123 protein-coding genes, 1 pseudogene and 1 CRISPR repeat array (2 of these 125 running past the window's edge) are annotated in these 115,343 nt (G+C 35.4%); of the genes and pseudogenes, 106 read left to right on the forward strand and 18 right to left on the reverse strand.

Going from position 1 to position 115,343, the window contains the following annotated elements:
- Positions 1-499, forward strand: partial view of an AmmeMemoRadiSam system radical SAM enzyme gene (gene amrS / locus AMET_RS10735; RefSeq protein ID WP_012063310.1) — the 3' portion only. 356 nt of this gene lie to the left of the window's left edge; the window shows 499 of its 855 coding nt (coding positions 357-855); its start codon lies off the left edge, out of view; the stop codon is at positions 497-499.
- A gap of 23 nt (positions 500-522) precedes the next feature.
- Here amrS and AMET_RS10740 read toward each other — a convergent pair whose 3' ends face one another.
- Together AMET_RS10740 and AMET_RS10745 are read right to left on the reverse strand one after the other, a co-directional pair.
- Positions 523-2,403: an ABC transporter ATP-binding protein gene (locus AMET_RS10740; protein ID WP_012063311.1), complete on the reverse strand. Its 1,881-nt coding sequence runs from the start codon at positions 2,401-2,403 to the stop codon at positions 523-525.
- Positions 2,400-4,130 (reverse strand): ABC transporter ATP-binding protein, encoded by a 1,731-nt coding sequence (locus AMET_RS10745; protein ID WP_012063312.1) that lies wholly within the window; start codon positions 4,128-4,130, stop codon positions 2,400-2,402. Before AMET_RS10745 ends, AMET_RS10740 begins: the two co-directional genes overlap by 4 nt.
- 283 nt (positions 4,131-4,413) lie before the next feature.
- On the opposite strand from AMET_RS10745, the gene AMET_RS10750 reads away from it, so the two are divergent.
- From AMET_RS10750 to AMET_RS10780, 7 genes are all read left to right on the forward strand, one after another.
- Positions 4,414-5,391 carry a hypothetical protein gene (locus AMET_RS10750; RefSeq protein WP_157047231.1) on the forward strand — a complete coding sequence of 326 codons (978 nt, stop codon included), beginning with the start codon at positions 4,414-4,416 and terminating at the stop codon, positions 5,389-5,391.
- A 400-nt stretch (positions 5,392-5,791) separates the two neighbouring features.
- Complete coding sequence (locus AMET_RS10755; protein ID WP_012063314.1) at positions 5,792-6,448, forward strand: SurA N-terminal domain-containing protein; 657 nt, start codon at positions 5,792-5,794, stop codon at positions 6,446-6,448.
- 180 nt (positions 6,449-6,628) lie between these two features.
- Positions 6,629-7,282 (forward strand): YidC/Oxa1 family membrane protein insertase, encoded by a 654-nt coding sequence (locus AMET_RS10760; RefSeq protein ID WP_012063315.1) that lies wholly within the window; start codon positions 6,629-6,631, stop codon positions 7,280-7,282.
- Positions 7,283-7,447: 165 nt separating this feature from the next.
- Positions 7,448-8,527: an AI-2E family transporter gene (locus tag AMET_RS10765; protein ID WP_012063316.1), complete on the forward strand. Its 1,080-nt coding sequence runs from the start codon at positions 7,448-7,450 to the stop codon at positions 8,525-8,527.
- 222 nt (positions 8,528-8,749) lie between these two features.
- Positions 8,750-9,490, forward strand: coding sequence for a GTP pyrophosphokinase (locus AMET_RS10770; protein WP_012063317.1), 741 nt, complete (start codon positions 8,750-8,752; stop codon positions 9,488-9,490).
- 266 nt (positions 9,491-9,756) lie between these two features.
- A complete protein-coding gene (locus AMET_RS10775) occupies positions 9,757-10,554 on the forward strand; it encodes an ion transporter (protein ID WP_041720663.1) in 798 nt (265 codons plus the stop codon).
- 185 nt (positions 10,555-10,739) lie between these two features.
- On the forward strand, positions 10,740-12,395 hold the full coding sequence (locus AMET_RS10780; protein WP_012063319.1) for a transglycosylase domain-containing protein: 1,656 nt from the start codon (positions 10,740-10,742) through the stop codon (positions 12,393-12,395).
- Here the strand turns inward: AMET_RS10780 and AMET_RS10785 are convergent.
- The 3 genes from AMET_RS10785 to AMET_RS10795 form a co-directional block, all read right to left on the reverse strand.
- Positions 12,326-13,282 (reverse strand): recombinase family protein, encoded by a 957-nt coding sequence (locus tag AMET_RS10785; RefSeq protein ID WP_012063320.1) that lies wholly within the window; start codon positions 13,280-13,282, stop codon positions 12,326-12,328. The two genes, AMET_RS10780 and AMET_RS10785, sit on opposite strands and share 70 nt — an antisense overlap.
- Positions 13,283-13,645: 363 nt before the next feature.
- Complete coding sequence (locus tag AMET_RS10790) at positions 13,646-13,861, reverse strand: hypothetical protein (protein ID WP_012063321.1); 216 nt, start codon at positions 13,859-13,861, stop codon at positions 13,646-13,648.
- 69 nt (positions 13,862-13,930) lie between these two features.
- Complete coding sequence (locus AMET_RS10795; protein ID WP_012063322.1) at positions 13,931-14,398, reverse strand: helix-turn-helix domain-containing protein; 468 nt, start codon at positions 14,396-14,398, stop codon at positions 13,931-13,933.
- 303 nt (positions 14,399-14,701) lie between these two features.
- Between AMET_RS10795 and AMET_RS10800 the strand changes: the two genes are divergently transcribed.
- Positions 14,702-15,649: a helix-turn-helix transcriptional regulator gene (locus tag AMET_RS10800; RefSeq protein WP_012063323.1), complete on the forward strand. Its 948-nt coding sequence runs from the start codon at positions 14,702-14,704 to the stop codon at positions 15,647-15,649.
- Between the two features lie 270 nt (positions 15,650-15,919).
- On the opposite strand, the pseudogene AMET_RS10805 reads toward AMET_RS10800, so the two are convergent.
- Positions 15,920-17,279 (reverse strand): annotated as a pseudogene (locus tag AMET_RS10805) (transposase); the annotation flags it as partial.
- A 171-nt stretch (positions 17,280-17,450) separates the two neighbouring features.
- On the opposite strand from AMET_RS10805, the gene cas6 reads away from it, so the two are divergent.
- The 12 genes from cas6 to AMET_RS10860 all read left to right on the forward strand — a co-directional run bounded on the left by cas6 (position 17,451) and on the right by AMET_RS10860 (position 31,677).
- Complete coding sequence (gene cas6, locus AMET_RS10810; protein WP_041720668.1) at positions 17,451-18,179, forward strand: CRISPR-associated endoribonuclease Cas6; 729 nt, start codon at positions 17,451-17,453, stop codon at positions 18,177-18,179.
- 13 nt (positions 18,180-18,192) lie between these two features.
- The gene (locus tag AMET_RS10815; RefSeq protein ID WP_012063325.1) at positions 18,193-19,857 is read left to right on the forward strand and encodes a Cas8a1 family CRISPR/Cas system-associated protein; all 1,665 of its coding nucleotides are present in this window, start codon (positions 18,193-18,195) and stop codon (positions 19,855-19,857) included.
- Positions 19,857-20,741 (forward strand): type I-B CRISPR-associated protein Cas7/Cst2/DevR, encoded by an 885-nt coding sequence (cas7i, locus tag AMET_RS10820; RefSeq protein WP_012063326.1) that lies wholly within the window; start codon positions 19,857-19,859, stop codon positions 20,739-20,741. Before AMET_RS10815 ends, cas7i begins: the two co-directional genes overlap by 1 nt.
- The gene (gene cas5b, locus AMET_RS10825; RefSeq protein ID WP_012063327.1) at positions 20,728-21,507 is read left to right on the forward strand and encodes a type I-B CRISPR-associated protein Cas5b; all 780 of its coding nucleotides are present in this window, start codon (positions 20,728-20,730) and stop codon (positions 21,505-21,507) included. Before cas7i ends, cas5b begins: the two co-directional genes overlap by 14 nt.
- A gap of 21 nt (positions 21,508-21,528) precedes the next feature.
- A complete protein-coding gene (locus AMET_RS10830) occupies positions 21,529-23,760 on the forward strand; it encodes a CRISPR-associated helicase/endonuclease Cas3 (protein WP_012063328.1) in 2,232 nt (743 codons plus the stop codon).
- Between the two features lie 44 nt (positions 23,761-23,804).
- Positions 23,805-24,275 (forward strand): CRISPR-associated protein Cas4, encoded by a 471-nt coding sequence (gene cas4, locus AMET_RS10835; protein WP_330368762.1) that lies wholly within the window; start codon positions 23,805-23,807, stop codon positions 24,273-24,275.
- Positions 24,276-24,285: 10 nt separating this feature from the next.
- Positions 24,286-25,278 carry a type I-B CRISPR-associated endonuclease Cas1b gene (gene cas1b / locus AMET_RS10840; RefSeq protein WP_012063330.1) on the forward strand — a complete coding sequence of 331 codons (993 nt, stop codon included), beginning with the start codon at positions 24,286-24,288 and terminating at the stop codon, positions 25,276-25,278.
- Positions 25,253-25,561: a CRISPR-associated endonuclease Cas2 gene (cas2, locus tag AMET_RS10845; RefSeq protein ID WP_330368745.1), complete on the forward strand. Its 309-nt coding sequence runs from the start codon at positions 25,253-25,255 to the stop codon at positions 25,559-25,561. The genes cas1b and cas2 overlap by 26 nt, the downstream gene beginning before the upstream one ends.
- A 184-nt stretch (positions 25,562-25,745) precedes the next feature.
- Positions 25,746-29,810: direct repeats of the CRISPR family, unit length 30 nt; unit sequence CCTTTAATTGAACTAGAGTAGAATGTAAAT.
- A gap of 218 nt (positions 29,811-30,028) precedes the next feature.
- Positions 30,029-30,505: an aminotransferase class I/II-fold pyridoxal phosphate-dependent enzyme gene (locus AMET_RS26555; protein ID WP_330368763.1), complete on the forward strand. Its 477-nt coding sequence runs from the start codon at positions 30,029-30,031 to the stop codon at positions 30,503-30,505.
- Entirely contained in the window at positions 30,456-30,611 is a 156-nt protein-coding gene (locus AMET_RS26560) for a hypothetical protein (protein WP_242661432.1), read from the forward strand. Before AMET_RS26555 ends, AMET_RS26560 begins: the two co-directional genes overlap by 50 nt.
- A gap of 144 nt (positions 30,612-30,755) precedes the next feature.
- Positions 30,756-31,142, forward strand: a complete 387-nt coding sequence (locus AMET_RS10855) for a hypothetical protein (RefSeq protein WP_012063332.1) — start codon at positions 30,756-30,758, stop codon at positions 31,140-31,142.
- A gap of 43 nt (positions 31,143-31,185) precedes the next feature.
- Positions 31,186-31,677 (forward strand): M48 family metallopeptidase, encoded by a 492-nt coding sequence (locus tag AMET_RS10860; RefSeq protein WP_012063333.1) that lies wholly within the window; start codon positions 31,186-31,188, stop codon positions 31,675-31,677.
- A 130-nt stretch (positions 31,678-31,807) separates the two neighbouring features.
- On the opposite strand, the gene AMET_RS24340 is transcribed toward AMET_RS10860, so the two are convergent.
- Positions 31,808-32,836: a ribonuclease H-like domain-containing protein gene (locus tag AMET_RS24340; protein ID WP_012063334.1), complete on the reverse strand. Its 1,029-nt coding sequence runs from the start codon at positions 32,834-32,836 to the stop codon at positions 31,808-31,810.
- A gap of 171 nt (positions 32,837-33,007) precedes the next feature.
- Here AMET_RS24340 and AMET_RS10870 point away from each other — a divergent pair, with 171 nt between their 5' ends.
- Complete coding sequence (locus AMET_RS10870; protein WP_012063335.1) at positions 33,008-34,534, forward strand: S-layer homology domain-containing protein; 1,527 nt, start codon at positions 33,008-33,010, stop codon at positions 34,532-34,534.
- A 195-nt stretch (positions 34,535-34,729) separates the two neighbouring features.
- Positions 34,730-36,766, forward strand: coding sequence for an ATP-dependent helicase (locus tag AMET_RS10875; protein ID WP_012063336.1), 2,037 nt, complete (start codon positions 34,730-34,732; stop codon positions 36,764-36,766).
- A 16-nt stretch (positions 36,767-36,782) separates the two neighbouring features.
- Here AMET_RS10875 and AMET_RS10880 read toward each other — a convergent pair whose 3' ends face one another.
- Positions 36,783-37,775 (reverse strand): asparaginase, encoded by a 993-nt coding sequence (locus AMET_RS10880; RefSeq protein WP_012063337.1) that lies wholly within the window; start codon positions 37,773-37,775, stop codon positions 36,783-36,785.
- Between the two features lie 364 nt (positions 37,776-38,139).
- On the opposite strand from AMET_RS10880, the gene AMET_RS10885 reads away from it, so the two are divergent.
- The 4 genes from AMET_RS10885 (at position 38,140) to moaC (ending at position 41,814) form a co-directional block, all read left to right on the forward strand.
- Positions 38,140-38,751 (forward strand): lactate utilization protein, encoded by a 612-nt coding sequence (locus AMET_RS10885; protein ID WP_012063338.1) that lies wholly within the window; start codon positions 38,140-38,142, stop codon positions 38,749-38,751.
- A gap of 219 nt (positions 38,752-38,970) precedes the next feature.
- Positions 38,971-40,128 carry a cysteine desulfurase family protein gene (locus AMET_RS10890; RefSeq protein WP_012063339.1) on the forward strand — a complete coding sequence of 386 codons (1,158 nt, stop codon included), beginning with the start codon at positions 38,971-38,973 and terminating at the stop codon, positions 40,126-40,128.
- 7 nt (positions 40,129-40,135) lie between these two features.
- Complete coding sequence (gene thiI, locus AMET_RS10895; RefSeq protein WP_012063340.1) at positions 40,136-41,314, forward strand: tRNA uracil 4-sulfurtransferase ThiI; 1,179 nt, start codon at positions 40,136-40,138, stop codon at positions 41,312-41,314.
- Positions 41,315-41,334: 20 nt separating this feature from the next.
- Positions 41,335-41,814 carry a cyclic pyranopterin monophosphate synthase MoaC gene (gene moaC, locus AMET_RS10900; RefSeq protein WP_012063341.1) on the forward strand — a complete coding sequence of 160 codons (480 nt, stop codon included), beginning with the start codon at positions 41,335-41,337 and terminating at the stop codon, positions 41,812-41,814.
- Positions 41,815-41,928: 114 nt separating this feature from the next.
- Here moaC and AMET_RS10905 read toward each other — a convergent pair whose 3' ends face one another.
- Positions 41,929-42,435: a MogA/MoaB family molybdenum cofactor biosynthesis protein gene (locus AMET_RS10905; RefSeq protein WP_012063342.1), complete on the reverse strand. Its 507-nt coding sequence runs from the start codon at positions 42,433-42,435 to the stop codon at positions 41,929-41,931.
- Positions 42,436-42,576: 141 nt separating this feature from the next.
- Here AMET_RS10905 and AMET_RS10910 point away from each other — a divergent pair, with 141 nt between their 5' ends.
- A complete protein-coding gene (locus AMET_RS10910; RefSeq protein ID WP_012063343.1) occupies positions 42,577-42,924 on the forward strand; it encodes a phage holin family protein in 348 nt (115 codons plus the stop codon).
- A gap of 9 nt (positions 42,925-42,933) precedes the next feature.
- Here the strand turns inward: AMET_RS10910 and pflA are convergent, their stop codons facing one another.
- Positions 42,934-43,680 carry a pyruvate formate-lyase-activating protein gene (pflA, locus tag AMET_RS10915; RefSeq protein ID WP_012063344.1) on the reverse strand — a complete coding sequence of 249 codons (747 nt, stop codon included), beginning with the start codon at positions 43,678-43,680 and terminating at the stop codon, positions 42,934-42,936.
- A 113-nt stretch (positions 43,681-43,793) separates the two neighbouring features.
- Positions 43,794-46,028, reverse strand: coding sequence for a formate C-acetyltransferase (gene pflB / locus AMET_RS10920; RefSeq protein ID WP_012063345.1), 2,235 nt, complete (start codon positions 46,026-46,028; stop codon positions 43,794-43,796).
- Between the two features lie 285 nt (positions 46,029-46,313).
- On the opposite strand from pflB, the gene spoIIAA reads away from it, so the two are divergent.
- The 11 genes from spoIIAA to AMET_RS10970 all read left to right on the forward strand — a co-directional run bounded on the left by spoIIAA (position 46,314) and on the right by AMET_RS10970 (position 51,852).
- Entirely contained in the window at positions 46,314-46,649 is a 336-nt protein-coding gene (gene spoIIAA, locus AMET_RS10925; protein WP_012063346.1) for an anti-sigma F factor antagonist, read from the forward strand.
- 14 nt (positions 46,650-46,663) lie between these two features.
- Positions 46,664-47,101 carry an anti-sigma F factor gene (spoIIAB, locus tag AMET_RS10930; RefSeq protein WP_012063347.1) on the forward strand — a complete coding sequence of 146 codons (438 nt, stop codon included), beginning with the start codon at positions 46,664-46,666 and terminating at the stop codon, positions 47,099-47,101.
- A 9-nt stretch (positions 47,102-47,110) separates the two neighbouring features.
- Positions 47,111-47,887 (forward strand): RNA polymerase sporulation sigma factor SigF, encoded by a 777-nt coding sequence (sigF, locus tag AMET_RS10935; RefSeq protein WP_012063348.1) that lies wholly within the window; start codon positions 47,111-47,113, stop codon positions 47,885-47,887.
- A gap of 91 nt (positions 47,888-47,978) precedes the next feature.
- Entirely contained in the window at positions 47,979-48,161 is a 183-nt protein-coding gene (locus AMET_RS10940) for a hypothetical protein (protein WP_012063349.1), read from the forward strand.
- Positions 48,151-48,783 carry a stage V sporulation protein AA gene (locus AMET_RS10945; protein ID WP_041720674.1) on the forward strand — a complete coding sequence of 211 codons (633 nt, stop codon included), beginning with the start codon at positions 48,151-48,153 and terminating at the stop codon, positions 48,781-48,783. Before AMET_RS10940 ends, AMET_RS10945 begins: the two co-directional genes overlap by 11 nt.
- Positions 48,776-49,186 (forward strand): stage V sporulation protein AB, encoded by a 411-nt coding sequence (locus AMET_RS10950; RefSeq protein ID WP_012063351.1) that lies wholly within the window; start codon positions 48,776-48,778, stop codon positions 49,184-49,186. Before AMET_RS10945 ends, AMET_RS10950 begins: the two co-directional genes overlap by 8 nt.
- Before the next feature lie 40 nt (positions 49,187-49,226).
- Complete coding sequence (locus tag AMET_RS25785) at positions 49,227-49,385, forward strand: hypothetical protein (protein ID WP_012063352.1); 159 nt, start codon at positions 49,227-49,229, stop codon at positions 49,383-49,385.
- 18 nt (positions 49,386-49,403) lie between these two features.
- Positions 49,404-49,859 (forward strand): stage V sporulation protein AC, encoded by a 456-nt coding sequence (gene spoVAC / locus AMET_RS10955; RefSeq protein ID WP_012063353.1) that lies wholly within the window; start codon positions 49,404-49,406, stop codon positions 49,857-49,859.
- A gap of 11 nt (positions 49,860-49,870) precedes the next feature.
- Positions 49,871-50,893, forward strand: a complete 1,023-nt coding sequence (gene spoVAD / locus AMET_RS10960; RefSeq protein WP_041720677.1) for a stage V sporulation protein AD — start codon at positions 49,871-49,873, stop codon at positions 50,891-50,893.
- A gap of 20 nt (positions 50,894-50,913) precedes the next feature.
- The gene (spoVAE, locus tag AMET_RS10965; RefSeq protein ID WP_012063355.1) at positions 50,914-51,270 is read left to right on the forward strand and encodes a stage V sporulation protein AE; all 357 of its coding nucleotides are present in this window, start codon (positions 50,914-50,916) and stop codon (positions 51,268-51,270) included.
- Positions 51,271-51,282: 12 nt separating this feature from the next.
- On the forward strand, positions 51,283-51,852 hold the full coding sequence (locus AMET_RS10970) for a stage V sporulation protein AE (RefSeq protein ID WP_012063356.1): 570 nt from the start codon (positions 51,283-51,285) through the stop codon (positions 51,850-51,852).
- A gap of 129 nt (positions 51,853-51,981) precedes the next feature.
- Here the strand turns inward: AMET_RS10970 and AMET_RS10975 are convergent, their stop codons facing one another.
- Entirely contained in the window at positions 51,982-54,609 is a 2,628-nt protein-coding gene (locus AMET_RS10975) for a transglycosylase domain-containing protein (RefSeq protein ID WP_012063357.1), read from the reverse strand.
- A gap of 252 nt (positions 54,610-54,861) precedes the next feature.
- Here AMET_RS10975 and yunB point away from each other — a divergent pair, with 252 nt between their 5' ends.
- The 3 genes from yunB (at position 54,862) to AMET_RS10990 (ending at position 57,667) form a co-directional block, all read left to right on the forward strand.
- Positions 54,862-55,539 carry a sporulation protein YunB gene (gene yunB / locus AMET_RS10980; RefSeq protein WP_012063358.1) on the forward strand — a complete coding sequence of 226 codons (678 nt, stop codon included), beginning with the start codon at positions 54,862-54,864 and terminating at the stop codon, positions 55,537-55,539.
- Positions 55,540-55,670: 131 nt separating this feature from the next.
- Entirely contained in the window at positions 55,671-56,960 is a 1,290-nt protein-coding gene (hflX, locus tag AMET_RS10985) for a GTPase HflX (protein WP_012063359.1), read from the forward strand.
- Between the two features lie 26 nt (positions 56,961-56,986).
- Positions 56,987-57,667 (forward strand): HEAT repeat domain-containing protein, encoded by a 681-nt coding sequence (locus AMET_RS10990; RefSeq protein WP_012063360.1) that lies wholly within the window; start codon positions 56,987-56,989, stop codon positions 57,665-57,667.
- Here the strand turns inward: AMET_RS10990 and AMET_RS10995 are convergent.
- The gene (locus AMET_RS10995) at positions 57,664-58,134 is read right to left on the reverse strand and encodes a DUF3189 family protein (protein ID WP_242661434.1); all 471 of its coding nucleotides are present in this window, start codon (positions 58,132-58,134) and stop codon (positions 57,664-57,666) included. The genes AMET_RS10990 and AMET_RS10995 overlap by 4 nt on opposite strands.
- A 220-nt stretch (positions 58,135-58,354) precedes the next feature.
- Here AMET_RS10995 and AMET_RS11000 point away from each other — a divergent pair, with 220 nt between their 5' ends.
- The 3 genes from AMET_RS11000 to AMET_RS11010 all read left to right on the forward strand — a co-directional run bounded on the left by AMET_RS11000 (position 58,355) and on the right by AMET_RS11010 (position 59,957).
- Positions 58,355-58,786, forward strand: a complete 432-nt coding sequence (locus AMET_RS11000; protein WP_012063362.1) for an NUDIX domain-containing protein — start codon at positions 58,355-58,357, stop codon at positions 58,784-58,786.
- 73 nt (positions 58,787-58,859) lie between these two features.
- Entirely contained in the window at positions 58,860-59,510 is a 651-nt protein-coding gene (locus AMET_RS11005; RefSeq protein ID WP_012063363.1) for a YigZ family protein, read from the forward strand.
- Positions 59,511-59,564: 54 nt separating this feature from the next.
- A complete protein-coding gene (locus AMET_RS11010; protein ID WP_012063364.1) occupies positions 59,565-59,957 on the forward strand; it encodes a CoA-binding protein in 393 nt (130 codons plus the stop codon).
- An 18-nt stretch (positions 59,958-59,975) separates the two neighbouring features.
- Here the strand turns inward: AMET_RS11010 and AMET_RS11015 are convergent, their stop codons facing one another.
- A complete protein-coding gene (locus tag AMET_RS11015; RefSeq protein ID WP_012063365.1) occupies positions 59,976-60,344 on the reverse strand; it encodes a sulfite exporter TauE/SafE family protein in 369 nt (122 codons plus the stop codon).
- Entirely contained in the window at positions 60,341-60,709 is a 369-nt protein-coding gene (locus AMET_RS11020) for a sulfite exporter TauE/SafE family protein (protein WP_012063366.1), read from the reverse strand. Before AMET_RS11020 ends, AMET_RS11015 begins: the two co-directional genes overlap by 4 nt.
- Positions 60,710-60,886: 177 nt before the next feature.
- Between AMET_RS11020 and cysK the strand changes: the two genes are divergently transcribed.
- The 20 genes from cysK (at position 60,887) to AMET_RS11120 (ending at position 78,260) form a co-directional block, all read left to right on the forward strand.
- Positions 60,887-61,816: a cysteine synthase A gene (gene cysK / locus AMET_RS11025; RefSeq protein ID WP_012063367.1), complete on the forward strand. Its 930-nt coding sequence runs from the start codon at positions 60,887-60,889 to the stop codon at positions 61,814-61,816.
- Between the two features lie 196 nt (positions 61,817-62,012).
- The gene (gene nadE, locus AMET_RS11030; RefSeq protein ID WP_012063368.1) at positions 62,013-62,756 is read left to right on the forward strand and encodes an NAD(+) synthase; all 744 of its coding nucleotides are present in this window, start codon (positions 62,013-62,015) and stop codon (positions 62,754-62,756) included.
- 137 nt (positions 62,757-62,893) lie between these two features.
- A complete protein-coding gene (locus tag AMET_RS11035; protein ID WP_041720680.1) occupies positions 62,894-63,607 on the forward strand; it encodes a YebC/PmpR family DNA-binding transcriptional regulator in 714 nt (237 codons plus the stop codon).
- A gap of 352 nt (positions 63,608-63,959) precedes the next feature.
- Complete coding sequence (locus AMET_RS11040) at positions 63,960-64,199, forward strand: hypothetical protein (protein ID WP_012063370.1); 240 nt, start codon at positions 63,960-63,962, stop codon at positions 64,197-64,199.
- A gap of 215 nt (positions 64,200-64,414) precedes the next feature.
- Positions 64,415-65,479, forward strand: coding sequence for a tyrosine-type recombinase/integrase (locus AMET_RS11045; protein ID WP_012063371.1), 1,065 nt, complete (start codon positions 64,415-64,417; stop codon positions 65,477-65,479).
- Positions 65,480-65,606: 127 nt separating this feature from the next.
- Positions 65,607-66,446, forward strand: a complete 840-nt coding sequence (locus AMET_RS11050; RefSeq protein WP_012063372.1) for an Nmad3 family putative nucleotide modification protein — start codon at positions 65,607-65,609, stop codon at positions 66,444-66,446.
- A 160-nt stretch (positions 66,447-66,606) separates the two neighbouring features.
- The gene (locus AMET_RS11055; protein WP_041720683.1) at positions 66,607-67,125 is read left to right on the forward strand and encodes a hypothetical protein; all 519 of its coding nucleotides are present in this window, start codon (positions 66,607-66,609) and stop codon (positions 67,123-67,125) included.
- Positions 67,126-67,460: 335 nt separating this feature from the next.
- Positions 67,461-67,955 (forward strand): nucleotidyltransferase domain-containing protein, encoded by a 495-nt coding sequence (locus tag AMET_RS11060; RefSeq protein ID WP_012063374.1) that lies wholly within the window; start codon positions 67,461-67,463, stop codon positions 67,953-67,955.
- Positions 67,956-68,364: 409 nt separating this feature from the next.
- Positions 68,365-68,889 carry a GNAT family N-acetyltransferase gene (locus tag AMET_RS11065; protein WP_012063375.1) on the forward strand — a complete coding sequence of 175 codons (525 nt, stop codon included), beginning with the start codon at positions 68,365-68,367 and terminating at the stop codon, positions 68,887-68,889.
- 443 nt (positions 68,890-69,332) lie between these two features.
- Positions 69,333-70,169, forward strand: a complete 837-nt coding sequence (locus tag AMET_RS24345; protein ID WP_012063376.1) for an aminoglycoside phosphotransferase family protein — start codon at positions 69,333-69,335, stop codon at positions 70,167-70,169.
- Positions 70,170-70,515: 346 nt separating this feature from the next.
- A complete protein-coding gene (locus AMET_RS11075; RefSeq protein WP_012063377.1) occupies positions 70,516-70,782 on the forward strand; it encodes a hypothetical protein in 267 nt (88 codons plus the stop codon).
- Positions 70,783-71,270: 488 nt separating this feature from the next.
- Positions 71,271-71,714 carry an aminoglycoside 6'-N-acetyltransferase gene (gene aac(6') / locus AMET_RS11080; RefSeq protein ID WP_012063378.1) on the forward strand — a complete coding sequence of 148 codons (444 nt, stop codon included), beginning with the start codon at positions 71,271-71,273 and terminating at the stop codon, positions 71,712-71,714.
- 220 nt (positions 71,715-71,934) lie between these two features.
- The gene (locus AMET_RS11085) at positions 71,935-72,633 is read left to right on the forward strand and encodes a hypothetical protein (RefSeq protein ID WP_041720686.1); all 699 of its coding nucleotides are present in this window, start codon (positions 71,935-71,937) and stop codon (positions 72,631-72,633) included.
- A gap of 327 nt (positions 72,634-72,960) precedes the next feature.
- Positions 72,961-73,383, forward strand: a complete 423-nt coding sequence (locus AMET_RS11090; RefSeq protein WP_012063380.1) for a hypothetical protein — start codon at positions 72,961-72,963, stop codon at positions 73,381-73,383.
- 25 nt (positions 73,384-73,408) lie between these two features.
- Positions 73,409-73,747, forward strand: a complete 339-nt coding sequence (locus tag AMET_RS11095; RefSeq protein WP_012063381.1) for a hypothetical protein — start codon at positions 73,409-73,411, stop codon at positions 73,745-73,747.
- Positions 73,748-73,827: 80 nt separating this feature from the next.
- Entirely contained in the window at positions 73,828-74,133 is a 306-nt protein-coding gene (locus tag AMET_RS11100; protein WP_012063382.1) for a hypothetical protein, read from the forward strand.
- 343 nt (positions 74,134-74,476) lie between these two features.
- Positions 74,477-75,145 carry a hypothetical protein gene (locus tag AMET_RS11105; RefSeq protein ID WP_012063383.1) on the forward strand — a complete coding sequence of 223 codons (669 nt, stop codon included), beginning with the start codon at positions 74,477-74,479 and terminating at the stop codon, positions 75,143-75,145.
- A 374-nt stretch (positions 75,146-75,519) separates the two neighbouring features.
- Entirely contained in the window at positions 75,520-76,830 is a 1,311-nt protein-coding gene (locus AMET_RS11110) for an IS701 family transposase (RefSeq protein WP_242661435.1), read from the forward strand.
- Between the two features lie 172 nt (positions 76,831-77,002).
- The gene (locus AMET_RS11115) at positions 77,003-77,455 is read left to right on the forward strand and encodes a hypothetical protein (protein WP_012063385.1); all 453 of its coding nucleotides are present in this window, start codon (positions 77,003-77,005) and stop codon (positions 77,453-77,455) included.
- Between the two features lie 295 nt (positions 77,456-77,750).
- Positions 77,751-78,260: a GNAT family N-acetyltransferase gene (locus tag AMET_RS11120; RefSeq protein WP_012063386.1), complete on the forward strand. Its 510-nt coding sequence runs from the start codon at positions 77,751-77,753 to the stop codon at positions 78,258-78,260.
- Between the two features lie 384 nt (positions 78,261-78,644).
- Here AMET_RS11120 and AMET_RS11125 read toward each other — a convergent pair whose 3' ends face one another.
- Positions 78,645-80,099, reverse strand: coding sequence for an ISNCY family transposase (locus tag AMET_RS11125; RefSeq protein WP_041721570.1), 1,455 nt, complete (start codon positions 80,097-80,099; stop codon positions 78,645-78,647).
- Positions 80,100-80,267: 168 nt separating this feature from the next.
- Between AMET_RS11125 and AMET_RS11130 the strand changes: the two genes are divergently transcribed.
- From AMET_RS11130 to AMET_RS11140, 3 genes are all read left to right on the forward strand, one after another.
- Complete coding sequence (locus AMET_RS11130) at positions 80,268-80,864, forward strand: hypothetical protein (RefSeq protein ID WP_012063388.1); 597 nt, start codon at positions 80,268-80,270, stop codon at positions 80,862-80,864.
- Between the two features lie 174 nt (positions 80,865-81,038).
- Positions 81,039-81,440 (forward strand): hypothetical protein, encoded by a 402-nt coding sequence (locus tag AMET_RS11135; protein ID WP_012063389.1) that lies wholly within the window; start codon positions 81,039-81,041, stop codon positions 81,438-81,440.
- 398 nt (positions 81,441-81,838) lie between these two features.
- Positions 81,839-82,471, forward strand: coding sequence for a mediator of RNA polymerase II transcription subunit 4 (locus tag AMET_RS11140; RefSeq protein WP_012063390.1), 633 nt, complete (start codon positions 81,839-81,841; stop codon positions 82,469-82,471).
- Between the two features lie 498 nt (positions 82,472-82,969).
- On the opposite strand, the gene AMET_RS11145 is transcribed toward AMET_RS11140, so the two are convergent.
- Positions 82,970-83,164 (reverse strand): helix-turn-helix transcriptional regulator, encoded by a 195-nt coding sequence (locus AMET_RS11145; RefSeq protein WP_012063391.1) that lies wholly within the window; start codon positions 83,162-83,164, stop codon positions 82,970-82,972.
- Positions 83,154-83,384, reverse strand: coding sequence for a hypothetical protein (locus AMET_RS11150; RefSeq protein ID WP_041720691.1), 231 nt, complete (start codon positions 83,382-83,384; stop codon positions 83,154-83,156). Before AMET_RS11150 ends, AMET_RS11145 begins: the two co-directional genes overlap by 11 nt.
- A 483-nt stretch (positions 83,385-83,867) precedes the next feature.
- Between AMET_RS11150 and AMET_RS11155 the strand changes: the two genes are divergently transcribed.
- From AMET_RS11155 to minD, 38 genes are all read left to right on the forward strand, one after another.
- Positions 83,868-84,440, forward strand: coding sequence for a GNAT family N-acetyltransferase (locus AMET_RS11155; protein ID WP_012063392.1), 573 nt, complete (start codon positions 83,868-83,870; stop codon positions 84,438-84,440).
- A gap of 433 nt (positions 84,441-84,873) precedes the next feature.
- On the forward strand, positions 84,874-85,659 hold the full coding sequence (locus tag AMET_RS11160; protein WP_207636421.1) for a hypothetical protein: 786 nt from the start codon (positions 84,874-84,876) through the stop codon (positions 85,657-85,659).
- 115 nt (positions 85,660-85,774) lie between these two features.
- Positions 85,775-86,425 (forward strand): hypothetical protein, encoded by a 651-nt coding sequence (locus AMET_RS11165; protein WP_012063394.1) that lies wholly within the window; start codon positions 85,775-85,777, stop codon positions 86,423-86,425.
- 160 nt (positions 86,426-86,585) lie between these two features.
- On the forward strand, positions 86,586-87,080 hold the full coding sequence (locus tag AMET_RS11170; protein WP_408626398.1) for a GNAT family N-acetyltransferase: 495 nt from the start codon (positions 86,586-86,588) through the stop codon (positions 87,078-87,080).
- Between the two features lie 338 nt (positions 87,081-87,418).
- Positions 87,419-88,057, forward strand: coding sequence for an HAD family hydrolase (locus AMET_RS11175; protein WP_012063396.1), 639 nt, complete (start codon positions 87,419-87,421; stop codon positions 88,055-88,057).
- Between the two features lie 133 nt (positions 88,058-88,190).
- Positions 88,191-90,173, forward strand: a complete 1,983-nt coding sequence (locus AMET_RS11180) for a hypothetical protein (RefSeq protein WP_157047235.1) — start codon at positions 88,191-88,193, stop codon at positions 90,171-90,173.
- 197 nt (positions 90,174-90,370) lie between these two features.
- On the forward strand, positions 90,371-90,802 hold the full coding sequence (locus AMET_RS11185) for a GIY-YIG nuclease family protein (RefSeq protein WP_012063398.1): 432 nt from the start codon (positions 90,371-90,373) through the stop codon (positions 90,800-90,802).
- Between the two features lie 174 nt (positions 90,803-90,976).
- Complete coding sequence (locus AMET_RS11190) at positions 90,977-91,930, forward strand: hypothetical protein (protein ID WP_012063399.1); 954 nt, start codon at positions 90,977-90,979, stop codon at positions 91,928-91,930.
- 123 nt (positions 91,931-92,053) lie between these two features.
- A complete protein-coding gene (locus tag AMET_RS11195) occupies positions 92,054-93,013 on the forward strand; it encodes a hypothetical protein (RefSeq protein ID WP_012063400.1) in 960 nt (319 codons plus the stop codon).
- A gap of 221 nt (positions 93,014-93,234) precedes the next feature.
- Positions 93,235-93,912 carry a DUF1643 domain-containing protein gene (locus tag AMET_RS11205; protein WP_012063401.1) on the forward strand — a complete coding sequence of 226 codons (678 nt, stop codon included), beginning with the start codon at positions 93,235-93,237 and terminating at the stop codon, positions 93,910-93,912.
- A 92-nt stretch (positions 93,913-94,004) separates the two neighbouring features.
- Positions 94,005-95,354, forward strand: a complete 1,350-nt coding sequence (locus AMET_RS11210) for an IS701 family transposase (RefSeq protein ID WP_012062763.1) — start codon at positions 94,005-94,007, stop codon at positions 95,352-95,354.
- Between the two features lie 366 nt (positions 95,355-95,720).
- Complete coding sequence (locus AMET_RS11215; RefSeq protein WP_012063402.1) at positions 95,721-95,978, forward strand: pyridoxamine 5'-phosphate oxidase family protein; 258 nt, start codon at positions 95,721-95,723, stop codon at positions 95,976-95,978.
- A 464-nt stretch (positions 95,979-96,442) separates the two neighbouring features.
- The gene (locus AMET_RS11220) at positions 96,443-96,643 is read left to right on the forward strand and encodes a GIY-YIG nuclease family protein (protein WP_012063403.1); all 201 of its coding nucleotides are present in this window, start codon (positions 96,443-96,445) and stop codon (positions 96,641-96,643) included.
- 299 nt (positions 96,644-96,942) lie between these two features.
- Positions 96,943-97,071: a hypothetical protein gene (locus tag AMET_RS26910; RefSeq protein WP_278184248.1), complete on the forward strand. Its 129-nt coding sequence runs from the start codon at positions 96,943-96,945 to the stop codon at positions 97,069-97,071.
- A gap of 59 nt (positions 97,072-97,130) precedes the next feature.
- A complete protein-coding gene (locus tag AMET_RS11225; RefSeq protein ID WP_041720699.1) occupies positions 97,131-97,346 on the forward strand; it encodes a YebC/PmpR family DNA-binding transcriptional regulator in 216 nt (71 codons plus the stop codon).
- 72 nt (positions 97,347-97,418) lie between these two features.
- Complete coding sequence (locus tag AMET_RS11230; protein ID WP_012063405.1) at positions 97,419-97,658, forward strand: hypothetical protein; 240 nt, start codon at positions 97,419-97,421, stop codon at positions 97,656-97,658.
- Between the two features lie 313 nt (positions 97,659-97,971).
- Positions 97,972-98,886 (forward strand): hypothetical protein, encoded by a 915-nt coding sequence (locus tag AMET_RS11235; protein ID WP_012063406.1) that lies wholly within the window; start codon positions 97,972-97,974, stop codon positions 98,884-98,886.
- An 18-nt stretch (positions 98,887-98,904) separates the two neighbouring features.
- A complete protein-coding gene (locus AMET_RS11240; protein WP_012063407.1) occupies positions 98,905-99,261 on the forward strand; it encodes a DRTGG domain-containing protein in 357 nt (118 codons plus the stop codon).
- 32 nt (positions 99,262-99,293) lie between these two features.
- A complete protein-coding gene (locus AMET_RS11245; RefSeq protein WP_198135422.1) occupies positions 99,294-99,734 on the forward strand; it encodes an ATP-binding protein in 441 nt (146 codons plus the stop codon).
- 23 nt (positions 99,735-99,757) lie between these two features.
- The gene (locus tag AMET_RS11250; protein ID WP_012063409.1) at positions 99,758-100,102 is read left to right on the forward strand and encodes a DRTGG domain-containing protein; all 345 of its coding nucleotides are present in this window, start codon (positions 99,758-99,760) and stop codon (positions 100,100-100,102) included.
- Positions 100,099-100,833 (forward strand): PHP domain-containing protein, encoded by a 735-nt coding sequence (locus AMET_RS11255; RefSeq protein WP_012063410.1) that lies wholly within the window; start codon positions 100,099-100,101, stop codon positions 100,831-100,833. Before AMET_RS11250 ends, AMET_RS11255 begins: the two co-directional genes overlap by 4 nt.
- A gap of 43 nt (positions 100,834-100,876) precedes the next feature.
- Entirely contained in the window at positions 100,877-101,422 is a 546-nt protein-coding gene (locus AMET_RS11260; RefSeq protein ID WP_012063411.1) for an ATP-binding protein, read from the forward strand.
- Between the two features lie 284 nt (positions 101,423-101,706).
- A complete protein-coding gene (rsxC, locus tag AMET_RS11265) occupies positions 101,707-103,035 on the forward strand; it encodes an electron transport complex subunit RsxC (RefSeq protein WP_012063412.1) in 1,329 nt (442 codons plus the stop codon).
- Between the two features lie 19 nt (positions 103,036-103,054).
- A complete protein-coding gene (locus AMET_RS11270) occupies positions 103,055-104,008 on the forward strand; it encodes an RnfABCDGE type electron transport complex subunit D (protein WP_012063413.1) in 954 nt (317 codons plus the stop codon).
- Positions 104,001-104,534 (forward strand): RnfABCDGE type electron transport complex subunit G, encoded by a 534-nt coding sequence (locus tag AMET_RS11275; RefSeq protein ID WP_012063414.1) that lies wholly within the window; start codon positions 104,001-104,003, stop codon positions 104,532-104,534. Before AMET_RS11270 ends, AMET_RS11275 begins: the two co-directional genes overlap by 8 nt.
- A gap of 23 nt (positions 104,535-104,557) precedes the next feature.
- Positions 104,558-105,187, forward strand: a complete 630-nt coding sequence (gene rsxE / locus AMET_RS11280) for an electron transport complex subunit RsxE (protein WP_012063415.1) — start codon at positions 104,558-104,560, stop codon at positions 105,185-105,187.
- A 3-nt stretch (positions 105,188-105,190) separates the two neighbouring features.
- The gene (rsxA, locus tag AMET_RS11285; RefSeq protein WP_012063416.1) at positions 105,191-105,781 is read left to right on the forward strand and encodes an electron transport complex subunit RsxA; all 591 of its coding nucleotides are present in this window, start codon (positions 105,191-105,193) and stop codon (positions 105,779-105,781) included.
- Between the two features lie 12 nt (positions 105,782-105,793).
- Positions 105,794-106,780 (forward strand): RnfABCDGE type electron transport complex subunit B, encoded by a 987-nt coding sequence (locus AMET_RS11290; protein ID WP_012063417.1) that lies wholly within the window; start codon positions 105,794-105,796, stop codon positions 106,778-106,780.
- 175 nt (positions 106,781-106,955) lie between these two features.
- A complete protein-coding gene (locus tag AMET_RS11295) occupies positions 106,956-107,477 on the forward strand; it encodes a Gx transporter family protein (protein ID WP_012063418.1) in 522 nt (173 codons plus the stop codon).
- A gap of 21 nt (positions 107,478-107,498) precedes the next feature.
- Entirely contained in the window at positions 107,499-107,747 is a 249-nt protein-coding gene (locus AMET_RS11300) for a DUF4321 domain-containing protein (protein ID WP_012063419.1), read from the forward strand.
- An 8-nt stretch (positions 107,748-107,755) separates the two neighbouring features.
- A complete protein-coding gene (locus tag AMET_RS11305) occupies positions 107,756-108,334 on the forward strand; it encodes a Maf family protein (RefSeq protein ID WP_012063420.1) in 579 nt (192 codons plus the stop codon).
- 24 nt (positions 108,335-108,358) lie between these two features.
- On the forward strand, positions 108,359-109,057 hold the full coding sequence (gene radC, locus AMET_RS11310) for a RadC family protein (RefSeq protein ID WP_012063421.1): 699 nt from the start codon (positions 108,359-108,361) through the stop codon (positions 109,055-109,057).
- Between the two features lie 28 nt (positions 109,058-109,085).
- Complete coding sequence (locus tag AMET_RS11315; protein ID WP_012063422.1) at positions 109,086-110,117, forward strand: rod shape-determining protein; 1,032 nt, start codon at positions 109,086-109,088, stop codon at positions 110,115-110,117.
- A gap of 15 nt (positions 110,118-110,132) precedes the next feature.
- Positions 110,133-110,975, forward strand: coding sequence for a rod shape-determining protein MreC (gene mreC / locus AMET_RS11320; protein ID WP_012063423.1), 843 nt, complete (start codon positions 110,133-110,135; stop codon positions 110,973-110,975).
- Position 110,976: 1 nt separating this feature from the next.
- Complete coding sequence (gene mreD, locus AMET_RS11325; RefSeq protein WP_012063424.1) at positions 110,977-111,474, forward strand: rod shape-determining protein MreD; 498 nt, start codon at positions 110,977-110,979, stop codon at positions 111,472-111,474.
- Between the two features lie 13 nt (positions 111,475-111,487).
- Positions 111,488-114,343 carry a penicillin-binding transpeptidase domain-containing protein gene (locus AMET_RS11330; protein WP_242661437.1) on the forward strand — a complete coding sequence of 952 codons (2,856 nt, stop codon included), beginning with the start codon at positions 111,488-111,490 and terminating at the stop codon, positions 114,341-114,343.
- A 137-nt stretch (positions 114,344-114,480) separates the two neighbouring features.
- Positions 114,481-115,113 (forward strand): septum site-determining protein MinC, encoded by a 633-nt coding sequence (gene minC / locus AMET_RS11335; protein WP_012063426.1) that lies wholly within the window; start codon positions 114,481-114,483, stop codon positions 115,111-115,113.
- Between the two features lie 25 nt (positions 115,114-115,138).
- Positions 115,139-115,343: the beginning of a septum site-determining protein MinD gene (gene minD / locus AMET_RS11340; protein ID WP_012063427.1), read on the forward strand. 593 nt of this gene lie beyond the right edge of the window; 205 of the gene's 798 nt are visible here — the first part of the coding sequence; its start codon is at positions 115,139-115,141; its stop codon lies beyond the right edge, outside the window.

The following is a 115,343-nucleotide window of genomic DNA, read 5'->3' on the forward strand; positions in this document are numbered from 1 at the left end:
CATAGGGGTGGCATTTACCTATAATGAGCCAAGTATCTGGTATGAATATGTATATGATTGTGCAAGGTTTTTAAAAGAAACGGACCCGAAGGCAGCGGTAGCCATTGTGACAAATGGATATATTAGCCAGGAACCCTTAAAAGAGCTACTACCCTATGTAGATGCCATGAATATTGATTTGAAGAGCATTAATGGTAAATATTATAAAGCTCTTTGTGGTGGAAGTTTAGAACCAGTATTAAAAACCATCGAAACAGCTGCAAAAGCATGCCATGTGGAAGTCACGACATTATTAGTCACTGGTGAAAATGACACATTAGAGGAAGTAGAGGAAATTGCAAAAATTTTAAGTCATGTAGACCCAGGCATTCCCTTACATCTATCAAGGTATTTTCCGAGATATAAGCTGGAGAACGCTCCAACAGACATCGGTTTTATGAGAAAAGCAGAAGAAATTGCTAGAAAATACCTGGATAAAGTCATTTTAGGAAATATATAGGATAATTAGAAGGCCTTTCCTATCTATGTTTTCACTAGATTGTTTTTCCCAGCAGTGAATTGACTATGATAAAGGTCTGCATAGAAACCCTTCTGGGCTAAAAGTTCTCTATGATTTCCTTTTTCGATAATACTACCTTCATCCATCACCAATATGAGATCTGCATCCTTTATGGTGGAGAGCCTGTGAGCAATGACAAAGCTTGTTCTACCCATCATAAGGGTGTTCATTGCTTTTTGTATATACACTTCGGTTCGGGTATCTACGTTACTTGTGGCCTCATCCAAGATAAGTATCGCAGGGTCTGCCAGTAATGCACGGGCAATTGTCAGAAGCTGTTTTTGACCTTGTGAAATATTTGAAGCCTCTTCTCCAAGTATTGTATGGTATCCATCTGGAAGTGTTCTGATAAAATGATCTGCATGGGCCGCCTTAGCCGCATTCATGATTTCCTCCTCGGTGCTATCAGCGCGACCATAGGCTATATTTTCTTTTATGGTGCCATTAAATAGCCATGTATCTTGTAGAACCATACCAAAGATACTTCTTAAATGTCCTCTTTTAAAATCCCTAATATCAACACCATCTACAGTAATCTTACCTTCACTTATTTCGTAAAAGCGCATTAGGAGATTGACTAGGGTTGTCTTACCTGCACCAGTTGGCCCCACAATGGCAATTGTTTGACCTGGCTTTACATCTATATTCATATTTTCCATTAAAGGCTCGTCTTCTTTATATCCAAATTTGACATTTCTGAATGCAACTTCTCCCTTTGGCATTTTAACATGCTTACTCACTTTAATATCTGGGATTTCTTCTGTTTCATCCAATAGTTCGAAAACACGCTCTGCAGATGCCACCGTAGATTGGAGAATATTAGCAATGTTAGCTGTTTGGATAATGGGTTGTGTAAATTGTCTTGAATATTGTATGAATGCCTGAACGTCTCCAATTTGGATTGCATTTCTAATGGCTAAAATACCACCAACAACAGAAATAAATACAAAACCAATATTATTGATAAATGACATCAGGGGCATAATGATACTTGAAATAAACTGAGCCTTCCATCCTACGTTATAAAGTTGGTCATTTATTTCACTAAAATGTGCAATGGATTGTTCTTCTCTAGAAAAAGCCTTAACAATTTTATGTCCAGTATACATTTCTTCTATATGTCCATTGAGCTCTCCCAAAGTACTTTGTTGAGCTGAAAAATATTCCTGAGAGCGTGTAGCGATGGCTTTTGTAATGAATGCATATAGAGGCAGTGTGACCACTAAAATAAGTGTCATAATAGGGCTGATGATAAGCATCATAATGATGATACCGATTAATGTGATGACTGATGTAATCATTTGGGTAATGCTTTGTTGCAATGTATTACTAATGTTATCAATGTCGTTGGTGACTCTACTTAATATTTCTCCATGTGTATGGGAGTCAAAAAATGTAAGGGGTAATTTAGCCAGCTTATGGTTGACATCATTACGCATATGATAGACAGTTTTTTGTGCAACGATAGCCATAATTCGTTGCTGTGCGTAGGCGAAAACTGCACTGGCAATATACAATCCAGCTAAAATAAATAGTATCCTTAGGATATAGTCAAAATCGATAGGAGCCCCAAGGAATCCTTGCATTCGCTGGGTTGTTCCCTCAAAGAGTTTCGTTGTTGCCATCCCCATAATTCTTGGGCTTAGGACGTTAAAGCCTGTACTTAATAGGGCAGTGATAATAACGACAATGATTCGAAATCTAAATGGTTTCAAATAACTTAATAATCTTTTCAATGTTCTTTTAAAGTCCTTGGGTTTTTCCCCGGGCATACCCAACATTGGGCCTTTACCAGGACCACCACCGGGTCTCATCATTGTTTTTTGTTGTTTGGGATCCTTCATTGGGCCATCTCCTCCTCTGAAAGCTGGGAAGATACAATCTCCCGATAAACATCACAGGTTTTAAGAAGTTCCTTATGGGTTCCGATCCCTGCAATTTGACCTTTATCTAAAACAATAATTTGATCTGCATCTATAATCGTAGTGACTCTTTGCGCAACGATAATTTGGGTGGCGTTCTTCGTTTCATTTTTGAGAGCACCACGTAATTTTGAATCGGTTTTAAAGTCAAGTGCAGAAAAACTATCATCGAATAAATAGATTTCTGGTCTTCTGACTAAGGCCCTGGCAATAGAAAGCCGTTGTTTTTGGCCTCCAGAAAGATTAGTGCCCCCCTGTGCAATGACGGAATCAAAGCCATCCTTCATATTGGATATAAAATCAGTTGCTTGGGCTATTTCAGATGCATATTGAATTTCTTCCATTGTTGCATTCTCTTTCCCGTATTTTATATTATCTGCAATTGTTCCTGTAAAAAGAACTGCTCTTTGGGGAACAAATCCAATTTTTCCTCGTAAGGATTTTTGTGTCATTTCTCTGATATCCATACCATTTACTAGAATATGACCACTATCAATATCATAAAATCGAGGGATCAAATTCACTAGTGTTGATTTTCCTGAGCCTGTACCCCCAATAATTGCTGTAATTTTATTGGGTCTTGCAGTAAAGGAAATATCCTTTAGCACTGGATGCTCTGCACCGGGATAGCTAAATGTAACATGTTTAAACTCAATAAGGCCATCTCTTGTATGAGTAGCCCTAGACTTTAGGGGATCTTTTATTTCTGGAATCGTATCAAATACCTCATTAATCCTGACTGCAGATGCAGAGGCACGAGGGAACATCACAAACATCATGGAAAGCATAATTAAAGCGAACATAATTTGCATGACATATTGAATAAAGGCCATTAGGTCTCCTACCTGCATGGTTCCATTGTCAATTCTGGTGGCACCAAACCAAATGACAGCTATGGTGGTAAAATTAAAGATAAGGGACATAGCGGGCATCATCACTGCCATTATTTTAGTAACCTTAATGGATGTGCTTGTCAGGTCATGATTTGCTTCTTTGAAGCGATCTTTCTCATGTTCTACTCTATTGAATGCTCTAATGACTCTAACACCTGTAAGGGTTTCCCTTAGGACTTGGTTTAGATTATCCAGCTTGGTTTGCATTAATTTAAATAATGGGGTCACTTTTTTAGCCACAACAACGATCCCCAATGTAATGACAGGGACAACAAAGACAATAATTAATGAGAGGGTTGCATTTTTGGAAACTGCCATAATAATCCCACCGATACCCATCATCGGTGCTCTGGCCATCATGCCCAGAGACATCATGACCACTTGTTGCATTTGTGTAATGTCATTTGTGGTTCTGGTAATCAGGGAGGATGTCCCTATTTTATTAAATTCGTTAAGGGAAAAATCCTCGGCTCTTTCAAACATCTGACTACGAAGATCTCGTCCAAAGGCCATGGCAGTCTTTGATGATAAATAGCTGGCGTAAACGGCACATAATGTACCTACCAATGCAATGATCATCATGATGGCTCCTACTTTAAATATGTATGAGGTATTCCCTGTAACCACGCCTATATCAACGATATCAGCCATTAATGTAGGCAAAAATAACTCCGCAATGACTTGTAGAAACACTAAACCTAAAGCAGATAACACTGACAGACGATAGGGCTTTAAATATCTGAGTAACTTAATCATGAAAATCATCTCCCATTGTAAATTATAACCTTGATCCCGAATCTATATAAATGTCTTGGCATATATTATCACTAAAAAATTTTCATGTCAATTTTAATTAAGTGACACCAGAGCTTAGGGTAAGATTGAAGTGGTAAAAATCTTAAATGTAACGGTCAAGACGAAGGGCAAAATAATTTCCATATAATGTGTAATATGTTAGTATAGTAGAGAGTGCATTATGGATATTTTTTTATTTAAAAGGGGGGGTTTTTTGTTATTATATAATAATTTTTTTATTCTTATGGTTACCTCGTTAGTAATGCTAGGAGATGCAGTGTCAAAAATGAAAGGAAGACGGACCTTTAATAATATAAAGGCACTTTCTGCTTTAGCCCAATTGCTTGCAATTGCCTATGGGCTGACTGAAATTATGGATAATACTTGGGGCGAAGAATATACGCCACTGTTTTTAGTGATGTTTATTCTTATTTATTTTATGATGCAATATTTTTTTGGAACAGATTATTCAGTGAAGGTAGAAAAATCTCAGCATTTATTAGAAGCAGTGACGGAAGCAATAGCAGCGGTAGAGTTTTCAAAGGCAGAAAAGAAACAGGAAAAGGATATTACAAAATTTATATTTCCTGACTCCAAAAAGAGAATTGAAATTAAGGTGAGGGATTCTTATGTAAGTAGTACTGAAAAGGTGCATACAATCCACTTTAAAAGGTGGTTCAGTGCTCAAACGAAACGTGAAATTATGAGATCTGTTGAAGCATATTTGTATCTACATGATGATTTTAAATATAAAAAACGAAGTATTATTTTTCAATTCATAGGAGCATCTGTGGCAACGGTGGTGTGCATATTTTTACTAAGTGCTGCTGTAATGGAGCCAGAACGGATTGAAGTTATATCCAATGATAGGATGCCAGCTGAAATTCATGAATTGACTACCGACACTCGTTATACCGATAAGGTGGTCATAGAAAGACTATATGAAATCCTAAATAGCACGGGTACCTATCGGTGGAAGGGGGTAACAGCTGAAGAAGTAAAAGAAGTCACTGAACTGGAAGTGAATTATGGATATCCATGGAGAACCCTTTATGTGGGGGAGAGAAATAACATGGTATTATTCATAGATCATTCAGAGAGAGCTGAACAATCTGATCTTCATTGGATAGCCTCTAAAATTTATGGTATTTATAATAAAGCAGGAGGTACTTATTATCGAGTTTATGGTGAAGATGGAATATATGAAATGCTAAAACAATAGTTGAACACTGCCACCACATAGGCTAAGTCATGAAGTGGGAGATTCTTATTTCATAAAATTTAGACCGACTGGAAATTTTTCTTCTGGTTGGTCTTTTTTTGTGATGATGTTGATGCAGAAAGTAAGATAAATGAAGGATCTAGTTTTACTGTTGAGTTGCCATTAAAAAAGGAATAGGTCCTCTAGGATGTACTATCTGGTGGCATATAAAGTAACACCATTATTTGGAAATAGATTTAATAAATAGTTAATGCTTTGTTCATCTATAGTTTATAATTAGCTGATATACTCAATTATGAACGATAGCTAATTCAAATCCATGGGTTAATGGTCTAAATATAATTGATTTTAAGTTTGGATCTTGCCTGTGTAAAAATTGATTGAGAAGGGAGTTGTTCGTTTGTTGCACAAGGGATTACTAATTATATTAGTAGGAATACTTCTAATTTCATTTACAGCATGTGCTGCCACAGAAGAGGAAGTTGAAGTAGTAGCCATTGTAAATAGTCAGGAAATTCGGAGGGTAGATTTTGAAAGCGTAGTAGAGAACACCAAGTTATATTACCAACAACAGTTTGGAATAGATTTCCAAAGTGAGGATGACAAAGGATTAATCGCATTGATAGAGGAAGATGCCTTAAATAACCTGATTGAACAGGAACTACTTTTACAGAGTACATTAGAAAGGGATTACCAGGTCTCTAAGGATGAATTAAACTATGAAATAGAGCAAATTAAATCCCAGTTTGAAAGTGAAGAAGAATTTTCAATGGCTTTGGAGGTAAACCAATTAACCCTAGCATTATTAGAAGAAGACATAGCTAATGAAATCATGCTTAGACAATATATCCAAGATGAAGTCGGAGACCCCACTGTATCTGAAGAGGAAATGATGGCGATGTATGATGAATACAGCGAAACCATGGAGGATCTACCATCCTTTGAAGAAATACAGCCTCAATTACAGGAAGAGATTAAGTATCAAAAGTTTCAAGCCAGCCTTTGGGAGTTGCTTGAAACCTTAAAGGCGGAAGGTAACATAGAGATTTTACTTTAGAAAAATTTCTATGGGATTACACGCTATTTGTAATTTAAATACAATGCCCTCCCTTAGATTTATGATATATGCCAGGATTAAGCCTATATTTATAGGCAATCCTGGCAACTTATTTTTATTGGTTTTCATCCTGGGGGCTACGATTTTTAGTAAAATAAATGATTATAGGGGGAATTGGTTTTGAATTTTTTAACACAACCATTAGGTGCACTTTTGAAAATAATATTTGACGTGATTGGAAATTATGGTATTGCAATTATTGTATTTACAGTACTTGTGAAATTAGCAATGGTTCCTTTAACAATGAAACAAACAAAATCCATGAAAAAAATGCAGGAAATACAACCAATGATTAAGGAGTTACAAGAGCAGCATAAAGATGATAAAGAACAAATGAATATTAAAGTAATGGAGCTTTATAAAGAGTATAATGTGAGTCCTTTTGGGGGATGTTTACCTTTATTAATTCAATTTCCTATAATTATTGGCTTATTTACAGTATTAAGAGAGCCTATGGATTATGGATTTACCCTAGAAGTAATACAGGCAGGTTTTTTATGGATACCGAATCTAGCTGAAGCAGATCCATGGATACTGCCTTTGTTAGCAGGTTTAACTACCTATTTATCTAGTATTTCCATGGCAGCCACAGGCAATAAAAAAGATCCAACCCAAGTTATCATGAAATATTTTTTTCCTATTATGATTTTTTGGTGGGGAAGAAGTTTTCCTGCCGGATTGACTCTATATTGGGTAATAAGCAATCTATTTCAAGCAGGTCAGCAAATCGTGATTAATAAACCCTATTTAAAACAAAGGGAAGGTTCAAGTTAACATCAATGAGGATAAAAAACATGCTGAACTGGTTAAAGTACCAAGTGTAGCATTTTTTTTATAAATAGGATAAACCTTTGTTCATAATTCTTCATATTTAGTCCACAGTTAAATTTATATAATAACCCTATAGCCGAACCTCACTGAGAAAAGGAGACAATCATTATGGATACAAAACTATTTAAATTGGGTAAAGGAATTCTTCTTCTATTTTTAATTATATATGTTGGTTCACTAATCGATTGGATTTTTAATCCTCTGATAGTTATATTTCAAACTTTATTTATTCCAGTGATCCTTTCTGGATTTCTTTTTTACTTATTGAGACCCCTTCGCGATGTAATAAACAAAAAATTATCAAAGGGAGTATCCATTTTACTATTATATGTTTTTCTAATTTTCATTATGATAAGTCTATTCATTATCATTGGTCCGATACTGCAGAGGCAGCTTCAGAGCTTAACTGACAATATGCCTGTTATTATTTCTGAAATCCAGAGAAGTGTCATCAATATCCAAGAAAGTGGAATTTTTCAAGGAAATCAATTAAGTGAGATGTTGAATGTAGAAGAGTTTATATTTCAACTAGGTGATTTGCTGAATGAACTGGGTAAAAACATTGCTTCCAACGTGGCAAGTTTTATAGGAGTACTAGCAAATGCAGTACTTGTATTAATCATTGTTCCATTTATTCTTTTTTATATGCTAAGGGATGGAGAGAGATTTGGGAAGTCTATTTTAAATATTTTTAACGAGAAACAACGTGGTGAGGTTGAAGATATTTTGAAGGAGATCGATACAACCCTTAGTTCCTATATACAAGGGCAGGGAATTGTTTGTCTTTGTGTAGGTATTTTATGTTATATTACATTCCTTATTGTTGGACTAGACTATGCATTACTATTGGCTGTAATAGCAGGTGTGACAAATATTATTCCTTACTTTGGACCTTGGATCGGGACTTTTCCTGCTGTAATTGTTGCCCTGTTTCAATCACCAATGATGGCACTGCTTATTGTCGTCACTGTTGTTGTTATTCAACAGATTGAAAGCAATCTCATCGCACCCCAAGTGATTGGGAAAAAACTAAAAATGCATCCCATTACGATTATGTTTTTAATATTAGTGGCAGGTCGTTTAATAGGTTTAATTGGCATGATACTGGTTGTTCCTACTTATGGAATTTGTAGAGTCCTATTCACACACGGCTTTCAAATTTGGAAGTTAAAACTTAGGGGAAAATAATATGATATTAGCATATGTTCACAGTCGGTTCACATTGAAGCTTTAGAATAGGATTATAGTGAGAAGAAAAAACTAAAGGATTTAATAAAGAATACATAAAATGAGACTTAAGTCAAAGGAACCTAGTAAGATAGCAAAGATAGATTGAAGTAGGATGATGATGAGTTTGAGCAGGCTGTAAAAAAATTAGAAATTCACAGTAGATAAAAGGAGTGAAGGGAAATGGAAATGAAACAAAAGAGCATAGACCCAAATCAAATAAAATTAATAAAGACAGAGTTAACTCGATTTATGATGTCTTATAAGTTTGCAATGGATGAACTCAATACGAAAATTGATATTCTAAAACAAGAGTTTCGTTATATTCATGAATATAGCCCTATTGAACACGTGGAATCTCGACTTAAAACACCAGAAAGTATTGTAAAAAAAGCCTACAAAAAAGGATATGAGCTTACATTACCTTCAATAAAAGAAAATGTTCAAGATATCGCAGGACTTCGAATTACTTGTTCTTTTATCTCTGATATTTATGAGTTAAGTGAGATGTTACGAAATCAGAAAGATATAAAAGTCATTAAGTGTAAGGATTATATAAAAAATCCTAAACCTAATGGCTACAAAAGTTTGCATTTAATATTACAAATTCCTATTTTTATGTCTGATAGGGTAGAAGAAGTTTATGTGGAAGTACAAATTAGAACCATTGCTATGGATTTTTGGGCAAGCTTGGAGCACAAAATTTACTATAAATATGATAAAGAGATTCCTGATAGGTTGGTGGCAGAGCTCAAGGAAGCAGCAACTTCAGTGTCAGAATTAGACAAGAAAATGGAAAACATTCATAAAGAGATCAGCCAAATTAAAGAACGAATTGATTCTAATGATGATCCACAAGAAATCTCGATTAACAATGAGAGATTTTATCTCCCACATGACTTCTTACAGAGCATTTTAATTTAGCAAAAATCATGCTGGTTTATTGAACAGCTATAGACATTCCGCACTTGTCAAATGATGTGTTTAAATGTAAAATGAGATGAATATATTTGCTTGGGCTAGTATCTCCACTGAAAAACACTTCATAAAGAATGTTTTATGAGATTGATAGAAAAGTGTAAGGTATAATCCATGGGCAGGATATTTTGTTTTTAAAAACCCAGTGGTCTTATGCTGTTTAAACATACTGAGAAAGCAAGGTGAACTATTTGACTTTCAGCTACAATAAGATGAAAGAGAAGTTACATACCATTATATTTGGAACTGATACGCCGGCAGGAAAGGCTTTTGATGTCATGCTGATTATTGCAATTATCGGCAATAGTCTTCTGGTTATTGCTGAAAGTGTGGATTCCATCAGGAATGCTTATGGATTGTTGATAACAGCACTAACTGGTTTTTTTCTTATTATTTTCACAATCGAGTATATCCTAAGACTCTTAATTGTAGAAAGGCAAAAGGATTACGTCTTGAGCTTTTTTGGCATTATCGATTTGCTAGCGATTTTGCCAATATACTTCAGTTTTTTCTTGCCTCAAGTGCGATTTCTGGTTGTGATCCGGACCTTTAGACTGCTTAGATTGTTTAGTATTTTAAAGATGGGGCGCTACATTGATGAATCTAGTCAACTATTACGGGCATTGAAAGCCAGTAAAGCTAAAATCTCGGTCTTTCTTTTCACAATGCTATTCATTATCATGCTAGTGGGATCCATGATGTACATCATTGAAGGACCTGAAAATGGCTTTGTCAATATTCCGGAGTCCATGTACTGGGCCGTGGTTACGGTTTCCACCGTGGGTTATGGGGATATTTCTCCACAGACTCCTGTGGGAAAGCTACTTTCCAGCCTGTTGATGATTGTCGGTTACGGAATTCTGGCTGTGCCTACTGGAATTATCTCTCACGAATTAGCCAATACCCCTAAGGGTGTAGTGAAAACCAAAATATGTCAAAAATGTAATACAGAAGCAAACTCCCAGGCTGATCGATTTTGTTCTAATTGTGGTAGTTCGTTTGGCTCTTGACATAAGCATCTTTTCATGAGACTTTGGAATTTGCAGGGTAATTGCAGATGTGCATCACAATAAAAAATAAATTTTGATTTTCTAACCAATCATTTGTACGGCTATTGCATGGAGAATGATTGGTTTTTATTTTTTGAAAATAAATCTGAATCATGTTAAAAAAGAAGAGAAGGCGGTAATAACAGATGAAATTACAACTGAATAAGCGTCGTATACTTAAGGGAATATTTATTTTTGCTGCTGTATTTATGGTCATAATGGTCATGATACTGACCATATTAGTTGTGGGAGCATATCAGGAGGACCTTAGTCAGTTAGAGGATCCCTTGCCCAAGGCACTGATTATTTTTGATAAAGAAGAGGAGGTCGTATCGGAACGGTCTTCCGCCCAATTTAATCCAGTTCCATTATCACAAATACCAGAGGAGTTACTGGCTGCCATTGTTGCCGTTGAAGATCAGCGATTCTATGATCACTCAGGGGTCGACCTTCGGGGGATTGTCCGTTCGGCTTGGCGAAATATGCGAGCAGGCTCTATTGTTGAAGGAGGCAGTACCCTGACACAACAATTGGCGAAAAATCTTTTCCTTACGTCGGAACGGACATATACTCGTAAATTCAAAGAAGTCATTACCGCCTATCGAATCGAGGGCCAATATAGCAAAGAAGACATATTAGAGTTATATTTAAATCAAATCTACTTTGGTGAAGGGACTTGGGGTATTCAGAATGCCGCACAAATTTATTTTGGTAAAGACATAGAAGAAATTACCCTATCTGAAGCAGCACTTTTAGCTGCCTTACCTAAGGCGCCAACTCATTATTCTCCCTTTAAAAATGAAGAAAAGGCCAAGGAACGACGGAACCTTGTTCTCTATTTACTTCATGATCAAAATGTGATTGATGAAAATGAATATGATAGTGCAGTGAATGAGGAAATCATTTTGAGAGATTGGGAATTAGATGTTTTGAGAGGGAAATATCCTAGTTATGTTGACCATGTTATTGAAGAAGCCATTCATAAACATGGGTTTGATGAGGAATATCTTTTAACAGGTGGATTACATATTTATACGCAAATGGACGTGGTTGTACAAACTGCAATTGAAACCACTTATGAAAACGAGGCACTATTCCCAGAAAATAGTGGCGACGAAATTGTTCAAAGTGCAACTGTTGTGATGGATCCATCTAACGGTGGCATACGTGGCCTTGTAGGCTATCGTGGGGAGCACTTTCATCGTGGCTATAACCGGGCCACACAGTTAAAAAGACAACCAGGTTCTTCTATAAAGCCATTGGCTGTTTATGCACCAGCCTTGGAAAATGGTTATAAACCTGACTCAATGCTAATTGATGAGAAAACAGATTTTAATGGCTATGCACCAAGGAACTACAATGACAGCTACCAGGGGAGCGTTAGTCTATCTGATGCATTAGTCTATTCTATTAATGTACCTGCAGTGGCATTGCTACATGAAATAGGGATCGATACTGGTATTGGTTTTCTAGAAAAGTCCGGTATTCCAATGCATCAAGACGATCGAAATTTAAGCATCGCACTTGGTGGATTCACAGAGAGGGTTTCTCCTTTAGAAATGGCACAAGCATTTAGTATGTTTCCTAACTTAGGCTCAATGAACCAAGCACATGCCATTACAAGAATTACCTCTAGTACGGGTAAAGTTTTATTTGAAGTTGTTGAAAAAGCAGTTGACGTGATGAAACCAGAAAATGCCTATAGAATGACCCAAATGTTAATGGGAGTTGTTCAAGAAGGGACTGGGAAAAATACAGCCTCACACCAAAGCTTAGGATCTAATATGACTTTAATATTATGAAAACATTTACTGCCAGTAAGATTAATTGTATACTTTTTCGTTTCTTTATCCTTGAGGAATATCTTATCTTTACCAGATGGACGCTGATATGCTATGTAGATTGGATTGGTTAACATATACACAACTTGACTTTGCTTTAAAGGTAAGGGGTCTTTTGATGGTTTCATCTCATTGGCAAAGCCTAATAAACCGTCAATTGTAACGTTACTAGATAAATATTCTTCAAAAATTGCTTTCACAATAGGAGCTTCCACTTGATGAGGAACTAACTCATATTCATCATCATACTGTTCTAAATATTCATCGACGTTCTCTGTAAGACCAAAAGGGATATGGGCTCCTCTAGAATAGAGTCCTTTTTCTCTTTTAACCTTTCTTCCTAAGGAAGTTCTTTCGTTGATTTCCTTAGACTCTAGTTCACTGATCCCCATCAGTATATTTTCAATAAAGTCTGAGTAGTAGTTATTGGAGTCTGCTTGAAATTCACCTGGCGCAGAGTATAGGATCTTCACATTATGTTTTTTACATAGCTTTTTAATACTGAGGAGTTCATTGAAGTTTCTAGAGAGTCGATCCCTCTTGAAGACGACAAGGGTTTTAAATTTATCCTGTTTCAAGTCATATAATAATTCACAAAAGCCATTTCTTTTGTCATAAGTATACGTAGATGCAGATTCGCTATCCCAATAGGATTTATATATAAGCAACCCCTTCGAATTAATGACTTGTTTTCCTGTGAAAATTTGAGAGGGGATCGAGTGACTCTCAGTTTTGATTAATTTTCTAGCATAAATGGCTGCATAGTCATAAGGTGTTAAAAATAAGATATCATCCTCAACGGTTGCAAAGTTTGCGCTGGGATCATCAACAATGATTTTTTCCTCCATTTGAGCCTTCCTTTCTTATGAAATTTTCGTTCAGCATATAATCTAAAATGATATTAATCAATGCGTCTTTAGCATTTTTATCATTTCTGTAGGTAATTGAAATATTGTGTGTATTAGTATTTTTCATCGACATCTCCTTAAAATATATTCTCAATGAATGAGAATCATTATAAAGATTTTAAAAATTGTAAATAGGTTGTTTGATAATATTTCCTGAGCAATGTATTTAATAAATATATTTCTTAAAATCGTTGACTTTAGGCAACAAAAGTCATAAGAATTTTACGAAAGTACAAATTCTGACTCTATTTGAATGGGAGATTTTTTAAAAGTTATGACTTCGTAAAATTCTTACAACAGATTTTAAAAGGATGTATGCGCTAGTCCACCATCTGCCATTTCCTTAAGAGAGTTTAAAGCCATAAGATTAGTGTCTTGAACCCCTTCACAGGAATCATAAAATTCACAGTTGTTTTTACAGTAAGGGGTAGGGCTATACTCAAATGATTCAGTATTACAAATCATTTCACACAGGGCATTTACTTGAGCCACTGCATCCTCGATAAACTTCTCATCCACCTCTTGAACAATTCGTTTGTTTTGCGATAAATTTCAAATATATGAGAATGGTGGACATAAAAAAAGCCCCTATGATGCAGAGGCTTTGCTATTGCTTACCTTTAAGTTTTTAATAAATTGAAGTTGGCTAATTACATGATCTGCTATAGAGTGAATTTTATCGACATCGCATTGATATTCTGAAATAGTGGCTAAGTAAGAGTGAATGAGGGTATTTAACTGTTCGTTGATAATATGAATTTGATCACTTGAGTCATTGGGCATTTCTTTGATAAGTACCTTCTTAACTGCTTCCTCAATATATAAACTTCTTATATCGATAGAATTGGTTTGTAATAGCTCACCTAAAGAAACACCAAGGGAATTTGTAATTCTATCTAGAAGACCAAGTCTAAAGACCTCATGATTTCCATTTTCAACGTTGCTCAATTGGCCAGTTGAAATATTAATATGCTTTGCAAATTCCACAGAAGTTAAGTTTTTTTCTTTCCTATAATTTCTAATGTTTTTACCTAAGGTTTTATGGATATCAGACATGGATCTCCCCCCTATAGGTGAGAGTCTTTACCAAAATATGAAATATACACAAATCTAGGTATTATGTACATAGGCTCTGAAGGCACTTTGATCCAAAATAACTTTAACATGAATTGTACTATGTTAGCTTACATGTTGAATATTAAGGAAAATAAAGGGTTAATAGGATTAATATAGAAACTAGACATATGCTAGAACATAGAAATTACATTTTTCAATTGAGTGATAGTGTCAGTAGTATATTTGGTATAGCACTTATAGATATTAAAACATCTATATCTAGTGTTGAGGGAGGAGATTTTAATGTCTAAGGTATCAAATGCCCTAAATATGTACTTTTTACTACAAGTCAGAGGAGCGATGAGGGTTAAAGAAATTGCGGAAGCACTAGAGGTAACTCCTAGGATGGTAAAAAAGTATAAGCAAGATTTAGAAATGGCAGGGATATATGTAGGCTCTAAACTAGGAAGAGCTGGAGGGTACTACTTAGAAAATAAGAGAAGATTAGATGCCATTGGCCTTACTGAAGAAGAGCTAATTACCTTGAAAATGGCAAACAAAACAATACAAAGCGGAAAATATCACTACCAATCAAGGTTTGAAACTACAGTAAACAAAATATTAAATTGCAATCAACACACAGAGGAAATTAATTATCATAACAAGTCAATGAGAGAATCAGATGAAATTCTAAAAAAAGAAAAGCATACATGGGTAGATATAAATATTGCAGTTAACCAAAACAGAAGAGCGTCCATAAAATACAAATCTTTAAAAAAGCATGGAATAGAAATAAGAGAACGATTAGTCAATCCATATGGGATTTTTGATTATAAAGGGGCTACATATTTTTATGGTTATTGCGATACCGCAAAGGACATACGATTTTTCAAACTGTCTCGAGTTATTGAATATAGGGTATTAGATGAAAAATTTACTGGGAATACTGACTTTAATTTTGATAAAGTATTAGAAAAATCCTTTGGAATATACAATGATGAGTTCATAGATCTTAAATTAAATATTTCTTATCCTATGAGTGAAATTGTAAAGGAAAAACAGATCGCAAAGGATCAAAGGATAACAGAAATAGATGAGAAAACCATATGCTTTGAAGCAAAAATAAAGGGCTATGCAGAAATAAAAACATGGGTCATGAGTCTTGGGAGTAGTGCTGAGGTAATACAACCATCAAAGTTGAAAGAAGAGATTATAGCGGAAGCCCATAAGATGACAAAGATATATCAGTAGGTAAAAATTTGAACTTATGTAGTTGTTTGCTAAATTACTTTTTAATGGTACATTCTATTTCCCCTTTATATACTACAATTATAGGTAATTGCGAAACTAAATTTGAAAAGTAGTTAGAAGGGCAGAAAATTGATTGCTGATTAAATTTTTTATAGAGACAAGGCGTACCGGTTAACTATGCAATAAGTGGTTTTAAACTTCTGATGTATTTGTGTTGATGTATTTTATCAGCAAGTATAACAGTAACGAGCTGGGTGATACCAGCAAGCAATAAATCAGCATGTAATGTTTTAGCATTCTGTGTTCTTCGATTAGCAATACAAAAGCTATCTTTAAAATGGTTAATGGTTTGTTCAACTACACCTCTATTTTTATAGGTTTCATCCCAATCATCTGTGCCCCGAATGGTACCAGGATAAGCACGTAAGTCTTTTTCAGGATACACATAAATCATTCGACCACAAGGTGATGAAGTACAGGGATTATCGCAGTTATGTCGACGTCGATACTTGCCGTCTCCACATTTAGTCCAAGACATTTTAGGACAGACAAACTTGAAAGTAGGAATACCACACCGAAGATGAGAAGTATTGCCTTCGGGCTTCATAGGTAGTTTAGGATCATGAGGACAACAGGGAATCCCATCTTCAGTAAGAGTGTATTCAGAGCTGCTAAGGGAAGACCTAGGATTTAGGGGGATATAAGCTTTATTGAACTTTAAATCCGAAAAAATTCCTTTGTAGATAGATATGGTATCAAAAGCAGCATCCCCGATGAAGGTATCTGGTTGAATGAGTGGATGTTTATTAAAAAAGTCAGATAACACTGGTAAAAGAGCTTTTGCATCACCAAGGGACTTATCTTCATCAGGAGAGTTAGATTTTTTGTCAACAACAATGTCAGGATGAGCATTCATAAAATCTTGATCGTAAAAAGTAATATCACGCACAATACCAAGACCATTGGTGAGCATCCCAAATTTATAGACATAACAAAAATGACCATTGATGTAAAGCTGCTTAATTTCTGGATTAGCCGCTGCATGAGAAGGCATGGAACCATAGGCTGCTTTATACGGATCATAGGAATCATCAAGGTTATGAGCCTTTTTAAAAGCTTTAAGTTGTTTAATAATTTTATTAGCGTATTTAGGATTGTTTTCAGTAACAAAAGCTTCAATGCCAGAAGTATCAAAGATAGTCATAGAAGCCTTATGAGGATCAATAGCCTGGCAAACAGGTTCAGTGACATCCACAAGATGCTCAAAGAATGACTGTAAGTCTGGCAAAAAATCTTGTTTGAACCTAGTAAATCTAGAAGCATCAGGTACATTGGTGAAACCACAAAAATCTCTAAGTTCCTTAGAAAACTGAAGAAAAGTCAGCAACAATGTATCGTTTGGAATGGAGAAAATCCGCTGCAGAAGCAAAGCCCAAACCATTGATGTAAGATGATGTTTTCTAGGTCTGCCAGTAGATGCATAGTAATTACGATGAAAAGAAAGAGGTATTATCTCATTAAGATTAAGGTTTTCTTTTAAAAGAGAAAGAAAGTGATGTTTATCATTTTCAAAATAATTGGCACAATCGGAATGAATTTCAGCCAAAGAAAGCTGTTTATGTGGTAAAATAGCCATATATAACTCCTTTCAGGTTGGGTGAATTTGTTTCTGTCAATTCAATTTTACCACAATCTGGTGAGGAGTTATATTTTTTTATGCTTAAAAAAGTCCCGCAATAGTGCGGGTTGCGGCGTTTTGCAAACGCCTAATACTACAATTAAAATGAAAGGAGGTGGAGAAGTGAGATTTGGTGTAGAAATTTTTTTAGAAAAAGAAATGTTACCTAAGGACAAAAACAGGATTATTTTATCAATCATTAAAAATTGCTTTAGTAGTTGCAATAAGGAGTACTATAAAGCCTTATATAAAGATACTCCCAATCAAACAAAAGATTTTACTTTCTCATTATACCTAGGTGATTGCAAATTTTTAAGAGAAGAGATTTTAGTGCCTAGCAAGAAAATTTATTTGAATTTCTCTACATACCATAATGAGGATGGGATTATGTTCTTCAACTCTATGTTAATGAACAAAGGAAAAGCTTTTTCTATAAGAGATAACACATATACAATTGGTAAAATAAATTTGAAGAGGGAAAAATTAATCACTGAGCATCAAGTAATCTTTAAAACAATGAGTCCTATTGTAGCTAGGGAACATCAAGGAGATAACAAAAAAACTTGGTACCACTCACTCAACACGGAAGAAGGACAAGCTGTTTTCCTAGAAAATCTTCAATATCAATTGAAAGATGCGTTTGGAGAAGGGATTTTAATGGATTCTAGAAAGCTTAGTATAGAAGTATCCCAAGACAACAAAGAAGTGAAGGTAAAAAACTATGGGATCGAAATACTTTCTAATTTAGCTAAGATTAGGATTCAGGGAGCACCTTATATCTTAGACTATCTATATAAAGCTGGGATAGGAAGCAAGAGAGGCAGTGGATTTGGCATGGTAGATATTGTGTAGAGGGGGTGAGATAGTGGCACAAAGAATACGATTGGAAATGAATGATTGGCTATATAATGCAGGGCTAGTAGGATTATATAATATTTTAGTTCATTCCGGAGAAAAGGTAAAAATGAATGAACAAGGAATCGAAATGGATCAATCTCAACTAGAAAACTTTGAAGAAAGGTACTTCACTTACTTTATTGAGAAATATGAAGTATATTTGTCCTGGTATAAGATCATATCATACAAAGATGTACTTACTTATCATCAAAAACAAAACTTTAATAGTTTTGGAGAAGAAGAACTAGATTCATTAAATCAGTATATAAAAGACGTTAAGCATTACTTGAGTAGCAATAGCTACAAAGCTGCATATGAACTCATCGGAAGTCAAGTGACTCTCTTAGAACTTGCAAAGAAATTGCAAACGATCAAGTTAAAGAAGAAAGAAACAATTGGAGAAAAGTTGATAGAAATTAAAGAGACAGTGAATAAATTAAATGAAATTATTGGCCACTGTATGGAGGAAGATTATAAGAAGTATTTAGCAGGTAAAAATGTTATTTATACGATTATCAAAAATGGATGGAATGGGGTAAGTATCCTAAATCCACAGACAAAAGAAAAAGACATATATATGGATTATAAGAATTATTTCGTGAAACCAGTTGAAGATTACATGGGTGATGATAAAAGCACGAAAAAGTATAATTGTTTTACATGTGATAGAGAAATGAAAGACTTGAAGAATGACTTAAGCTTCTTGAATCAGGTTGGTTTCGATGTTAGCAGAAAAGCGTCTCACACTTGGGACTTTGTCAACGATATTGCAATCTGTCCGATCTGTAAACTTGTCTTTTCTTGTGTGCCTGCGGGGATGACATATGTTTACTCGAAAGGTATTTATATTAATGACAATAATAGTTTTCAAAGGGCAGTCAATGTAAACCAGAGAATAAAAAGTGAGATTTTAAAAGAACATGAGGACAACCGGTTGTTAACCTATAGGGCCTTAGTTAAATCTATTCAAGAGCAGATTCATGAGAAAATTAAATATGAATTGGCTGATATTCAAGTAATTAGATACGAAGAGGAGAAGTACAGGTTTAATATCTTAACAAGACAAATGATAAAAATTATTCAACAATCTAAACATAGTTTAGGATATATTCACAATAGTGGATTTAAAGAAGTGAACACATATTTTAATATTTACGAGCTAGTAATTGAACGAGTATTGAATAATCAAAACCTATTTACACTTATACATAAGCTTCTTTCGTACAAACTATCAAGCCCTAAGAATTGTAGATTTACAACATCGCAAGTTATTAGTGTTTTGGAAATAAACTTTAGATTTTTGGAAGGGATGGGCTATATGCAAAATGCAGATCAAGATATGATTAAAAAGGCAAATGTATCAGGCTATTACCTGCGAGAGCAATATAAAGTAAAAGGAGCAAAGGATAAGTTAAATGGAGTTTCTTACCGTCTATTAAATGCACTGAAAACTAACAAAAAAGATATGTTTATGGATACTTTATTAAACTGTTATCTGTATGCTCAAAAGACAGTACCTAGTATATTCTTGGATGCCTTAGAGGATGAGGAAAAATATAAGACAATAGGATATGCTTTTGTGGCTGGATTAATTGAAGGTAAAGACCATCAAAATAAAGAGGGGGATCAATAATGAAAATACAAATGAAACCAAAAGGATTAACCTTGTCTATGATTTTTGAGGCTGAAAGTGCAAATTACGGAGAGTCAGTAGGCAATGTTGCTTCCTTAAAAAAGATAGCCAGAGGCAAAGGGGAGCAGTACACCTATATTTCAAGGCAAGCTATTAGATATAACATTATTGAACAACTTGGAGAAGAGTTTGCCCAAGTAAGAGCAGAGGGGAGTGGAGACAAAAAAGTAATCCAATTTCATCCCGATGCAACAATAATGGATTATCCAGAGCTAGACTTCTTTGGATATTTAAAAACAGAAAAAGGTTCAGGCGGAAAGAAGCGTTCCGCTAAAGTTAGATTATCCAATGCAATCTCATTAGAATCATTTAAAGGAGATATGGATTTCTTAACAAATAAAGGATTGGCAGATCGAGTGCAAGAAAATATGAATATCGCCCAAGCAGAAATTCATAAATCATTTTACAGATATACGGTGACTATAGATTTGGATCAAATAGGAATAGATGAAGTATATGATAGTGTACTACCTAATGAAGAAAAAGCTAGAAGAATTAATCAATTACTTGATACTATTGCTCTATTATATAGGGATATAAGAGGAAGAAGAGAGGATTTAAAACCCCTATTTGTTATAGGAGGAGTCTATGACGTGAAAAATCCTATCTTTCAAAATGTACTAGAAGTAAAAGATAATAATTTAATTGTAGATCAAATAGAAGGGGTACTTTTTGACAGGATTAAGAAGGATACCTATGCTGGCTTAATTGAAGGTAAATTTAACAATGATCAAGATATTAAAAAAAGGTTGAACCCGCAGTCTATGCCAAACTTCTTTAGTACCTTAAAGATAAAGGTGAATGATTATTATGGATCAAACTAAGAAAGCAGTGAGGATAAAGCTCTACCAAGAAACTGCAAATTACAAAAAACCTACAAGCTTTCAATTAAAGGAAACTTATCCGTTACCCCCTTACTCAACAGTCATAGGAATGGTGCATAGTCTTTGTGATTATAAGGAGTATAAAGAGATGAATATTAGTATTCAAGGAAAGTACTTTTCGAAGACCAATGATTTGTTTACCAGATATGAATTTAAAAACGGCATGACATTTGATTCAACAAGACATCAAATTCAAGTTGGGGATTTTGGAGTAGGTCAAGGTGTAGCTACTACGGAACTTTTAGTCGAGGTAGAACTTTTGATACATATCATTCCCACGGATCAGGACTTGATCCAGGAAATAGAACAGGCTTTTTTATATCCAAGAGAATACCCTTCATTAGGAAGAAGAGAAGATTTAGCTGTTATCAATGAAGTAACAGTGGTGGATATTTCTGAAAAGGAATTAGAAGAGGATGTTGTACTAGATGAAAACTATGCGGCCTATATTCCTTTGAAAATGATTCGAGATGAAGAAGTTGTGTTAGATGGTGCAGAGCCTGGAATTAGAAGTAGAGGTACAAGATATAAGCTTACTAAAAACTACGAACTTGTCAATCAAGGGACGAAGAAGGCACCTAAGATTTTCAGGAAGTGGAAGAAGGTAGAGGTACTATACACTTCCCATATTAAAGCTGTTGGAGATGATGAAGAAGGTGAATTTGTCCTAATGGACCAAGATGGCAATATTGTTTTTGCTTCTTAAAAATGATATAGGAGGAAAACAATGAAACGATATCTAGCAAAATCTAATCCGGAAGAAACCATCCAGGAGCATACGGATCATTTGATTGAAAACTATAAGCTGTTAAAATTAATATATCCCAATTTACAAGTAAATTGGGATATATTATATCTTGCATGCCTTTATCATGATTTAGGTAAAATGAACTTGAAGTTTCAAGATAAGATTAAAGGAATAAAAAAATCGGAAGACGAAATTCCCCATGGAATTTTAAGTCTAGCGTTTATTAATTCAAAAGAGTTGAAAGATAAAGGGTTTAGTAAAAGCGATATAAAAATTTTAGCCCATGCCATCGCCTATCATCATGAAAGAGAGTTTAACTATGATCACAATGACATTAAAGAAGAAATAGAGTTGTTAAAAGGTGAAGGCATCCATTTTAGCTATGATAAGATAGAAAAAATAAGTGTCAAAAATTTAAGCGCAAAATATTTTTCCAAGGATAGAATTTATCAGCAAGAGGATGAAGAAATGTTTTTATCATATATCAAGGTAAAAGGCCTATTAAATCGAATTGACTATGCTTCTAGTGGAGATATAGACATAGAAGTGAAAAACAACTTCTTAAACAATTGTTTAAGAGATTTGATGAAAGAATGGCAAGAAAAAAACTCCAATGCAGAATGGAATGAATTACAAAGGCATATGCTCTTTCATAAAAATGATAATGTCATCGCTATTGCAGAAACGGGCATGGGGAAAACAGAAGCGGGTCTTTTATGGATTGGAGATAACAAAGGATTTTTTACGCTTCCACTTAAAACTGCTATCAATGCCATGTATGATCGTATCGCATTAGACATGATAAAAGAAGGCTATGAAAATAAAATTGGATTACTACATTCTGATACTTATAGTGAATACTTGAATCGAGATGGAGAGGCAATTGACATTGATGAATATTATAACAAGACCAAACAATTATCCCTGCCGTTAACAATATGTACATTAGACCAAATTTTTGATTTTGTTTACCGATACAGAGGATTTGAGTCTAAGTTAGCTACTTTAGCATATGCTAAGGTTGTGATTGATGAGGTTCAAATGTACTCAGCAGATTTACTAGCATATCTAATCATTGGATTGTCTTATATTACAAAAATTGGAGGCAAGTTTGCCATACTGACAGCCACTTTACCAGATTTGGTGCTGGATTTGTTACAAGAGGAAGAGATAACTTTTGTTTCTCCTAAAACCTTTACCAACAATCAAAGGATTCGTCATAGTGTAAAAGTCCTCAATGAACAACTAAACCACAATACTGTTCTGGATTTATACAATGAAAACAAAGTATTAGTAATTTGTAATACGGTAAAGGAAGCTCAAAGGATGTATAAGCTGTTGAAGGATTCAAAGAAAATAAGGAATTTGAATTTATTTCATAGTAACTTTATCAAGAAGGACCGTAAGGAAAAAGAAAAACAGATACTAGAAATAGGGCATAGGGAGTCTAAGCAATATGGGGTATGGGTAACGACTCAGGTAGTAGAAGCTTCTTTAGATATTGATTTTGATATACTTATTACTGAATTATCAGATTTGAATGGACTCTTTCAACGAATGGGCAGATGCTACAGAGGGAGAGAGTGGGAGAAAGACGGATATAACTGCTATGTATTTGATGGAGGAGCAGAAGAGTGTAGTGGTATTGGATATGTCATAGATGAGGATATTTTTCAATTATCCAAAACAGCGTTACAAGATGTTGGGGGGGAGTTAAAAGAAGAAAAGAAGATGAACTTGGTTCAATCTTTATATACTACAGAAAATTTAAAGGCTACAAAGTATTATAAACAAATCAAAAGTAATATAGACTATGTAACCAGTATAGAAGACCATGAAAAATCTAAAAACGAAGTAAAGAAAATATTTAGGAATATCCATTCTATTACAGTAATTCCAAGAGAAGTATATGAAGAAAATCAAGAAGCAATTAGTGAGTATATTCTTATCTTATCCAAAAACTACAGTAAGCTCATGGATGAAGAAGAAAGAAGGGTACTAAGAACAAAAAAGTCGGTCATTAGAAGTCGGTTAATGGAGTTTACGATGAGTGTGCCCTATCATAGGGGGCAAGGTAATATCATAAAAAATATCAATATCAATCGATATGAGTCTATTCCTATACTCAATTGCAACTACTCTAAAGAGTTAGGGATTCAGTACATTGAACAAAGTAAAGTGAAAAAGGCTCCATTTGATAATTTCATATAAAAAATGGGATTAGGGTGAGAGATATGCAAAAGATAACAGGTGTAATGGTGTACTATTATTTTGTCTGTCAAAGAAAACTATGGTTTTTTAGTCGTCACTATACAATGGAAGACAATAGTGAGTTGGTAAGTATGGGAAAATTGATAGACGAAACCTCATATAAAAGAGAAAAGAAAAATATTCTAATTGATGAAGAGATTAATATAGATTTTCTTAAGGATTGGAAAGTGATACACGAAGTTAAAAAGTCAAGAAAAGTGAATGAAGCTTCAAAATGGCAATTAAAATATTATATATGGCTATTGAGAAATAAAGGTGTTGAGATTGAGAAGGGGGTATTAGATTACCCCCTTCTTAGAAAAAGAGAAGATGTGTTTGTGAGTGAAAAGGATGGAAAAGATTTAAATGAGATATTAGATAAAATAGATGAGATCAGATCATTGAAAATTCCACCTGTGATCAGTACAAAAGGCATATGTAAAAAATGTGCTTATTATGAGCTTTGCTACATATAGGAGGGGTAATGTGGGCGAGACTTTTTATATTTTCCAGGATGGTCAATTGAAAAGAAAAGATAATAATATAGTGATGAGCACATTATCGGGCCAGAAGAAAAATTTGAAATCTGAAGTAACAGATGAAATATATATTTTTGGTGAAATAGAGACAAACAGTAAACTACTTAATTTTTTATCCCAGCAAAAAACTACGATGCATATTTTTAATTATTATGGTTTTTATAGTGGGAGCTTTTACCCTAGAGAAAGTAACGTAAGTGGACATTTGCTTGTAAATCAAGTGAAAAAATATGATAATACTGAAGAACGAGTAAGAATTGCAAAAGAGATGTTGAAATCTGCTGCTCATAACATATACAGAAATTTAAGGTATTACAATGGTAGAGGAACTGATGTTGAATCAGCTATGAAAGATATTCAGAGATTGATTAAGCGTTTAGATTACTGTGCAAGTATTCATGAACTTATGGGAACTGAGGGAAACATCAGAAAAATATACTACTCTACTTGGAATGCAATAGTGAAACAAGATATTAGATTTGAAAAAAGAAAGAAAAGACCCCCAGATAATTTGATTAATTCATTGCTCTCTTTTGTAAATAGCTTGATTTATACCACTGTGCTGTCTGAAATATATAAGACACAATTAAATCCTACTATCAGTTATTTACATGAGCCAGGAACCAAGAGGTTTTCTTTATCCTTAGATATAGCAGAGATATTTAAACCTTTAATTGGTGAAAGAATGATATTTTCATTACTTAACAAAAATCAAATCACTGAGCAGGATTTTGAAAAAGAATCTAATTACTTGTATTTGAAAGAAGCTGGTAAGAAGAAAATCTTAATAGAGTACGATCAACGACTTAAAAGAACATTATTCCATAAAGGGCTGGGGCGAGAAGTTTCTTACCGATACTTGATTAGGTTAGAATGTTATAAGCTGATCAAAGATATTATTGATGAAAAACAATATGATGGATTTAAAATTTGGTGGTGAGCATATGTATATCATTTTAATGTATGATATAATGATGGACAAGACTGGAGCCAAGGTACAGAGAAATACTTTTAAAATTTGCAAAAGGTATTTAACCCATATACAAAATTCTGTATTTGAAGGAAACTTGACGGAGTTAAACTTGATGAAATTGAAGAAAGAATTAAGTGAATACATCCGAAAGGAGCAAGATTCATTTATCATATTTAACAGTAGAGATGAGAAGTGGCTAACAAAAGAATTTTTAGGAAAAGAAGATGATAAAACATCTAATTTTTTTTAGAAACTCATCTGTCGACCTATGGTAGTGTAAAAAATAAGGGAGATAGACAATGATTGATAGCAACATGAATAAAAGGTATTTTGTGAAGAATTCATTTTTAGAAATACTTAATTTTTTGTAAAAGCTGTGGTTAGACAGGATATTAGCCAATAAGCCAGTTGTTTGAACGCTTTTAAGTGAACGCCCTTTAATTGAACTAGAGTAGAATGTAAATGGTGTTACTGGACATAATAAATATTGCACCAGACTGCCTTTAATTGAACTAGAGTAGAATGTAAATAATAATTGTGATGTGACTTAAATTATCCTTTGCTGCCTTTAATTGAACTAGAGTAGAATGTAAATTTTGGAGTAATTTGCAATCTGCTATATAATCCCTCCCCTTTAATTGAACTAGAGTAGAATGTAAATTTGCATTGGCAAGCAATTCTAAAGCTTCGGTATTATCCCTTTAATTGAACTAGAGTAGAATGTAAATTTTTAAAACCATTAGAAAAGTCTTGTGGTGATGCAGTCCTTTAATTGAACTAGAGTAGAATGTAAATTATTTTGCATACATTGCTATAACCCTCAAATCATCTTCCTTTAATTGAACTAGAGTAGAATGTAAATGTGTTAGAACATTGTAGTAAAAACAGTATCGCCAACCCTTTAATTGAACTAGAGTAGAATGTAAATAAAGTATTCCGCTATACTGGTTTTGTTCTTCTCAAAACCTTTAATTGAACTAGAGTAGAATGTAAATAGATTTAACAGTGTTGATACTAACATCATATTTTACACCTTTAATTGAACTAGAGTAGAATGTAAATATGACTAGGAAAGTAATCACTACGATTGGCATTATTCCTTTAATTGAACTAGAGTAGAATGTAAATATGATTAATAGGTCCATCTTCATTTTTATAAAACACCTTTAATTGAACTAGAGTAGAATGTAAATAGAGAATATAAGATAGACTTATTCAACGCATTAGATTCCTTTAATTGAACTAGAGTAGAATGTAAATCCATTTAGTGGGAATAATATGTTGGGCGGTGAAGAACCTTTAATTGAACTAGAGTAGAATGTAAATAATTGCCCTTGCAAGTCAAAGGTGGAATTTTTTCCCCCTTTAATTGAACTAGAGTAGAATGTAAATTGAGGACAGGTGCATTGAAATTCAAAGGGTTAATGGCCTTTAATTGAACTAGAGTAGAATGTAAATCAGCAACCACCAATTCAAATCTATATTCAAATAGTCCTTTAATTGAACTAGAGTAGAATGTAAATCGCTTTAAGCAACTAACTAAGGATGTAGAACAAAATCCTTTAATTGAACTAGAGTAGAATGTAAATATAGATAGTGAATTGCAAACTATTGAATTGATATTTACCTTTAATTGAACTAGAGTAGAATGTAAATAGATATGCCTGTCATTTCAGATAGTTTGGTCATACTCCTTTAATTGAACTAGAGTAGAATGTAAATAAAGCTAAAGGATCACGTTCATATATATCTTGAGACCTTTAATTGAACTAGAGTAGAATGTAAATCGAAATAGGCAGAATGATGGAAATGTTGTTAGATCCTTTAATTGAACTAGAGTAGAATGTAAATATTACTAGCAAAGTAAATAAGACTAAATTACCTACCCTTTAATTGAACTAGAGTAGAATGTAAATTTGGAAGGACTTGGTTCATAATGATAATGGCATTTACCTTTAATTGAACTAGAGTAGAATGTAAATTCTAATGCATTATGCAAACCCTGAATCCAACCAAACCTTTAATTGAACTAGAGTAGAATGTAAATTCCTAAGCATGGTCGAAAATTATCCCGTACTTGTACTCCTTTAATTGAACTAGAGTAGAATGTAAATTTTAATACTCATGTAATTTACGTTACTTTAGATAACCTTTAATTGAACTAGAGTAGAATGTAAATGTTTGAGGATCTTGCCAGTTTGTTTTTGCCATTTAAACCTTTAATTGAACTAGAGTAGAATGTAAATAAACAATAAGGAGTGGTTTAAATTATATTATTATTCCTTTAATTGAACTAGAGTAGAATGTAAATAAAGAAAACCACGGAGTTAGGTAGGACTCCGTTTGCCCTTTAATTGAACTAGAGTAGAATGTAAATTTCTAATAAAAAACTGGATCATGAGATCGTGAAGATCCCTTTAATTGAACTAGAGTAGAATGTAAATAAGGTTGCGAAACTAATTGCAGCTTACTTGAAATTAGCCTTTAATTGAACTAGAGTAGAATGTAAATAGGTCAAAGGGGCACTAGGGCAAATGTAGATCAAGGCCTTTAATTGAACTAGAGTAGAATGTAAATAGGGTATGCCTAAAAAGGGCTATATGCGCGAGTCAGTCCTTTAATTGAACTAGAGTAGAATGTAAATGGATTTGAGGATGAAGAGTTTGCACTGGGAGACACCACCTTTAATTGAACTAGAGTAGAATGTAAATACTATACCCGATTCCCAGTGCCAGTGTTGAAGCAAAGCCTTTAATTGAACTAGAGTAGAATGTAAATGAGGGAAGAGACTACCACTATCCACCGTAAAAGCAACCTTTAATTGAACTAGAGTAGAATGTAAATATTAGAGTGTCCTTAGACAATGCAATCATCCGAGACCTTTAATTGAACTAGAGTAGAATGTAAATCAACATCTCCTGCTCCATTCCTGATGATCTCAAGGCCTTTAATTGAACTAGAGTAGAATGTAAATGTTGACATAACAAAGGATAGTATGCCGTTTACACCTCCCTTTAATTGAACTAGAGTAGAATGTAAATCCGCTAAAGGTACCTGTGCCAAATGGGATGTTCCCAACCTTTAATTGAACTAGAGTAGAATGTAAATTTGAAACGAAAGGCTACGAATACCCTTACAGAACCCCTTTAATTGAACTAGAGTAGAATGCAAATATCGCACACCTTGTTTTTAACTACTTTCAATCCACCCTTTAATTGAACTAGAGTAGAATGTAAATAACTATAATACAGGTCGCATTACTTTTAAATCACTAACCTTTAATTGAACTAGAGTAGAATGTAAATTGGCTTTAGTGGTGGGTGCGATTGCAGGGGTTATAGCCCTTTAATTGAACTAGAGTAGAATGTAAATATGTGGGAAGGAACACGCACTAAAGCGCAATATGAACCTTTAATTGAACTAGAGTAGAATGTAAATAGTAGTCCTTAGCTTTATGATAGAGATATTTAATTCCTTTAATTGAACTAGAGTAGAATGTAAATTTTGTTACGCCCCTTTGGTACTTGTTGTTATTTAACCTTTAATTGAACTAGAGTAGAATGTAAATATCAAACTGTAACGTGGCTTAAAAGCATGGGAACAAACCTTTAATTGAACTAGAGTAGAATGTAAATATCCTCCTGGGCTTTGCCACTATTTAACACAGCATTCCCTTTAATTGAACTAGAGTAGAATGTAAATTAATTAACCCTCCTTCGTATAATATTTGAAATGCGCCCTTTAATTGAACTAGAGTAGAATGTAAATTTCCTTATAGGTTCCTTTAAAACATACCAAGCATGGCCTTTAATTGAACTAGAGTAGAATGTAAATTTGTTTGAGGAATCCAATTCAATCCATCATCTGTGCCCTTTAATTGAACTAGAGTAGAATGTAAATGAACCAGAGCCACAAATTATATTAGGTACTGTAAAAGGCCTTTAATTGAACTAGAGTAGAATGTAAATGTAGAATTAGGCGGTAAAATGAGAAACATCAGATACACCTTTAATTGAACTAGAGTAGAATGTAAATTGCGTTAAGTTAAGTGAAACAATGCAAAGAAACCTTGCCTTTAATTGAACTAGAGTAGAATGTAAATCCAGCAGGCAAATCAGAATAAGCCTGACTTATTTCTCCTTTAATTGAACTAGAGTAGAATGTAAATTTATCAAGGACCTCTTGTTTGATTTCTACATATCCCCCCTTTAATTGAACTAGAGTAGAATGTAAATAAAATAAATGAAGAGCTGCCTTACGGGGTTTGTAAATCCTTTAATTGAACTAGAGTAGAATGTAAATTGAGCAGGCAATAATCGTGTTATCTCAAAACACTTACCTTTAATTGAACTAGAGTAGAATGTAAATTAAATTTATGCAGACATGGAATGCTGTGGCCGGATCCTTTAATTGAACTAGAGTAGAATGTAAAGTACAAAGATAGAGACAATCAACTCATGTGTCATAACCCATTAATTGAACTAGAGTAGAATGTAAAGTTGTATATTCGGGCCTTTTTATAATTCCCCTTAGCCGGTATATAATGAACATAAAACTTGAGGTGACGTTTCATTAACAATAGGATTTAAATAAAATGCAGAGCAGAAGAAATTGATATAACAATCTACGGTCTAACAAAGATATTATTCGATATGAATACATTATTGGAGAAATAGAAACTTAATTGGAGGTGTATTGATGAAAATTAAAGAAAAATATTGCTGCCATGTATGAAAACATTTCAGAAAAAAATATAGTAACGACAAATGGTGCCATTGGTGCAAACTTTTTAACCTTGTACTCATTAGTAGAGCCTGGAGACGAAGTTGTATCTGTTTTACCTACATACCAACAAATGTATTCTATACCTGAATCATTTGGGGCAAATGTAAAGATATTGAGATTAAGACCTGAAAATAATTTTTTACCTGATATGGATGAGCTAAGGTCATTGGTAACAAAAAACACAAAAATGATCTGTATCAATAATCCAAATAATCCAAGTGGTTCTCTTATGAAAGAAGAATTACTTAAGGAGATCGTTGAAATTGCCAAAGAAGTGGATGCTTATGTGCATTCCGATGAAGTATATAGAGGGTTGTATCAAGAAGATGACTTAGTGATTCCATCTATTGTTGATTTATATGAAAAAGGCATCAGTAGAAGAAACTGGGGTATTGGTTGTACCTGGTAAATGCTTTGATATTGAAGGACATTTTAGGATCGGCTATGCCTTTGATAAGAATCATCTAACAACAGGACTTAAAAAAATATCTGCTTACATGGACAAATTAAAATAACTTTTATTTGAGGAGTTGAGGAAATGCTTTGAAAATCGAAACTTATGTTACCGCTGTTAGTGGTAATCATAATATATATGGTTGTCCGAAGTATGATTGGATAAACTTCAAATACTAGGTCTATTTCTTTAGGAGGAAATCAAATTGAAAATAGTAATTAATAAAGTAAATAGGGATACTGAAGATATCATTATTGATTTTACAACAGAATTTGGCAGTGGAGCGGCTACATGGAACGGAAATCGTATGGCTGAGCAAGATAAGGAATATGATGTGCAATATGATATTACCGATTCTTTAGCCTGGGGTGAGGATGTTGTTTTAAGTAAAGAAAAGAAGTTTAGTATCGCTATTACCCAAGAGGGTATCTTTATTACTGGAGTTTTAGAAAAGGTTTTTAAGGATGGACTTGTGGATTTGCGATTTGGCAAGAGTATCATTCAATTAGAGGTTGAGGGAAATAACCTACCTAGAGGTCAATATGTGAAGGTGAGAGCAGATAGCCTTGAGGTGTACGATGTTAATCAATAGTTGAGAATTGTGATTTAAATAAACGTTTAATGTAAGGAGTACAATGATGACACAACAACCTCAAAGGCACTGTTACTATCTAGGAGAGCTTTATCCCTTATTGATAGCAGTGGATCCATTAATCACAAAGAGCACCATTCTATGGGATGGTAAGGCTTTTATATGCAAGACTCCGGAAGCCAATAAAACTGATTTTATTGATGAACTCAAATCCTTTTATATAAAAGAAAGTCGTAAATTAATCGGGGAAAGGTTAAAGCGATATCAACCACAAATAAAGGTGAAGTACAAATCCTTCACCATAGAAAATAATGACAGTAAGTGGGGAAGTTGTAGTTCCAAACGGCAATTGACTTTCCACTGGAAACTGATGATATTTCCCCTTACTGTTATTGACTATGTTGTAGTCCATGAGCTTTGTCATTTAATGCATATGAACCATGACCGTTCCTTTTGGAGATTGGTAGGCAAAGTGTTCCCGAATTACAAAGAAGCCATGGCGATTTTGGGAGTAGAGAAGGTTAGAGGGATTTAGAATAAATGGGAATAGATATAAATACCGAAAAAGTTGGCCTATTTGGTGAACTTTTTTTGGTTTATAAATAACATACACCCTATTATATCCAGGAGATCCGTATCTACATAAAAGAGAAAATGTTTAATTGCTACATAAAAATATTACCTAACAGAATATTAATAAAGTCAATTAAAGCTGCGTGATATATATCCTTATGGATAGCAATGACTAAATATTGACCAGAGACAGGTAGATAACCATAAGTATCTTTTGTAAACAAATCAGGAGAGATATTAAAGGCAGAGAGATCTACAAAATAACACTTGTCCTCAGCCATTGTTAATCCTTGGAATAAGGGGATGGTGAGTTCAAAACTTCTTTGGTCCGGTTGCCACTGAAATTGGTAATGACTCAAATAGTAGACCTTTTCAAGGGCTTTATCTAACGCCGATGTTTTTCCTTTCAGGGTGAGTATATTTTTACTAATTTTAACAGCTGAAGGATGATAACTAAGACGTATAGAGCCTTCAAATGTATCAAAGAGTAGGGACTGGTCCATCTCATACTTCTGCAATCTAGGAAAGTGATTGAAAACGCTGATGATTTTTCCCAAATAGTATATGTCCTCATAATTGTGCAATAGAATTTTATTTTCTAAATCTATGGACCTAGAAAGTGTATATTGATTATATAAGTCAACACTCTCTTTACCACTAATTTCATCTTCTCGAAAAATTCCTAAATATGTTTCAACAGTTTTAAGCTTTAAATTTGGGATGTCCAAGTGATGCTTGTACCTCCTGAGATGCTGTAGGATATCAATATGTTGAATTGCTAAGTTAAAAAATGGAACATTATGCTTTTTAAAACGTCCTATTAAGAAGGGATAGTCAAATGTAACCCCATTGTAGGTAATCAAGGTATCAAAATCTTTAAATTCAGCTTCAAAGGCTTCTAAGATAAGTGCTTCTTCCTTTGGATCTTCAGCAAAAAACTGCTTGAGTACAAGGTGGTCATCTACTGGATAGAGTATACCAATTAAAATAACATGATGATATATTTTACTGAGACCTGTGGTTTCAATATCTACGATACAATATTTTTGAGAGTTCAAGATCATTTTTAAATACTGGGGTAAAATGACCTGCTCTTTTAAAAAATAGGTTTTAACCTTCATTGAATCCTCCTTATGTGCTTTTATTACTATACTATCAAAAAATATTTTAATGTCAAAGGGAAAGGGTATACATATACCGTGATGTTATCGAATTGTAATAGTAGAAGAATCAAAAATATGCTATGATATAACTGTGAAATTTTTACAGTACAAAAGAAAAGGGGGCGTCATATGAGTATTCATAAAAAGATGGGAATATTGTTGTTAGGAGTCATGCTTTTAAATATATCCTTTGTATACGGTGGTTTCAAGGATACAATTAGTCATTGGAGTCGCGACTATATCATATGGGGTACGAGAGATGTTCAGTTATTGACAGGCTATGAAAATCGTACATTTCAACCAGATAATAATATCAGTAGGGCGGAATTCATGACATTATTAAATAAACTGCTTGAGGAACAGCAATTGAACGGTGAGCAGCATACATCAAATCAGTTAAAGTATGGAGATCTGACAGAGGATTTTTGGGGATATGATCACATTGCTTCTCTTTCCAATTACATAAACTATCATTCTAAAGCAAAGCTGAAATTAGGATCAATATTTACAGAAGCTGAATTAAAACTCAATGAGCCGATTACACGTTATGAAGCGGCCCTGTTAATTAGAAATCTTGTGGATGGCTCCTTTGAGAGTGATAGTACTTTTTATCGGGATCTCTCCACCAGGTTTAAATATTATAATGAAATTATGGAGTTATCTTACGCAGGAATTATATCAGGATATGAAGATGGTACATTTAGACCTTTTCGCAATATGACAAGGGCTGAATCTGTAGCAACCATAAAAAAAACACATGACTATTTAAATAATGCTGAAGAAGATCACCCAGTCCGAGAAGAAATTAAGATGGAGCCTGAGGTCGAACCTGAGATTGAGCCTGAGATAAAACCTGAGATTGAACCCGAAGTGGAAGCCCCTGTGGTGGAAGATAATGTAGTGGAAATTGATAGGGTGACCACAACAAAGAATACTGAGCTATTACAAATAGAAGTGAGAGATAGCATTGAACTTTCACCACTATTTACTGTTGGTGCTAATGAAGAAGATGAAAAATTTATTAATGTCGTAGCAACATTAGAGTATCTATCGATCGTTGATTACATACCTTATGAAGAACGACATCTCTATGACTTAACCCCCATAGATACATTGTGGGAATTGAAAAATGAAAACTATCATAATGTGCTAGGTAATAACTTTTACCTACTGATGTACGATGAAAACTTAGAAAAAGAAAGAAAGACTGAATTAGTAAGGGAAGCAATGGATTACTATTCTAATCTTGAGGGGTTAGATGTGAAAGGAATGGAATCCTTCTTTAAAATAGCCAATGGTTTTGTATCTACTGATGAATTACTTGAACCTGTACAGAAATATTTGGGAAATGTTGAGAATCGTGAAGCTGAACATACGATGAAAATGCTGCTTGCTGAAATCTACTATACCAGTGGAAAGTATCAAGAGGCCCTAGGGATTTATGAAGCATTAGTTGGGATACAATACAATGATATAGTGGTAGAGACAATGATTGCAATTAATTATGGGTATATTATTAATGAGGTTGAAGGGCCCGAAAGCGCTTTGGTGGTACTAGAAGAGTTGCGAAATAAAATTCAAGATAAAAATAATTATTATTTTAACCAAGAAAAGGTTGATGAGTACTTTTCAAGAGCAATCGAATCAATCGAGTAAAAAAAAGCTGAGTTATTTTATCAGCTTTTTTTGTGCATTTATAGAAAGTGTATTGTTAATGCCTTGGCGTCACTAAGTCACACTTGATATGATAAATTTGTGTTAAAACCATTAGACATAACATTAGAGTAATCTGTCATATTTTGATATAATAAAGGTATGTCACAAAAGACAAGATGGGATTTGATGTATTAAATGGAAACTGAAGAAAATGCATTACTAAATGATCAACAAATAGAAGCAATCAAACACTTGAATGGTCCTTGTATGGTGTATGCGGGACCAGGATCTGGAAAAACCAGGGTGATAACGGAAAGGGTCTCTTACTTAATTAATGTGGGACATGTTAATCCTAGGGAAATACTAGTGATTACCTTTACTAAGGCCGCAGCTGAAGAGATGAAAAATCGTTTTGCTAAGGATGAAAGTGTGGAGGACAGTAAAAAAAGACAGGTCACCTTTGGAACATTCCATTCCATTTTTTTTAGGATGTTAAAGTCCTACTGTGGATATAATCTAGAAAATATTTTAAATGAAGGCGAAAAGTTTAATGTGATTAAAAATATTGTGAGGACATTGGATGTAGGAAACCACGATGAGGAAGAGCTCATCAAGGATTTGATTTTAGATATTGGAAAGTGGAAAAATAATTTATTCAATCGAGGCGAATTTATCCCTAAGACTTTAGAATCATCAGAGTTTAAACGGGTGTTAGATAGTTACGAAAATTTTAAAGTGGATCATGGGAAGATTGATTTTGATGATATGCTAACGAAGTGCTACGACTTACTACGGGCTAGGCCTGGTGTTCTAGAACATGTACGGAATCAGTATCAGTACATTTTAATTGATGAATTTCAGGACATCAATGGTGTTCAATTTGAAACAATTAAGTTGATGGCAGAACCGTTGCAAAACTTATTTGTGGTAGGAGATGACGATCAATCTATTTATAGTTTTAGGGGGGCTAACCCTCAAATCATTTTAAACTTTCATGATATTTACCCAAAGGCACAAAAAATTACTCTAAATATGAATTATAGATCTCAGGAAAACATCATTAAGTCGGCAAATCAATTAATCAAGCAAAATAAGTGTCGGGTAGAAAAACAAATCATACCAACGGTCAAAGCCAATTCAGAGATCCAATATAGCGAGCCGAAAAATAGGGAAGAGGAAAATCGCACCATCTGTCAATTCATTGAGTTGCTTATGAGTGAGGGATACTCTTATAAGGATATTGCCATCATTTATCGTACAAACCTTTTGGCTGGCTCACTTGTGGACTCTTTATTAGATAGGAATATTCCCTTTGTTTCTAGAGATCATATCTATAATGTTTTTGAGCATTGGATAGCTAAAGACATCATTGCATACTTGAAGGGCGCTTTCAATTACTATGATTACGACTCCTTAATGCGCATTATTAATCGCCCCACAAGGTATATCACTAAAAATGCCATGAGGAAGGCCCAGACATATCATAAAGATTTTATAACGGCTTTGAAAGTAAAGGGAGAATTAATGCCCTACCAGAATAAAAATATAGCGGACTTATCATACCACTTAAACAATATTAAATATCTTACAACTAAGGAAGCAATTAAGTATATACGAAAAGACATAGGATACGACAGGCATATTGAAAATTATTGTGCAGAAAAGCGAATTAGGTGTGAAGGCTTGATTGAAACCTTAAATGAATTAGAAGAAGCTTCAAGTAGACATGAAAAGATAGATGGATTTTTAACACATATAAAAGATATGAAGAGTTCATTATCCCAGAAAAGTTTTCATCGGACAGAAGAAGAGCAAGTAGAACTTTTAACAATGCATAGTGCAAAAGGGCTTGAATATAAAGTCGTGATCATCCTTGGTGCTATTGAAGGGGTGATTCCCCACCATAAAAGTATGGACACTCTTGAGGATATAGAGGAAGAACGAAGACTTTTTTATGTGGCTATGACAAGGGCAAAGGAGAGGCTCTATATTAGTTCTTCCTTAATTAGATATGAAAAACCTACTGAACCATCGCGTTTTATCAATGAAATCCGTCAAAATGATAATAAAAAAGGATCCTTTGTGATTGGGCAGGAAGTTGAACACAAAACATTTGGCAAAGGATTAATAGAACAGATATCAGAAAAAATAATGAAGGTGAGATTTTATAGAATAAAGCAGGTGAAACCCTTAGATATTGATACTTGTATCCACCATAAGATCGTAAAATAGGACGGTGAAACCCGTCCTATCTATATTGATCACTTTCAATTAATTCTCTCAAAGCTAGAAGGTCAGCACTAACGGTAAGGGCAAGCATTAACTTAATTCTAGCTTTTTGACCTGGTAGACTGCCTCCAAGGATTACGCCTATGTTTCTTAAGTGTCGCCCAGCCCCTTCATAGCCATAGGTATCGAGGACTCGACCCGTAGGACAACGTGAGATCATCACCACGGCCACATTGTTCTTGATAGCATACTCAACGCCTGGAATCATAGCCGGGGGAATGTTTCCACGACCCATGGCTTCTAAAATGATGCCCTTGGCCCCAGAGTCTACTGAAAATTTAAGAAAGCGATCATCCATGCCAGCCACACACTTAATCAGGTCAACCTGATCATTAACCTCATCGGTTTCTATGAATTGACGACTCACCATATTACGATGATAGATGACTTGATCATTATCAACGATACCTAAGGGGCCAAACTCCAATGATTTGAAAGTATCTAAGCTGAGGGTGTTGGTTTTAGTTACTTCACTGGCGGCGTTAACTTCATTATTCATCACAACCAGCACACCCTTACATCTTGATTGGGGTGAAATAGCTGTACATACAGCAGCAGCTAAGTTACTCGGGCCATCATACCCTAGTTCAGAGCTATTTCTCATGGCACCAGCCACAACAATTGGTTTTGGGGAATTAATTGTTAAATCAAGTAGATAAGCAGTTTCTTCAAGGGTATCCGTACCGTGGGTAACAATGATACCATCTATCTCCTCTCTTGATAGGGTTTCAAGAACCAGGTTTCTGAGTTGAAACATCAACTTGGGTACCATATGGGGCCCTGGCAACTCTGAAAAGTTGATGGACTCGATATGGGCATAACGATCAATATTAGTTACCAATGACATGATTTGTTCACTAGATAGAGATGGGATTGCAGCACCCACTCTGGGATCAACAGACATTGATATTGTTCCGCCTGTAAAAATGATTGCAATTCTAGGTTTAGTCATAAAAAAACCTCCTACTGTCTATTTCTTGATTATGCATATTATTTCTCTTCTATTATACAAAAAAATAGCCTATTGTACAAAAAAATAAACCGGGTCAAAGACCCGGCTTCACATCCGTAGATGTGATTTCCGTTCAAAAGGGTATTGGGAATAGAGATTTGATTATCGAGGTTACCAGGGGGATAACCACATAGAAATTATAACAAATTCCGACAAGAAAGGCAATAGTTTGACAAGTTTTTTTATAATTTTTTTATCAGTAGGGAGTTACATTTATTATTTATTGAATTTGTTATATAATACGAATTTGTTATATAATAGTGTAAGAGAAGAAAATGCTACCATAATTAAGGGGGAATAAAGGATGAAGGAAACAGTAGAAGTTATTTTAGGTAATCTAAAGAAAAGGAATATCGATGCTCAGTATTTTGTTACAAAGGAAGAAGCTCACGCAGCCATTCTAAATGAAATTCAGCTAACTGATACAGTTGGAATTGGTGGGTCAATGACAATCAAAGAACTAAACCTGCATGAAGCACTGATTGAACGCGGTAATTCAGTTTTTTGGCACTGGTTAGTGGCACCAGAGGACCGTGAAAGCCAGAGAAAAAGTGCGGCCCTAGCAGATGTCTATTTAAGTAGTACAAACGCCATTACTAAGGATGGGGAATTAATTAACATTGATGGTCTAGGAAATCGAGTGTCAGCTATGGTATATGGCCCTAAAAAATCCATTGTTGTATGTGGTGTTAATAAGATATGTGATGATTTGATTTCAGGTATTGATCGAATCAAAACTGAGGCATGTCCAAGTAATGCAAAAAGACTAGGATTAAAGACGCCCTGTGCTAAAACAGATCACTGTAATGATTGCTTTAGTGAAGATAGAATGTGTAATGTGACCACTATTATTAATAACAAACCCATGGGGATTGATTTGAAAGTGTATTTAGTAGAAGAGACATTGGGATATTAATAAAATGATACTGAATGTAGAGGAAGTCTTAGCAGTAAACCGAAGATAAGAATGTACATAGCAGAAATATAAAAAAAGCGTCGTAGACGCTTTCTTTATATGAAGTAGCAAATGATATAATTTAATTAGGTCATACTAGTATTAATAAGGATTAAGCTTTACAAAGCAGGAGAATTTCGATATGATGATAGCTGAAATCAATGAGTGAGGATGAGAAATATGGAGGTTTATTTAGATAATGCGGCAACAACCAAACCCAATAGTGAAGTAGTGGAATCAATGATGACGGCACTAACTGAGTACTATGGAAATCCTTCCTCTTTACATAAAAAAGGGGTTCAAGTAGAAAAGGAAATTAAGCGTATTCGAAAAAGCATTGGAAAGGCGATGAAGTGTTCCGACCAAGAGGTGTATTTTACTGCCAGTGGAACCGAAGCAAACAATCTCGCTATTCGTGGGTTGGTAAAGGCAAATCGGCGTAGGGGCAATCACTTGATTACAACCACCATTGAACATAAATCTGTTTTAAATACTTTTAAGGATTTAGCAAAAGACGGATATGTGGTTACTTATTTAAATGTAGATAAACAAGGTTTTATTTCATTAGACGAACTAGAAAAGGCATTAACACCGGATACAATATTAGTGAGTTTAATTCATATCAATAATGAAGTTGGAAGCATGCACCCGGTAAAAGAAATTGGGAAATTGATTAAAGCTAAAAACAAGAACACCCTCTTTCATATAGACGCAGTGCAGTCCTTTGGTAAAGAGAAGATAAACTTAAATGTGGATTTAATTGATAGCTTATCTATGAGTGGACATAAAATTCATGGTCCCAAAGGAATTGGGGCATTATATGTTAGAAAAGGAGTTAAAATCGCGCCATTATTCACTGGTGGAAGTCAAGAGATGGGACTCCGTTCCGGAACAGAAAATGTCCCGGGGATCTTTGGGCTGGGAAAAGCCATAGAGCTTATTTTAGATAACCAAGAAGATAAGATCAAAAGATTAATAGAACTTAAAAACTACTTTATACATTCCTTGAGTCAACAGATTGATGATGTCTATATAACAAGTAAAAATGGTGATGATTTTGCGCCCCACATTATCAATGTTTCATTTAAAGGCATTCGCAGTGAGATTATGTTACACAGTTTAGAGCAAGATGGTATTTATGTTTCATCGGGATCAGCCTGTTCCTCTAAAAAAAGAGGAGCCAGTCATGTGCTGGTGGCTATGGGAATGAAAGAGGCTTTAATAGATAGTGCAATTCGAATTAGCTTAAGTCACATCAACACAATTGAAGAAATAGATTATGCTATTTTGCATATGGCAAAGCATACAAAAGATCTAAGAAAGATTATTAAGAGGTGATTAACTTTTGGAAAATGTATTGATTATACGATATGGCGAAATTATGTTAAAGGGTGATAATAAAAGCTTTTTTGAGGCGAAGCTGACAAAACATATCAGAGGAGCTGTTAAGGACTTAGGCGATGTGAAGGTCTATAAAATGCATAGTAGGGTTTATATAGATGTAGAGGACTTCAATGCAGATGAAATTATTGAAAGAGTAAAGAAGGTTTTTGGTGTTGTATGTATTAGCCCAGCTGTAAGGTTCCCTGTTGACTTCGATGTCATTAAAGAGACTGCCCTAAATCAAATCAAAGAAGAAATGGCTCAAAGAGGCGTTAAAACCTTTAAAGTGGAGAGTAAACGAGTCGATAAAAAATTTCCACTAAAGTCTCCTGAAATGAGTCGAGAAATAGGAGGATATATCCTAGAAAATACCGAAGGTCTAGAGGTAGATGTACATAATCCAGAGGTAAGGGTCTATGTAGAGGTTCGTGAGTGTTCTTTTGTTTTTACAAAGAAGGTTTATGGCTTTGGGGGATTACCCCTAGGAACCAATGGAAAAGCGTTATTGCTACTTTCAGGTGGCATTGACAGTCCTGTAGCAGGCTGGTTAGTGGCAAAAAGAGGTGTGGAGATTCATGGAATGCATTTCCATAGCTATCCCTTTACCAGTGAGCGAGCTAAAGAAAAAGTAGTGGATCTAGCAAAGATACTAACCACTTATTGTGGGAGGATAAAGTTATATTCCGTTAACTTGCTAGCCATTCAAAAAGAAATCAATGAAAAATGCCCAGAAGAGGAAATGACAATCCTATCTAGACGGTTTATGATGAAAATTGCCGAAAGAGTGGCTAATAAAATAGGCTGTGATGCACTGGTAACAGGTGAAAGTATTGGACAGGTTGCAAGTCAAACTGTCAAAGGTCTACATGTGACAAATGCAGCTGTGGAACTACCGGTTTTCAGACCGCTTATTGCAATGGACAAGGTAGACATCATGGACTTAGCTCGAAAAATAGATACATATGAAACCTCTATTTTACCCTTTGAAGATTGTTGTACTGTATTTCTACCAAAGCGTCCTGTCACACAGCCTAGATTAGAAAAAATACTGCGTTCAGAGGCGCTTTTAGATGTAGAGGGATTAATTGAAAGTGCCATAGGGGATATGGAAGTAGAAAGAATTTCTTTAGACGATGAATAACATGAAAGGGGAGTGTTGATATGGATAAGTTTACGCATTTTAACGAAGAAGGTCGCGCAACAATGGTAGAGGTTGGAAATAAGCTGAACACTAAAAGAGAGGCCATTGCAAAGGGAAGTATTTATATGCAGCCAGAGACATTATCAAAGATTATTGATAAAAACATAAGCAAGGGTGATGTGTTAGCAGTGTCCCAAGTAGCAGGAATTATGGCTGCGAAAAAAACAAGTGAAATGATTCCTATGTGTCATACACTTATGTTAACGGGAGCAGATATTAATTTTCAGATTGATGAAACCAATAGTAAAATTGATATTGAGGCAATCGTAAGAACCACAGGGAAGACTGGCGTGGAAATTGAAGCATTAAATGCTGTATCGATTGCGGCTTTAACAATCTATGATATGTGCAAAGCAGTAGATCGTGGAATGAGAATAACTGATATTAGATTAGCCAAGAAGTCAGGTGGAAAATCTGGGGATTTTATTAGAGAAGATTAATAAGAAGTAAACTAATAATTCGTCTCATGCTGTGGTATGGACTCATGGTGCACTTAAATTTAAAAGGCTAAAGGGATGTGTAGTGTAGAGAACCTAACATCCCTTCAGCCTTTACTATTTATGTACGTGGTGGGAGTTGCCACATTCCCCATCAATACCCTTTAAAATGCCAATTCCATGGGCTAGAGCAGGCAGTATCACCTCGATACTTTCACGAACACCCTTGGGACTTCCAGGTAAATTAATAATGAGTGTTTGCTTACGGATTCCTGATACGGCTCTAGAGAGCATTGCCTTAGGTGTAATGCTAAGACTTTTCATTCGTATTGTTTCAGAGATCCCCGGTGCAAGGCGATCAACTACATCTAATGTTGCCTCTGGCGTCACATCCCTAGGAGAAAACCCTGTTCCACCTGTGGTAAATACAAGGTCTAATTGTAACTCATCACACATATATTGAATGGCAGCAGCAATTTCTTTGCGTTCATCGGGGATAATTTGATATTCTTTGACGACCCCACCAATTTCTTTTAGTAACTCACCAATTAAGGGGCCACTGGTATCAACACGCTCTCCTTTAGATCCTTTATCGCTAGCCGTAATAATTCCAACTGTAATCATTGTAAATCCTCCTTTATAATAGTTGATAATAATCGATACAGACCCATAAAATAAATATAAACATATCTATTCATGATTTAGGTTGCACCTAAAAGATCAGGGTATATATGATAATAGTATAGCATAGAAAGGAGGAATAAAATGACTAAATTCTTAGTACGTTGGTTTAGTAGTGCCGCAGCTGTTTATATCATTGCCAGCATATATGATGGGATTAGTGTAACAGGCTTTCAAGCCACTTTGATCACCGCAGCCATCCTTGGAATTGTTAATATGTTTATCAAACCAATACTGCTTATTTTAACATTACCCATTACCCTATTAACATTAGGACTATTTACTTTTGTTATCAATGGGATTATATTGTTTATCACAGCAAACCTAGTGGCTGGATTCCAAGTGAAATCACTTTTTGCTGCTATTATTGGCTCGCTGTTGATTAGTGTTGTCAATATGGTGATTAATAATGTGTTAGGGGTAAAAAAATAGCAGATACAGCTAAGCAGCTGTATCTGCTATTACTTTAAGTTCATATAGATCAAAAATCGCTTTGACTTTTTTGATATCAATGTCATTTGCATCACGTAAATCTTGTAAGGGATATTCCAAGCCCATAGATTCCCACTTGTGTTTTCCCATGGAATGATAGGGTAGTAAATCAATTCTTTCCACTGTTTTTAGTGATGTTGCAAATTGAGCTAAACGATGGACATCCTCTTCTTGATCCGTTAATGAAGGAACTACCACATGACGCATCCAAATGGATATTTCATTATCTGATAAATATTGAGCAAAGGAAAGTATCTTTTCATTTGAAACACCAGTCAGATTCAAGTGCTTTTGAGGATCAATGTGCTTTAAATCCAATAAAACTAAGTCCACATAGGGAAGGATTTGTTTCATTAAGTCCAAATGAACAAAGCCGGATGTATCAATGGCAGTGTGCAAATTTAATTTCTTTATTTCTAGCAGTAAAGCTGTTAAAAATTCCATCTGTAAGGTGGGCTCTCCACCACTGATGGTGACACCACCACCAGAGGACACCATAAAGGGGATGTATTTTTTGATGTCCGAAATGACTTCATCCACTGTCATTTCTTTTCCTCCCTGTAGATCCCAAGTATCACGATTATGACAATATTTACATCTGAGGGGGCACCCTTGAAAGAAGATAATGTAACGAATACCCGGTCCATCAACAGTGCCAAAGGTTTCAATAGAATGAATTTTACCAGTGATTGACATAGAAGACACCTACCTCCAAATGATTTGAAATGAACTGCTTTCAGCGAACTGAAATATAGGGGGATTAGGTGAGGATTCTACCCCACCTAATATTATAATCTTGATAAAGATAATTAATAAATAGCTCCATGGAAAGTTCGATTAATAACGTCTAGCTGTTGTTCTCTTGATAGCTTAATGAAGTTCACAGCATATCCAGAAACACGAATTGTTAATTGGGGATACAGTTCTGGATGCTCCATAGCATCTATTAATGTTTCTCGATCAAATACATTGACATTAATGTGATGGCCACCCTGTACGAAATATCCATCCAATAGGGAAGATAATATGGTTATTCTTTCCTCAGTGGTTTTTCCTAAGGCCTTTGGAACAATTGAGAAGGTATAGGAAATACCATCCTGTGCATGTTCATAAGGTAGCTTAGCCACGGAAGCCAGAGAGGCTAGAGCACCTTTTGTATCTCTGCCATGCATTGGATTTGCTCCAGGAGCAAAGGGTTCCCCTGTTTTTCTGCCGTCAGGAGTACTACCAGTTTTTTTACCATAGACAACATTAGATGTAATGGTTAATACCGACTGAGTAGGAATTGAATCTCTGTATGTTTTGTTTCTTCTGATTGAATTCATAAAACGCTCCACTAGCTCAATGGCTAAATCGTCTACCCTGTCATCATTATTACCGTATTTAGGGAAGTCACCTTCGATTTCATAATCAACAGCTAGACCTTCTTCGTTACGGATTACTTTTACTTTTGCATACTTCATAGCGCTTAAAGAATCTGCACAAAGTGATAACCCTGCAATACCGCATGCCATGGTTCTTAGAATATCTTTATCGTGTAAAGCCATCTCGATTCTCTCATAAGCATACTTATCATGCATGTAGTGAATCACGTTTAGGGTATTCACATAGAGCTTCGCTAACCAGTCAATGAAAGTATTAAACTTTTCCATAACCTCCTGGTAGTCAAGATATTCAGATGTGATTGGTGCAAACTTTGGACCCACTTGAAGGCCAGACATTTCATCCCTACCTCCATTAATTGCGTAAAGCAGTGCTTTTCCTAGATTACATCTTGCCCCAAAGAACTGCATTTGTTTTCCAATTCGCATGGCTGAAACGCAACAAGCAATGCCGTAATCATCTCCCCAGTATGGGCGCATTAAATCGTCATTTTCATATTGAATAGAACTGGTATCAATAGACGCCTTTGAACAGAATTTTTTAAAGTTCTGAGGCAACTCTGTTGACCATAAAACAGTTAAGTTTGGCTCTGGTGCAGCACCTAGGTTATATAGTGTATTAAGAACTCGATAAGAAGTCTTGGTTACCAATGTTCTTCCGTCCATGGACATACCACCGATACATTCTGTTACCCAAGTGGGGTCCCCACTGAAAAGCTCGTTGTAATCTGGGGTTCTCAGGAATCTAACCATTCGAAGCTTCATGACAAAATGGTCCACTAATTCCTGGGCTTGTTCTTCTGTCAATTTACCATCTGCTAGATCCTTTTCAATATAAATATCAAGGAATGTAGAAACCCGTCCTAAACTCATGGCAGCACCATTTTGTTCCTTAACCGCTGCTAGATACCCTAAATACAACCATTGAATTGCTTCGAATGCATTGGAAGCTGGTCTTGAGATATCAAAGCCGTAGCTTTTTCCCATTTCCTTAAGCTCCTTTAAAGCTCTAATTTGCTCCGCCATTTCTTCTCTCAACCTCATGGTGTTTTCATCCATGTAGTCTAGTTCAAGGGAAGCAAGCTGTATATTTTTGTCTTCAATGAGTCGATCTATTCCATAAAGGGCAACTCTTCTGTAGTCTCCAATGATTCGACCTCGACCGTAGGCGTCAGGCAAACCAGTAATGATACCAGCTTTTCTAGCGGCTAGCATTTCAGGGGTATAGACATCAAATACACCATCGTTATGGGTTTTTCTATATTTATAAAAGATATCTTTGATTTCGCTACTCAATTCGTAACCATAGGCTTGACAAGCACTGTCCACTGTTCTGATTCCACCAAAGGGCATGATTGCTCTCTTTAAGGGTGCATCTGTTTGTAGTCCGACGATTTTTTCTAAGTTTTCATCGATATAACCTGGCTTATGGGAAACGATGGTGGAAATTGTATCCACATCTATATCCAAGGTACCGTTATTTTTTCGTTCTTGTTCACATAAGGACAATACTTGTTTCCATAATTCTTTAGTACTTTCTGTGGCTTTTTCTAAAAAAGAAGCATCTCCATGATATGGAGCATAGTTTAACTGGATAAAATCCCTTACATCAATTGTTCTAGACCAATTGCCTGTTTTGTAACTAAATACTTTTGTCATCATATTCACTCCTTTAGCTAATTTTAGAAGGTTAAGTAAAATGGTTTTTATTACAATATCATTCTTAATAAATATATTTTAACACAGAAAAAGCATATTGTATACAAAATACAGTCATTAAGAAAAATTAATAGTACTGAAAATTATTATTATTTAGATTATCTTTTCAGAGGACTATCGCGGAATCATAAAAACCCAAAAATCAACAAAACAAGTGTTTTTTCACTGAAGGACTTGTCCGTTTATTATAGAAATAAATAAGTATCAAGGGAATAGGAGGGAAAGACATTGCAATTAAAATATGAAATGATTGATCATGTACTCATTGTAAAATTCACTGGCGAACTAGATCATCATGTAGCCGAAGAAATCAGAGGGGAGCTAGACGAGACAATTGCTCAAAAGAGGATGAAGCATTTGATACTTGATTTATCTGAAATGACATTTATGGATAGCTCAGGTATCGGTGTGATTATTGGCCGATATAAAAATATAACCAAATTAGGTGGCAAGGTCGCTGTGATCAATGTACCTGAAAAAATTAATAAAATATTTAAGCTTGCTGGCCTATACCATATTATTACCAAATATTCAGATAAAAACGAAGCGATTAATTGCATGTAAAGGAGTGTTATTCGGTGGAACATAGAAATCATATGAAATTAGAGGTTGAAAGTAGATCACAAAATGAAGCTTTTGCCAGGGTTGTTGTTGCGGCTTTTGCATCACAATTAGACCCAACGATAGAAGAGATTGCGGATATTAAAACAGCTGTTTCTGAGGCCGTCACCAATTCTATTATTCATGGGTATGAGAATTCCATGGGCGTTGTGACACTCACTTGTACCATTGTTGATAATGAGCTTGAAATTATTGTAGAAGACCAGGGAAGAGGAATTGATGATGTTCAACAAGCAAGGGAACCCTTATATACCTCAAAGCCAGAATTAGAGCGCTCAGGAATGGGATTTACAGTAATGGAGACATTTATGGACGAGGTGGAAGTATATTCTGAGCTAAAAAAGGGAACAAAAATAAGAATGGTAAAAAAGTTCAAAAGCTTGAATGTAGAATAAGGGGTAGATATGATGAATATTCCTGCGGTATCCGAGGAAAATAATGAAGTGCTTCCACATGAAGAGACAATGACATTGATTCAAATGGCACAAAAAGGTGATTTACAGGCACAGGAAAAACTAGTGAGTCATAATCTAGGTCTGATTCGAAGTGTTATCAAACGCTTTAGTAATCGAGGTTATGATAGGGAAGATTTGTTTCAGCTTGGTTCCATTGGATTGATTAAAGCCATCAGAAAATTTGACATTAGTTTTAATGTTAGGTTTTCTACTTATGCAGTCCCAATGATTATTGGTGAAATCAAGCGGTTTTTAAGGGACGATGGGATTATAAAAGTATCTCGTTCCCTTAAACAAACAGCCTCCAGAGTAAAAGTGACAAAGGAGAAATTATTTAAAGAATTTGGCAGAGAGCCAACGTTACATGAAATTGCTAAGGTACTGGAAATAACCAAAGAAGAAATTGTAATGGCGCTAGATTCCAATATGTATCCAGAATATTTATATGAAGTCATTCATCAGGATGATGGATCCCCCATTCACTTGATTGATAAAATTAGTGAAACCGATTCATTAGATGACAGTGAAGTCATAGATAAAATCATGCTTAAGGAAGTGATTGGACGACTAGAGCCCAGGGAAAGACAGATTATTATCCTACGTTACTTTAAGGATAAGACACAGACTGAAATTGCAAAGGTATTAGGTATTTCTCAAGTTCAGGTTTCAAGAATTGAAAAAAAAGTATTACAAACTATGAAAGATATGATGAGCAAGGCCTATTGAATAGGCCTTGCTTTAAAATTTTGAACCTTCCGATCTCAGTAAGAATTAAAACGTAAAAATCGTCAATAATAAAGGTAAGGAGGGTGAAATCATGATTCTGAATATAAGTAAAACTAAAAATATTATGTTGATATGTTTCATTGTGTTTATTGTTGGTCTGGCATCATGGTACATTGTAGAGCAGCGAAAGGAAAATGCGATTCCAGAAAAGGCAGATTTAGTTTATGAGGATCAGATAAAATTTTTTGTAGAAGCTGGATCACATGCAAACTAATCATCAAATTTTCATCCAATCAAAGAACAAGGTGACAACTGTGAATACGAAAAAATTAATGTTAAAAGACCTAATTGATATTGTGGCAGTCCCTGAAATTAAGCAACAAATTGAAAATATAAATTATCCATTAAAGGACAATGTGAACCAGGATCATCATATCATTTCAATGCTGAACATCATAGAAAGCATAGGAAGAGTCTATCCTGGCTGCAATACAACCATTATAGGGGAATCTAACATACTTGTTAAAAATATAGGGAATGTTGAAAAAAAAGACACTTATAAATTACTAAGAGTGGGAGTGATTTGTTTCTTATTATTCATAGGATCAATTACAGCCATTATTAATTTTCACTCTGATGTAAATATGAGGGAAGCTCATGGAACAATATACAAAATTATTACTGGAGAAGAAAATGAACGACCTCTATTACTTCAGATTCCTTACTCCATAGGGATTGGTGTAGGAATGGCTGTTTTTTTTAATCATATTTTTAGAAAGAAAATTAACCAAGAACCAAGTCCCTTAGAGGTGGAAATCTATAGCTATCAACAAAGTTTAGATGAATATATCATAAATAACAATGAAGAGAGAAATAGAAGGGATAAAGATGGGTAGTTTATTTTTGCCAATTATAGGCTTTGCCAATGGCATTATCGTAGGAAGTGGTATCGTTGCATTGCTAACGCTATTAGACATTATTCCAAGGCTAGGTCAATTAACAAAAACATATCAATCAACATCCCTATATGAAAGTATCATTATTCTAGGTGCAACGTTTGGTGCCTTTACTTCATTAACAAAGGTAGGGTTTAGTATGGGGCCCATCACCATTGTCATTGTTGGATTTACAGTTGGAACTTTTATTGGATTACTGGCATCGGCACTGGCCGAGGTGATGAATGTCATTCCTGTACTAATCAGGAGGTTTCGTCTAGATGGATATATTCTTTACGTGGTATATTCTTTAATATTTGGAAAAGTAATTGGATCATTAATTCACTGGCTGATGGTGTATTAAAAGATAAAATATAAAAAGCTAAAAGGGAAGGTGTGTTGGCGTGAACATTGAAAAAAATTATTTTACTCATAAAAAAGTAGATCCAGGAGAGTTAAAGGCAATTGAAGATAAAAAAATCATTCATGATTTTGAACGACAATCATTTGAATTAGATCCTGAAAACTTAGAGGGGAGTCATACAAGGAATGAAATAAGATGATAATTGGGAGCGACATGAATGAATAGAAATCAAAGTAAAAAGAATGAAGATTATAAAGCCTATGTGGAAGAGAAAGTACCTAAGCCTAATATGTTTAAGAACTGCATTTGGGCTTTCTTTGTTGGGGGAGGCATCTCTACAATTGGTCAATTCATTCATAATCTAATAGAAAACCAAATGAATTTGACTCATTTAGAAGCGACCAATGCCACAATTCTAGTGATGATTTTTATAGGTGCACTACTAACAGGGCTGGGAATATATGATTTGATCGGAAAAAAAGCAGGGGCTGGGTCCATTGTTCCAATAACAGGATTTGCAAATTCAATTGTTTCTCCAGCCATGGAATTTAAACGGGAGGGTTATGTATTTGGGGTAGCAGCAAAGATGTTTGTATTGGCAGGGCCTGTTTTGGTGTATGGAATTACAAGTTCAGTAGTTGTAGGGCTAATCTACTACTTTATACAAAGATAGGAGGAGCTGTGGTGGCAGTAAAGAAGATTGGAAATCAGACAATTAAACTATTGAACCCACCTTCTATCATTTCCACAGCATCAATCGTTGGACCTAAGGAAGGACAGGGTCCCTTAGCAAAATATTTTGATCAAATCATTCAAGATGATCTCTTTGGGGAAAAAAGCTGGGAAAGGGCAGAAAGTAAGTTAATTAAGGAAACAGTCAAGTTGGCATTAAAGAAGGCGGGACTTCATCTAAATGATATTGATTACATGTTTGGAGGAGATCTACTAAATCAACTGATGTCCACATCCTTTGCAGCTAGAGATTTAGGAATCCCCTTTTTTGGGCTCTATGGTGCTTGTTCTACTATGACGGAATCCTTAGCATTGGCTGCGATTATGATAGAGGGAGGTTATGCAGACAATGTGATTGCAACGACATCCAGTCACTTTTCCTCTGCAGAAAGACAATTTAGATTTCCGTTAGAATTAGGGAATCAAAGACCCTTGACATCGCAGTGGACTGTGACCGGATCCGGTGCTGTCATCCTCAGCACAAAAAGTGAGGGTCCATATATTACTTATATAACTCCTGGTAAGGTGATTGATTATGGTATCTCAGATCCCAATAATATGGGAGCAGCTATGGCACCGGCTGCGGTTCATACCATCAAGACTCACTTAGAGGATTTAGCCATAGACGCTGATTATTATGATTTAATCGTTACAGGAGATTTGGGGGAGATTGGCAAAGAGATTGCAAAGGATTTAATTAAAAAGGAAGGGGTTAATCTATCAAATAAATTCACAGATTGTGGCGTTGAAATATTTGATCCTAAGAAACAAGACACACATTCAGGAGGGAGTGGGTGTGGTTGTTCAGCTGTTGTGTTTGCGGGGTATCTTTATGAGCAGTTGAAGCTAAAAAACCTAAACAGAATTTTATTGGTTTCTACTGGTGCCCTACTATCTCAAACTAGTTTTCATCAAGGAGAGACCATCCCAGCTGTGGCTCATGCAGTTGCCATAGAGTGTCATTTGAGTAATTAAGGACAGGGGGAAATGAAAATATGGCCTATGTGAATGCATTTATTGTTGGCGGATTGATATGCGTCATTGGACAATTATTAATGGATGGAACGAAATTAACTTCGGCACATGTGCTCGTTATTTTTGTTACAGCGGGGGTAATGCTTACAGCTATAGGTCTATACGAACCCATAGTTGAATTTGGAGGAGCCGGTGCCACAATTCCCCTGCCTGGTTTTGGGTATTCCCTGGCAAAGGGGACATTTAAAGGTGTACAGCAAAACGGTTTTCTTGGGGCATTCACAGGTGGCATTGAAGGAACAGCAGCGGGAATTTCAGCCGCTATTGTATTTGGTTATATTATGGCAATATTATTTAATCCGAAAACAAAACCATAGGATGTGAAAAAAATGAAGGAAGAAGTTAAAAGGAAGGTAATATTTGTAACCGATGGAGATAGGTGTGCCCAAAGGACAGTGGAAGTAGCAGTAAAAAATGTAGGAGGCAGGTGTATTTCTAGCTCTGGTGGTAATCCAACCCCCTTGAGCTCACCAGAAATTATTAAACGGATTAAGGAAGCGAAACATGATCCTGTTGTTGTTATGGTTGATGATAAAGGGAATAGCGGGACAGGGGTAGGGGAGCAAGCATTATACGAAATGGTCAACCATCCTGATATTGAGGTCATGGGAATCATAGCTGTTGCTTCTAATACAAAGGGGGTACAAGGTGCCCATGTGGACTTTTCCGTAGACCAAAATGGTAAAATTATTGAATCACCGGTAGATAAGGATGGCCACAAAAGCATAAAGAAGGTGCTATATGGTGATACAGTTGATATTTTAGACCAATGTCATGTACCTATTATTGTTGGGATCGGGGATATAGGCAAAATGGAGGGACACGACAGTTCTGTAATCGGAGCACCGATTATCACGAAGGCATTAAGAGAAGTGATGAATAGAAGTAAAGATCATTAGTAGATAATGAGATAGATAAGGGATGTTGAGTTGTTTATCTGTATAATTTCATAAAACATAATATATATAATAAGAGCTGCAGAGAGTACTCTCTGCAGCTCTTAAAACTTAATTGTCTTTATGATCCTCTTAGTCTGTAACAATCCAACTAGGAGGGCCATTTTCATCTTCGTCATCATTGCCATTATCATTACTATTACCATTTCCATTACCGTTTCCATTATCTTGATCTTGATCTTGATCTTGATCTTGATCTTGATCTGGATCAACTGGCTCACCATCATCACCTATTAATCCATCGGGTGAGCCATCTGGAAAAGGGCCGTTACCACCGTCTTCAATGGGATCATAATATCCTCGTGGAAGCTCGTATTGATAATCTCGTGGTTGGATTCCACCATGCTCTTCTGGATAGTAAGGCACTTTACGTTGTACAAAAATTCTTGATTCCACCTCCCAGGGGGGTGTTAAATCAGTAGCCAGTTTGCCTGTGGGAACATGAATATCAGCTCGTACGTGTACGTCACAATATTCCTTTGGCTCAGTGCCTCGAATAAATAATTCGGACCTTGCCATACTACCTCTAGGGTCTTGTTGACAATATTCAGTGATAAGTTTACCAGAAACTGCGCAGATATTGTGTCTATCAAGACCATCAGGAGTTACAAAATCCTTAGGACTCAATTCTTCATGGACTCGAGCCATAACCCGTTGCCAAAGTCTTGCAGACATGCCACTACCTTGCTCCAAAGCTCTGTTTTGGTCATTACCAATCCAAGTAGCGCCTACATAGTAGGGGGTATACCCAACAAACCATGCATCATAATTATTGTTAGTGGTACCTGTTTTACCTGCTACAGGAATTCCTGAGTTGCCCGGGTTTAGTCGTGCACCAGTACCGGTACCTGCTGATACTACGTTTTTCAACATATCAGTCATGATATAAGCAGCTTGTTCGGTTAAGACTCTATTTCTGTTTTGGGATTTCTCTACAATTATATTTCCTTGTGAATCTCGAATTTCTGTAATTGTGACAGGTTCAACATAAACACCTTGATTAGCTAATGTGGCATAGGCAGCAGTCATTTCCAATGGAGAGACCCCACGGGTCATACCACCAAGGGCGGTAGAAAAGGTCTCATCTGTATAACGGCCGCCATTAACCATGACGGGATTATCGCTTGTGATAACGCTTGTGATACCCATGGATTCCATAGAATCAAACATCTGTCTAAAGGAAGAACTATCGTCTGGACCCAGCATATCTGCAACCAGAACCGCCCCAACATTACTGGAGTCTCTTACGGCCTGTCTTACTGTAATCAAGCCTTGATAAGCTTGATTATAGTTTCTTGGGAAGGGGGCACCTGGGGTTCCTTTATTATAATAGATCGGAATGTCATCAACTACGGTACCAGCAGTCACTTGTCCACTATTGATTGCTGGAGCATAAACAGCGATAGGCTTAATCGCTGAGCCTGGTTGACGTGGAGATAAAGCGCGATTGAAGACCTTCTTGCCTGCAACTTCTCTTCCTCCAACAAGGGCTTTAATTTGGCCTGTTTGGTGGTCAATGATTACCATAGAGGATTGTGGTTGAAGACTATGATTATCATCATAGATCGTTCCAGGGAAATTCTCGTGACGGAGATATTCCTCCTCTAAAATCATTTGAATACCTAGGTCCATGGTGGAGTAGATTCTAAGTCCACCAGAATACAACAATTGACGTGCCTCATCTGGGGATAAGCCAGTAGCCTCTAAAGCGGTAATGACATCCTTTTTCACGAGATCACCAAAATAAGAGGACACTTCATCATTACTTAAACGTGCCGGATTTAATGATTCTTTTAAATCTTCATTAAGTGCTTCTTGGTACTCTGCCTCTGAAATATATTCTAATCTTCTCATGGCACTGAGTACTAACCGTTGTCTTTGAATGACACTTGGGTCTTCATTATACACGATTGTATAGATGCCATTGGAATCATTTAAAATAATATGGCGTTCCTCATCCACTTGATCCTTAGTTAAGGTACGAATTGGTGGGTACCTAGAGGGATTTCGAGTGATTCCTGCGATCAAAGCTGATTCAGCGATGGTTAGTTCGTGAACATCCTTAGAGAAATAGACTTGAGAAGCGGCCTGAACACCGTTGGCACCACTGCCTAAATAAATTGTATTTAAATAAGTTTCTAAAATTTGTTCCTTTGATAAATGCCTATCAAGTTGAATTCCATAGTAGGCATCTCGGATTTTTCTAGCATAGCTTGTATCGCTACGGCTTAGAAATAAATTGACCGCAAGCTGTTGGTTAATTGTACTTGCACCTTGCCTGGAACCAGTACGAAGATTGGTCAAAGCAGCACCAAAAATCCTTCTAGGATCAACACCACTATGAGTCCAAAAACGTTCATCTTCAATGGAAACAAAGGCATTAATTAAGTCTTCTGGCATTTGGTTATACTCTACAATTGTTCGATAATTTTCGCTTTGCACCTTCTCTAGCACTTGACCATCGGTATCGAGTATAAAAGAGGTTTCATCTAACATCTCATAAATATTAGATGCATCAATTGGCGGAGTGTCTTTAATCACACTAAGCACAATACCCGTTGTGACACCGGCGCCAATAAAAACGATCAGTATAATTGACAGAATAACAACGCGGATAATACTAATACGTTTACTGTTTGGTTTTTTATTATTGGATCGATTTGACTTATTTGTTTCGTTTGTTGGCTTCTTATCAGACATTTTTAATCCCTCCATATTTAAAGGAAATACAATAAAGTGAAATAATAAAATACATTTTATTATAACATAATAGGGGCACAACGCAACCATAGAACAAGAACGTTGAAAAATACAGTAAGCATATACTTCCAATATGAGTATTATAACATATTTAAAACAAAGTGTTAATACGACAAAGTGATAGATATAATTTACCTAGATTCATCACAAATACCCCTGGAGAATCATATAATTAACAAAGGGGGGATTTTTTTGAAATTTAGAAGAAGGCGTAAAAATTATAAAAAGTATGTTCTCATAGCTTTCACCCTTCTTGTTACCATTATAGCCATATATAGCTTCACTTATATAGACCGTAAGATAATGCCTACGGTACAGGCATTAGGGGAATTAAAGGCCCAGGAATTGACTACCAGAGCTATCAATGAGTCCATCAGTGTGGTGATTAGACAAGACATAGAATATGAGGACCTTGTTTCCATCAAGGAGGATGAGGAAGGAAATATCACATTGATGCAAGCAAATACCATGCTGATGAATCGCATTGCCTCTGATGTGGCGTTAACAATACAAGAGCATTTAAAGCAAATCAAGACAACTTCCGACCGAATTCCCTTGGGAAATGCATTGGGAAGTCAACTACTGGCACAATATGGTCCTAAAATCAAACTATCGGTAACGCCCTTGGGGATGGTAGATGTCAATTTTGGAACAGAGTTTGAACATTCAGGAATCAACCAAACAAGGCATCGTATTTTCCTTGTGGTCAATACCAGCGTACGGGTAATTGTTCCTTTTAGTGGCAGTACAATTCACGTGACAACCTATGTACCCGTGGCAGAAACTGTCATTGTAGGTCGTGTTCCAATGAACTATATCAATGTACCCAGGGATCAATTTCTGAATATCGCACCCCTAGTTGGGGAATAAAAATGATAAGATAAATGATTTCTTTTAGGAAATCTATTGTATTTTCCCTGAATTTTCCCTTATTATAATACTAGAGGTATTTTAAAGTAAGATGGGTTGACTATAAACAATAGATAAAAGGTGTGGATAAGATGGAAACAGAAAACTTACAGTCAAATAAAAGACCAGTAGCTGTATTGGTTGGATTAAATACAACTGGTAAAAGAAAAAACGACTTTGATATTGAAGAATCTATGGATGAGTTAAAGGAGCTTGCAAAAGCAGCTGGAGCAGATGTAGAAGCCATTGTGATTCAAAATAGACCTGCTGTAGATGTTACCTATTATATAGGAAAAGGAAAAGTCGAAGAAATTAAGGTGTTTTGTGATTCAGTTGAAGCGGATATGGTGATTTTCAATGATGTATTATCAGGATCACAAATCAGAAATATAGAAGCAGCTATGGACATCGACGTGATTGACCGAACAACCTTAATACTCGATATTTTTGCCCAGCGAGCACAAGCCAAAGAAGGTAAACTTCAAGTGGAATTGGCCCAATTGAAATATAGAATGCCAAGATTGAAAGGCTTAGGCAAACAGATGTCAAAGCAAGGGGCAGGAATTGGGACCAGAGGACCTGGAGAGAAAAAATTAGAAACAGATAGACGACATATTCTAAGTCGAATTCATGATATTGAACAAGAGCTAAAAGAAGTAAAACAGAACAGAGAAGTACAAAGAGCCCAGCGTAAAAAATCAGAGATTCCCATTGTTGCAGTGGTAGGGTATACCAATGCAGGAAAATCAACTTTGATGAATCGGCTGCTGCAGATGAGTGAAACGTATCAGGAGGATAGAGAGGTTTTTGTTAAGGACATGCTCTTTGCCACATTGGATGTTTCTTTGCGCAAATTAGTATTTAATGAAAAGCTGACATTTATATTAACTGACACTGTGGGGTTTGTCAGTAAGCTTCCCCATGATTTAGTGAATGCTTTCAAAGCAACATTGGAGGAAGTACAGTATGCAGACTTGCTTTTACACGTAATTGATGCCTCCAATGATAATTTTGAAATGCAAAGAAAGACAACCCTAGGTGTTTTGCACGATTTGGGAGTCCAAAGCAAAAAAATCATTGATGTCTATAATAAGATAGACAAAGTTTCAGATGCCAGTGTTTTGCCTAAAGATGATAACACGCTTCATATTTCTGCCTTGAATAAAATCAACCTTGATAAATTAATTGAAAGCATTCGTCAAGAAATTGGTGTAAAGGTAATTGAATGTAAGCTTCTCATTCCCTTTGCAGATGGAAGTGTGGTATCCCAGATCCATCAAGAGGGGACGGTTCTGTCTACGGAATATGTAGAAGAGGGTGTCCTAATACATATTAAAATAGAGGATATGTATTACCAGAAGTATCAATCCTACGAAGTATAATGGGTGAATGTGGGGGGAATATCGAAATGGAGAATGGGTTGTCTATAACGATCAACTGGGGCAATGTGAAGGAATATGATGATCATTTTATTTCTTATTTGCTATTCTTAGAAGGAAAGAGTGTTTCTTTAATTAGTCAAATACGAAACTTATCAAAGGAAGAGGTAGACCAGCAGATTATTGAATCCAAAGTAAAGATGAAACAATCTAAAAAAACACAAGACTTTAGTCAAGTGTTCATGGTGCTCTTAGCCAGTACAAAAGAAGAACGATTAAACTTTTTACTTCAGAGTGATGGGCTGGTTAAAGAAGAGCTTATGAAGTATATGGTTATAAGGATCCCCACCATTGAAAATGCAGAAGATCTCATGATAGCCCTGTGGCTAGCGGGGCAACTAAAAGACAAAAGACTGCTTCCCGCCATCCATCAAGAGAGCAATCACAAGCATGGAGGCGTCAGGCGCATGGTTTGCTCAGCTCTTGGAAAAATTCAAGATCGAAGTAGTTTAGATGTTTTACATAGAGCGCTGCAGGATGGTAAACCACAGGTAAGACAATACGCTGCTAAATCCCTTGCAAGGATCGGAAATGAAAAGACCGTAACAAGACTAAAGGCACTACTTAAAAATCCAAATGAGACTGAATACGTCCAACGTGCATATGATAATACAATCAAAGAAATTCAGGAAAGATTAAAAAGAGGCTAAATAAAAGAAAGCCTCTTTTTTGTTTCTTTAACGATTTCCGTGAGATTAAAGTAAGTTTGTAGCGTGCCACGGGCCACAATAGGTCTGCCAAAGCTGACCCAATTCATTCTACGAGAACTAAATCCACCAACACGCATTAAAAAGTTGACCGTGGGCATGGTGCTGACCATGACTAGGTTAGCATCAGTCCCTTCAAGTAAGGACCAGGTTTCTTGTATAATAGGAACCACAAGATGAGGAACAAACTGTCTGCCTAGTGTATGGATTCTATGACCATCTTCATCAGTGCCACGGTAAATGATTTTTCCACGATCTTTTATCGTTAATGTATCGTAATAAGGAATGTTCAAAAGATCCTCAAGACTGGGTCTGTGATTGATTGGCAGTTTGTTTAAATGGATTGCAGATGCAGTGACTGAAGAGTGTGCCCCACCTACACAGTGATAGACAACATACACATTTTTCACCTACTTACGTTAATAATCTAGTTTCGTTTTTAGTTTTTCAAAAAGAAAGACAATTTATTTATGAATAATAGGAATAAAAAATACATATTTAGCAATAATGATATAAAAAGGGAATGAAAGAAGCGTTATGTGATTTGTGGAAATCTTCAGAATAGATGTTGTAAAATAATAGTAAATGTTGTATCATTAAGATAAGTTAAAAGGAAGGAGGATTCGTCCAATGCTGTTTAGAAACTGTGCTGGTGGCGTGGTGTTTTATGCAAATCAGGTGTTTATCTTAAAAAATGAAAAAAACGAATGGGTATTACCAAAAGGTGTAATTCGTAACGCGGACCTCCCCACAAATGTGGCGATTGATCGTGTAAAGATGGAAGCTGGAGTTGAGGCTGAAATTCTTTCCACGGCAGGAGGAACGAGTTACGAATTTTATTCTGTTACAAGGAAACAACCGGTGTGCAATCAGATTATATGGTATATAATGCGAGCTAAATCAAAACAGTTTAAAGTTAACAATGATTTAGGTTTTAAAGAGGGAGGCCTTTATCCCATAGATCAAGCCCTTGATATGATTACTTACAGTCAAGAAAAATCCCTGGTGAGTCTTTCCTACAAAAAGTACAAAGAATTTATGAAAGAAACATTAGCGGTATAAGAAGACAAAGGAAGCAGTGAGAGCTGCTTCTTTTCCATTTATAATGAATTTTACTTAAGAAGGAAGGGTATATATGATCAACCAATATCGTACATTATTGAAGTCTGGGGTGCAGGAGATTGTGATTGATAAATCAAGGTTTATTGGTTATGCAGCTCCAATTAGTAATGAAGAAGAGGCAGTGGCATTTATTGAAGAGATCAAGAAAAAGCATCGAAATGCAACGCATAATGTTCCCGTATATATTGTGGGGGAAAGAAATGAAGTACAGCGATATAGCGATGATGGAGAACCCTCTGGAACGGCAGGGGTGCCTATATTAGAAGTACTAAAGAAGGAAGACTTACGAAATGTGGTCGTTGTTGTGACAAGGTACTTTGGTGGAATCAAGCTAGGAACCGGTGGATTAGTAAGAGCCTATACAAAAGGTGTTAGGGTGGCCCTAGATGCAGGAAAAATCATTTTAAAAAAAATGTATGAAACCATGTCTGTAACCGTTGATTATACCCAGTTAGGCAAAGTGCAAAATGAAATTTTACAACATGGATACACGATTAAAGAAACCAAATATGATGAAGCTGTACACTTTATTGTATATGTCAAATTAGAAGATGTCAGCGATTTTAAAAAACAGATCGTTGAGTGGACAAGTAGTCGATGTGAATTGAATATAGTTGAAAAAGGATACTTAACTGAGATAGATGGAGAAATTATAATAGAATAGAATGTGAAAAAAAGGGTATAAGTATTAGGAAAGTAAAAAAGGAGGTCAATACCTATGGATCAAGTTGAAAAGAATAAAGAAGAAATGTTAAAACTAAAAACATGGGCTGTTGTTGGAGTCACACCAGATGAGGAGAAGTTTGGTTATAAGATTTATCAAAAACTTAAAAATCATGGATACCATGTATACGCAGTTAACCCGAAATATGATTCTGTAGAGGGAGATATAATCTACAACAGTTTGAAGGATCTCCCTGAAAAACCAGAATGCGTGAACATCGTGGTTAATCCTAAGGTGGCCAAGGGGGTTTTAGAAGAGGTGAAGGCTCTTGGTATACAATATGTATGGTTCCAGCCGGGCACATTCGATGAGGAAACCATTGCCCATGCTGAAGAAGCTGGACTGAACATTGTTTATTATGATTGTGTGTTAGTGGCTCTAGGGTAAACTCGAAAAAAGCAGGACTTAGCTTTCCCCTGATTTTTGCTTTCCTTTATACAGAAATTCGTAAACTCCCATTATTAATAAAAAGATTCCAAATAGTTTTCTTAAGGTATCCGATGGAAGCACTAGGGCTATTTTTGAACCGATGATTGTACCGAATATGCCAAAGGATACCAAAGGAATCGTAAAATTTAAAAGAACATTGCCATTTCTATAATGTATGAACACGGCAATAACAGCCACAGGAATAAACATTAATAAATTAACACCTTGAATACTCTGTTGCTTTAATTCCGTCAAAAAAATCAGGCCTGGAATTAGAATCGTGCCTCCTCCAATTCCCATGCCCCCTACGGCTCCTGTTAATAGACCTAATAAAAATAGAATCATGAAAATATCATCCTTATAGAAGCTAGAATCATAAAAACACCAAATGTTTTCCGTAGATAGCTAGCAGAAAACCGAGTAAGCAACTTAGAACCAATATAACTACCAATTACGGCTCCAGATGTGATTTGAAAAGTGATGGTGGGTTCAGCAAAGCCATGACGATAATATATGAAACTACTGACCATAGCAAATGGAAGAATAATAGAAATAGCTGTTGCATGGGCCTGATGTTGTTTAACACAGAAAATAAAGGTCAGGGCAGGGACGATAATTGTGCCACCCCCAGCACCGAATAGGCCATTGATAATGCCTGCTGTCAATCCAACCAGCATCATCTTAAACCAATGAATCTGTTTTTTTTTCATATGTACACCTCTGTATAACAAATTCTAGTATAGGCGATAAATAAGATGAACTACCCTTAACTTAACCATATTAGTAAAATCTATTCGCTGTCTTTCTTGACAGGTAAAGCAAGAGAACGTATAATTGCATTATATACATAAAAGCATACCGAAATACTATGGAATGGAGTGAGAAGTGTGAAAAAAGTAAACTATATTTATGATTTAATTGGAGATACCCCCTTAGTAAAACTGAATCGATTGGTAGAAGAAGACATGGCGGAAGTCTATCTAAAGCTTGAGTTCTTTAATCCAGGCAGCAGTGTGAAGGATCGTATTGCCTTAAGTATGATTGAAGATGCAGAGGAAAAGGGTCTATTGAAGCCAGGGGCCACTATTGTTGAGCCAACAAGTGGAAACACTGGGATTGGCCTAGCTATGATTGGTGCGGCAAAAGGGTATTCAGTCATTCTTGTTATGCCTGATACAATGAGCATGGAAAGGCGAAAGCTGTTGAAAGCATTTGGCGCTGAACTGGTATTGACATCGGGAGCATTAGGAATGAAGGGTACAATTGAAAAAGCTAAAGAGCTACTTGAAAAAAATCCTACCTATTACATGCCACAACAATTTGAAAATCCTGCCAATCCTCAAGTTCATCAAGACACGACGGCTAAGGAAGTATGGGAACAAACTGATGGTGAAATTGATGCATTTGTGGCTGGCGTAGGCACAGGTGGAACCATCACTGGGGTGGGAGGGTTTCTAAAGCAAAAAAATCCTAACATCAAAATCATTGCTGTAGAGCCTGAAAAATCGCCTGTAATATCAGGTGGGCAGCCGGGGCCTCACAAAATCCAAGGAATTGGAGCGGGATTCATTCCAAAAAACTTAAATGTAAATGTGATTGACCAAGTAATTCAAGTGAAAGACGACGATTCTTTGGTTATGGCTAGAAAAGTAGCAGCAATTGAGGGGATTTTAGTAGGTATTTCTTCAGGAGCTGCGGTTGTGGCAGCTTTGCAAGTAGCTAAAGAACTAGGAAAAGGGAAGCGTGTCGTTGTGATGATTCCTTCATCAGGTGAAAGATACTTAACGACTGCTCTGTTTGACTTTGACCAAGAATAATACCAATTAGACATTAAAATTAACTTAAATAAAGTTTGGATCAAAGAGAGTCTTAAATCAATTTAAGGCTCTCTTTAGAGTTGAAACAGTTGAATAAGGAAATATAACTTTCTTTAAACATTTTATTTAAGGAAATTTGCAGTAAATAAGTGGAAATGTGCTATAATGAATGAAAAATAAAGGAGTGGATTTTATCATGGAAATAGCAATGAAAGTTGAAAGGGTAGTTGCATGGTTAAGAGAACAGGTTGAAGAATCAGGTACAACGGGACTGGTAGTTGGCATTTCAGGAGGAATCGATTCAGCTGTTGTTGCGAACTTAATTTATCGGGCATTTCCTAATCAATCATTAGGTGTTATTTTACCCATTAGGAGTCATCAGGACGACATTGATGATGGATTAGCAGTAGCAATTGCCTGTGGTATTAAGCATACAACTGTTAACTTAGATAATGAGCATGAAAATGTACTCAGTAAAGCAATCAACGCTTTGCAAAAGCTAGAATTATATGATGAAAATAAACTTAGGATATCTGATGCCAACCTTCGTGCCCGCTTACGGATGAGTACATTGTATACCATAGCAAATAATGTCAACTCTCTTGTCGTTGGTACCGACAATGCAGCGGAATTACATACAGGATATTTTACTAAGTATGGAGATGGTGGCGTTGATATACTACCCATTGCTGGTTTGACAAAAAGAGAAGTATATCAGTGGGGAGAATACCTAGGGGTACCCCAGTCTGTGCTGAACCGTGAACCATCAGCGGGGCTTTGGGAAGGGCAAACTGATGAAAAAGAAATGGGAACAACCTATGAGATGATTGATGATTTCTTAGAGGGAAAAGAAGTACCTCAAAAGGATAAAGAAATTATTGAAAGGCTTCATGGCATTTCCCATCATAAAAGAGTGATGCCTCCTCTACCGAACATTTAATTGTAAGATGAGAATTAATTCGCTAGTTCGCTAGGATCATTGTATTGCGTCCTCGAAATGAATTGCATCGTAATAGGTAATATGCTAAAATTTATGTGTTGATTAGTGTCATTTACTTAAAGACAGGAGAGGATTTTGTGGGACGAATCGGTAATATTATTCAAAGAAAAGGCAAACAAGATGCAAAAAAAGCTAAAATATATACAAAGTTGGCAAGGTTAATCTCAGTTGCAGCTCGGGAGAGTGGCGGAGACCCTGAATACAATGCGGCTTTAAAAAATGCCATGGATAAAGCCAGAGCTCAAAATATGCCTAATGACAATATCGATAGAGCGATAAAAAAAGGAACTGGTGAAGCTGGTGGAAATCAATACGAGCAAATCATCTATGAAGGCTATGGACCAAGTGGGGTTGCAGTGATTGTTGAAGTATTGACGGATAACAGAAACAGAACCGCTGGAGATGTAAGACATGCTTTTGATAAGAATGGAGGGAACCTAGGGACTTCTGGTTGTGTAGCCTTTTCATTTGATCGAAAGGGTCAAATCGTAATCGAAAAAGAAGACACAATTGATGAAGAAACCTTAATGATGGGTGCCCTTGATGCAGGAGCAGAAGATTTTATAGTGGATGAAGAGGCCTATGCAATCATCACAACACCTGAAGATTTTACCATAGTAAAGGATAATTTACGACAAGAAGGTCACAAATTCTTCAGTGCAGACATCATCTATCTTCCCCAAGTGGAAGCAGAACTACCTGAAGAAGACATTAAAAAGATGAATAGACTCATTGATATGCTTGAGGACAATGATGATGTGCAAGAAGTCCATCATAATTGGAGTGTATAGGTGTCGTAACTGGAATTTGAACGTTTCGGAGTGTTAAGGTAGCTTGTTGAGTAATGATGTACATCCAGATTTCAATTGGGTAATGGTATATAATACTGATTACTTACTTGAATTATGGGTGTACTAGTTGAACACCTTCTTATGTGAATGTTTATTATTAAATATTCATATGGGAGGGTGTTTTTGTGTTGATGGATGATTATCCCACTAATGAATCTAAAGTAGAACAATTCCATAGAACCACTCCCAAAACTTCAATGTAATATAAATGACGTAATATAACTTTCAAAAGGACAATAGAAATGATAAGTATAGAGCTTATTTTATATCAGTCTAAAGGGGAGGGAGTAATGTGACCACATATGAATTGGTGACTTTATTGGATGAAGTTAGAAAGAACGATGGAAAGGTATATTTACAATATGACAGTCCTGATGAAGATGACCATAGTACTGATGCATTAGGTAAATTAGGAATTAGGATTTTTACAGAGATTAGGGGTAGTACAAAAGTACCAACAGGAATACAGTTTGATTTACAAAATGGTTTAGAAGAAGAGTTTTTTTATGATGTGTCAAGCTGTATCAGATGATAGTAATAATTTTCTTAAAAAGGATATTCCTCTAATAAAACTTAAATTTTATTGGCTGTATAAACGAAATAGTTATGCTGGAAAATAAGACGAAATTTGAAATGTATAGCAATAATAAAGGGAATCCATGGGATATGTAGAAATAAAAGGTAGGTTTTAGTGTTTGAAGTAGACTCTTGGAAAAGAGGCGATAAGATGTGGTGAACATTTATAAAATGAATGATGAAGAACTGAAGGTTACTTTTCAGTATAATAATCAACTGGTAGAAAAAATTAGGAAAGTTGAGGGTAGAAGGTGGGATGCAGATCAAAAGTACTGGGTTGTTCCGAATAATGCTAAATGTATAGATGACCTAACAAATATTTTCATAGATGAAGATATAAGATGGGATGAATCATTAAGCTTTTCCAAAACAGAAAATAGTGAATGTAACTTTCATGATATTAATCTAGCATTACAACAATTAGAAAAGCAGTTTACATTAAAAGGATATAGTCCTAAAACTAAAAAATCATATATTGGACATGTTAAAAGATTTCTTGGGTTCATTAATAATAAACCTGAAGTATTGACCAAACAGGATGTTGAAAAATATATGTATCATTTATTGAATGTTCAGGAAAACTCACATGCCTTTGCAAATCAAGCTTTGAGTGCGATTAAATTCTATTACCAACATTCACTTAAGAAAGATAAAGTGTTATATGATTTGCCTAGACCTAAGAAAGAAAAGACGTTACCAAATATATTAAGTCAAAGAGAGGTATTATCAATATTAGATTCTGTTAATAACATTAAACATAAATCAATATTACTTTTAACTTACTCAGCGGGCCTTCGAGTTGGTGAAGTAGTAAGGCTAAAGGTAGGAGATATCGATAGCGATAGAATGCTTATACATGTAAGACAAGGAAAAGGTAGAAAAGACAGATATACCATACTTTCAGAAGTTGCTCTAAGTACGTTAAGAAAATATGCAATGATAGAAAAGCCTAAAGATTGGTTATTTCCAGGAGGGAAAGAGAATTGTTTTTTGACAGAACGTTCAGTCCAAAAAACATTTTCAGTTGCGTGTAAGAGAGCCAAGGTAAAGAAACATGCCTCAGTGCACAGCTTGAGACACTCATTTGCAACACATTTATTAGAAGGCGGGACTGATCTTAGGTATATTCAAGAATTACTAGGTCACTCAAGCTCAAAAACCACAGAGATATATACGCATGTCTCTGTAGCAAATTTCAGTAAAATAAAAAGTCCCTTAGATAAATTTATGAAATAGAACTACAAACATAAGCATATTTTCACGAACTAAGGTTCGCAAACCCTTCTATTTTGGTATGTAAAAACGAACCTGAATTCGGGAATGGAAAAGTTAGGCAACATTGAATTCTAAGAGAGGTGAATTTATGAAGATTATAATAAGTAGAAAAGGATTTGATTCGGGATATGGAGGATATCCTAGTCCAATTTTACCTGATGGGAGGATGGTGTCATTTCCAATACCAGATATAGATAAATCAATTAGTTATAAAGACTTACATTTTGATGATAGATACAATTACATGGAGCTAATGAAATCTCTATTTGGAGATACGTTAAAACATGAAGGATATGGGAAAGTACTTGTTGATGATATTGGGTGTCATCTTGACCCAGATATTCAATCAACTGCATATGAAAGAAATAAAGATTGGAGAGGATTATTTGGGCAAGCAGGGATTGCTCAAAAGCACTTAAAAAATCAAGATGTATCAGTAGGAGACATTTTTCTTTTCTTTGGTTGGTTTAGACAAACAGAGTTAGTTAATGGACGGATTATATATGATAAAAAAGATAAGAAAGGTAAGCATGTAATATATGGTTATATGGAGGTGGGAGAAATTCATCAGGTTAATAAACTGGATACGGATGAGTGGATGCACTATCACCCACATGTAAAAAGAGGGAAAGGTGCTACGGATAATGACGTTATTTATGTTGCTAAGGACAAACTTTCAGTGGATAGTTCACTAGACGGATATGGTACATTGAAATATTGTGATGCGGTCACATTAACTAAAGATGGCTTTAGTAAATCAAGATGGAATTTACCTGATATCTTTAAACATACTTCTATAAGTTATCATAGTGAAAATAGTTGGAAGGATAACTATTTTCAATCAGCTGCCAAAGGTCAAGAATTTGTTCTAGAAAGCACAGTTGAAATTAAAAATTGGTTAGAAAAACTTTTCAAACAAGCAAAGTAGTACGAATTCAACATCGCCTAACAATAGATTAGCAGAAATCCTTTCACCAGGTGCGAAGCACCGTCAGGGAGTACTCCTTTGGGGTCTGGTTCAAGGAAATCGCTAATCCGAGACGTTCTACGACATTGAAAAAACATTTGAATAAAAAGGGGGTTTGAAAGTGAACAAAGTATGGTTAAAAAAATGCTTAGAGTTAATCTTTAATGTTAGTATAATTAGTACAACTTTTTTAGTAGACATAAAAGAATATACTGTTAGCAATCCTTGGTATCCAATAGCAAGTTTTTTTGCTCTTTTAAGTGGATTTACATTGTATTCTCTTAAAGAAGATTCTAATGAAGAACTAAAGATAGATACAATATTCTTGCTAGTTAATCCATTAATTATAGGGATTTTTATAAGGTTTGTATTCCATGAAAGCTTAAATTTCAAATTTATAATTATAAACTTTGTAAATTATTTATTTGTAATAATTATATATCTGGGTTTAAGAGAACCTTTTTTCACATTATACAAAAGGATTGGAAAATGGGCAATATTGGTTCATATAATCACGGGATTTGTATTATTGATATTGGTATTGTTAAATGCAAATATCTTTCTAAGAGTTATAATTCCATTTTCAACTTGGATTATTTTAGTATTACTAACATGGAATTCAAAAAATCAAACTAAATAGTCGTTAGATTTTGTTAAAAAAGATAATTAACTACAAATCACGTCGTAGAACATGCCCATTCCCACAAGGGTGCAAGAAGAACCGTCAGGTAGAGAGTCTCTGTAGGCACCGTCACAAAGCAAGGTCAGGCACCACACCTTCTCACTGGGAGCCAGCACCGCCAAGGGGTATTCCTTTAGGGTCCAGTTCGAAGGCGACGGGAATGGCAGAAACGTTAGTTGAAACCACAATATCGGGGCAGGACGTTGGGGTCAATGGTTAGCCTCATGTTACTGAACATTAGATGATCTATGCGTAACAATTTTTTGTAAATTGGATTTGAACGGAGGGATTGTATGGTGAATAAAACTGATGCCATTGAAATAATAACGTGGGCTGAAGAAAATGGAATTAGTATCTGGATAGATGGCGGTTGGGGGGTAGATGCCCTATTGAAAGAAGAAACTAGAGAACACAACGATATTGATTTATTTGTGGAGGAAAGCAACGGCAAGAAATTTGTCAATATACTAAAGGAAAAAGGCTTTGCTGAAATTACTGAATCATACACAACAGCATCTCACACGGTTTGGAAGGATACTAAAGGTAGGATAATTGATCTTCATATATTTAAATTTGATGAACAGGGATACATTGTTTTTGAAGGAGAAGCATACCCCCCAGACGTGTTTAGTGGCATTGGGGAAATAGGTGACAAAGTGGTACGGTGTATTGATGCAGAAAACCAAGTGTTATTTCACTTGGGCTATGAGCATGATGAAAATGATGTGTATGATGTAAAACTTTTATGCGAAAGATTTGGTATTCCTATTCCCAGCGAGTACAAGTAATCAACAACCGCCAATTTAAATAAGCATAAATTTAATTATAGCTGTGTCGTATCATTTAAAAATTACGAAAGAGCCAATTTAATGAATGTTACACAGTTTCTTTTTAATGTGGAATAAAAAAGTGAGATAAGTTGCGGCATCAACTAACAATGCATTGCCGGCTCCGCTGTGCTCCGACCCAAACCTTTTCGCTGGGAGACAAGCTCCTCCAAGGGGTATTCCTTTGGGGTCCAGCTCAAAGGCTTCTGCAATGCGAAACGTTAGTTGAAACCACAATATCGGGGCAGGGGGTTGGGGTCAATTGTTTTCCTGATGCTATTGAACATCAGATAATCAGCAGAGTATTTGCTATATTGTAAATGTAGAATATGATGAACTAAAAAAATATTAATATAATAGGGGGTAGAGTATGAACAGATTGAAATTAGTTTTACCGACACCAGAATATAAAAATAAAATAATGGATTATAAGAGCGAATTTATTGAAAATGGAGATAGCATGGATGGGACTGCAGGACTGAGAAATACTGAAACCTTTGAAGAATGGTACGGTGCATTTTGTGATAATTTAAAAGAGGAAACTGTAAGGGATGGATTAGTTCCTGCAACTACATATATGGCTATTTCTATTGATGGTGGTCGTTTAATTGGGATGATTGATATTAGACACCGTTTAAATGATTCTTTGTTAAATTTGGGTGGACATATAGGTTATAGTGTTAGAAAACCAGAAAGACAACAAGGATATGCAACTGAAATGTTAGAATTGGCTTTAATTGAATGTGTAAAATTAAATATTAAAAAAGTTTTAATCACTTGCGACAAAGACAATGTTGCATCAGCAAAGACTATAATAAAGAATGGTGCAGAGTTAGAAAATGAAATATCAGAAGGAAATCGAATTACACAAAGGTATTGGATAACTTTAGATTAAGATTATGAGTATGCTCCACACATAGACAAGTTTGCATAGTTATGAACTTGGGAAGCTGTTACAAGAAGGTTTAAGTCGAATCATCTAATTAATGTGTTATAAGAAAGTAAGCTAGATTGTGGCATCAACTAACATGTCCATTCCCGCTAGGGGTGCAAGAAGTACCGTCAAGAAGAAAGTCTCTGTATCCACCGTCATGAAGCAAATTCAGCACCACACCTTCTCACTGGGTGTAAGCACCGCCAAGGGGTATTCCTTTAGGGTCCAATTCGAAGGTGTCGGGAATGGCAAGAACGTTATATAAAATTGTCCCCATTGTTTGCTAGGGTAGATTCTCTGGGGTTTTCTTTAATAAAGCTTGAATTTAGCAATTATAAAATTTGAAATCAATTTGTTTAGATAAGCATAATTACTTTTTAGAGTTAGAATTGGAGATGAAAGATATGGATGCTGTTATTCGTAAAATTTTAAATAAGAATCAAATAAATGAACCATTTATTAAATTAACTACCCATGGTATTGCAAATGAGATATATGCAACACCGAATTTTATTTTAAGGATTCCTACAGATCATCCAGAAGCAAATTCAGATGCTTTTACTGAATCTGTAGCAGCTCCATTGGCTAAGTCAAATGGAATAAAAACACCAGAATTAATTTGCTTTGATAACTCTTATACGATACTAAACAAAACATATTCTATTTGGGAAAGGATTCATGGATTCACTCTTGGTGAAATAGATGATTATTTGCATTATTGTAATACATGGAAGGAAATAGGTTTTGAACTTGGGAAATTGCATGTTAATATTAAAAGCTGTGATGACCCAAACGGATGGCTTGATAATCCTGATAGAGACTACACAAAAGATATGATAATCAAGAGTTTACTTAATAATGATAACAAATCTTTATATTTGTTAGAGCTAGTAGAAAGTAAATATAAAGATCAAACTTTTTCTTATAAGAAATGTTTTGTCCATGGAGATACTAATGAGTTTAATTTTTTATGTACAAATAATGATCAATTATTATCTATTATTGATTGGGGTGATGCAGGTTGGGCAGATCCAGCTATAGATTTTTACATGATCCCAATAGAGGCTATAGATAATGTTTTAGAAGGTTATAGTCAAATTGCAGGAATAAATGTTGAGTATAATTTTATAAATCGAATTATTTTAGATAAAGTATGGACAGGAATTGAAGAAAGACAAGATATATGTCTATTAGAAAAGAATATAATGAAATTAGAAAGTCAGCTACTAAAAAGGTTGTAGTTTTAAAAGTATATTGGTATTATGCTTAATTATCAAAGAAGCGAGTAGCGTATTAAATAAAATTAAGAATAAATTAACTGATAAATTATCGGGGTATTTCTTACGGGTCAATGGGGACAACTTTACATAACAATGTGTTCAAGTTCGTGCAGTGGGGTCAAGTATTTGGAGTAGAGCTGCACAAACCATAGATACTAAGCCAAGTCTGGCTAAGTATCTATGGTGTCTTGAACACGGGGACGTTATATGCAATCCCTGTTGAAAAATAGTAACAATAGGTAAAAGGAAGATAGTAAAGATAGTCACATCAGAGAAAAATAGGTATTAGCCAGAAGGAGGTAAGAGAATGTATAAATTATCAAAATCTACAATCAATAAATACAGAACAGCATCATTGGTAGTTTTTGCTATATTGACCATTATGGGATATCGTAAAATAATCATTTTTCCTGTAGCTATGGCAACAATACTGACATTAATAGAATGGTATAAATACGAGAAAGAAAGATTTTTTGTGAATTTGACTAAGGGAGTAATTATTACTATTATTATGACTGGTATTATTATTGGTTTAATGAAATATTCTAATTGGCTAATAGATAAGCAACTTTAATCTTATTTTATTTCTAGAGAGGTACTTAATAGGGAGAAGAATTAGTATTATATTATCTTTTTAAAGGATATCAGGTGGATGATGTGATTCAAATACAATAGTCAGTGAATATATTGAAAAACAGTATAATTGTAAAATTTCAATTACTTACTTTATTAAAATCATAATTTATGGAATAGCTGGTTTTTCTTATAATTGACCTAACAATATGGATAATTGTTTACGGTGGAATAAGTCTATTTTTTTCTAAGTTATTAAATAAACAGAAAAAAGTATTAAGTAATATTATGTACTCTCTTTCCTATGAGTCAAAAAAAGTAATAAATTAGTGGGAGTAGAAAACTTAGAGTCAACGGAACAGCATATAACAGAGCCTTAGCAGATATCGGAAAGAGGGTTTTAAGGGAAAGTCCGACATCGCTAAGCCTCGAAACGTTATCTGAAATTCCCAAAGTGCATTAAAAGACTCAAATTCCAGGGGGGAAATCATGAAAAAAATAGTTGAAGCAAGTGAAAAGACAATCGATAGTTTAACCAAATTAGCGATAGATCTTTGGCCAGATAATGAGTACGAAGATCTTAAGAATGAATACTTTTCATTACTAAAATCTGAAAACCACAAGGTTTTTCTTTGTATAGTTGATGACTTGCCTATAGCTTTTATCCAGCTTTCAATAAGAAGTGATTATGTTGAAGGTTCTGAAAGTAATCCTGTGGGTTATGTGGAAGGAATATTTGTAAACCCTAATTTAAGAAGACAAGGAATATCAAAAGAACTTATGATTAAAGGAGAAGAATGGGTTAAAGAAAAAGGTTGCAAACAAATTGGTTCGGATATTGAATATGATAATGACACAAGTTATCACTTTCATATGAATATAGGGTTTAAAGAAGCAAATAGAATTATTTGTTTTATTAAGGATATTGAATGAAATCTGAAGTGGATTCGACGAAGTAAGGGAACTCCAGATAACAATGTGTTCGCACAAGGGTGCTGGAGGGCACGTTTGGGGGGGCAAGTTCAGCGCACCACACCTTCTCGCTGGGTGGCAAGCACCGCCAAGACGGTTTATCTTTGGGGTCCAGCTCGGAAGGCGTCGCAAACACGGAAGCGTTAGGCGAAACTTTATACTAGGGGGGATTGAAATATCTATGGTATATGCGTTAATTAAAGTCTTTGATAAAGAGGAGCATGCTAAAGAGTTCCAAAGTGGAATATTATTTAGTAGGCAATTACGAGTATATAGAGCAATTGAAGACAAGGAAACTGATAACAGAAATGATGAAAATGAAGGTTTAGTAGCCCAATATAACCTTATTAATGAAAAAATAATAATAGGGAAGGGTTTGGAGGCATTTGAATTGAAGTATGAAGATATCGTTAAACCAGTAAAAGTTTACCAGAACAAATATGACTTTTCATTTATTTTTTGTATGTATGCTATTCATAGTAAAGACTGGAAACGAATCGAAAAAAAGAAGTTAGAAGAGTTTTACAGTGATATGGCTATCAGAAAAGAAATAGAAAAACTTGGCGATTATGCAGTTATTATAACTAATGTTACTAAGTTTATTGATAGAGTAAAAAAAATGGCTGAGAAAGCAAACATTGATATGCAAGGCAACTTGGTTAAATATAAAGATTTAAGCAACCATAATGGAAAAATATCAGATGATCAAGTTGGATTTGTGAAAGATATTAGATTTAAACATCAAAATGAGTACAGATTTAAGTTTGAATTTCAAGACAATTCAGAGTTTAAGAAAATAAATATTGTTGATATATCAGATATAAGCATTTTAATGAAAGCGAAAGAGATAAATCAGAGGATTACCTTTAATTTTGGTTAGCTATCAGAGCTTCGCCTAACAAGCCATTCCCACAAGGGTGCTGGTGAGCAAGTGTTTAGGGAAAGGTCAGAGCACCACACCTTCTCACTGGGTGCAAGCACCGCCAAGGGAGTATTCATTTAGGGTCCAGTTCGAAGGCGTTGGGAATGGCAAAAACGTTATATGCCATCCCTAAGATATTGTAGATTTGGTAGATAGGAAAAAAGATATAGAAAATCGATAAAATGTAATAGATGAAAAAGACGACAGAATAACACCCAAAGTTAAAGCCTAGGTTTTTTCACAGACATATATGCGAATTTAATAAAATAAAGGGGAGATATTTTCATGAGAAGAAAGAAAATGGTATTAACTTTAATGTTTATGGCTCTGGTGATACTAGTATCTTGTTCATCTGATGAAAAAGAGTATACTGAATATAGTGATGGTTATATTGCTTTCAACTATCCAGCAGATTGGAATTTAAAGGTTAATGAGTCTCACAACAATAAGCAAATCTTCTTTGGAGAGGAGACTGGCTTTCAATTTGTAATAGATGTAGAAGAAATGAACGAAATGAAAAGTGAATATAAAATAAAAGAAGAAATAGAAAAAGAGTTATCTGAAGGATATGAACTTGCAGAGGAAATGGTATCAGTTGAAACTATTTCCTATCAAGAAAATAGTATAGAGGGGGAATGGGCGAAAGAGCTAAACTTAGAAGTCAACTTAGTTGATAGCCAAATTGAGCTACTTTATCAACTTTTATGATGGAGAAATTTCTTATTTAAATGAGGTGAAAGCATACTTAGGAGGATATACAGGAGTTGAAAATTTCATTGATGAAATGAAAACTAATCCTGAAAAACTAGATGAACTTAAAACTATCTTGTTGGAACTTGAGGTTGAAAGTGAAGAGGAGAGACACTCTACAATACTTGCTAATGCTTTTATTGATAATATTAATCATTTTCTAGAAGAAGAGAGTGATGAGACATTAAGTCAATATACTATAATAGCGCACAAAGAAAATATTAGGATTAAAATATTTTTTCAGAGCCATAAAGAAGAATATATTGAGAAAATAGAAACTATCGAGCACATAGTGGAATCCATAAGATTTATTGAATCATAATATATAAATTACTGTCGGATTATCTTGCTTAGACGCAACAGATGAATTAGGCGGCATTAAGTAAAAAGAGGAGGGTTAGCTTGAATTGGTTCGGGGTATTCTTGATTTTCATTGGTCTATGTTATTTAATTTATTCTATTATATTTAGAAGTAAAGTTACTCTATACTTCAAAGACATAAAAGTAATCGAAGGAAAAGAAGAGGAATATTTGAAGCTCCAATTGTATTTTTCATTTATAAATTCATTAATGGTAGTAAGTATTGGAATTATAATAACTATGTATAATTTAGATACTCCATATATTGTATTAACACCACTAATTGTTCATTTAGTAAACTTTGCAATGAAATTAACGAGTAAACAAAAAGGGTATGTAGAATATTAATTCATATCATCTTTAAGATACATCATTACAAAATATGGGTAACGATTTAGTTGATATCAAGGGTTTGCGGTAAAGGGACAGCACATAACAAAACATTTGCATAAAGGTGCTGGAAGCATGTTTCAAGGGCGGGTTCAGCACCACACCTTCTCACTGGGAGCAAAGCTCCGCTATAGGGTATTCCTTTGAGGTCCAGTTCGAAGGCGTCGCAAATGCCAAACGTTAGTTTACACCACAATATCGGGGCAGGGTATTAGGGTCAATTATTTTGCCTGATGTTACTGAATATCAGAAAGATTTTGCTAGACAAGAATAATTTTATAACAGGAAGGATTGAAAGGTAGTGGATGGATCTCAAAAACTGCTAATAGATATTGAAGGACAAAATGGAGTAATGGGTTATGGAACATTGAGTTATTATACTAAATCGAAAGTGGAAGTTGTATTATCAGGAAAAAATATTGTTCCTGTTTCCGAAAATGAACGAAATCTAAATATCTATAAATTATTGGAAAACAATTGTAATGTGATTTTTTGCACCACAGAAAAATTAGATGATTTTCAATTCTATCCTGTTCCATGTTTTTGGATTTTTGCTGTTGATGATGAAGGGAATTCTTTTGGTACAATTGGTGGTATAGGAGATATTACAGATGATGATTATCCAGTTGGATATGTAAATCAAGAGGGAATGTGTGGAAAAATAGCAGATAATTTAAAAGAATTTTTGGAGTTAATTACTTTTTATCCTAACTGGAGAGAAATCATTAGGTATGAGCAAATTCAAATAAACTACGATAGAAACGATATGGAGATGAAGCAGAAAGAATATGATTTACAATACTTCGAAAATCAACGGGAGATTGCGGAAACACTTAAACTCTCCAAGAATCCCCAATCTATTGAACTATTAATATCAAATATCAAAAGCATATCAGGATTTGTAGTATACAGCTCAAAGAACGAGGCTCAAATGACAAATACATTTTGGGATATGCACTCCCTTGATTAAATGAGAAGATGACGAGTATTATCTTTTTAAATGTGTTATAAGAAAGTGAGGTGGTTGTGGCATCAACTAACATGCCCATTCCCGCTAGAGTCTGTAGGGAACGGTCAAGAGTGTACGTCAAACTACACTCACTTTGAGGCTAAGACTTTGGAGTACGGTGAGTGTCGGGAGTGGCAGAAACGTTATAGGAAATAGTGATATCGGAGATTTTCTCTGGGGTCTATTTAAAAACACCACTTTACAAGTAATGTAGTGATTCAAAAATAATTCCATAAAATAACAAAATCAGACACCTTAATCCTAGGAATACTAATCTTAGCATAAATCAAAACCCCTAGGAGGCGCCTGATATGATTAGTATTTCCAGTAATTCGATGAAACAAACATTACACCAATATTTAATGCAGTATAGATCAGTTTTCAAGAAGCGGAGCTTTGATATTTTCTACTGGCTCATTATGGGAATCCTCTGTACAGAAGAAGTAAGATCTATACAATTTGTTTATGATAGTTTCATCAAGAAACACACCGATAAGGTGCTGAATTCAATATATTACTTTTTATCCTATTCAAAATTTCCAATAGAAGCCCTAACCACTATCACAGTTTCTATCGCTTTATCCTTGATACCAGAAAAATTAAGACAGAACACCTTATTTATAACAATTGATGATACTCTTCAAGCAAAATACGGTGCTAAATTTGATTGTTATGTTAAACATTTTGACCATACAAAAAAGAATGGAACCAAATATCTTAATGGTCATTGCTTTGTATCTGTGGTGTTGAATATTCCTTTATATTACCAAGATAAAGCGAAGTACTTAAGTATACCAATAGGCTATCGCCTGTATTCAAAGGAGCAGAACAAACTTGAAATGGCATCACAAATAATTAAATATATCATGCCTCAACTTGAGATGTTTCAAGTAATTTTACTGTGTGATAGCTGGTATAGCAAAGGAGCTATATTAGACACTGTTAAAGAATTTGACAATTTAGAGATAGTAGCAGCAGTACGACATGATACCGCAATGTATGATCTTCCTCCAGCCTCTACGGGTGGAAAAGGTAGACCTAGAAAGAAAGGTAGAAAACTAAATGCTAGAGAATTTTCCTATTCAAAGATAGGTGAATACTATGTTGCTGAGAAAAAAGTAATGGCTAATTTATTTGAAAAACCTATTTACGTTACAGTAACCACTACAGATATTAAACCATTCTCATCCATAAGAGTTTTTATTAGCAGCATCAATCCTGATGAAATTAAAACTATAAATACCGCCCTAAATACCAAAGGAGCATTGAATGATCAAAATGAAGATGAATGCACCAGTAAAACACTGACTACTTATCGAATGAGATGGAACATCGAAGTGATGTTTTACCAGCACAAATTTTTTTGGTCCTTCGGTAACTATATGGTGAGAAACAAGGCCGCAATCGAAAGATATGTTAATCTATTGTTTGTAGCATATACTTTTGCGTGTTTCTTACCCTTCATGGACAAAAGATACGAAAAGTATCAATTCAAAAGTCCACAATTGATCAAAAGAGCTGTAGGCGTTCAAATTACAAAAGAATTAATATTTGACAGTTTCGTATTGAGCTTCGAAAGTGCTAAAATTTATTCTACAATTAAAGAATCTGTTCAGGGCTTCCTCAATAAGGATTGGGTAGCTTAATCAAACTTGTAAACTGGTGTTTAAAAAGTAAGATGATAAATAATAGTAGTATAAAGTGGTAAAAAATGCTTTTGTAAAATAGAGGTAAACTTAGGCTTATCTAATTTTGCAGATGAAAACATTTAATTGAATTTTCTAAAAGTTTACAATGATAAAGAAAGGAGAATTGCAAATGAGCGAACAAATAGCAGTATATGGTTTACTATTATTAGCCTTTATTTCTGGAAGTATATATCACTTTAGAATACGAAAACAGTGTATTCATCCAGTGAGATTAACTAAACCAAGGATTATAATATCAATAATCACGCCCTTCATATTTTGTTTTATAGCTTACATAGGTGGTAATTTATGGAATTACTATATGCTTGCACTTGTGGCAGCTGTATTTATAATATCTGGAGTGGTAGGAGAAGGAATTCACAAAAAAGGAATTTATTATCGCCCTATTGGACAAGCAGCTCTCTTAATCCGATTGGCTAAATGGGAAGATGTAAAAGACATTAAAATTGATACAAATAAAAACAAACTACAAAGTTTCAAACTCAAAACTACAACAATTTATCCAGGCCATTATTATAGCCCGGAAGATATAAATGAAATTAAGAAATCCATAGAAAGATGACTCGTATATTGGAACAAATCCATCAGGATGAGAAAAGATAAAAAATTTGATGTGAGATATATTTTTTATAAAAGACGTCACTACTCCCTATAACAATGCATTTGCATAAAGGTGCTGGAAGTACGTTTTCCGGGAAAGGTCAGAGCACCACATCCCTTCACCGGGAGCAAAGCTCCGCCAGGAAGTGGGACAAGGGGTCCGGTTCAGAGACGTCGCAAATGCCGGTACGTTAGGTGACATAGTTTACCTTGGATATGCTGTTATAGAAAGTTTATTGGAAAGGTAGGAACTTGGAATGATAAAAATTACTGCAGCTGAAAATAGTGATAGATTTTTTTTATCAGAAGTATGTATAGATACAGTTCAAACCTATGATAGTATTTTACCAGGAGCTTTCGAAAAGCAGGCTAAAAAATTTTCAGAAGAAGGTCTACCCAAGACTTATGATATTGGAATAGTTAAATTAGAAGATTTAAAATTAGGATTTGTAGGTTTTGTGAGATTAGATAATGAGACCCTTTATCTAACAGCAGTATATTTGTTAGAGGTTTATCAAAGACAAGGATATGGAAAAAAGATTATTAACACTATTGAAAAAGAAGCTTATAAAGAGGGTATAAAAAGAGTGGTCTTATTGGTACATTCTAAGGCAACATGGGCGATAGATTTTTATGAAAAGAATGGGTTTTATGTTATAGAGATTGAGGAAAATAAAATAAAAGAATATGCGGATTCTCGCATGGCTAAATATTTTTTACCTTCAACAATATTGATGGGAAAAATGCTTAAGTGTTTTGGGGAGTGAATCAGAATAACTACAAACCACATCACCTAACAATGTCTTTGCATAAAGGTGCTGGTGGGCACGTTTTTGAGGAAAGGTCAGAGCACCACACCTTCTCACTGGGTGCAAAGCACCGCTAAGGGGTATTCCTTTGGGGTACAGTTCGAAGGCGTCGCAAACACGGGACCGTTCTCCAAAACCATACGCAAAGGTCGCGGCGTTCTGCCGCGAATTGTGTAAGAGGATGTTAAGCGCTTTGTTAATTCATACTTGTAGATTATGGTGTAACGAAAGAGTAGTATACTAAGTATTAGGTAATTGCGAAACTAAATTTGAAAAGTAGTTAGAAGGGCAGAAAATTGAGTGCTGATTAAATTTTTTAAAGAGACAAGGCGTACCGGTTAACTATGCAATAAGTGGTTTTAAACTTCTGATATATTTGTGTTGATGTATTTTGTCAGCAAGGATAACTGTAACAAGCTGCGTTATACCAGCAATAATCAGGTCGGCATGCAATGTTTTAGCATTCTGTGTTCTTCGATTAGCAATACAAAAGCTATCTTTGAAATGGTTAATGGTTTGCTCAACGACACCTCGGGCTTTATAGGTTTTATCCCAATCATCGGTACCACGAATGGCGCCTGGATATGCCCGTAAGTCTTTTTCAGGATACACATAAATCATTCTACCACAAGGTGATGAAGTACAGGGATTATCGCAATTATGCCGGCGTCGGTACTTGCCGTCTTCACATTTAGTCCAAGACATTTTCGGACAGACAAACTTGAAAGTAGGAATACCACAGCGAAGATGAGAAGTATTGCCTTCAGGCTTCATAGGCAGTTTTGGATCATGAGGACAACAGGGAATCCCATCTTCAGTAAGAGTGTATTCAGAGCTGCTAAGGGAAGAACGAGGATTTAAGGGAATATAAGCTTTATTGAACTTTAAATCCGAAAAAATTCCTTTGTAGATAGAAATGGTATCAAAAGCAGCATCTCCGATAAAGATATTAGGTTGAATGAGTGGATGTTTATTAAAAAAGTCAGATAACACTGGTAAAAGAGCTTTTGCATCACCAAGGGACTTATCCTCATCAGGAGAATCCGACTTTTTGTCAACAACGATGTTAGGATGAGCATTCATAAAATCTTGGTCATAAAAAGTAATATCACGAATAATACCAAGACCATTGGTGATCATCCCAAATTTATAGACATAACAAAAATGACCATTGATGTAAAGTTGCTTGATCTCTGGATTAGCAGCTGCATGAGAAGGCATGGAACCATAGGCTACTTTATATGGATCATAGGAATCACCAAGGTTATGGCTCTTTTTAAAAGCTTTAAGTTGTTTAATAATTTTATTAGCATATTTAGGATTGTTCTCAGTAACAAAAGCTTCAATGCCAGAAGTATCAAAGACAGTCATAGAGGCCTTATGAGGATCAATAGCCTGGCAAATAGGTTCAGTGACATCCACAAGATGCTCAAAGAATGATTGTAAGTCTAGCAAAAAATCTTGTTTGAATCTAGTAAATCTAGAAGCATCAGGAACATTGGTGAAACCACAAAAATCTCTAAGTTCCTTAGAAAACTGAAGAAAAGTAAGCAACAATGTATCGTTTGGAATGGAGAAAATCCGCTGCAGAAGCAAAGCCCAAACCATTGATGTAAGATGATGTTTTCTAGGTCTGCCAGTGGATGCATAGTAATTACGATGAAAAGAAAGAGGTATTATCTCATTAAGATTAAGGTTTTCTTTTAAAAGAGAAAGAAAGTGATGCTTATCATTTCCAAAATAATTGGCACAATCGGAATGAATTTCAGCCAAAGAAAGCTGTTTATGTGTTAAAATAGACATATATAACTCCTTTCAGATGGTGTGGAATTGTTTCTTGACAATTCAATTTTACCACAATCTGGTGAGGAGTTATATTTTTTATGCTTAAAAAAAGTCCCGCAATAATGCGGGTTATGGCGTTTCGCAAACGCCTATACTAAGTATAAAAGAAGGGAGATAAGAATGAATAAAAAGAATACAATAATAATTATTTTGCAAAGTATCATTATTTTAGTTTTAATAGGGTGTGTGTCTTCTAATAAATCTATAGACAATACGTCTCTAAATATAGCTGATTTTTATGGAGAATACACATTTGATGAAGTAGTATATATGCGTAAATCTTCTGCAATAAGTGAAGAACAATATCAAAATGACTTAAAAATAGTAACAGAAATTTTCACAGATGTAGAGTTTTCAATAGGAGAGAGTTATTTCTATGAAACTTCAGGAACATTTGGAGAAAATCCATCAGAAGGTTTTGAATTTATCACGATAAAGGATTACGGTGATAAATATTATGATGACTTAGCCAGAGAAAATCTTGAGAATTTTGAGGGCCTGAGTTTTATATTTGACTATGATGATATTAAAAAAGAATTAGATGTTAACGAAATCAAGCATTATACTATGTATGTAGAAGATGGGATTTTGTCAAATCCTATGTTTTATATAACAAAAGACAGTATTTTTGTTGCTATGGAAACTATATCCTTTGGAGAAACAGATGATGCTTTAAAGGGATATACTCATTATTTATTGAAACTTAAAGAAAATTAATAATGGATTCTGTGATGAAATATAATCTTTAAAATTAAACAATTTAATGAAGGAAATTATATAGCTTTAAGTTATATCGAAGATATTTTAGAGTGTTAGTTGAACATAAGTATAATATTACGACGCAACTGTAGTAACTATACAGTAGATAAAAGGTATTTGGAGGGTATTGTTTTGAAAAAATCAAAATTCATTATTTTATTAATAGTAATTGTTGTGGTAATATGGGGATTTGTATCCAAAAATCCTAATTTGAAAGGGTTTTATCAGAGTGAAGTGAATGGATATCATATTCAAATGCTAATTCGGAAAGAGGATAATAGTTTTGTTGAATGGATTGATAATAGAGAGGTTGATAGAGGAACTTACGAAAAAGTTGATACCAATTCATATAGAATTAAGAGCAACAAGCAAAGCTTTGAGATAGGATTAAATGATGATAATTCTTTTGAGATAATTATAAACAAATTGAATGATGGAAAACCAATTATTATGAAGAATATTACAAAGGATGATCATAGGGTAAGTTTTGGTGAATGGGATGACGTAGATGAATATGAATCTTTATTAGATTAACACTTGGCGTAATCGATTATAAAGAGTGATTCGCATTATTTATATAAGGGGCAGCACTGGTTGAGTAATTTGTTTAAGGGGGCGATGTCCTGTCGCCCTCTGAGTCACGGGGCATATAGCATCGGAGAACAAAACATTTGCATAAAGGTGCTGGAAGCACGTTTTTCGGGCAGGTTCAGCACCACACCTTCTCACTGGGAGCGAAGCTCCGCCAAAGGGGTATTCCTTTGGGGTCCAGTTCGAAGGCGTCGCAAATGCGGAGCGTTCTCCGAAACCATACACAAAGGACGTGGCATCCTGTCTCGGATTGGGGAATAGCACTTCGAAAGCTATGTTAATTCATATTTGTTTTATATTACGCAACTGTAGAACACCATAAGCCAGTAGGGGGATATAATATGAAGAAAAAAATATTACTTTTTACCATTGTAATTAGTCTTTTTATTTTCTTAATAGGATGCACAAACCAAGCAACTGTAGATGAAAAAAATTTAAAAGTCGAAGAATTACAAAATCAGATAGAAAAACATGATCAAAAAATTAAAGAACTAGAAGAAAAGAATAATAGTTATGAAATAAAAGTTAAGAACCTGGAAGAAGAAAGAGATTCTTACAAGCGTTTTATTGATAAAGCAATAAAGTATCTAGATGACGATGAAATGGTAAAATTAGCAAGGGGAGAATGGATTTATAGTATAGAAGTAGATGGACAGTCAGTTCCATCTGATGGGGAAATAGAAATTGATAAAAAATATTTTGAAATTATATATTCTGAAAGACAATCTATACTTTCAAGCTTAACACAGGAGATTTACGAACAGGGAAGTATTAGTGGTGAATATTTTGACCATTTAAAAATAAAAGATGCCAAACCAAAGAATATTAAACGCGGTGATGGAACTGTGGTAACAGGATTTATCTATGAATTTGAAAATCTTTCTCCAAACACAAGTTTTAAACTAGAAATAAGTGACGAATTAAAAGATAGACTTAATTTACAGACTAATATAATCAGTATTTATATAAAATAGTTGCAACAATAGTTGACTTTACATTGTATAGACAACAACATTATTTGTGGGGGTGACGCCCTTGGCCACCCGGTATAATACACTAATACAAATCGAGTAGATATGGTCATCTGCCCCTACCAAAACTATATGACGACGTATCTTTTATATAATGCGCTGTATAATTCAGGTGATAAGTTTGAGGGGACGACGTCCTGTCGCCCTCTGAATCACGGGGCGTATGGCATCGGAGAACAATGCATTTGCATAAAGGTGCTGGAAGCACGTTTTACGGGCAGGTTCAGCACCACACCTTCTCACTGGGAGCGAAGCTCCGCTATGGGGTATTCCTTTGGGGTCCAGTTCGAAGGCGTTGCAAATGCGAAACGTTCTCCAAAACCACACGCAAAGACCGCGGCGTCCTGCCGCGGGTTGTCGAAGAACATTTTATAGAGCTTTGTCAATTCACATTTGTTAGTTTACGTGCTATTTTGTTAAACACAAAGTTCGGTAGCAGTACTAATTTTCTAGTTGAAATAATTCTTCAACAGTGGTGTCCAGAAATCTTGCAAGTTTCATTGCTAATTCAAGAGTGGGATTGTATTTATCATTCTCGATAGCTATAATGGTTTGTCTTGTCACACCCAGTTGATTTGCAACATCTTCTTGACGTAATCCTAATTCCTTGCGTAGGGTTTTTAATTTATTTTTCATCACTATCACCAGACATTTTGTGAGTCATAAAAAGTTTACTACCAAATAAAATGATGTTTTGAATGGAAATAATTATTGAAAGAATAAGATGGAGTTTTCCGTTTATTATTAAATCTACTACAAGCCATATAACTAAGGATATAGTTACAAATGACCACGATAATCTCATGGATTTAAAATTTATTGACATTTCCATTTCATCTGGTTTTTTGAGTTTCATAAAATATCCTCCTTGATGTAAAAACATCTTTACATTTATTGTATGATAGAAGAATTAAAATGTCAATAACTTTTTACATTGCTTTCTTGAAAATTATGGGAATAGTCTGTTGCTCCATATACAATGTAATGTTTATATGAATTTGATAGTATGAAGAGATTATTTAAGGGTGCGACGTCCTGTCGCCCTCTGAGTCACGGGGCGTATGGCATCGGAGAACAATGCATTTGCATAAAGGTGCGGGTAGCACGTTTTATGGGAATGTTCAGCACCACACCTTCTCACTGGGAGCGAAGCTCCGCTATAGGGTATCCCTTTAGGTCCAGTTCGAAGGCGTCGCAAATGCGAGACGTTCTCCGAAACCATACGCAAAGGACACGGCGTCCTGCCGTGGAGGGGGAAGAACACTTTAAAAACTGTGCTAATTCATATGTGTAGATTTATGTGCAACAAAGATTATTTCTTAATAGGAGGTATGCAGCTATGAAAATCAACTATGATACTTATTATTGGCAAAATGAATTAGTAAGATTGCGCCCTGCAACAGTTGATGATTGGGACGAGTTTTATCTAAACTTTTTTGACAATCCTGCCCGTTTCCTTTTAGATAGCCTTATTGAGTTGCCTTTGAATGAGGAAGGTGCAAAGGAAGTATGGCGGGAATTCATTGAAAACAGTAAAAGGAAAGGTCGGCACAACTTCACCATAGAAACATTGGATGGATTGAAAGTTGGTTCATTGAGTATTTCAGGAATCGACGAACGGAACGGAACCTTTGGCATAGGTATGCAGATTAGCCGTGATTACAGAGGAAAAGGTTATGGTACTGCCGCAATGAAAATACTGCTTGATTATGCCTTTAACGAAAGACGTTTACACAAATACCAGACCTTTGTAATTGAAGGAAATGTTGGTTCAAAAACGATGCTAGAAAAGTTGGGTTGCGTAAAAGAAGGCGTAATTCGTGGGACTACATACCATCAAGGGAGATATTGGGATGAAATTCATTATGGCTTATTTGCAGAGGAGTTTAATGCACTCCATAAAAAAGCGTAAAGCAATTGTTAATTATTAACAAATTGGAAATGAGTAGTATTAAATATGTGGCATACTTTTTTAATAAGGTGTAGTACTGGTTGAAAGATTTGTTTAAGGGTGCGACGTCCTATCGCACTCTGAGTCACGGGGCGTATGGCATCGGAGAACAAAACATTTGCATAAAGCTGCTGGAAGCACGTGTCAGGGGGGATGGTCACAGCACCACATTCCTTCACTGGGAGCGAAGCTCCACCAAGGGGTATTCCTTTGGGGTCCAGTTCAGAAACGTTGCAAATGCGAAACGTTAAGCGCAATTATTCACTAGTTGTAGAGAGGAGTTTTTGAACTGAATATTCAAGATGAATTAGATGATATTTGGAAGGAGCTTAACAAGTTAGATAATGATAGCCAAAGGATTGATCTCGAAAGCAAAATAGATGACGCAAAGCACTTGTGTGAGGATTTTTCTCATTCAAACTTTACTGTTTTACTTGAGGTTTATAAAGTGGCCCAAGAAGCGTTATATATGATTAGTACATTGTCTCAAAAGTGCTATACTGCCAGAAAAGACGAGGTGTCGTATGGGTTTCCTACGCTTTGTGATAAGATGCTAACTCTGACAATTTCAATTAGAGAGCTATTGCTAATGGGACAAGATGACAATGCACTTTGCTTGTTTAGAGTGTTTATGGAGGCTTGTGAATTGGGAGTGGTTTCCCTATTTGAAGATAATTTTACTGAATACATTGAACTCCAAGATGATCCTGTAAACCAGAAGAAGTTTTGGTCTAGGAATATTGCTAAAGGCAATATATATGTTGTTCTTAAGAAGATATTGGATAGTATCGATTTTCCTGAGGATATGAAAAACTCATATATCAATGTTCATAGGCAACGAAAGGATTACATATCCGGCTCCATTCATTTGAATGCGGGCAGTATATTAAGAGGTAGCACGGTTCCGTCATACATCCATAAGGACTACTTCGTATCAAGTACTTTAGGACATGTAAGTTTACAGGCACCAAGTATATATTATGGTGTGCTTGATGAATTATATTACTTCTCTTTAGTTCTAACACAATCTGTGAGGGCTGAGAATATTCCTAATTTATTTAGAGATATGGCAGAACACAATGAATACAGATTTGCAATCAAGTCATTACTATATTTTCAGGAAGTTTACAATCGATTTGATGACAGGATAGTAGAGCTAATCGAGACCGACCGTGAATAACTGCGCTTAACAGACCATTCCCAACATGCACAGGAAAGCGGAGAATGTACACGTCGGGAATGGTCGGAACGTTATGTGCAATAATCTACTAATTTATTGGAAAAGGAGAATCTATATGGCACTGGAGTTTGATTTTGATCGTTTGAAAGATGTTTATACTGAAGCAACTAACTCTTATGAGAAAATACTGATTTTTGAAAGTCAAGTAGGAAAAGGAAGATATCTTTTTATGATGTTCGTATCCGAAGAGGATGAAGAATCAAGAGATTTACTTTTTCTGTATCTTAGAAATACGAATAGAATTCTAAACATCAAAATGTATGGTAATCATCTAAAAGGTACATTTAAAGTCTATTTGAGAGAAAATCAGGTCGAATACATGACAGATGAATTACAGCTTGGCAATGGTAATGGACATTTTTCATTCGTCAACTTCTTGAATGAACTGAACGATAGTATACCATTATCAATTGAAAGAGAAAGAAAGATACATACAATGAGAAAGAATAACTCCATTATGAAAGAGCTTGGAGCGATTGATGAAAGTGAAAAGAAAGTACTAATTGGTGAAAGAAGACTGTCTGTTGGAACCCCAAAAGACAAAACTTTGCGTAAATTATATTCTTATACGAATTCTAGCGTAGGGGAAGTAGATAAGCTGATAGTCTGTTTGAAAAGGTTTAATATTACTGTGGCTTGGACTACAGAAGATAGAAAGAGCGAAGCGAAATCTATACGAGAAATACTAAATGCGATAGATCAGTGATATCAATTTTGCGTTGTTCTAAACTCCCGTAGATTACTGCACATAACAGGCGGTTCCCAACATGCGCAGGAACAAGGAGGATGCACACGTCGGGAACCGCCGGAACGTTATATGTAATGCCCTTAAATATTGGGAGATGCTTTGGAGATTTTAGAATGGAGTGACTATATTGAGTGATATAAGCTTAAATATTGTTATAGAAGAAACAAGTAATATTAATGATTCAATATATGATTTATTGTTATTGGCAGATCCAGCACAGAAAATTGTGGATGAATATATTGCTAGAGGAAAAGTATTTGTTGCAAATTATTCTGGTGATATTGTTGGGGAGTACGTTTTGATTAATACTCGACCAGAGACTATTGAAATTGTTAATATTGCTATAAAAGAAGAGTATCAAGGAAAAGGACTAGGAAAACTGTTGCTGAAAGATGCTGTTAACAGGGCATCAATGCATGGTGCAAAAGTGCTAGAAATCGGGACTGCAAATTCAAGCATATTTCAATTAGCACTATATCAAAAAGTGGGTTTTAGGATTACAAGAATTGATAGGGACTTTTTTATAAAACACTATGATGAGCCAATTTATGAGAATGGAATACAGTGTTCAGATATGATAAGGTTGAGCATGGATTTGAAACAAAAATTATAATATGACAGTGAAGTGTATTAAAACATTTGATATTTTAGAAGAATAAGTTGAAAAGTGTTGTGGGATAAACTGGTTGCAGTGCAAGGGCACTACATATAACATGACCATTCCCACAAGGGTGCAAGAAGCACCGTCATGAAGCGAGGTCAGCACCACCCCTTCTCACTAGGTGACAAGCACCGCCAGGGGGTATTCCTTTAGGGTCCAGTTCGAAGGTGTCGGGAATGGCAGAAACGTTATATGTCATTATCACTATCGGAGAAGTCCTTTAGGGTCAATTGTAAGATTCGGATAGTATAAGTTAAAAAAGTTAATCTCTTATAAGGGGGAGATACGATTTGAATAAAACTAAAACAGTTTGTTTTGATATGGATGGAACTTTGATTACCAATACAAATTCTGTAGAGTATCTTTGTTTTTTAAGTGGAAAAGCAGATGAAGTCGGAGCTGTTGAAAATAGGGAAAAACAAGATGAGATTTCTTGGATAGAAGCAGATTACATAAAAGCTAAATTATTTACTGGATTAGAGGTAAAGAGAATAGAAAAAGAGTTTGAAAAACATATTATACTGATCAACAACATTGAAAAGGTAATAAATGAATTAAAAAACAATGGTATTTTAGTGATTTTGGTGACGGCTGGACCGGTACAAGTTGCAGACATTTTAGGAAAGATGTTTAAATTTGATAAAATCTATGGAAGTATATATGAAGTCGAAAATGGAACATTTACTGGGAAGATATTAAATCATTTAGGAGATAGTGGGAAGTTAGATAGCTTGGAGTCATTTTGTAATGAGCATGATATAAAATTAGAAGATGTTGTTTCAATAGGAGATAGTGCATCTGATATAAAAATATTTGAAAAAAGTGGAAAATCAATAGCACTTAATTATTCTAAAAAACTATTTGGAAGAGCTGATGTTTATATGACTACCAATGATTTGCTTGATATTATGAAACATATATTTGAGTGATGCTATGTAGGCGTGATAACAACATATAACAAAGGTTTAGCAGACATCGTAGGCTAATTATATAGGTAAGTCCGACGTCGCTAACCCCAAAACGTTAGCCGAAATGAATTGATTAATGTAAATTAAGGAGGTAATGATGAGAATTAAATATTCGAAAAAAGATGTTCAGGTGAATCTAGAAAGTGCAAAGAAAAAGATTAGTAGTATTGTAAATGGTGACTCTCATGAGTTGATTAAAAGAATGACAGAGCCGTATGTTAGTCGTATTGAACAAATTGAGAAATTAAACAGTGTTGAGAATTTTAAGCTAAACTTCGTTGGAAGTGTTGGACTAGGAAAATCAACAGCTCTTTGTCATATTACTAATTTAGTAGATCTAGATATTATAAAAAATGATATTAGCAAGTTAAAAGATACAAGTATACTAAAAACAGGAAGTGGTCGAACAACATTATGTGAAACGACAATTAGGCTTAATAACAACTTCTCAACTTTTATTAAAATTGAGAAGCTTGATAAAATTAATTTTGAAAAGGACATCGAAGCTTTTTGTGCTCAGATTATCGGAGAGGAAAATGAGGAAGCATTATCTCGTGAAGTATTCAATGTTATTGTTAACATGAGCTCTTTCCCAGATAAACTTAAAAAAAGTGATAGAAGTAGACTACGAGAAGAGTACTCGAAGGATCAATTCGATAAACTGAGTAAGGAATTGCTATATAACTTGCAGAAGGATTATATAAAAACATATACAAATGGACAATATGATGAAATAGATGCAGTTAGCTTATTTGAAGCTGTAACGTCAGCAATAGATTATGACAATAGAAGTGTTGAATATTTGTATTGTCCTGAAGATGAAGTTGCAAAAAAATGGCTGAAAGAAAAATTCAATAGAATCAATTCAGGTTTAGAGAAACATTGTCCATATCCTAAAGAAATAGTGATTTCTGTAAATAGCAAGGACGTTGATTTTCAAGTCCCCCAGAATGTTATTGAAATTATTGATTCTAAAGGTCTAGATGGAAAAGCAGTTAGAACTGATGTCCAGGATTTGATTTCTTCAGAGGACAACATTGTATTTTTATGTAATGGGATTAATGATTATGGAAATATTTTAGAATATGACTGGCTAAAATCTGTTTTGGTTCATAATAATGATATTAATCATCGTTGTTTTATTCTCGGCCTAGAAAAAGGGAATGAGTTAGAGTTAGTTAATAACGCTGACGGTGATCGTGTAGAAGGGATGTACTTGAAACAAGATGAGTTGAAAAATAAGTTTAATCAACTTGTAAAAGATGTTTCGTTTGATGATAATAATATGCTATTTTACAATGCATTTCGGGGACTAGATAGTAATGCAATTGATGACTATACTGACCAGAGATTAAGTATTTCCAGGTCTGTTGAAGATAACATAAGAAATATGTATCATCAATTAAATCAAGAGTTGAAAGGTATCAATGAGTCACTAGAAATTTTTAAGCAAGGTCGTATTACAGAGGATCTTAAAGATAAGTTGTTAAAGGTAAAAATTGACTTGAAATCTTATATGAGCGAAGTTATTGCTGTGCAGAATGACAGCTTATCGAAATTACCACAACGTGTTAAGGATTTTCATGCAGGAGTTGTGCGAGCAAGTGTTAATAGAAATGGTAATTATGATTATTGTAATATTTATTCTGAATGTAGCCAAATTGGAAGTGATGAGTTTACTAATACTTGTCATAATCTAGTCTATTCGATAAAGCGAAATTTAAGAAGTAGCATGTTTTTTGACATTAATGATCCAGTTGAGTCTGCTGTTCAGGATGCTTTAATCTACAAAATTGAGCAGGAGTATATAAATTACGAAAAATTGGCACGTAGAGACTACTACAATGTATCGGAGAATAAAATAGCTAAGTCGACGATGTGGAGTGAAGCACGACTTCTTTGGGGCAGAGGTTCTGGTAATTACAAAGGTGAGGTAATTAAAAACATAACGAATGAATTAGAAATTAGCCATACTGAAGAAACTTTGAAATCTTTCAAACATGCTGAAAACTATTTTAGAGTTCTTTTTGACTTCATCGACAGCGTGACTCAAGAAAAATCAATTAACATCGGCTAACACGCCAGTTTCCTACATTCCCTCCGATGTCACAAGTCTTGCGAGGCAAGCTTTGCGCCACTTTTTCCGCTAAGGCGTTAAAAGGAAGGAACGTCGGAAACTGCGGGAACGTTAGGCAAAAGGGCAATATCGGGGCTGTTTTTGGAGATATATTGAAAAAATTTAAAAGTCAAATTTTTCTTTAAGGGGTAGGTTTTGTGCAAGAAATAATATTAAAATGGTTTGGTCCTTATGACTTGGAGCGAATTCAGTTGTATGATCTAGCATTTGATAAAGGGATATATATGATTTCTCGTATTTGGGGTGAAAAAGAGACATTACTTTACATTGGAAGAACTAAAAGAGAATTTCAAAAAAGGTTAAAGGAACATGATGTTTGGATAAAACAATATCGTGGTCAGATAAAGATAAGACTAGGATTGATTATGCTACACCCAGATACAAAATTTTCAGAAAAACTATTGGCAGATGTAGAAGCCTTACTAATTATTTTAAATAAAACAGTTGAAAATACTTCGAATACAAGTACATATTCAGGAAGAGCATTGACAATAAACAACACTGGGAGAAGAGGTTTGCTTGATAAAAGAATTACTTCAAATAGTGATTTGCTTGAAGATATCAACTAAAAGCATTGAATTTGAAAGCTATTATTATAGTAGAGGTACGAGATTAAATTGTTGATAGGTTGCCCCATTGCCTAACAAGCCATTTCCACTAGGGTCTGGTGGGAACGGTCAGGAGGGCACGTCAGACCACAATCACTCCTAGGGTAGGGCTTTAAGACACGGTGAGTGTCGGGAATGACAGAGACGTTAGGCAAAATTATTTCAAAGGAGAAAAGAGATATGGTTGGAGAAATTCTTTTAGGAATATTCGGCACCGAGATGTGTAATCTGATTAAAAAAGCTTTAAAGGACTCATTGGTGGATAGAGATGAAGACTTAATTGAAAGAATTCATAGTTCAATAGAAGAGGCTAGTAAAGTTTTTTTCGAAGTTTATGGAAGCCAATTTGGTAAACCTAGTTCAAGTTTTTTAGCAAGACAATCAAACATAGAAGTTATAGTTAAAAGTATTTTTTATGGAAGTAATTTTGAACTAAGTAATGAATTGTGGCCCGAAGGATTTGATGGTGCTGCAGATGCATCAAGACAAAGTTTGGACTTTTTTGTTGATAAATTGAACGAAATAATGATGAAGGATTTTAGACTTAATCAAATCATCACTGAAAAAAAGCATATCTCAGAAAATGAAAAAAACTTTAAAGATATTATGGAATTATTAGGAACATTAACTCAGCAAGGAAAAACTTTAGAAAATAATAAGAATTTTAACAATTGGATAATGAAGGACGAGTATGGAAAAGAATCCAAAATAATAGAGGGTAAGCAATATCGCAAAAAATTTCCTAATGGATTGGATTACAAATATATGTTTAAAGATGACTTAATATATGTTGAGATTTTGGACTTACATGGTCAAAAATCATATTATGAACTTGATATTAATGGGAATGTAAAGGACAGTAAGTTTCCTTACGAATTATCAGAATATAAACTTATAGTTGCAGAAGATCAAATAGTAAATAAAAATATTTTTAAGTTACCAAATGGCTTTTACAGAGAAGCGTACAAGCTCAAGTGGAATAAGCAAGCTGATGTTATATTTAATCAGAAAGGTGAGATTCAACATATAAACTTACGTGGTGGGTGGGAAGTAAAACATTTAGAAAAAGTTATTACTCCAAAGTATTAGTAGGAGGTATAACTTCGCCTAACATAGCAGTCCCAACATCTAGTGCAATTAGGAGCTTAGAAATTGACGTCGGGACTGCTCAAGACGTTATATGACAGAGAAAGCTAGATTAAGGAGGTAAAAATGTCAACTATTGAAAAAGGAAAAATATATCAATTTATTGAATTGAAGTATGATGAACTTGAAGAACGTGATGGAGGATATTATAGAGAGAAACACGATAAAGAAGCATTTGAAGAAGCTTCAAAGCATTTTAACCTTAAAAATGATGAATTGAAAAAAATTTATGATGCCTACTCAGCATTATCTGCTAAAATAGAAATTTCTAAGATTAATCGACTTCCTATAAAAAAGCGTAAACAAGTAATGACAAATAGAGTTACGGATATAATGAAAAATAACAGAGATAATCCATTTTATAAAAATGAAGGAAGTCCTAGAAAACCTCTACCAAAAGGACAAGAAATACTAAAAGAAGAATTTGAACAGACAATTGAAAAGATAAGTAAAATGGGTTGGGTTCTGCCACTCTCAATGAAAATTACAGATATAAAAAAAATATCTTCTTTGAATAAAGATATAGCCACTTATGATGAATTTTTCATGAGTTACTTTACAAAGAAAAAAATGACCGAACTTGCAAAGCATATTAATAATAGTGATATTGGAGAACGCCATAAGAGTCTTTTTAAGGATTGCTTGGAGTCTGTTGATAGAGGAAAATATATAATTTCGATAATATCTCTGATTACAATTCTTGAAGGGGTATTATCAATATTTGGAGATAACCCTAATAGTATTAAAATGATTCGTGTAGCAAGATATCATATGGATGAGAGTAAAAATAAGGGAAGATTAATTGATTATCTCATATGGTTATCGAATTATACATTTATTAATGAAATATACAAGAATTCTGAGTTTGACAAGAATGAACCTGATAGTGTTAATAGACATTGGTTGTTACATGGAAGGTCAAAAAATGAATGGCAAGAATGTGATTGCATAAAAATATGCAATGCGATACATTGTCTTGTTACCATTAAAAAGCATGAGGCAAAAACCGCATTCTCCATCATATAACAAGCCATTCCCACGAGGGTGCAGGAGGCACGTGTATAGGGAAAGGTCAGAGCACCACACCTTCTCACTGGGAGACAAGCTCCGCCAAGAAGTATTCCTTTGGGGTCCAGCTCAAAGGCTTCGGCAATGCGAAGCGTTAGCTGAAAGAACTCTATCGGAGTATATTTTTAGGGCCATCAAAATAAGGATTATCGTTGAAATTTGTACGGGAAGGTGAGTGTATGGAATTTATAGGTGCAGATGAGTTAAAACAAAGTTATGATGTTTACGCAAGTTTTTATACACTTAAAGCATTCGATGGTACTATCTTTAATTGTCGCAATGTTGCTGAAATTCATCATAAGGGCTCCCGTAAACCTTTAACTGATAACGGAGAGGCTGACGCGGTAATAATTATGATGAATCCTGGAAAATGTGAACCTAAATATTCAGATTCATATATTCCTACTTATATTTGGCAAAGTCTCAGCGAGAACTTAATGAGCAACAAGAAAATATTAGCAAAGCCGGATAATGCTATATATCAAATTATGAGATTAATGAATAAAAAGGATTGGTTACATGTGCGGGTTTTAAATTTATCGGATATTCGGGAACCCAATGGCGGAAAGTTTAAAGGGATGATAAATTCACTAAAAAGCAAATATAGTATGCATAGTATTTTTGACGTGGAAAGAGAAAAGGAGAGAGAAAGTTACTTTTGTTTAAAACAGGACGCTCCTATCATACTAGCTTGGGGGACTGATAAAGTTCTTCGTCCTTTAGCCAATAAGGCTGTATTGCGGTTGACATCGAAGAATACAGTTGGTCTTAAATATAGCACCTCCGAAAATCTATACTATTATCCTAGTCCCCCACCAAAGGTTGGTAAGATAAAGTGGTTATCTAATATACTATAGTTTTGCACTTTTTAAATAATTACCAAAAACTGACGTAATAATTTGCAAAATAAATGAGGAATATATGAACACAATACCCCCGACAAGGAGCGATGCTTGTGTACATTTATATTCCTCAAGAATTGTTACAGTTGTTATTATTTCCTAAGGAACTGTTATCAATACCAAATTATAAATATTTTGTTGGTTTTATTTGGTGTCTTTTAGTAACTGAAGGTCGAAAGACTACCAGAAATATATATAGATATTGTTTCTTTTACAAGAAGCATATTGCAAGTTGGGAACGGTTTTTAAGCAAGAACCAGTGGGACTGCATGGCTATTATGGAACAACTACTTCATAAGCTTTTAGAGTTATTTCCAAAGAATTTTATGATTCATGGATCGCTTCTGGTGGCTTATGATACGACACTTATAGCAAAGAATTCTAAGAAAATACCTGGTATTCAAAAGTGGAATAACCACAGTGGCAATGCAGACAAAGGCAAATACATTGTAGGTCACCACTGGGGTGCTTTGGGTATTGTTGGTTCTTTTCTTTCCAATAGATTCTTATGTTTCCCACTGATTTTTCGCCTGATATCCGGTAGGTTAAACCCCTCTCAATGGATGTCTGATGCCGAGGGCATAGCAACCTCTATGAACTGCTGGGACAATGCTCATGCTGCATTATTTCAATTTATAGATTGGGCCAGTAAACACCCCGTTAGGGTAGTGGCAGATGCATATTTTAGTAATAAGTCATTTATACAACCACTTTTGAGTGGAAAAAACCCGATCCATGTCATTACAAAATTAAAAAGTAATGCAATAGGATATTTAGACCCCGAGAAACCTCAAATAAAGAAACAAGGTAGACCAAGAAAAAGAGGACAGAAGGTAAAAATATTGACCCTTTTTAAAACTGAACCTATTCAATTGATATCTGTACGCCTATATGGTGAAACAAGAACCGTTGAAGTTGTGGTAAAAGATTTATGGGTATTAGGGCTTGACCGTAAAGTGCGAATCGTGGTCACAAAAGTTGGTAGTAATGTAACAGCATTGATCAGTACAGATATATCATTAACTCCAGCTGCGATTATTGAAATTTATGGTGCTCGCTTTTCTATCGAAACAGCAATCCGAGATATGAAGCAGCATTTAGGTTTAGGTGATTACCAGCATCAATCTTTATTACCTACATTCAGGTTTATTCACCTGGCAGCTGTGGCCTATAGTGTTGGGAAGATGGCACTGCTAAAGCATCCAAATAGTAGTTGGCTTCAAGCACAAGATTATCAAGGGGACACCCCTTGGACATCAGAACTTAGCTTTAAAAAGCTTCGTATCTGTCTGAGAAGATTTTCCTTGGGAAAACTTGTTTTACCCGAAACCGCATTAGATCAAGGAACAGATAAAAATATATCAGTGAAAGATGCAATACTTACTATTGCTTCATAACAGTACCAAAGTTAATTTTATAAAGGCTTTATTTGTGCAAAACTATAGTAATATAGTGGAAAATATTTAGATTTGATATTAACCAGGGGAGTTCCATCAGCTGACACGACAATTCGCGGCTCCGCTTCGCTCCATCCTAACTTTTAGCTGTCATGTCTTTTGCATTTGGGCTGGGCAAGATGATTGGCAAAAACCACGCCAGCTAAAAGTTCGCGAATTGCTAGACCGTTCTCCGAAACCATACGCTGAGACCGCGGTGTCCTACCGCGGATTGTGTAAAAGGATGTTAATAGCTTTTTTAATCACATTTGTAAAATATTATAAATTAGCCAATACGACATTTAAAAATGATATGGAGGGGTTATTATGTTTAGAGAATTACGGAGAAAAGACAGAGAAATTAAAAATAATGAAGTTATTCAAATCATAGAAAACAGTGATTATGGTATTCTATCAACTGTAAGTCAAAATGGGTATCCATATGGAGTACCAGTAAGTTTTGTTTTTATAAATAATTCAATATATTTTCATTGTGCTACCGAAGGGCATAAATTAGATAACATATTAAATAATAATAAGGTATCTTTTTGTGTAGTTGGAGAAACTTGCATTCTACCTACGTAGAATTTGTACAAATAGATTCAACATAATTGGAAGTAAATTTCCAGTCGAATTGAAGGTGAATATTCCATATTAAACCTTTTTCTTTTGAACTTTAAGAAAAATAATATATCATCCGTAAAATAGACATGCAAACCAAAGGTAGCAGACTCATTACCATTAATGGAATATATTTACTTTACCCACACCCTTTGACTATTTCAGAACTTTTGATTATCAAATAAACTTAGCTGCATATGCTTAGGCTCTGTTATGGCGTTAACCAATTTAAGTAATAAAACTAGCCATGCTGAAGCAGTTTCTTCATTGCAATTACTCTGCTGAAATGTTATCTTATTCATAAGGTAATACCGCCTTTCGTAGAATTTTTGTAGAGAAAATACTACTTCGATAGGCATAAGGTATTACCTTTAGTTATTTTTTGGATCTTCTACCATGGGTAAGTTATCCAAATCAAAAGCGAGTCATTGTACAAAAGTTGCGTAGTTAGAGGATTTACAGAGAAGTATAATGTTAGTAAATTAGTATATTTTGATAGTACAGATGATGTAAAAGCTGCAATTACAAGAGAAAAGCAGATTAAAGGTTGTACAAGAGGTAAAAAGATTGATTTGATAGAAAGTATAAACCCAGAGTGGGATGATTTATCTGAAATTTTTAATAATTAAGATCCTTCGCTATGCTCAGGATGACAACCCCTGAGGCCTAGTCATCCTGAGAGAATCGAAGGATCTTATCCAATGAAGAATCTTTCTTTTGGTGCCAGGTATGACAGATCTTGTTTTTAAGGCGTAACAGATGTATTAGACAGCATAGATAAATATATTAATATCTAAGGGATGGGAGAAACAGCAAAGAGGATATTAAATCCCTATGGTCAAGAAGGTTGGAGTTACTTTCAATATAGGGATTTCTGCATTATGCTATACTCTTTTAGCAATATCAAGAGAGCCCAGGAGGAGTTGAGATGAAGGAAAAAATGACAGATAAGTACAAAGAAAGTATTCGTGATAGACAAGTAACGTTAGTTATAATATCCATAAACATAGTCTTGTTTTTCCCTCTAAATACAATTCCTAACCTTAACAAAGCTTAAAAAATAAAATGTACACCATCACTCAAACCTTGATTTTCCAGTGTGAGTGATGATATAATATGTGTGAGCTATGGAAAATATCACAACTGAATAATGATAAACATGTACATAAAAGAAGGTTACCGTTACACAAATTCTTCAGTGCAGACATCATCTATCTTCCCCAAGTGGAAGCAGAACTACCTGAAGAAGACATTAAAAAGATGAATAGATTGATTGATATGCTTGAGGACAATGATGATGTGCAAGAGGTCCATCACAATTGGAGTATATAGGTGTAAGAACTGAAATTAAAAGGTATTTTATTCTTTTTTGTGGAAATACTTTACGAAAGGGGAGTGATTAAAATGAAATCTAACTCAAAGATAACTGGATATATTGAAAAAGATAATCATGATGGGACATTCGAAGTCGGGTTTAGACCTTTTATAAAAGTATTAGAAGGAGATAAATTTGTTGAATTCAAAACAAAAAATTTACCTGCAATAAATGGTATGAATTATGAGATAGGCGATGAAGTTTATGTAGAACTTGTCAACAAAAGAAGTAGTGACTTTTTCATAAGATGTAAAAAAACAAACGTATGATAAGTTAAAGAGTCATTAATTTGACTCTTTTTTAATGATTAAAAGCAGCCCTAGAGAGCAGACCAACGAGATGGTCTATTTTCTAGGGTGTTTTTTTTGTTCTTGATTACTGATAATCGCATCCTGGGTGAAAGCTTAGGATAAGGATACACTTTTCTTAGGAATATTTTAGACAATTTATATTATATATATAATAAGGGCAATGATAAAGCTACCTTGAGTTGGGGACGCAAATAATTGGCAAGGAGGAACGAAGGATAGAAGTACTTGTAAATAGGACAATCTATTAGTTAAAACCTATGGGGGTGGAGTAATGAAAAGAAAAAAATTTGGCATGAAATATAATAAAACAAGTAAAGCACAATATCTGTTAGCATTTTTGTTCTGTTTAATATTACCTGCAATGGCTATTTTAATTGGTTTACACATTACGGAAAATTTAGTGATGCCCACATTAAATCCGCAACTATTTCAAGGGAGCCTACCGGTAGAAGAAGGGGTGGGCCAGGAAACTGAAGAGGATCACAATGGTGAAGATGAAGTAGAGGAAGGAAGTATCGGGGCGGATAATGAAATAGAGGGCACAGATGAAACGCCAAAGGACGATATCCAAACATATTCTACAGAGATTAAAGGTGTATCCATTTACTTGATTCAGGTTGCAAGCATAGGGGATACATCAAATATTGAAGATTTTGTAGGAGAGTTAAATAATCATAATCTATCTCATTTAATCTATCAAATGGATGACAGTTATAAAGTGTATACTTTAGGATTCGCAGAAAGATCACAGATTGAAAATAGATTGCCCTTTGTACGGGAAAAATATCCAGATGCATACATTACTGAGATACGTTTGCCTGATAGAAAAGTAGCCCATGAGGATAAAAATAGTGAAACGGTGATACAAGACGTCAATCTGCTCACGGAGATATTGAGAAAACAGTCTCAGGAATGGTATAATTTTCTCCAAAAAGAAGGTGAATTGACTTTTTATGGAGAATTATTGCAAGAGCAAAGATTGTTATTATCTAAACTAAGTCAGACCATAGAAAATGATTTTTCAGAAAGGATCGTGAATAAAGATGTGTTTGAAAAGATGATTCACTATCAAAAAAGCAATACAGATAGGTCTTTAGAATCACTGGAGGACATGGATAATGAGTATTTGTTACACAGCATGTATTTAGACAGCTTATTTAGATTAATTGAAGTAATCAAAGGATAAAATTATAGGAGGGATTGCATGAATTTAAGAGAGATCCAAAGATTGCTAGATGCAGAAGTTTTAACGGGTGAGGAATATCTAGATAGAGAAGTGAAAACCTGCTTTGCTTGCGATCTAATGAGTGATGTGTTGTCCTGCGTAGATGATAAAACATTGCTTTTGACAGGACTTACTAATCCTCAAACCATTAGAACCGCAGAAATGATCGATATTGCTGCCATCGTTTTTGTAAGAAATAAAAATCCTGATCAAAAAACAGTTGATTTAGCTAAAGAAAACGAACTCGTCATCTTAAGAACAAAACACATCATGTATACCAGTAGTGGCATCTTGTATGAAAATGGTTTGGCCAGTGCGAATATTGTGCACAAATAGGAAAAGTAATCTTATGATGACTTGGAAAAGAGGTGAAGGATATTAGATTGGAATATGAAGTGATAAAGGATGATTTTATAAAGGCTGGAGAAGCATCAAGTAAGATAAAAAAAGTATTGAAACGATTGGGTGTAGATCCTAGTGTGATAAGACGGGTAGCAATTGCCACCTATGAAGCAGAGATGAATATTGTGATTCATTCCGAAGGAGGGAATATAGAGGTCGTTGTGGACCCTGAAAGAATTCAAGTTATTGCTAAGGATCAGGGGCCTGGAATTGAGGACGTTCATTTAGCGATGAGGGAAGGATATTCCACAGCACCTCATCGGGTACGGGAGCTTGGATTCGGAGCGGGAATGGGATTGCCAAATATAAAGAGATGTTCCGATGAATTTAGCATAGAATCTATTGTAGGATCCTTTACAGAAGTAAAAATCATTATTTATCAGATCAGTAAACAGTCAGCACAGTAACTAAGGAAAGGGAGGGGAAATAAATGAATACAGTGGGAGATTTAATCAAGGAATTAGAACTGGAGGTCATGGCGGGAGACCAAGAGGCCATGGACAAAGCTGTTACAGGTGTCTATATTGGAGATCTTTTAAGCTGGGTAATGTCACGCATTGAGACTGGAAATATATGGGTCACAATCCAAACCCATGTCAATGTAGTGGCTGTTGCCTTGTTAGGGGAGGCATCATGTATTATTATTCCGGAAGGTGCAGAAATTGAACAGGATACAATCGTAAAGGCTGAAGAAGAAGGGATTCCCCTTTTGAGAAGCAAGCTCAGTGCCTACGAACTAGCAGTAAGAATGGAAGCGTGCGGAATTAAAAAATGAAAATAGCAGTGGATTTGCACATTCACACCGGACTATCTCCTTGTGCAGATAATAGCATGACCCCTCACAATATTATTAATATGGCATTGTTAAAGAAACTCAATGCAATTGCCATCACGGATCACAATACCACAGGGAATTTAGAGAACTTTATGAAAGTAGCAGATCATTATCCCATTATCTGTATTCCGGGAATCGAAATTACCACAAAAGAAGAAGTACACTTAATCGTGTTATTCGAGGGTATTAATGATGCAAAACAGTTCCAGAAAATCATTGATGACAAGCTTCCTAAGGTCAAAAACAACAAGCATTTATTTGGCGAACAATTGTTGTATGATGAGGGTGATCAAGTGATAAAAGAGTATGAATATTTTTTATTAGGGGCACTTCAATTAAGTCTAGAACAAGTCATTGAAAAAGTAAAAGAAATTGGTGGCGTGTGTATCCCAGCCCATGTGGACCGGCCCAATAACAGTATTTTAAGTAACTTAGGTTTTATTCCGCCTCAGTTAGAGATAAATGCCATAGAATATAGCAAATCATGTGATATCAAAATGTTTAATAGTGTACATAAAAACCTAGAGGGCTATGGTCACATACAGAGCTCCGATGCCCATCGATTAGGCGATATATTAGAACGGGTGTTTTTTTTAGATGTATTAGACTTGAATACAGCAGGTGTCTTAAATAGTATTAAAAGTGGACAAGGTGCGAAACCTAATAATTAGGTCTATAGGAATATGTATTGGGTTTCATAGAAGGAGGGGGAACGTGAAAGAACTATCATTACATATATTAGATATTGCTCAAAACTCGATTGCGGCTAAAGCAAAAAAAATAGAAATTCATATTTGGGAAGATTTGGAAAATAATCAACTTAGAATTAAAATAAGTGACGATGGAAACGGAATGGATGCAAAACTTGCAAAAAGAGCTGTGGATCCCTTTTGTACATCTAGAAACACCCGTAGAGTAGGAATGGGACTACCGTTACTGAAGCTAGCAGCTAACCAGTGCAATGGAGACTTAGAGCTTCAGTCTCAAAAAGGGGTAGGGACAACGGTAGAGGTGTGTTTTCAATATGATCATATTGACCGAGTCCCCCTGGGAAATATGGTGGACACAATGCTCATATTAATAGGGAGTGATGATCAAATAGATTATATTTATACACACTACTACAAAAATAAAATTTTTTTTTTAGACACTAAAGAAGTAAAAAAACAACTTGGAGATGTACCAATTACAAATGTTAACGTGGTTACATTTTTGAAAGAATACATAGAAGAAGGGCTAAAGGAACTTGTTAAAATTTAAATTTTATACTACTATGTTAATATGAATAATTCTTTCCTAATAGTTAATAACGAAATAATAACAGATGGGAAGAAAAAGGTGTTAACTTTTCAAACAATGCTTCTTTTGATGAATAATTAAAATCACTATAGGGAAATTGATGTGTGTGGTATACATCAATTTTCTATAATGTTATTTTGGTTAATAAATTATTCTGATTAATAAAAAGGATTTGATCTTTTTTAGTAGAAGAAGGATTACTTGAGAAGTTAATCGTCAAAAAATTAGTGAGGGGTGAAATAGAAATGAAGTTTTTAACATTTAAAGGAGGAACTCATCCGCCTACCTATAAAGAGCCTACAGCAAACTTAAGTGTAGAAAAAGCGATTGACCCAAGTGTCGTAGTAATTCCTATGCAACAGCATATCGGAGCGCCTTGCGAGCCAATTGTAAAGGTAGGAGATTACGTAAAAGTAGGACAAAAGGTGGGAGAAGCTAAAGGGTTTGTATCAGTTCCGGTACATGCCAGTGTATCTGGAGAAGTGAAGGCAGTTCAGATGATGCTAAGCGCTTCCGGTACTGAAGTCTTATCAGTTGTGATTGAATCAGATGGGCGAAATGAAATTGATCCCTCAATTAGTCCTAAAGGTGATATCGGTTCATTAGATCCAAAAGAAATTATTGAAATTATCAAAGAAGGCGGCATTGTTGGTATGGGTGGGGCTACATTCCCAACACATGTAAAGCTTTCACCACCACCGGGCAAGAAGCTTGACACGATTATACTAAATGGTGCTGAATGTGAACCATACTTAACGGCGGATCACAGAATAATGCTTGAAAGTCCCGATGAAATTGTGTATGGATTAAAAGTAATCATGAAAGCAGTACAAGCAGAAAAAGCTTATATTGGTATCGAAAATAATAAACCTGATGCCATTGAGGCCATGAAAAAAGCTGTTGCTAACGAAAAGGACATTGAAGTGGTAAGTCTAGAGACCAAGTATCCACAAGGAGCAGAAAAACAATTGATTACAGCCTGTACCCAAAGAGTTGTGCCTTCAGGTGGATTGCCAATGGATGTGGGCGTATTAGTTAATAATGTGGCAACTGCAGCTCAGATAGCAAAAACAATTAAAACAGGTATGCCATTAATTGAGAGAATTACAACGGTATCAGGTAAAGCTATTAAAACACCTAAGAATCTACTCATTAAAGTGGGTACGCCAATGAAAGACATCATTGAGCAATGCGGTGGATATTCAGAGAAACCTGGAAAAATTATCATGGGTGGTCCAATGATGGGAATGGCTCAGCAAGGTGTCGAGGTTCCGTTAACTAAGGGGTCATCTGGTGTCTTATTGTTTACTGAACAACAAGCTAAATTTCCAGAGCGAAGCAACTGTATTCGATGTGCAAAATGCGTATCAGTTTGCCCTGTATACCTACAACCGCTATTTATTAGTAAATATTCAGAAAATGATGCGATGGATCATGCGGAGAAATATAGAGCGCTAGATTGTATCGAGTGTGGCTCTTGTTCTTATGTATGTCCTGCTAAAATACCGCTATTACAAAATATAAGAGTGGCCAAGAGAAGTATTGCGGATAAAAAGAGAAAACAAGCGAAATAATGAACGGGAGGGGAAACGCATGGAAGAAAGATTAGTAGTCTCATCTTCTCCCCATATTTTAGGAGAAGATACGACATCAAAAATGATGCTTGATGTAATTATTGCATTATTACCAGCGACCATCGCTGCTATGTTTTACTTTAGATCAAGTGCTGCATTTATTGTAGCCTTAGCAATCATTACTGCTGTGTTAGCAGAAGCGGTTGTCCAAAAAATTAGAAAGCAACCAGTGACAATAAAAGATTTGAGTGCTGTTGTCACAGGATTATTACTAGCATTAAATCTACCTGCCTCTGCACCATGGTGGATACCTGTTGTGGGGTCTGCTTTTGCAATTATTATTGTAAAACAGATTTTTGGTGGGATAGGCCAAAACTTTATGAATCCAGCTTTAGCAGCAAGAATTATGATGACGATTTCATGGCCTGAACAAATGACTAGATGGGTTGCACCAGGGGTAGACTCTGTTTCAGCTGCCACACCTTTGAGTTTTGTTAAAGATGCCACAGCGGTCCCAGGAAATGCACCTGAATTGATGGATATGCTCTTTGGTAACATTGCAGGTAGTATGGGAGAAACTTCAGCAATTTTATTAGTATTAGGTGGACTTTATCTGGTGTATAGAGGTGTCATTTCAATTAAGATACCTGCCATATATATTGGAACTGTGGCGGTAGCCACACTGTTATATAGTGGATTTGATTTTTACTTTATGACTTATCATTTATTGGGTGGCTCATTAATGATCGGTGCATTCTACATGGCAACTGACTATGCCTCAGGATGTGTGACACCTAAAGGAAGAATGATATTTGCCTTTGGATGTGGTGTTTTAACCACTGTGATTCGACTGTTCGGTGGATACCCAGAAGGAGTTGGATTCTCGATTTTGATCATGAATTCAATGACACCATTTATTGATCGCTTTACAAGTCCTAAAGTATATGGGGAGGTGCAGAGACAAGATGCGTGAAATAATTAAATTAGCACTTATTTTGCTTCTCATTACTTCTATTGCAGCTTTTGTTTTGGGAATTACAAATGATGTAACCAAGGTGATCATTCAAGAAAGAGCCATTGAAGAAATGATGGAATCTATTCAGGCCTTACTGCCTGAAACTGAAGAGGTTGAAATGGTAGAAGATGAATCTGTTTTAACTAGAGATAATATAAACTTAGTTTATAGAGCAACAGCTGGTGGGAATGTCGTGGGTTATGCAATTCAAACTACGCCACAAGGCTATGATGGTTCAGTAGAAGTGCTAGTAGGAATTGCTGCTGAGGGTCAAGTTACAGGGGTGGTAATCGGGGCACATACGGAAACACCAGGACTGGGAACTAAGATTCAGGAACCTAACTTCTTGGAACAGTTTGAGGGGCAAGGAACTGAAGGGGAAGTCCAGGTGGATGGGATTTCCGGAGCGACAGCATCTTCAAATGCAGTTGTTCGTGGTGTGAATAGTGCGGCAACTGTCTTTGAAGAAGAACTAAAAAACTAGTGGGACTGTGGAGGTGAATCAATTTGAATGTAAAAGAAATCGTAAGAAGAGGGATTATTTCGGAGAACCCTATATTTGTTCAGTTTTTAGGAATGTGTCCAGTATTAGCTGTAACAAATACTGCTGAAAATGCATTGGGAATGGGATTGGCAACGACAGCTGTGTTGTTAGGTTCAAATACTGTTATTTCTGCTGTTAAGAATTTCATTCCAAGTAAAATACGGATTCCTAGTTATATTGTTATTATTGCAACCTTTGTGACCATGATCGGAATGTTAATGAATGCATATGTGCCTGCATTATTTGCTAGCTTAGGCATTTTTATGCCACTAATCGTTGTAAATTGCTTGATATTAGGAAGAGCTGAGTCATTTGCTTCTAAAAACAACACAGGTAAATCAGTGGTAGATGGTGTGAGTATGGGGTTAGGGTTTACCCTTTCACTGGTGATTTTAGGAGCTGTAAGAGAACTTTTGGGTGCTGGAACAATATTCAATATGGCCATCATGGCAGAATCATACAAACCAGCTGGGATTATGATTCAACCACCCGGAGCCTTTTTGGCACTAGGATTACTGGTTGCAATGTTTAAAGTGATTGGTAAGATGGTTCAAGCTTCAAAGGACAAAAAAACAGAAATAAGGGGGGCGTAATTTATGGTTGATTTCTCAGCTTCATCAATATTTGTGATTTTGATCAGTGCAATACTTGTTAACAACTTTGTGCTCTCTAGATTCTTGGGGATTTGTCCTTTCTTAGGGGTTTCAAAACAAGTGGAGACTTCTTTTGGTATGGGAATGGCAGTGACATTCGTTATGGCTCTAGCCTCTATCATGACTTATCTAATTCAACATCTAGTTTTAGTACCACTGGAACTACAATACATGCAAACAATCACATTTATATTAGTGATTGCCTCAATTGTACAATTAGTAGAAATGATCATTCAAAAGGTCAGTCCCACACTGTATCAATCTCTAGGTGTGTTTCTACCACTGATTACCACTAACTGTGCAGTATTGGGTTTAACGATTTTAAATATTCAACTTGAGTATAATATTATTGAGACAACTTTTCATGCAATCGGTGCAGCGGTAGGTTTTACATTAGTCATCGTATTATTTGCTGCAATCAGAGAACGTTTGGAAGTTTCCAATGTTCCTGAAGCTTTTAAAGGCTTTGCAATTGCACTGGTTACAGCGGGTTTAATGTCAATGGCGTTCCTTGGATTTTCAGGACTTGTATAGAGGGGTGATGTGATGAACTTAAGTAGTGTTATTTATCCTATTGTGAGCTTAGGAGGTCTAGGACTTGTTTTTGGTGCAGGTCTTGCGTATGCCTCTCAGAAATTTGCTGTAGAAGTAGACCCTAAGGTAGAAGAAGTTAGAAATGCACTTCCCAGCGCCAATTGTGGTGCCTGTGGATACCCAGGCTGTGAGGCTTTTGCTAAAGCCATCGTTGAGGGGAAAGCACCTATTGAAGGATGTCCAGTTGGCGGCGCTTCATGTGCAGAATCTCTTGGGGAGATCATGGGTGTAGAAGCAAACGCTGGGGTTAAAAAAGTTGCTAAAGTAATATGTAATGGTGATACCTCTAAATGTAAAGAAGACTTTGATTACCAAGGGGTTGAAGATTGCGTTGCAGCCACAATGGTTGCCGGTGGAAGTAAATCATGTAAGTATGGCTGTTTAGGACTGGGAACATGTGTAAGAGAATGTCCATTTGATGCAATTGACATCGTAGATAATCGTATTGCAAGGATTAATCCAGAAAAATGTACTGGATGTACAAAATGTATCGCTGTCTGTCCTAAGGACGTGATTGATATGGTTCCTTATGAGCAAGACGTTATCATCACATGTAACAATAAAGAGACAGGTAAAGTAGTTAGACCAAAATGTGGAGTTGCCTGTATCTCATGTAAGATATGTGTTAAAAGTTGTCCATTTGAAGCAATTGACTTTGAAAATAATTTAGCCTTTATTGATTATGAAAAATGTACAAATTGTTTCGTATGTGTTGAAAAATGTCCTACTAAGGCAATTGAAGGACAATTAGAGAAACGAAAAAAAGCACTTATTCATGAGGATCTATGTATTGGTTGTACAATTTGCAAAAAAAATTGTCCAGTAGATGCAATTGAAGGAGAATTAAAAGAAAATCATAAAATCATTGAAGATAAATGTATCGGATGTGGTGTCTGCGAACAAAAGTGCCCCAAAGATGCGATCACAATGATTAAATAATTGTAGAAAACACAAGCAGTTAGAAAGAGTTCCTATGAGGGAACTCTTTTTAACTGTATTTACTACTTGTCACGCTAATTCTTTAGTGGTAAACTTTTAATGTGTTAAGAAAAAGATAATTGAATAAATTAAGAGTTAAGCGTTAGAGTAAATTGAATAGAAAGAGTGATTAAAGATGAATACAAAGAAAGTGGCTTATTTGGCCATGTTAACCTCATTAGGTTTAGCTTTGCATATTGTAGAATCATTTATCCCTAACCCTTTTATGGGTATTGCACCAGGCGCTAAACTAGGATTGGCTAATATCATCGGGTTAATCACACTTGTGATGTTTGGTTTAAAGTATGCATTAACTGTAAACATACTGAGAAGCATCCTAGGGGGCCTGGCTTCTGGCATGATTACTTCTATGTTTTACAGCTTGGCAGGGGCAATAGTCAGTACAATAATAATGTGGGTGATTTACAAATTATTGAGTAAGTACTTTAGCTTAATCGGAGTCAGTGTTTTTGGTGCTTTAGGTCACAATATTGCACAATTGACTGTAGCAAGTATTATGATTAGTAATACCAGGATGTTTATTTATTTACCTGTGATGATGTTAACCAGTATTTTTACCGGAATTTTCATTGGATTAACTGCTAACCTTGCTTTAAATAAAGCAAAGATAAGCTTTAAAGATTTTAGTGGGATATAGACTGAGTTAAGGGGTGAAGCTATGAATAGATATAGAAACCCATGGCTATTGATTTTATTAGTCATTACAGGGTTTGTGTTAGGGGGACTCATTGGTACATCCCTTGGAACAACGCTTCCTTTTTTATCATATGGACCAGATCCACTTGGTATTCAGAATTTTGAGGTGAATTTAGGATTGATATATTTAAACCTAACTTTCCTCATTCGTGTTAATGTTGCAAGCCTGATAGGACTATTCTTAGCAGTCATTATTTTTAAAAAAATGTAGGTGGAAAAATGGAAAGGTTAATATTGGCATCGAATTCTCCCAGAAGAAAAGAAATATTACAGAACTTACATGTAAAGTTTGATATAATAGTTAGCGATGTAGATGAAGTATTTAATGAAAAGGATCATCCAGCAAAAATTGTAGAAACACTTGCCTACCTAAAAGCAGAAGATGTGGCGAATAGAATAGATAGGGATGCCATTATTATAGGAGCGGACACAATTGTCGTGAAAAATGGGATTATAGGCAAGCCCAAAAACAAACAAGATGCTAGGGACATCCTGCGTACTTTGTCTGGTGATGTCCATGAGGTAATTACAGGAATAGTTGTGCTGGACACATCATCAGGTTATACTGTAATAGATCATGTTGTCACAGAAGTGTATATGAAAAAAATTACCGATGAGGAAATAGAAAGATATATTGCTACGGGTGAACCAATGGATAAGGCTGGGGCTTATGGTATTCAAGGAAGAGCTGCAGTTTTTGTCGAGAAAATTGTAGGCGATTATTATAATGTAGTGGGTCTACCGATATGTAAACTAGGGGAAGTTTTGCATAAGCATTTTCACATCAACCTCTTATAATAAATAAGGCGGGTGTAGAGGGCTATGGGTAAATCACAATATGTAACAGGTATTAAGAAAATGCCTATTAATGAGAGGCCAAGGGAAAAACTACTGAACTATGGACCAGAAAGTTTATCTAACCCAGAGCTTTTGGCAATTATTTTGTCTACAGGAACAAAAGAAATGTCAGCAATCGATTTAGCAACTCATGTGTTAAGCTATTCAGAAGAAGGGCTTCGGCATTTGAAAAACTGTGAAATCGAAGAACTTCAGCAAATTAAAGGTGTTGGAATAGCAAAAGCAAGTCAAATACTTGCTGCAGTTGAATTAGGTAAACGGATATCATTGACCTCAAGAGTGAATCATTATAGAATTAAAAGTCCTGATGATGTAAGCAACTTATTAATGGAGGAAATGAGATATCTTAAAAAAGAATATTTTAATATTGCATTGCTAAACACCAAGCATGAGGTCATTGCCATTGAAAACATCTCCATCGGTAGTTTGAATGCCTCAATTGTACACCCAAGAGAAGTTTTTGTGGTTGCAATTAAACGAAGTAGCTCTGCAATTATTTTAGTACACAACCATCCCAGCGGTGATCCTAGTCCTAGTGGTGAAGATATCCGAATAACGAAACGATTAGTCGAAGCAGGAAAGTTACTTGGAATCGAAGTATTAGATCATATTATAATTGGTGATAATGTATACTATAGTTTAAAGGAAAAATCAATGATGTAAATGGACAAGATTAGGAAGGAGCATTTGAATGGGTATGTTTAATTTTTTCTCCAGAGATATGGGAATTGACTTAGGAACAGCAAATACATTAGTGTATGTAAGGGGAAAAGGTATTGTTTTGAGAGAGCCGTCAGTTGTTGCAATCCAAAGTGATACGAAAACGGTTTTAGCAGTGGGGGAAGAAGCAAAGAGGATGATTGGTAGAACCCCAGGGAATATTGTGGCCATTAGGCCCATGAGAGATGGCGTGATTGCAGATTTTGATGTCACCCAAAGTATGTTGAAATATTTCATTAAAAAGGCATACCCTAGAAAAACCTTAGTTCAACCTCGGGTGGTGGTCTGTGTGCCCTCTGGTGTGACAGAGGTGGAAAAACGAGCGGTAGAAGAAGCGGCGCTTCAAGCTGGAGCCAGAGAAGCATATTTAATAGAAGAGCCTATGGCAGCAGCCATTGGTGCAGGACTGCCAGTTGAAGAGCCAACAGGAAGTATGGTCGTTGATATGGGAGGTGGAACCACTGAAGTTGCCATTATTTCCCTGGGTGGCATTGTAACTGCTAAATCCATACGGGTTGGTGGCGATGAGCTAGATGAAGCAATCGCTCAATATATAAAACGAGAGTATAACTTAATGATTGGAGAAAGAACTGCAGAGGAAGTAAAGATTACCATAGGATCGGCATTTGAGAAAATAAAGGAAGAAAAAATGCTAGTCAGAGGACGAGATTTAGTCTCTGGACTGCCTAAAACATTAGAAATCACATCTACTGAAATTATGGATGCATTAAGAGAGCCAGTCAGTCAAGTTGTGGAGGCCATTAAATATACTTTAGAAAAAACACCACCAGAGCTGGCTGCCGACATTATGGAGATTGGCATCATGCTTACTGGCGGAGGTGCTCTGCTCGATGGATTGGATAAACTAGTTCGAAGAGAAACAGGTATGCCTGTCCAGATAGCGGAAGAACCCTTAGACTGTGTTGCTCTAGGGACAGGAAAAACCATAGAAGAAATTGATACATTAAAGAGAGTTTTAATGACTCCCAGGAAACTACGATAAAGATGGTGAAAGGGTATGGCTAAAAAAACTTCAAAGGATAGAGTAGCAATGATAGTGGCGGTTGTCGCTATCATTCTCATTATTGTGATGAGTATGACATCAAATCAAAGAGAAGAGATGACGGTAGTTGAGAGATGGATTGGAAACATCGTGACTCCTTTGCAACGGACAGTAAGTGCCTCAACCAATGTGGTGGCTGAAAATGCCAGGGCTATTGTTCAGTTTTCCTCGATTAAAGCAAGTAATGAACAACTAAAAGAAGACATTGCTATCATACAAAGAGAGATGATTGACCTAAGATTAGAACGCAATGAGTTAGAAGAATTGCGTGAATTGAAGCATGCGCTGAACTATATAGAGGAACAGGAAAACTATCAACCAATTGCTGCAAATATCATCGGTAAAAATCCCGGTAATTGGTTTAATACCTTTACGATTAATGTCGGAAGGAAGCACAATGTATCAAAAAATGACATTGTATTAGAGGCAAATGGTTTGGTCGGGAGAGTTTATGAAGCGGGAGACTATTGGGCGAAGGTTGTTTCAATAGTTGACCATAATAGTTCTGTTAGCTTTCAGCTACTAAGAGATAATACCCAACAAGGGATATTGTCCGGAAGTATCACAAGTGAACTGACAGGGTACTTGTTTGATCCATTAGCTGAGGTTGTTGTGGGGGATAAGTTAGTTACATCTGTTTTAGGCGTGTATCCTCAGGGAATCGTCATTGGAGAAGTGGTTGAAGTGGCAAAATCCAGTGACCAACTCTTAAAAACCGTTGTGGTTGAACCTGAAGTAAACTTCACAAGGATGAGCAAGGTAATCGTTATGAAAAGTCTAGAGCAAGAGGGGAATTAAGGTGAAAATTTTAGTCATTAGTATTATTATCATACTCAATGTTGTTTTACAATCTACCATCTTTCAATTCTTTAAGATATATAATGTTGTCCCTAACACCGCATTAATTCTTGTGATAGCCTTTGCCATTCATATGGGAAAACAAAAAGGCGCTGTGGTTGGTTTTTTTATAGGAATACTACAAGATATTCTCTTTAGTCAAATCATTGGTGTGAACGCATTGGTTTTAATGATAGTGGGCTACTTTGTAGGCTCCATGAATCAAAAAATCATGAGAGATCACTTAGCAGTGCCCTTTGTGTTAACAGTAGGAGCAACTGTTTTTTATGAGTTTATTAGTGTGCTTTTTCTTTATTTATTAAGATATCAAGTAACGATATTAGATTTGTTCTCTAGAGTGTTGATTATAGAAGTTGCATACAATGCTATTGTTTCCATATTTGTGTATATTTATGTATCAAAGATATTCAAAACAAAATCCATAAGAAGAAGATACTAGATAGACGGTGATAATGATGATTTTCAAAAAACTACAGGACCGTTTTAATGTAATGATATTGATAGTCGCAACTATCTTTATTGCTATTGCATTTCAATTGGCATCGATAATGCTTGTGCAAGGTGATCATTATCGGGAACAGGCGGAAAACAGGATTGTAAAGAGTATCCCTGCTACTGCAGCACGTGGTGAAATACGTGATAGATATGGACGCCTATTAGCTGGGAATCGTCCTAGCTTTACGCTGCAGATAATGAAGAATGAGGTTGTGGACGAGAGTATTAATGAAGTTGCATTGAAGCTCATTGAGATTTTAGAAGAAGATGATAATCGATACAATGACGACTTCCCAATTGTTTTCACTGAAGAAGGTGACTACGCTTTTACCTATGATATGGAAATTGAAAGTTGGAAAATGAGGCATAGTTTAGAAGAAGTAAAATCTGCAGTAGATGCCTTTGAGATTTTAAGAAGACGGTATGATATTCAAGGGGACGTCACAATCGAAGAAATCGTTGAAGCTGAAGAAAATAGAATCGCTCTTGAGATACAGCAACAATTTATAGAAATCCCTAATTTAAGTGTGCCAATTTCAATCCTTACGTGGAAGTTTATTGATGAGATGCGGAAAGACCAGTGGCTTCAGGGGTATCATATAACTGATTTTGAGGTTAGCGCGTACGATGCATTTAAAATGTTACGAGAAGAGATTTATAAAATTCCTGAAACATATTCAGATCTAGAGGCGCGAAAAATTATGGTTGTTAGAGAACACTTGAGAAACCAGGGGTATTTACAATATCAACCTGTCAAATTAGCACAGGATATTTCTGCATCGGCAGTGGCTCAAATCGAAGAAAATATATATGATCTTCCCGGTGTTAATATTGCTGTAGAACCCATAAGATACTATCCTAATGACAAGTTAGCATCGCATTTATTAGGATCATTAGGGAAAATATCACAGCAACATGAGATTGATCGCTTTGTCAGAGAACTCAACTATTTGGCTAGTGATATCATTGGAAAAACAGGTCTAGAACATAGTTTCGAAGAAACACTAAAGGGGAAAGATGGCTCCCAACGCATGATTGTGGATGCCAGGGGTAGATTAATTGATGTAGTAGAAAGAAAAGAGCCGATTCCTGGAGATACCCTATATCTGACGATTGATGCCAACTTACAAAGAGTGGCAGAGGAAACATTAGAAGAAGTGTTAACAACATTACAAGCAGGTGGTATCTATGAAAGTCGATGGGGGAATACGAATTATTTAGGAACTAGTGGACGCATGTCAAATGCCACATCTGGCTCTGTGGTTGTAACCGATGTTAAAACTGGAGAACTGCTGGCCTTAGCAAATTATCCATCCTATGACCCTAACAATTTTGCCACGGGGATTAGTATGACTGATTGGCAAGCATTAATGCCTGAGAATGAACGAGATCCTTTGGCCCCAAGACCTTTGCAAAACATCGCTCTCAGCACAGCCATTCAGCCAGGGTCTACATTTAAAATGGCTGTAGGGCTGGCTGGTATTGACCAAGGGTTAAGTCCCAAATATGAAATTCTAGATCGAGGGTTTATCCAGGTAGGAGGACACTCCTTTGGTAACTGGTTGTGGAATACAAGAAGAGGAACCATGGGACGACAAAACCTAGCCCAAGCCATAGCCCAATCAAATAATTACTATTTCTACTCATTAGCTAATGGATATGACTATGGGAGCAGTAGACCATTGCCCATACGAATGAACATGGACATACTGGTGGATTACACCAAAAAACTTGGTCTTGATGAACGAACAGGAATCGAAATTCAAGTACCAAGAGAAAGATCCGGTGGCGTTCCAAGCATTGAAAATAAGCTAAGAACAGTAAAAGTGATGCTGAGAAATCACCTGAATCGTCAGATGAGTGTAGAAGATCTGGATGAGACAAAGGTAGAAGTGAGTAGAATCGTTTTAGATGAGATTATAGAGCAAATTGTCGACTGGGCTGATGAAAACCCATCTCGGGGAGTACTCTACAATCGACTCTTAGAACTAGGGTTAAGAGAAGAAAAGGTTAGTTTATACACAGATATTGTGAAGTATAGTTACTACAACCAAGCAAGATGGAGTGTGGCAGATACAATGAACTTTGCCATTGGACAAGGGGAACATACCTACACACCCATTCAAATGACAAATTATATGGCTATTTTAGCAAACGGAGGATATCGATATAATGTGAGTACTGTCAGAAAGACGCAGTCATTTGATGGGAGCAATACGATGCTGTATCCACCCGAGCTAGTTGAAAAAATTGAACTAAATGACTATGGTAATTTAGATGAGGTTAATTATGGGATGTTAATGGTAACAGAAAGTAGCATCAGCAACATCGGATCAGCAAGGAATTATTTTAATCAATTTCCAATAAAAGTGGCAGCTAAAACCGGTACGGCTCAGAGGTCAGGAAAAATACCTCCAATTGACGAAGAAGTTTATCTGAAACAGCACATGAGAAGCTTCCAAGTGTCAGAAGAAGCAGTCGCGTTAAAAACAGATGAGTTAATGGAAGCGAATCGTGATAATGCAAGATTTCAAGATAGAGGATATGCCATGAGGCAAGCAATCAAAGCCCTCAATCCAAGTATCAAAGATGCTGATTTGGATCGATTTAAGGAAGACTATGATCATTATGCATGGTTTACAGGCTTTGCACCCTACGATGATCCGGAAATCGCCATCACAGTATTGATTTTTCAAGGGGGATCTGGAGGATATGGAGCTCCGATTCTTAGAGAGATTGTAGCTGAATACATGGGGCTTAATGCATTAGAGCATCAAGAACCCTTTATGATTGATAATAGGTTAGCCAGATAAGGCTGGCCTATTTTTGTAGAAAAAGATATAAAATAGAGACTAAAGTACTTGTCTTTTTTAAACATGAAAAGAAGGAATTAAAAAACATGTGGAGAAATATAAATAGAGTAACAATTTAGCGGTGGAGGTAGTGACTGGTGACACAAGATAATGTGATCGAATTCAAAGGAACCAAAAAGGGAATTTTAGTTCGAATTAAGCCGGAGATTGATTTTAATCTAATCAAAACACAATTAATTCAAAAACTAGAGCATACTGAAAGTTTTTTCAAGGGAGCCGAAATTGCAGACATTGAATGCGACAGTTTATCCTTTGAAGAACGGAAAGAACTTGAAAACCTAATGACAAATCGATATCAAATGATTATTCATAAAAAAGAAGTAGCGAACATTGAAGAAGTTCCTCAGGACTCTGTTTTTGACGGAATTAATGAAGGTGTCACTAAGTTTATTAGTGGTACTTTGCGCTCGGGACGAAAAATTGCCTATGAAGGAAATATTGTTATTTTAGGTGATGTCAATCCTGGAGCCCAAATCACTGCCTATGGTAATATTATTGTAATGGGGAGTCTAAGAGGAATTGCCCATGCAGGAGCAAATGGAAATATAAACGCTTGTGTGGCTGCTTTTTATTTAGACCCTATGCAGCTTAGAATCGGAGATATCATTACACGAGCTCCGGACGGAGAGTATGAAAAACCCAATGGGCCTGAATTAGCAAGAATAAAAGATAATATGGTATATATTGAACCTTATCTAACCAAAAAATAAATAGAAGAAGCAGGGGGGAAATACAATGGGAGAAGTGATTGTAATCACATCAGGTAAAGGTGGTGTGGGTAAAACAACAACAACAGCTAACCTAGGTACAGGGTTGGCCCAATTAGAGTATAAAGTGGTCGTGGTGGATGCAGATATTGGACTTAGGAACTTAGATGTGGTCATGGGGCTAGAAAATCGTATTGTATACGATATTGTTGATATTGTAGAAGGGGTTTGTC

The sequence above is a fragment of the Alkaliphilus metalliredigens QYMF genome (assembly GCF_000016985.1).
In the GTDB taxonomy this organism is placed as follows: domain Bacteria; phylum Bacillota; class Clostridia; order Peptostreptococcales; family Natronincolaceae; genus Alkaliphilus_A; species Alkaliphilus_A metalliredigens.

Bases quoted from the DNA above. Each gene is read 5' to 3' on its own strand.
- AMET_RS10740 (WP_012063311.1), bottom strand. From the start codon at position 2,403: ATGAAGGATCCCAAACAACAAAAAACAATGATGAGACCCGGTGGTGGT.
- AMET_RS10745 (WP_012063312.1), bottom strand. From the start codon at position 4,130: ATGATTAAGTTACTCAGATATTTAAAGCCCTATCGTCTGTCAGTGTTA.
- AMET_RS10750 (WP_157047231.1), top strand. From the start codon at position 4,414: ATGGTTACCTCGTTAGTAATGCTAGGAGATGCAGTGTCAAAAATGAAA.
- AMET_RS10765 (WP_012063316.1), top strand. From the start codon at position 7,448: ATGGATACAAAACTATTTAAATTGGGTAAAGGAATTCTTCTTCTATTT.
- AMET_RS10770 (WP_012063317.1), top strand. From the start codon at position 8,750: ATGGAAATGAAACAAAAGAGCATAGACCCAAATCAAATAAAATTAATA.
- AMET_RS10775 (WP_041720663.1), top strand. From the start codon at position 9,757: ATGAAAGAGAAGTTACATACCATTATATTTGGAACTGATACGCCGGCA.
- AMET_RS10780 (WP_012063319.1), top strand. From the start codon at position 10,740: ATGAAATTACAACTGAATAAGCGTCGTATACTTAAGGGAATATTTATT.
- AMET_RS10785 (WP_012063320.1), bottom strand. From the start codon at position 13,282: ATGGAGGAAAAAATCATTGTTGATGATCCCAGCGCAAACTTTGCAACC.
- AMET_RS10795 (WP_012063322.1), bottom strand. From the start codon at position 14,398: ATGTCTGATATCCATAAAACCTTAGGTAAAAACATTAGAAATTATAGG.
- AMET_RS10800 (WP_012063323.1), top strand. From the start codon at position 14,702: ATGTCTAAGGTATCAAATGCCCTAAATATGTACTTTTTACTACAAGTC.
- cas7i (WP_012063326.1), top strand. From the start codon at position 19,857: ATGAAAATACAAATGAAACCAAAAGGATTAACCTTGTCTATGATTTTT.
- cas5b (WP_012063327.1), top strand. From the start codon at position 20,728: ATGGATCAAACTAAGAAAGCAGTGAGGATAAAGCTCTACCAAGAAACT.
- AMET_RS10830 (WP_012063328.1), top strand. From the start codon at position 21,529: ATGAAACGATATCTAGCAAAATCTAATCCGGAAGAAACCATCCAGGAG.
- cas4 (WP_330368762.1), top strand. From the start codon at position 23,805: ATGGTGTACTATTATTTTGTCTGTCAAAGAAAACTATGGTTTTTTAGT.
- cas2 (WP_330368745.1), top strand. From the start codon at position 25,253: ATGATGGATTTAAAATTTGGTGGTGAGCATATGTATATCATTTTAATG.
- AMET_RS26560 (WP_242661432.1), top strand. From the start codon at position 30,456: ATGAAAAAGGCATCAGTAGAAGAAACTGGGGTATTGGTTGTACCTGGT.
- AMET_RS10860 (WP_012063333.1), top strand. From the start codon at position 31,186: ATGATGACACAACAACCTCAAAGGCACTGTTACTATCTAGGAGAGCTT.
- AMET_RS24340 (WP_012063334.1), bottom strand. From the start codon at position 32,836: ATGAAGGTTAAAACCTATTTTTTAAAAGAGCAGGTCATTTTACCCCAG.
- AMET_RS10870 (WP_012063335.1), top strand. From the start codon at position 33,008: ATGAGTATTCATAAAAAGATGGGAATATTGTTGTTAGGAGTCATGCTT.
- AMET_RS10875 (WP_012063336.1), top strand. From the start codon at position 34,730: ATGGAAACTGAAGAAAATGCATTACTAAATGATCAACAAATAGAAGCA.
- AMET_RS10880 (WP_012063337.1), bottom strand. From the start codon at position 37,775: ATGACTAAACCTAGAATTGCAATCATTTTTACAGGCGGAACAATATCA.
- AMET_RS10885 (WP_012063338.1), top strand. From the start codon at position 38,140: ATGAAGGAAACAGTAGAAGTTATTTTAGGTAATCTAAAGAAAAGGAAT.
- AMET_RS10890 (WP_012063339.1), top strand. From the start codon at position 38,971: ATGGAGGTTTATTTAGATAATGCGGCAACAACCAAACCCAATAGTGAA.
- moaC (WP_012063341.1), top strand. From the start codon at position 41,335: ATGGATAAGTTTACGCATTTTAACGAAGAAGGTCGCGCAACAATGGTA.
- AMET_RS10905 (WP_012063342.1), bottom strand. From the start codon at position 42,435: ATGATTACAGTTGGAATTATTACGGCTAGCGATAAAGGATCTAAAGGA.
- AMET_RS10910 (WP_012063343.1), top strand. From the start codon at position 42,577: ATGACTAAATTCTTAGTACGTTGGTTTAGTAGTGCCGCAGCTGTTTAT.
- pflA (WP_012063344.1), bottom strand. From the start codon at position 43,680: ATGTCAATCACTGGTAAAATTCATTCTATTGAAACCTTTGGCACTGTT.
- pflB (WP_012063345.1), bottom strand. From the start codon at position 46,028: ATGATGACAAAAGTATTTAGTTACAAAACAGGCAATTGGTCTAGAACA.
- sigF (WP_012063348.1), top strand. From the start codon at position 47,111: ATGATGAATATTCCTGCGGTATCCGAGGAAAATAATGAAGTGCTTCCA.
- AMET_RS10940 (WP_012063349.1), top strand. From the start codon at position 47,979: ATGATTCTGAATATAAGTAAAACTAAAAATATTATGTTGATATGTTTC.
- AMET_RS10945 (WP_041720674.1), top strand. From the start codon at position 48,151: ATGCAAACTAATCATCAAATTTTCATCCAATCAAAGAACAAGGTGACA.
- AMET_RS10950 (WP_012063351.1), top strand. From the start codon at position 48,776: ATGGGTAGTTTATTTTTGCCAATTATAGGCTTTGCCAATGGCATTATC.
- spoVAC (WP_012063353.1), top strand. From the start codon at position 49,404: ATGAATAGAAATCAAAGTAAAAAGAATGAAGATTATAAAGCCTATGTG.
- spoVAE (WP_012063355.1), top strand. From the start codon at position 50,914: ATGGCCTATGTGAATGCATTTATTGTTGGCGGATTGATATGCGTCATT.
- AMET_RS10970 (WP_012063356.1), top strand. From the start codon at position 51,283: ATGAAGGAAGAAGTTAAAAGGAAGGTAATATTTGTAACCGATGGAGAT.
- AMET_RS10975 (WP_012063357.1), bottom strand. From the start codon at position 54,609: ATGTCTGATAAGAAGCCAACAAACGAAACAAATAAGTCAAATCGATCC.
- hflX (WP_012063359.1), top strand. From the start codon at position 55,671: ATGGAAACAGAAAACTTACAGTCAAATAAAAGACCAGTAGCTGTATTG.
- AMET_RS10990 (WP_012063360.1), top strand. From the start codon at position 56,987: ATGGAGAATGGGTTGTCTATAACGATCAACTGGGGCAATGTGAAGGAA.
- AMET_RS11000 (WP_012063362.1), top strand. From the start codon at position 58,355: ATGCTGTTTAGAAACTGTGCTGGTGGCGTGGTGTTTTATGCAAATCAG.
- AMET_RS11005 (WP_012063363.1), top strand. From the start codon at position 58,860: ATGATCAACCAATATCGTACATTATTGAAGTCTGGGGTGCAGGAGATT.
- AMET_RS11010 (WP_012063364.1), top strand. From the start codon at position 59,565: ATGGATCAAGTTGAAAAGAATAAAGAAGAAATGTTAAAACTAAAAACA.
- AMET_RS11015 (WP_012063365.1), bottom strand. From the start codon at position 60,344: ATGATTCTATTTTTATTAGGTCTATTAACAGGAGCCGTAGGGGGCATG.
- AMET_RS11020 (WP_012063366.1), bottom strand. From the start codon at position 60,709: ATGAAAAAAAAACAGATTCATTGGTTTAAGATGATGCTGGTTGGATTG.
- nadE (WP_012063368.1), top strand. From the start codon at position 62,013: ATGGAAATAGCAATGAAAGTTGAAAGGGTAGTTGCATGGTTAAGAGAA.
- AMET_RS11045 (WP_012063371.1), top strand. From the start codon at position 64,415: ATGAATGATGAAGAACTGAAGGTTACTTTTCAGTATAATAATCAACTG.
- AMET_RS11050 (WP_012063372.1), top strand. From the start codon at position 65,607: ATGAAGATTATAATAAGTAGAAAAGGATTTGATTCGGGATATGGAGGA.
- AMET_RS11060 (WP_012063374.1), top strand. From the start codon at position 67,461: ATGGTGAATAAAACTGATGCCATTGAAATAATAACGTGGGCTGAAGAA.
- AMET_RS11065 (WP_012063375.1), top strand. From the start codon at position 68,365: ATGAACAGATTGAAATTAGTTTTACCGACACCAGAATATAAAAATAAA.
- AMET_RS24345 (WP_012063376.1), top strand. From the start codon at position 69,333: ATGGATGCTGTTATTCGTAAAATTTTAAATAAGAATCAAATAAATGAA.
- AMET_RS11075 (WP_012063377.1), top strand. From the start codon at position 70,516: ATGTATAAATTATCAAAATCTACAATCAATAAATACAGAACAGCATCA.
- AMET_RS11085 (WP_041720686.1), top strand. From the start codon at position 71,935: ATGGTATATGCGTTAATTAAAGTCTTTGATAAAGAGGAGCATGCTAAA.
- AMET_RS11090 (WP_012063380.1), top strand. From the start codon at position 72,961: ATGAGAAGAAAGAAAATGGTATTAACTTTAATGTTTATGGCTCTGGTG.
- AMET_RS11110 (WP_242661435.1), top strand. From the start codon at position 75,520: ATGAAACAAACATTACACCAATATTTAATGCAGTATAGATCAGTTTTC.
- AMET_RS11115 (WP_012063385.1), top strand. From the start codon at position 77,003: ATGAGCGAACAAATAGCAGTATATGGTTTACTATTATTAGCCTTTATT.
- AMET_RS11120 (WP_012063386.1), top strand. From the start codon at position 77,751: ATGATAAAAATTACTGCAGCTGAAAATAGTGATAGATTTTTTTTATCA.
- AMET_RS11130 (WP_012063388.1), top strand. From the start codon at position 80,268: ATGAATAAAAAGAATACAATAATAATTATTTTGCAAAGTATCATTATT.
- AMET_RS11140 (WP_012063390.1), top strand. From the start codon at position 81,839: ATGAAGAAAAAAATATTACTTTTTACCATTGTAATTAGTCTTTTTATT.
- AMET_RS11145 (WP_012063391.1), bottom strand. From the start codon at position 83,164: ATGAAAAATAAATTAAAAACCCTACGCAAGGAATTAGGATTACGTCAA.
- AMET_RS11150 (WP_041720691.1), bottom strand. From the start codon at position 83,384: ATGAAACTCAAAAAACCAGATGAAATGGAAATGTCAATAAATTTTAAA.
- AMET_RS11155 (WP_012063392.1), top strand. From the start codon at position 83,868: ATGAAAATCAACTATGATACTTATTATTGGCAAAATGAATTAGTAAGA.
- AMET_RS11165 (WP_012063394.1), top strand. From the start codon at position 85,775: ATGGCACTGGAGTTTGATTTTGATCGTTTGAAAGATGTTTATACTGAA.
- AMET_RS11180 (WP_157047235.1), top strand. From the start codon at position 88,191: ATGATGAGAATTAAATATTCGAAAAAAGATGTTCAGGTGAATCTAGAA.
- AMET_RS11190 (WP_012063399.1), top strand. From the start codon at position 90,977: ATGACAGAGACGTTAGGCAAAATTATTTCAAAGGAGAAAAGAGATATG.
- AMET_RS11195 (WP_012063400.1), top strand. From the start codon at position 92,054: ATGTCAACTATTGAAAAAGGAAAAATATATCAATTTATTGAATTGAAG.
- AMET_RS11205 (WP_012063401.1), top strand. From the start codon at position 93,235: ATGGAATTTATAGGTGCAGATGAGTTAAAACAAAGTTATGATGTTTAC.
- AMET_RS11210 (WP_012062763.1), top strand. From the start codon at position 94,005: ATGCTTGTGTACATTTATATTCCTCAAGAATTGTTACAGTTGTTATTA.
- AMET_RS11215 (WP_012063402.1), top strand. From the start codon at position 95,721: ATGTTTAGAGAATTACGGAGAAAAGACAGAGAAATTAAAAATAATGAA.
- AMET_RS26910 (WP_278184248.1), top strand. From the start codon at position 96,943: ATGAAGGAAAAAATGACAGATAAGTACAAAGAAAGTATTCGTGATAGA.
- AMET_RS11225 (WP_041720699.1), top strand. From the start codon at position 97,131: ATGTGTGAGCTATGGAAAATATCACAACTGAATAATGATAAACATGTA.
- AMET_RS11230 (WP_012063405.1), top strand. From the start codon at position 97,419: ATGAAATCTAACTCAAAGATAACTGGATATATTGAAAAAGATAATCAT.
- AMET_RS11235 (WP_012063406.1), top strand. From the start codon at position 97,972: ATGAAAAGAAAAAAATTTGGCATGAAATATAATAAAACAAGTAAAGCA.
- AMET_RS11240 (WP_012063407.1), top strand. From the start codon at position 98,905: ATGAATTTAAGAGAGATCCAAAGATTGCTAGATGCAGAAGTTTTAACG.
- AMET_RS11250 (WP_012063409.1), top strand. From the start codon at position 99,758: ATGAATACAGTGGGAGATTTAATCAAGGAATTAGAACTGGAGGTCATG.
- AMET_RS11255 (WP_012063410.1), top strand. From the start codon at position 100,099: ATGAAAATAGCAGTGGATTTGCACATTCACACCGGACTATCTCCTTGT.
- rsxC (WP_012063412.1), top strand. From the start codon at position 101,707: ATGAAGTTTTTAACATTTAAAGGAGGAACTCATCCGCCTACCTATAAA.
- AMET_RS11270 (WP_012063413.1), top strand. From the start codon at position 103,055: ATGGAAGAAAGATTAGTAGTCTCATCTTCTCCCCATATTTTAGGAGAA.
- AMET_RS11275 (WP_012063414.1), top strand. From the start codon at position 104,001: ATGCGTGAAATAATTAAATTAGCACTTATTTTGCTTCTCATTACTTCT.
- rsxA (WP_012063416.1), top strand. From the start codon at position 105,191: ATGGTTGATTTCTCAGCTTCATCAATATTTGTGATTTTGATCAGTGCA.
- AMET_RS11290 (WP_012063417.1), top strand. From the start codon at position 105,794: ATGAACTTAAGTAGTGTTATTTATCCTATTGTGAGCTTAGGAGGTCTA.
- AMET_RS11295 (WP_012063418.1), top strand. From the start codon at position 106,956: ATGAATACAAAGAAAGTGGCTTATTTGGCCATGTTAACCTCATTAGGT.
- AMET_RS11300 (WP_012063419.1), top strand. From the start codon at position 107,499: ATGAATAGATATAGAAACCCATGGCTATTGATTTTATTAGTCATTACA.
- AMET_RS11305 (WP_012063420.1), top strand. From the start codon at position 107,756: ATGGAAAGGTTAATATTGGCATCGAATTCTCCCAGAAGAAAAGAAATA.
- radC (WP_012063421.1), top strand. From the start codon at position 108,359: ATGGGTAAATCACAATATGTAACAGGTATTAAGAAAATGCCTATTAAT.
- AMET_RS11315 (WP_012063422.1), top strand. From the start codon at position 109,086: ATGGGTATGTTTAATTTTTTCTCCAGAGATATGGGAATTGACTTAGGA.
- mreC (WP_012063423.1), top strand. From the start codon at position 110,133: ATGGCTAAAAAAACTTCAAAGGATAGAGTAGCAATGATAGTGGCGGTT.
- AMET_RS11330 (WP_242661437.1), top strand. From the start codon at position 111,488: ATGATGATTTTCAAAAAACTACAGGACCGTTTTAATGTAATGATATTG.